This is a genomic window from Pseudomonas alkylphenolica, from assembly GCF_000746525.1.
GTDB classification, from domain to species: Bacteria; Pseudomonadota; Gammaproteobacteria; order Pseudomonadales; family Pseudomonadaceae; genus Aquipseudomonas; species Aquipseudomonas alkylphenolica.
This window is the reverse complement of sequence record NZ_CP009048.1, coordinates 3,742,176-3,842,500: the sequence shown is the minus strand read 5'-3', so window position 1 is coordinate 3,842,500 and position 100,325 is coordinate 3,742,176. Positions and strand designations below refer to the sequence as shown.

At 61.1% G+C, this 100,325-nt stretch carries 86 protein-coding genes, 2 rRNA genes and 2 pseudogenes (2 of these 90 cut by a window edge); 34 read left to right on the top strand and 56 right to left on the bottom strand.

The window, feature by feature from the left end; translation table 11 throughout:
- Positions 1 to 1,746, top strand: a 23S ribosomal RNA gene (locus tag PSAKL28_RS17630); it begins 1,144 nt to the left of the window's first position.
- 139 nt (positions 1,747 to 1,885) lie between these two features.
- Positions 1,886 to 2,002: ribosomal RNA gene (gene rrf / locus PSAKL28_RS17625) — 5S ribosomal RNA — on the top strand.
- Between the two features lie 181 nt (positions 2,003 to 2,183).
- On the opposite strand, the gene queD is transcribed toward rrf, so the two are convergent.
- On the bottom strand, positions 2,184 to 2,540 hold the full coding sequence (queD, locus tag PSAKL28_RS17620) for a 6-carboxytetrahydropterin synthase QueD (protein ID WP_010226613.1): 357 nt from the start codon (positions 2,538 to 2,540) through the stop codon (positions 2,184 to 2,186).
- Positions 2,541 to 2,592: 52 nt separating this feature from the next.
- Complete coding sequence (locus PSAKL28_RS17615; RefSeq protein ID WP_038612944.1) at positions 2,593 to 3,672, bottom strand: patatin-like phospholipase family protein; 1,080 nt, start codon at positions 3,670 to 3,672, stop codon at positions 2,593 to 2,595.
- A 159-nt stretch (positions 3,673 to 3,831) separates the two neighbouring features.
- On the opposite strand from PSAKL28_RS17615, the gene PSAKL28_RS17610 reads away from it, so the two are divergent.
- The 5 genes from PSAKL28_RS17610 to PSAKL28_RS17590 all read left to right on the top strand — a co-directional run bounded on the left by PSAKL28_RS17610 (position 3,832) and on the right by PSAKL28_RS17590 (position 7,644).
- Positions 3,832 to 4,140, top strand: a complete 309-nt coding sequence (locus PSAKL28_RS17610; RefSeq protein ID WP_038612942.1) for a PepSY domain-containing protein — start codon at positions 3,832 to 3,834, stop codon at positions 4,138 to 4,140.
- Positions 4,140 to 4,454, top strand: a complete 315-nt coding sequence (locus PSAKL28_RS17605; protein WP_038612940.1) for a PepSY domain-containing protein — start codon at positions 4,140 to 4,142, stop codon at positions 4,452 to 4,454. Before PSAKL28_RS17610 ends, PSAKL28_RS17605 begins: the two co-directional genes overlap by 1 nt.
- A complete protein-coding gene (locus PSAKL28_RS17600; protein WP_038612938.1) occupies positions 4,454 to 5,122 on the top strand; it encodes a response regulator transcription factor in 669 nt (222 codons plus the stop codon). Before PSAKL28_RS17605 ends, PSAKL28_RS17600 begins: the two co-directional genes overlap by 1 nt.
- Positions 5,119 to 6,435: a sensor histidine kinase gene (locus PSAKL28_RS17595; RefSeq protein ID WP_038612936.1), complete on the top strand. Its 1,317-nt coding sequence runs from the start codon at positions 5,119 to 5,121 to the stop codon at positions 6,433 to 6,435. Before PSAKL28_RS17600 ends, PSAKL28_RS17595 begins: the two co-directional genes overlap by 4 nt.
- A 108-nt stretch (positions 6,436 to 6,543) precedes the next feature.
- Entirely contained in the window at positions 6,544 to 7,644 is a 1,101-nt protein-coding gene (locus PSAKL28_RS17590) for a polyamine ABC transporter substrate-binding protein (protein WP_038612934.1), read from the top strand.
- A gap of 50 nt (positions 7,645 to 7,694) precedes the next feature.
- Here the strand turns inward: PSAKL28_RS17590 and PSAKL28_RS17585 are convergent, their stop codons facing one another.
- From PSAKL28_RS17585 to PSAKL28_RS17570, 4 genes are all read right to left on the bottom strand, one after another.
- On the bottom strand, positions 7,695 to 8,612 hold the full coding sequence (locus tag PSAKL28_RS17585; protein WP_038612932.1) for an AEC family transporter: 918 nt from the start codon (positions 8,610 to 8,612) through the stop codon (positions 7,695 to 7,697).
- A 110-nt stretch (positions 8,613 to 8,722) separates the two neighbouring features.
- Complete coding sequence (locus PSAKL28_RS17580) at positions 8,723 to 9,589, bottom strand: LysR family transcriptional regulator (protein ID WP_038612930.1); 867 nt, start codon at positions 9,587 to 9,589, stop codon at positions 8,723 to 8,725.
- A gap of 48 nt (positions 9,590 to 9,637) precedes the next feature.
- A complete protein-coding gene (locus PSAKL28_RS17575) occupies positions 9,638 to 10,504 on the bottom strand; it encodes an ABC transporter permease (protein WP_038612928.1) in 867 nt (288 codons plus the stop codon).
- On the bottom strand, positions 10,501 to 11,508 hold the full coding sequence (locus PSAKL28_RS17570) for an ABC transporter substrate-binding protein (protein WP_038612926.1): 1,008 nt from the start codon (positions 11,506 to 11,508) through the stop codon (positions 10,501 to 10,503). The genes PSAKL28_RS17575 and PSAKL28_RS17570 overlap by 4 nt, the downstream gene beginning before the upstream one ends.
- Before the next feature lie 180 nt (positions 11,509 to 11,688).
- On the opposite strand from PSAKL28_RS17570, the gene PSAKL28_RS17565 reads away from it, so the two are divergent.
- Positions 11,689 to 13,644 carry a S8 family serine peptidase gene (locus tag PSAKL28_RS17565; protein WP_038612924.1) on the top strand — a complete coding sequence of 652 codons (1,956 nt, stop codon included), beginning with the start codon at positions 11,689 to 11,691 and terminating at the stop codon, positions 13,642 to 13,644.
- Positions 13,645 to 13,681: 37 nt separating this feature from the next.
- On the opposite strand, the gene PSAKL28_RS28735 is transcribed toward PSAKL28_RS17565, so the two are convergent.
- Positions 13,682 to 15,829 carry a methyl-accepting chemotaxis protein gene (locus PSAKL28_RS28735; RefSeq protein WP_038612923.1) on the bottom strand — a complete coding sequence of 716 codons (2,148 nt, stop codon included), beginning with the start codon at positions 15,827 to 15,829 and terminating at the stop codon, positions 13,682 to 13,684.
- A 259-nt stretch (positions 15,830 to 16,088) separates the two neighbouring features.
- Here PSAKL28_RS28735 and PSAKL28_RS17555 point away from each other — a divergent pair, with 259 nt between their 5' ends.
- Positions 16,089 to 17,408 carry a Na+/H+ antiporter family protein gene (locus tag PSAKL28_RS17555; RefSeq protein ID WP_038612921.1) on the top strand — a complete coding sequence of 440 codons (1,320 nt, stop codon included), beginning with the start codon at positions 16,089 to 16,091 and terminating at the stop codon, positions 17,406 to 17,408.
- A 30-nt stretch (positions 17,409 to 17,438) separates the two neighbouring features.
- Here PSAKL28_RS17555 and PSAKL28_RS17550 read toward each other — a convergent pair whose 3' ends face one another.
- The 3 genes from PSAKL28_RS17550 to PSAKL28_RS17540 form a co-directional block, all read right to left on the bottom strand.
- Positions 17,439 to 18,446 (bottom strand): FecR family protein, encoded by a 1,008-nt coding sequence (locus PSAKL28_RS17550; protein ID WP_038612919.1) that lies wholly within the window; start codon positions 18,444 to 18,446, stop codon positions 17,439 to 17,441.
- Between the two features lie 191 nt (positions 18,447 to 18,637).
- Positions 18,638 to 20,407, bottom strand: a complete 1,770-nt coding sequence (locus PSAKL28_RS17545; protein WP_038612917.1) for an acyl-CoA dehydrogenase C-terminal domain-containing protein — start codon at positions 20,405 to 20,407, stop codon at positions 18,638 to 18,640.
- A gap of 25 nt (positions 20,408 to 20,432) precedes the next feature.
- A complete protein-coding gene (locus tag PSAKL28_RS17540) occupies positions 20,433 to 22,055 on the bottom strand; it encodes an acyl-CoA synthetase (protein ID WP_038612915.1) in 1,623 nt (540 codons plus the stop codon).
- A 202-nt stretch (positions 22,056 to 22,257) separates the two neighbouring features.
- Between PSAKL28_RS17540 and PSAKL28_RS17535 the strand changes: the two genes are divergently transcribed.
- Positions 22,258 to 24,042, top strand: coding sequence for a PAS domain-containing sensor histidine kinase (locus tag PSAKL28_RS17535; RefSeq protein WP_084589128.1), 1,785 nt, complete (start codon positions 22,258 to 22,260; stop codon positions 24,040 to 24,042).
- Between the two features lie 14 nt (positions 24,043 to 24,056).
- Positions 24,057 to 24,683 carry a response regulator transcription factor gene (locus tag PSAKL28_RS17530; protein ID WP_038612911.1) on the top strand — a complete coding sequence of 209 codons (627 nt, stop codon included), beginning with the start codon at positions 24,057 to 24,059 and terminating at the stop codon, positions 24,681 to 24,683.
- Positions 24,684 to 24,751: 68 nt separating this feature from the next.
- Here the strand turns inward: PSAKL28_RS17530 and PSAKL28_RS17525 are convergent, their stop codons facing one another.
- Entirely contained in the window at positions 24,752 to 25,072 is a 321-nt protein-coding gene (locus PSAKL28_RS17525) for an ElaB/YgaM/YqjD family protein (protein ID WP_038612908.1), read from the bottom strand.
- Between the two features lie 130 nt (positions 25,073 to 25,202).
- Between PSAKL28_RS17525 and PSAKL28_RS17520 the strand changes: the two genes are divergently transcribed.
- From PSAKL28_RS17520 to PSAKL28_RS17505, 4 genes and pseudogenes are all read left to right on the top strand, one after another.
- Positions 25,203 to 25,457: a hypothetical protein gene (locus tag PSAKL28_RS17520; RefSeq protein WP_038612906.1), complete on the top strand. Its 255-nt coding sequence runs from the start codon at positions 25,203 to 25,205 to the stop codon at positions 25,455 to 25,457.
- A 114-nt stretch (positions 25,458 to 25,571) separates the two neighbouring features.
- A pseudogene (locus tag PSAKL28_RS17515) lies at positions 25,572 to 26,078 on the top strand (RNA polymerase sigma factor); the annotation flags it as partial.
- 4 nt (positions 26,079 to 26,082) lie between these two features.
- A complete protein-coding gene (locus tag PSAKL28_RS17510; protein WP_257011817.1) occupies positions 26,083 to 26,961 on the top strand; it encodes a FecR family protein in 879 nt (292 codons plus the stop codon).
- 192 nt (positions 26,962 to 27,153) lie between these two features.
- Complete coding sequence (locus PSAKL28_RS17505; RefSeq protein WP_051939463.1) at positions 27,154 to 29,598, top strand: TonB-dependent receptor; 2,445 nt, start codon at positions 27,154 to 27,156, stop codon at positions 29,596 to 29,598.
- A 1-nt stretch (position 29,599) separates the two neighbouring features.
- On the opposite strand, the gene PSAKL28_RS17500 is transcribed toward PSAKL28_RS17505, so the two are convergent.
- Positions 29,600 to 30,490: a LysR family transcriptional regulator gene (locus PSAKL28_RS17500; RefSeq protein ID WP_038612900.1), complete on the bottom strand. Its 891-nt coding sequence runs from the start codon at positions 30,488 to 30,490 to the stop codon at positions 29,600 to 29,602.
- 101 nt (positions 30,491 to 30,591) lie between these two features.
- Between PSAKL28_RS17500 and PSAKL28_RS17495 the strand changes: the two genes are divergently transcribed.
- The 6 genes from PSAKL28_RS17495 to PSAKL28_RS17470 all read left to right on the top strand — a co-directional run bounded on the left by PSAKL28_RS17495 (position 30,592) and on the right by PSAKL28_RS17470 (position 36,099).
- Positions 30,592 to 31,671, top strand: a complete 1,080-nt coding sequence (locus PSAKL28_RS17495; protein WP_038612898.1) for an extracellular solute-binding protein — start codon at positions 30,592 to 30,594, stop codon at positions 31,669 to 31,671.
- 22 nt (positions 31,672 to 31,693) lie between these two features.
- Positions 31,694 to 32,653, top strand: a complete 960-nt coding sequence (speB, locus tag PSAKL28_RS17490; RefSeq protein WP_038612896.1) for an agmatinase — start codon at positions 31,694 to 31,696, stop codon at positions 32,651 to 32,653.
- A 111-nt stretch (positions 32,654 to 32,764) separates the two neighbouring features.
- Positions 32,765 to 33,085 (top strand): hypothetical protein, encoded by a 321-nt coding sequence (locus PSAKL28_RS17485; RefSeq protein WP_038612894.1) that lies wholly within the window; start codon positions 32,765 to 32,767, stop codon positions 33,083 to 33,085.
- Between the two features lie 19 nt (positions 33,086 to 33,104).
- Positions 33,105 to 34,253, top strand: coding sequence for a PQQ-dependent sugar dehydrogenase (locus PSAKL28_RS17480; RefSeq protein WP_038612892.1), 1,149 nt, complete (start codon positions 33,105 to 33,107; stop codon positions 34,251 to 34,253).
- A gap of 134 nt (positions 34,254 to 34,387) precedes the next feature.
- Positions 34,388 to 35,506 (top strand): cell division protein ZapE, encoded by a 1,119-nt coding sequence (zapE, locus tag PSAKL28_RS17475; protein ID WP_038612890.1) that lies wholly within the window; start codon positions 34,388 to 34,390, stop codon positions 35,504 to 35,506.
- Between the two features lie 11 nt (positions 35,507 to 35,517).
- Entirely contained in the window at positions 35,518 to 36,099 is a 582-nt protein-coding gene (locus PSAKL28_RS17470; RefSeq protein ID WP_038612888.1) for a DinB family protein, read from the top strand.
- Here PSAKL28_RS17470 and PSAKL28_RS17465 read toward each other — a convergent pair.
- Genes PSAKL28_RS17465 through PSAKL28_RS17450 form a run of 4 tightly spaced genes read right to left on the bottom strand, consistent with a single transcriptional unit; the run spans position 36,096 to position 39,613 of the window.
- Entirely contained in the window at positions 36,096 to 36,530 is a 435-nt protein-coding gene (locus PSAKL28_RS17465) for a YqaA family protein (RefSeq protein WP_038612886.1), read from the bottom strand. The genes PSAKL28_RS17470 and PSAKL28_RS17465 overlap by 4 nt on opposite strands.
- A gap of 10 nt (positions 36,531 to 36,540) precedes the next feature.
- Positions 36,541 to 36,969, bottom strand: coding sequence for a DUF411 domain-containing protein (locus tag PSAKL28_RS17460; RefSeq protein ID WP_038612884.1), 429 nt, complete (start codon positions 36,967 to 36,969; stop codon positions 36,541 to 36,543).
- A gap of 15 nt (positions 36,970 to 36,984) precedes the next feature.
- A complete protein-coding gene (locus PSAKL28_RS17455; RefSeq protein WP_038612882.1) occupies positions 36,985 to 37,911 on the bottom strand; it encodes a copper resistance protein B in 927 nt (308 codons plus the stop codon).
- Positions 37,904 to 39,613, bottom strand: a complete 1,710-nt coding sequence (locus PSAKL28_RS17450) for a copper resistance system multicopper oxidase (protein ID WP_038612880.1) — start codon at positions 39,611 to 39,613, stop codon at positions 37,904 to 37,906. The genes PSAKL28_RS17455 and PSAKL28_RS17450 overlap by 8 nt, the downstream gene beginning before the upstream one ends.
- A gap of 208 nt (positions 39,614 to 39,821) precedes the next feature.
- Between PSAKL28_RS17450 and PSAKL28_RS17445 the strand changes: the two genes are divergently transcribed.
- Positions 39,822 to 40,568: an SDR family oxidoreductase gene (locus PSAKL28_RS17445; RefSeq protein ID WP_038612878.1), complete on the top strand. Its 747-nt coding sequence runs from the start codon at positions 39,822 to 39,824 to the stop codon at positions 40,566 to 40,568.
- Positions 40,569 to 40,593: 25 nt separating this feature from the next.
- Here the strand turns inward: PSAKL28_RS17445 and mapR are convergent, their stop codons facing one another.
- The 6 genes and pseudogenes from mapR to PSAKL28_RS17415 form a co-directional block, all read right to left on the bottom strand.
- Positions 40,594 to 42,003, bottom strand: a complete 1,410-nt coding sequence (gene mapR, locus PSAKL28_RS17440) for a GntR family transcriptional regulator MpaR (protein WP_038612876.1) — start codon at positions 42,001 to 42,003, stop codon at positions 40,594 to 40,596.
- A 40-nt stretch (positions 42,004 to 42,043) separates the two neighbouring features.
- Positions 42,044 to 43,456, bottom strand: a complete 1,413-nt coding sequence (ccoG, locus tag PSAKL28_RS17435) for a cytochrome c oxidase accessory protein CcoG (protein ID WP_038612874.1) — start codon at positions 43,454 to 43,456, stop codon at positions 42,044 to 42,046.
- Positions 43,457 to 43,580: 124 nt separating this feature from the next.
- Positions 43,581 to 43,712, bottom strand: a pseudogene (locus tag PSAKL28_RS28305) (DUF3203 family protein); the annotation flags it as partial.
- Positions 43,713 to 44,301: 589 nt separating this feature from the next.
- Positions 44,302 to 45,201: a hydroxymethylglutaryl-CoA lyase gene (locus tag PSAKL28_RS17425; protein ID WP_038612870.1), complete on the bottom strand. Its 900-nt coding sequence runs from the start codon at positions 45,199 to 45,201 to the stop codon at positions 44,302 to 44,304.
- A gap of 18 nt (positions 45,202 to 45,219) precedes the next feature.
- Positions 45,220 to 45,621 carry a MerR family transcriptional regulator gene (locus PSAKL28_RS17420; protein ID WP_038612868.1) on the bottom strand — a complete coding sequence of 134 codons (402 nt, stop codon included), beginning with the start codon at positions 45,619 to 45,621 and terminating at the stop codon, positions 45,220 to 45,222.
- Positions 45,622 to 45,752: 131 nt separating this feature from the next.
- Complete coding sequence (locus PSAKL28_RS17415; protein ID WP_038612866.1) at positions 45,753 to 46,676, bottom strand: LysR family transcriptional regulator; 924 nt, start codon at positions 46,674 to 46,676, stop codon at positions 45,753 to 45,755.
- A 138-nt stretch (positions 46,677 to 46,814) separates the two neighbouring features.
- Here PSAKL28_RS17415 and PSAKL28_RS17410 point away from each other — a divergent pair, with 138 nt between their 5' ends.
- A complete protein-coding gene (locus tag PSAKL28_RS17410) occupies positions 46,815 to 48,044 on the top strand; it encodes an acyl-CoA dehydrogenase (protein WP_038612864.1) in 1,230 nt (409 codons plus the stop codon).
- Between the two features lie 42 nt (positions 48,045 to 48,086).
- Here PSAKL28_RS17410 and PSAKL28_RS17405 read toward each other — a convergent pair whose 3' ends face one another.
- The 3 genes from PSAKL28_RS17405 to xthA form a co-directional block, all read right to left on the bottom strand.
- Positions 48,087 to 49,094: a TerC family protein gene (locus PSAKL28_RS17405; protein WP_038612862.1), complete on the bottom strand. Its 1,008-nt coding sequence runs from the start codon at positions 49,092 to 49,094 to the stop codon at positions 48,087 to 48,089.
- 168 nt (positions 49,095 to 49,262) lie between these two features.
- Entirely contained in the window at positions 49,263 to 50,585 is a 1,323-nt protein-coding gene (locus PSAKL28_RS17400; protein WP_038612860.1) for a substrate-binding domain-containing protein, read from the bottom strand.
- 151 nt (positions 50,586 to 50,736) lie between these two features.
- The gene (xthA, locus tag PSAKL28_RS17395) at positions 50,737 to 51,549 is read right to left on the bottom strand and encodes an exodeoxyribonuclease III (RefSeq protein WP_038612858.1); all 813 of its coding nucleotides are present in this window, start codon (positions 51,547 to 51,549) and stop codon (positions 50,737 to 50,739) included.
- 162 nt (positions 51,550 to 51,711) lie between these two features.
- Between xthA and PSAKL28_RS17390 the strand changes: the two genes are divergently transcribed.
- The 3 genes from PSAKL28_RS17390 to PSAKL28_RS17380 are packed head-to-tail and all read left to right on the top strand — an operon-like array spanning position 51,712 to position 57,842.
- Positions 51,712 to 52,371, top strand: coding sequence for a GNAT family N-acetyltransferase (locus PSAKL28_RS17390; protein WP_038612856.1), 660 nt, complete (start codon positions 51,712 to 51,714; stop codon positions 52,369 to 52,371).
- Positions 52,372 to 52,428: 57 nt separating this feature from the next.
- Positions 52,429 to 54,171, top strand: a complete 1,743-nt coding sequence (locus PSAKL28_RS17385) for an autotransporter assembly complex protein TamA (protein WP_038612854.1) — start codon at positions 52,429 to 52,431, stop codon at positions 54,169 to 54,171.
- A 47-nt stretch (positions 54,172 to 54,218) separates the two neighbouring features.
- Complete coding sequence (locus PSAKL28_RS17380; protein ID WP_096335713.1) at positions 54,219 to 57,842, top strand: translocation/assembly module TamB domain-containing protein; 3,624 nt, start codon at positions 54,219 to 54,221, stop codon at positions 57,840 to 57,842.
- A gap of 6 nt (positions 57,843 to 57,848) precedes the next feature.
- Here PSAKL28_RS17380 and PSAKL28_RS17375 read toward each other — a convergent pair whose 3' ends face one another.
- From PSAKL28_RS17375 to PSAKL28_RS17360, 4 genes are all read right to left on the bottom strand, one after another.
- Positions 57,849 to 58,382, bottom strand: a complete 534-nt coding sequence (locus tag PSAKL28_RS17375) for a DUF2589 domain-containing protein (RefSeq protein WP_038616844.1) — start codon at positions 58,380 to 58,382, stop codon at positions 57,849 to 57,851.
- A gap of 118 nt (positions 58,383 to 58,500) precedes the next feature.
- The gene (locus tag PSAKL28_RS17370) at positions 58,501 to 59,139 is read right to left on the bottom strand and encodes a DUF2589 domain-containing protein (RefSeq protein ID WP_038612850.1); all 639 of its coding nucleotides are present in this window, start codon (positions 59,137 to 59,139) and stop codon (positions 58,501 to 58,503) included.
- A 66-nt stretch (positions 59,140 to 59,205) separates the two neighbouring features.
- On the bottom strand, positions 59,206 to 59,601 hold the full coding sequence (locus PSAKL28_RS17365; RefSeq protein ID WP_038612848.1) for a Mor transcription activator family protein: 396 nt from the start codon (positions 59,599 to 59,601) through the stop codon (positions 59,206 to 59,208).
- Between the two features lie 218 nt (positions 59,602 to 59,819).
- Complete coding sequence (locus PSAKL28_RS17360) at positions 59,820 to 60,281, bottom strand: hypothetical protein (protein WP_038612846.1); 462 nt, start codon at positions 60,279 to 60,281, stop codon at positions 59,820 to 59,822.
- Between the two features lie 158 nt (positions 60,282 to 60,439).
- On the opposite strand from PSAKL28_RS17360, the gene PSAKL28_RS17355 reads away from it, so the two are divergent.
- On the top strand, positions 60,440 to 60,628 hold the full coding sequence (locus PSAKL28_RS17355; protein WP_038612844.1) for a hypothetical protein: 189 nt from the start codon (positions 60,440 to 60,442) through the stop codon (positions 60,626 to 60,628).
- A gap of 36 nt (positions 60,629 to 60,664) precedes the next feature.
- Here the strand turns inward: PSAKL28_RS17355 and PSAKL28_RS17350 are convergent, their stop codons facing one another.
- Positions 60,665 to 61,051: a fe2+ zn2+ uptake regulation protein gene (locus PSAKL28_RS17350; protein WP_038612842.1), complete on the bottom strand. Its 387-nt coding sequence runs from the start codon at positions 61,049 to 61,051 to the stop codon at positions 60,665 to 60,667.
- 213 nt (positions 61,052 to 61,264) lie between these two features.
- Between PSAKL28_RS17350 and pvdQ the strand changes: the two genes are divergently transcribed.
- The gene (pvdQ, locus tag PSAKL28_RS17345; RefSeq protein ID WP_038612840.1) at positions 61,265 to 63,580 is read left to right on the top strand and encodes a bifunctional acylase PvdQ; all 2,316 of its coding nucleotides are present in this window, start codon (positions 61,265 to 61,267) and stop codon (positions 63,578 to 63,580) included.
- A 60-nt stretch (positions 63,581 to 63,640) separates the two neighbouring features.
- Here the strand turns inward: pvdQ and trhP are convergent, their stop codons facing one another.
- The gene (gene trhP, locus PSAKL28_RS17340; RefSeq protein WP_038612838.1) at positions 63,641 to 64,960 is read right to left on the bottom strand and encodes a prephenate-dependent tRNA uridine(34) hydroxylase TrhP; all 1,320 of its coding nucleotides are present in this window, start codon (positions 64,958 to 64,960) and stop codon (positions 63,641 to 63,643) included.
- Positions 64,961 to 65,232: 272 nt separating this feature from the next.
- Between trhP and PSAKL28_RS17335 the strand changes: the two genes are divergently transcribed.
- The 3 genes from PSAKL28_RS17335 to PSAKL28_RS17325 all read left to right on the top strand — a co-directional run bounded on the left by PSAKL28_RS17335 (position 65,233) and on the right by PSAKL28_RS17325 (position 67,542).
- A complete protein-coding gene (locus tag PSAKL28_RS17335) occupies positions 65,233 to 65,943 on the top strand; it encodes a cyclic nucleotide-binding domain-containing protein (RefSeq protein WP_038612836.1) in 711 nt (236 codons plus the stop codon).
- A gap of 149 nt (positions 65,944 to 66,092) precedes the next feature.
- Complete coding sequence (locus PSAKL28_RS17330; RefSeq protein WP_157687049.1) at positions 66,093 to 66,404, top strand: hypothetical protein; 312 nt, start codon at positions 66,093 to 66,095, stop codon at positions 66,402 to 66,404.
- Positions 66,405 to 66,477: 73 nt separating this feature from the next.
- Positions 66,478 to 67,542, top strand: a complete 1,065-nt coding sequence (locus tag PSAKL28_RS17325; RefSeq protein ID WP_038612833.1) for an AI-2E family transporter — start codon at positions 66,478 to 66,480, stop codon at positions 67,540 to 67,542.
- Here PSAKL28_RS17325 and PSAKL28_RS17320 read toward each other — a convergent pair.
- From PSAKL28_RS17320 to PSAKL28_RS17205, 24 genes are all read right to left on the bottom strand, one after another.
- Entirely contained in the window at positions 67,539 to 69,620 is a 2,082-nt protein-coding gene (locus tag PSAKL28_RS17320; RefSeq protein ID WP_038612831.1) for a TonB-dependent receptor family protein, read from the bottom strand. The two genes, PSAKL28_RS17325 and PSAKL28_RS17320, sit on opposite strands and share 4 nt — an antisense overlap.
- Before the next feature lie 209 nt (positions 69,621 to 69,829).
- Positions 69,830 to 71,299: an NADH-quinone oxidoreductase subunit NuoN gene (gene nuoN / locus PSAKL28_RS17315; RefSeq protein ID WP_038612829.1), complete on the bottom strand. Its 1,470-nt coding sequence runs from the start codon at positions 71,297 to 71,299 to the stop codon at positions 69,830 to 69,832.
- A 7-nt stretch (positions 71,300 to 71,306) separates the two neighbouring features.
- Positions 71,307 to 72,839: an NADH-quinone oxidoreductase subunit M gene (nuoM, locus tag PSAKL28_RS17310; protein ID WP_038612827.1), complete on the bottom strand. Its 1,533-nt coding sequence runs from the start codon at positions 72,837 to 72,839 to the stop codon at positions 71,307 to 71,309.
- A 39-nt stretch (positions 72,840 to 72,878) separates the two neighbouring features.
- Positions 72,879 to 74,732, bottom strand: coding sequence for an NADH-quinone oxidoreductase subunit L (gene nuoL / locus PSAKL28_RS17305; RefSeq protein WP_038612825.1), 1,854 nt, complete (start codon positions 74,730 to 74,732; stop codon positions 72,879 to 72,881).
- Positions 74,729 to 75,037, bottom strand: a complete 309-nt coding sequence (gene nuoK / locus PSAKL28_RS17300; protein ID WP_038612823.1) for an NADH-quinone oxidoreductase subunit NuoK — start codon at positions 75,035 to 75,037, stop codon at positions 74,729 to 74,731. Before nuoK ends, nuoL begins: the two co-directional genes overlap by 4 nt.
- A gap of 4 nt (positions 75,038 to 75,041) precedes the next feature.
- The gene (gene nuoJ, locus PSAKL28_RS17295; RefSeq protein WP_038612821.1) at positions 75,042 to 75,542 is read right to left on the bottom strand and encodes an NADH-quinone oxidoreductase subunit J; all 501 of its coding nucleotides are present in this window, start codon (positions 75,540 to 75,542) and stop codon (positions 75,042 to 75,044) included.
- A gap of 9 nt (positions 75,543 to 75,551) precedes the next feature.
- Positions 75,552 to 76,100, bottom strand: coding sequence for an NADH-quinone oxidoreductase subunit NuoI (gene nuoI, locus PSAKL28_RS17290; protein ID WP_038612820.1), 549 nt, complete (start codon positions 76,098 to 76,100; stop codon positions 75,552 to 75,554).
- An 11-nt stretch (positions 76,101 to 76,111) separates the two neighbouring features.
- The gene (gene nuoH, locus PSAKL28_RS17285; protein WP_038612819.1) at positions 76,112 to 77,119 is read right to left on the bottom strand and encodes an NADH-quinone oxidoreductase subunit NuoH; all 1,008 of its coding nucleotides are present in this window, start codon (positions 77,117 to 77,119) and stop codon (positions 76,112 to 76,114) included.
- Positions 77,116 to 79,830, bottom strand: coding sequence for an NADH-quinone oxidoreductase subunit NuoG (gene nuoG, locus PSAKL28_RS17280; RefSeq protein WP_038612817.1), 2,715 nt, complete (start codon positions 79,828 to 79,830; stop codon positions 77,116 to 77,118). Before nuoG ends, nuoH begins: the two co-directional genes overlap by 4 nt.
- 133 nt (positions 79,831 to 79,963) lie before the next feature.
- Complete coding sequence (gene nuoF / locus PSAKL28_RS17275; RefSeq protein WP_038612816.1) at positions 79,964 to 81,328, bottom strand: NADH-quinone oxidoreductase subunit NuoF; 1,365 nt, start codon at positions 81,326 to 81,328, stop codon at positions 79,964 to 79,966.
- Positions 81,325 to 81,822, bottom strand: coding sequence for an NADH-quinone oxidoreductase subunit NuoE (gene nuoE / locus PSAKL28_RS17270; protein ID WP_012313767.1), 498 nt, complete (start codon positions 81,820 to 81,822; stop codon positions 81,325 to 81,327). The genes nuoF and nuoE overlap by 4 nt, the downstream gene beginning before the upstream one ends.
- Positions 81,823 to 81,824: 2 nt before the next feature.
- The gene (gene nuoC, locus PSAKL28_RS17265) at positions 81,825 to 83,606 is read right to left on the bottom strand and encodes an NADH-quinone oxidoreductase subunit C/D (RefSeq protein ID WP_038612814.1); all 1,782 of its coding nucleotides are present in this window, start codon (positions 83,604 to 83,606) and stop codon (positions 81,825 to 81,827) included.
- 78 nt (positions 83,607 to 83,684) lie between these two features.
- Entirely contained in the window at positions 83,685 to 84,362 is a 678-nt protein-coding gene (locus PSAKL28_RS17260) for an NADH-quinone oxidoreductase subunit B (RefSeq protein ID WP_010220398.1), read from the bottom strand.
- Positions 84,363 to 84,372: 10 nt separating this feature from the next.
- A complete protein-coding gene (locus PSAKL28_RS17255) occupies positions 84,373 to 84,786 on the bottom strand; it encodes an NADH-quinone oxidoreductase subunit A (protein ID WP_010220397.1) in 414 nt (137 codons plus the stop codon).
- Between the two features lie 358 nt (positions 84,787 to 85,144).
- Positions 85,145 to 85,807 (bottom strand): lysoplasmalogenase, encoded by a 663-nt coding sequence (locus PSAKL28_RS17250; protein ID WP_038612812.1) that lies wholly within the window; start codon positions 85,805 to 85,807, stop codon positions 85,145 to 85,147.
- 253 nt (positions 85,808 to 86,060) lie between these two features.
- On the bottom strand, positions 86,061 to 87,386 hold the full coding sequence (gene aceA / locus PSAKL28_RS17245) for an isocitrate lyase (protein ID WP_038612811.1): 1,326 nt from the start codon (positions 87,384 to 87,386) through the stop codon (positions 86,061 to 86,063).
- Between the two features lie 488 nt (positions 87,387 to 87,874).
- A complete protein-coding gene (locus PSAKL28_RS17240; RefSeq protein ID WP_038612810.1) occupies positions 87,875 to 88,609 on the bottom strand; it encodes a secretin N-terminal domain-containing protein in 735 nt (244 codons plus the stop codon).
- Positions 88,610 to 88,726: 117 nt separating this feature from the next.
- Positions 88,727 to 89,161, bottom strand: a complete 435-nt coding sequence (locus PSAKL28_RS17235; protein ID WP_038612808.1) for a GNAT family N-acetyltransferase — start codon at positions 89,159 to 89,161, stop codon at positions 88,727 to 88,729.
- Positions 89,154 to 90,320 carry a ribosomal protein uL16 3-hydroxylase gene (locus PSAKL28_RS17230; RefSeq protein WP_038612807.1) on the bottom strand — a complete coding sequence of 389 codons (1,167 nt, stop codon included), beginning with the start codon at positions 90,318 to 90,320 and terminating at the stop codon, positions 89,154 to 89,156. The genes PSAKL28_RS17235 and PSAKL28_RS17230 overlap by 8 nt, the downstream gene beginning before the upstream one ends.
- An 82-nt stretch (positions 90,321 to 90,402) precedes the next feature.
- Positions 90,403 to 91,773, bottom strand: coding sequence for an adenylosuccinate lyase (gene purB / locus PSAKL28_RS17225; protein WP_038612805.1), 1,371 nt, complete (start codon positions 91,771 to 91,773; stop codon positions 90,403 to 90,405).
- Positions 91,774 to 91,951: 178 nt separating this feature from the next.
- Entirely contained in the window at positions 91,952 to 92,572 is a 621-nt protein-coding gene (gene hflD, locus PSAKL28_RS17220) for a high frequency lysogenization protein HflD (RefSeq protein ID WP_038612804.1), read from the bottom strand.
- Entirely contained in the window at positions 92,572 to 93,693 is a 1,122-nt protein-coding gene (gene mnmA, locus PSAKL28_RS17215; RefSeq protein WP_038612803.1) for a tRNA 2-thiouridine(34) synthase MnmA, read from the bottom strand. Before mnmA ends, hflD begins: the two co-directional genes overlap by 1 nt.
- Before the next feature lie 70 nt (positions 93,694 to 93,763).
- Complete coding sequence (locus PSAKL28_RS17210; RefSeq protein ID WP_038612801.1) at positions 93,764 to 94,204, bottom strand: NUDIX hydrolase; 441 nt, start codon at positions 94,202 to 94,204, stop codon at positions 93,764 to 93,766.
- A 152-nt stretch (positions 94,205 to 94,356) separates the two neighbouring features.
- Positions 94,357 to 96,582, bottom strand: coding sequence for an NADP-dependent isocitrate dehydrogenase (locus tag PSAKL28_RS17205; RefSeq protein ID WP_038612800.1), 2,226 nt, complete (start codon positions 96,580 to 96,582; stop codon positions 94,357 to 94,359).
- Positions 96,583 to 96,984: 402 nt separating this feature from the next.
- On the opposite strand from PSAKL28_RS17205, the gene icd reads away from it, so the two are divergent.
- Positions 96,985 to 98,241, top strand: a complete 1,257-nt coding sequence (icd, locus tag PSAKL28_RS17200; RefSeq protein ID WP_038612798.1) for an NADP-dependent isocitrate dehydrogenase — start codon at positions 96,985 to 96,987, stop codon at positions 98,239 to 98,241.
- A gap of 57 nt (positions 98,242 to 98,298) precedes the next feature.
- Here the strand turns inward: icd and cspD are convergent, their stop codons facing one another.
- The gene (gene cspD / locus PSAKL28_RS17195) at positions 98,299 to 98,556 is read right to left on the bottom strand and encodes a cold shock domain-containing protein CspD (protein ID WP_038612796.1); all 258 of its coding nucleotides are present in this window, start codon (positions 98,554 to 98,556) and stop codon (positions 98,299 to 98,301) included.
- 225 nt (positions 98,557 to 98,781) lie between these two features.
- On the opposite strand from cspD, the gene clpS reads away from it, so the two are divergent.
- Entirely contained in the window at positions 98,782 to 99,144 is a 363-nt protein-coding gene (gene clpS, locus PSAKL28_RS17190) for an ATP-dependent Clp protease adapter ClpS (RefSeq protein ID WP_009400967.1), read from the top strand.
- A gap of 30 nt (positions 99,145 to 99,174) precedes the next feature.
- A protein-coding gene (clpA, locus tag PSAKL28_RS17185; RefSeq protein ID WP_038612792.1) for an ATP-dependent Clp protease ATP-binding subunit ClpA crosses the window boundary here: on the top strand, positions 99,175 to 100,325 show its 5' portion. 1,120 nt of this gene lie beyond the right edge of the window; the window shows 1,151 of its 2,271 coding nt (coding positions 1–1,151); it begins with the start codon at positions 99,175 to 99,177; its stop codon lies beyond the right edge, outside the window.

Genomic DNA, 100,325 nt, shown 5'->3' with positions numbered 1-100,325 from the left:
GAAGCTACGGGTGTCACTTAGGTGACGCGGTAGAGGAGCGTTCTGTAAGCCTGTGAAGGTGAGTTGAGAAGCTTGCTGGAGGTATCAGAAGTGCGAATGCTGACATGAGTAACGACAATGGGAGTGAAAAACTCCCACGCCGAAAGACCAAGGTTTCCTGCGCAACGTTAATCGACGCAGGGTTAGTCGGTCCCTAAGGCGAGGCTGAAAAGCGTAGTCGATGGAAAACAGGTTAATATTCCTGTACTTCTAGTTATTGCGATGGAGGGACGGAGAAGGCTAGGCCAGCTTGGCGTTGGTTGTCCAAGTTTAAGGTGGTAGGCTGAGATCTTAGGTAAATCCGGGATCTTAAGGCCGAGAGCTGATGACGAGTTGCCTTTAGGCGACGAAGTGGTTGATGCCATGCTTCCAAGAAAAGCTTCTAAGCTTCAGATAACTAGGAACCGTACCCCAAACCGACACAGGTGGTTGGGTAGAGAATACCAAGGCGCTTGAGAGAACTCGGGTGAAGGAACTAGGCAAAATGGCACCGTAACTTCGGGAGAAGGTGCGCCGGTGAGGGTGAAGGACTTGCTCCGTAAGCTCATGCCGGTCGAAGATACCAGGCCGCTGCGACTGTTTATTAAAAACACAGCACTCTGCAAACACGAAAGTGGACGTATAGGGTGTGACGCCTGCCCGGTGCCGGAAGGTTAATTGATGGGGTTAGCTAACGCGAAGCTCTTGATCGAAGCCCCGGTAAACGGCGGCCGTAACTATAACGGTCCTAAGGTAGCGAAATTCCTTGTCGGGTAAGTTCCGACCTGCACGAATGGCGTAACGATGGCGGCGCTGTCTCCACCCGAGACTCAGTGAAATTGAAATCGCTGTGAAGATGCAGTGTATCCGCGGCTAGACGGAAAGACCCCGTGAACCTTTACTATAGCTTTGCACTGGACTTTGAATTTGCTTGTGTAGGATAGGTGGGAGGCTTTGAAGCGTGGACGCCAGTTCGCGTGGAGCCATCCTTGAAATACCACCCTGGCAACTTTGAGGTTCTAACTCAGGTCCGTTATCCGGATCGAGGACAGTGTATGGTGGGTAGTTTGACTGGGGCGGTCTCCTCCTAAAGAGTAACGGAGGAGTACGAAGGTGCGCTCAGACCGGTCGGAAATCGGTCGTAGAGTATAAAGGCAAAAGCGCGCTTGACTGCGAGACAGACACGTCGAGCAGGTACGAAAGTAGGTCTTAGTGATCCGGTGGTTCTGTATGGAAGGGCCATCGCTCAACGGATAAAAGGTACTCCGGGGATAACAGGCTGATACCGCCCAAGAGTTCATATCGACGGCGGTGTTTGGCACCTCGATGTCGGCTCATCACATCCTGGGGCTGAAGCCGGTCCCAAGGGTATGGCTGTTCGCCATTTAAAGTGGTACGCGAGCTGGGTTTAGAACGTCGTGAGACAGTTCGGTCCCTATCTGCCGTGGACGTTTGAGATTTGAGAGGGGCTGCTCCTAGTACGAGAGGACCGGAGTGGACGAACCTCTGGTGTTCCGGTTGTCACGCCAGTGGCATTGCCGGGTAGCTATGTTCGGGAGAGATAACCGCTGAAAGCATCTAAGCGGGAAACTTGCCTCAAGATGAGATCTCACTGGAGCCTTGAGCTCCCTGAAGGGCCGTCGAAGACTACGACGTTGATAGGTTGGGTGTGTAAGCGCTGTGAGGCGTTGAGCTAACCAATACTAATTGCCCGTGAGGCTTGACCATATAACACCCAAGCAATTTGCGTCGAAATGACCAGATTGCGGTGTTGTGAAGACGAAACGAACCGAAAGTTTGCGACTCACAATCGTCACATACCCAATTCGCTGGAGTGTCTGAACAAGACCTTCTGGCAACAGAATTTCTTGACCGACCATAGAGCATTGGAACCACCTGATCCCATCCCGAACTCAGCAGTGAAACGATGCATCGCCGATGGTAGTGTGGGGTTTCCCCATGTGAGAGTAGGTCATCGTCAAGATTAAATTCCGAAACCCCTATCTGCGTATGCAGGTAGGGGTTTTGTCTTTTCCCGGTGGGAGCGGGCTTGCCCCGCGATGCGATGTAGCTGACACACTGTAATCGCGGGGCAAGCCCGCTCCCACAGACACCAGGCAAAAAAAACCACCCCGCAGGGTGGTTTCATTACATCGAATACCAAGTCAGTCGCCGTAGTACTCGCAACCACTGGTGCAAGTCTCATGAATGCGCACCTTGGACAGTTCTGGCAGCAACGGCTTGACCTGGTCCCAGATCCATTTGGCAATCACTTCGCTGGTAGGGTTTTCCAGGCCAGGAATGTCGTTCAGGTAGTTGTGGTCCAGCTGTTCATACAGCGGCTTGAAGATCGCCTTGATCTCGGAAAAGTCGCGAATCCAGCCAGTATGCGGGTCCAGTGGGCCGGTCAGGTGCAGGGCAACCTTGAACGAATGACCGTGCAGACGGCCGCACTTGTGCCCTTCAGGAACGTGCGGCAGACGGTGTGCCGACTCGAAGGTGAACTCTTTGAAAATTTCCACGGTGTCTCAACTCTGAAAGCCAATGCTGGTAAGCAGTTTACCAGCATGACCGTTACAGCGGTTGCAGTTGCGCGTGCAGCCTGCCGGTTTCTATCAGTTCAAGCAGCTCGTCGCCCAGACGCCGGCTTTCGGAGATTGCCTTGTGCCAGTAGCGTTGGCGGCTGCCGGCGTCACCCATGAAGCGCTTGAAGTCGCTACGGTCCGGCAACTTGCCGTAAGGCAGGCTGGCCAGGTACTGAGCGGAAGGCGCCAGGAGCAAAACATTGCGCAAGCGTTGGGCATCGCCACGCCGCCAGGGCAGGGCTTTGTCGAACCAGCCAGGGATCACCTTATCGGTAAAGTGCGGGTAGAGCACGATGTCGTCGCCCTGGTACGGCAGGTCCAGATGGTAGTCGAGCAGACCACCATCGCGGTAAGTGCCCTGACCAACGCCGGGAATATCGCGTACGCCCTCCATTACCATTGGAATTGAACCCGAAGCCAGCAGGGCATGGCGCAGGTTGGCCACATCCAGCGGCAGGCAACGTGAAGGAAAGTCGGTCAGGGGCTGCAGCGGCGGGTTGCTGCGGGCATCGTGGAGGATAATCCGCTCAAAGTGACGGGCCAGTCGGGGGCGGCCGATCAAGTTGTCGGCAATAACCGAAGACAGCCCCATTCCCAAGCGTGCGCGATGATCATGTGCCAGCAGCCCATGGCTTTTCACTACCATGATGTTAAGGCGGTAATCGGGGCTCTCGAGGATCTGCGCGTCGCGCCCTTGTAGCAGTTCATCAAGCATGCGCTGGCAGCTACGGCTGACTTCGGCCTGGGTGACACCTTTGGCGAAGTCCTGCTCGGTATAAAGCTCTCCGAGGCGCTGCAACGCCTGCGCCGGATTGGGCAGGCAGGCACTGGCAAAGCGCCAGGAGCCGATGGATGCACCGATCAACGCCCGCTCACGGGGTGCACTGGGCAACCAGTGGCCGAACAAGGCCAGGTCCAGGCCTTGTATACCAAGGGCCTTGGGGCCGCCTGCGGCGCCCGGAAGCACACCCACATCGGCAGCCTGTAATCCACGTTCGCGGATGCGCTGCAAGGCGCGACTGCCGGCCTTGAGCGTCAGGGCCGGGTACTTGATATGGATTGCGCTCATACGGGCCTCGCTGTCTGGAGCCGGCAATTATAAAGAACAGCGGTCCAGTTGTGGGGCAGGGGTGCGCTATCATGTCGCCAGTTGTTTTCAGCTTCAATTAAGTTCGGTTGGTTAATCTAGGCCCCGTAGACACATTATTGATCTCAACGGAGAGACCCCATGAAAACTTTGACTGCCCTGTTCGTGACCGCTGCTCTTGCCCTGGGCGCCAATGTCGCACTGGCCAAAGACATTCCTATGCATGAAGTCACCAAACTGGTTCAGGACAAAACCATCCTGTCGCTGGATGACTTGAATGCCAAAGCGCTGGACAAGCATCCAGGCGCCACGATCAAAGAGTCCGAGCTGGAAGATGTCTACGGTCGCCTTGTCTACAAGATCGACCTGCGCGATGCCAAGAACGTCGAATGGGACGTGGACCTGGACGCCAAGACCGGTGAAATCCTCAAGGACGTCCAGGACAAATAATGAGCGTTTGCACGCGAACAGCGCAGGCGGCACTCGTTGCGCTGTTGGTACTTTGTTCGCTGGCATCGGCCCGTGACCTTGATCAGGACGAAGCCCTGCAGTTACGCCAGCAGGGCGTAATCCTGCCGCTGGAGCAGTTGCTCAATGACGCCCTGGGACGCTATCCCGGGGCGAAGTTGCTGGAGGCGGAGCTGGAACACAAGCACGGCCGCTACGAGTACGAAGTCGAATTACTGACCCCCGAAGGCGTAGTCCGCGAGATCAAACTCGATGCATCCAATGGAGCGTTGCTCAAAGACGAGGAAGATGACTGATGCGCCTGTTACTGGTCGAAGACAACGTCCCGCTGGCGGATGAACTGACCCAAGGCCTGCAGCGCCAGGGCTATGCGGTCGACTGGCTGGCTGATGGCCGTGACGCGGTCTACCAGGGCAGCAGCGAACCCTATGACCTGATCATCCTCGATCTCGGCTTGCCCGGGTTGTCAGGGCTTGAAGTACTGGCCCAGTGGCGCGCCGGTGGCTTGGCCACGCCGGTGCTGATTCTGACCGCGCGCAGCTCCTGGGCGGAGCGCATCGAGGGGCTGAAGGCTGGTGCCGACGACTACCTGAGCAAGCCCTTCCACCCGGAAGAGCTGATGTTGCGTGTGCAGTCGTTGCTGCGTCGCGCCCGTGGCCTGGCCAATCAGCCAACCCTAGAGGCGGCCGGTCTGCAACTCGATGAAGGGCGCCAGTGCGTGACCCGTGACGGCGTCGATATCCAGCTCACCGCTGCGGAATTTCGCCTGTTGCGCTACTTCATGTTGCACCCGCAGCAGATTCTGTCGAAGAGTCAGCTGGCCGAGCATCTTTATGACGGTGAGACCGAGCGCGATTCCAATGTGCTGGAGGTCCACGTCAATCACCTGCGCCGCAAGCTCGGCCGCAGCGTCATCGAGACGCGCCGCGGGCAAGGTTACCGCTATGCCGGGAGCGCCGAGTGAAGTCGATCCAGGCACGCTTGAGTCTTGGCCTGATTGCGGTACTGGTGCTGGTAGGTCTGGCCCTGGCGCAGTTGAGTCTGTGGTTGTTCGAAGTGGGCTTGCAGCGCTACCTGGAGACAGGTTTGCGCAAGGAAAGCGAAAACCTGCTGATCGCGCTGGTGCGCGGGCAGTCGGGTCTGGAGCTGGATGAGCGGCGGCTTTCCTCGGCCTACCAGCGGCCGTTCTCCGGCTATTACTTTCGCATCGATTTCGACGGTGGCAGCTGGCGTTCCCGCTCGCTTTGGGACCTGGACATGCCTGCGCCAGCCAGTAGCGGCCTGCACACCGATCTGCAGCTCGGCCCGGAGAACCAGCAGTTGCTGGTGCTGCGCAGCGATTACCGGCGCTTTGGCCAGCCCATTTCGATCAGTGTCGCTCAGGATTACACCCCGGTGCGTGATCAGTTTCGCCGCATGCAGCAGATCGGCCTGGGCCTGGGTCTGGTCGCCCTGATTCTGGTACTGGTACTGCAACGCATCACCGTCACCCGCTCATTGCGCCCACTTGAACGTGTGCGCGGGCAGATCGCGCAGTTGCAACAAGGTAAGCGCTCGCAGCTCGACACCCAGGTGCCTAGCGAGCTCGAGCCGCTGGTCGCACAGATCAACCATCTGTTGGCTCACACCGAAGACAGCCTGCGCCGTTCACGCAATGCCCTGGGCAACCTCGGGCACGCGCTGAAGACGCCGTTGGCGGTGCTGCTGAGCCTGGCTTCCAGCGAACAGTTGAAGGATGCGCCGCAGGTCCGCGTACAACTGCGCGAGCAACTGCAACAGATCCAGCAGCGTCTGAGTCGTGAACTCAACCGTGCCCGGCTGGCGGGTGATGCTCTGCCCGGCGCGCAATTCGATTGTGATGCCGAGCTGCCCGGGTTGCTGTCAACGCTGGGCATGATCCATGGCGAAGGCCTGGAGCTCAGCCAGCGTGTGCCGCTCGGCCTGCTGTTGCCCTGGGACCGAGAGGACCTGCTGGAACTGCTCGGCAATCTGTTGGACAACGCCTGCAAATGGGCTGACAGCGAAGTGCAGTTGACGATCGAAGAGCAGGCCGAACGCTATCAACTGCTTATCGACGACGATGGACCGGGTATTCCTGAGTCTGACCGCCAGCAAGTGCTCGAACGCGGTACCCGGCTGGATGAGCAGGTCGATGGGCATGGCCTGGGATTGGGCATCGTGCGCGACATCGTCGAAGTCTGGGGCGGGCAGATGACACTCCAAGACAGCCCCCTTGGCGGGTTACGGGTCAGTATCGCGCTGCCGCGCAGGGGTTAACGCTGTCCACGAAAATTGGCCATTACGATCTCTTTTTGGCCAACCACACACTGTGATCCGTCAAAACCCTCAGCAAGAATCAGAAGGCCAAACTCGGGGGAATAATCCATGGCCACACTGAAACGTATGCTTGTTGTCGGCGTTGGGGCACTGACGCTGTTGGCCGGCGCCGTGCATGCCGAAGTACGAGAGTTGAGGGTGTACAACTGGGCGGACTATATCTTGCCATCCGTGCCCAAGGATTTTGCCGCGCAGTCTGGCATCAAAGTCACCTGGGACACCTTCGACACCAACGAATCCCTGGAAGCCAAATTGCTCACCGGCAACTCGGGCTACGACCTGGTGGTGCCTTCGAACCAGTTTCTCGATACCCAGATCAAGGCCGGTGTCTTTCAGAAACTGGACAAGAGCAAGCTGCCCAACTGGCGCCATCAGGACCCGGTACTGCTCAAGCTCCTTGACCGCAACGACCCGGGTAACCAGTACGGGGTGCCCTATATGTACGGCACGGTGTTGATCGGCTTCAACCCGGCCAAGGTCAAGGCCGCGCTGGGTGAGCAGGCGCCGGTGGACAGCTGGGACCTGGTGTTCAAGCCCGAGAACATGGAGAAACTCAAGTCCTGTGGCGTGGCCATGCTCGACACACCTTCGGAAATTTTGCCGATTGCCTTGCACTACCTTGGCCTGGACCCCAACAGCCAGAACCCTGACGACTACGAAAAAGCCAAGGCCCTGATGTTGAAGATCCGGCCCTATGTCACCTACTTCAACTCCGCGAAGTACATGACCGACATCGCCAACGGTGATATCTGTGTCGCCATCGGCTATTCCGGCAGTTTTTACCAGTTTGGCAACCGCGCCAAAGAGGCGGGCAATGGTGTAGTGGTTGACTGGCGTTTGCCTAAAGAAGGGGCACCGATCTGGTTCGACACCTTTGCGATTCCGAAAAGCGCGAAGAATGTTGCCGAAGCCCATGAGTTTCTCAACAACCTGATGGACCCGAAAGTCATCGCCCCGATCAGTGATTTTCTCGGCTATCCCAACGCCAACAAAGATTCGTTAGCACTCATCAAACCGGAAATTACCGGCAACCCGAACCTGACCCCAACCCAGGAAGCCCTGGCCAAGCTTTATGTGGTGCAACCGCTGCCGCAGAAGCTTGAACGTGTGCGTACCCGGGTGTGGACCAGCATCAAGTCGGATAAGTAATCGTTACGCAGTGGCGGCGCACAGGAACTGCGCCGCCTCTGCAGGCAGACTCAAGCCAGCGTCAGGCTCAGCATCACCGGTAGCGTCAGCGCCGCCAGTAAGGTCTGCAAGGCTATGATGTTGGCCATCAGCGGCGCATTGCCGCCCATTTGCCGGGCCATGACATAGGATGACGAAGCGGTCGGCAGGGCCTGGAACAGAATGGCCACGATTGCCGCCTGGCCGCTGAGTCCGAGTATTCGACAGACTCCGTAGGTTGTCAGTGGCAGCACCACGAACTTGAATAGCGAGGCTGCCAGCAGTGGACGCGGGCCCAGCCCCTGCGCACTGCTACCCAGTGCGGCACCGACGCACAGCAGGCCCAATGGCAAGGCTGCCTGACCGAGCGCTTTCACGGTCGGTTCGATGCCCGCTGGCAGCCCTGTTCCGGTAATGCGTAGGGTAATTCCGATTGCGCAGCCAACGATCAATGGGTTACGGCAAATCGCCTTGATCACAGCAGCCGCCGAACTGCGCGTACCGCTGTAGCGGGCAAAGACCATGACGCACAGCACGTTCACCGTGGGCACGATGGCGGCATTGGCCACGGCAGCCAGGGCGATCCCGCCCGTGCCATAGATCCCGGCGGCCAACGTCGCGCCAATGTAGTTGTTGAAGCGCACACCGCCCTGGAACACCGAGGTGAAACTGGCACCATCGCTGGCGACTACGCCCCTGCACAGCACCAGCAAGGTAGCGCCAATCAGCGTCGACAGCAGCAACACCGCAACCATGTCGAACACCGGCAGGCCAGTAAGGTCGGCTGTCGACAGCCCATGCATGAACAGCGCAGGGAGCAACACGAAGTAGCTCAGGCGCTCGGCCGCTGGCCAGAAACTCTCACCCAGAAACCCCTGGATCCGCAGCCAGCGGCCCAGCGCAATCAGCAGGGCGATGGGGACGATGGTGGCAAGGATCAGGTTCAGCATCAGGCAATTTCCCTATCAGTCAGCGCTCCCTTGTGGGAGTCGACATCAGGCTAGCCTGTGGCAATGAAAGAAAAAAACGCTGAATTCTCAAGCAACCGTTGAGGAAAACTTCATGGTTGGCCCAAGGTGCTTTTCAGCACGGCGGTCAGGTGGCGCCGACGGCTGCTGTTATGTTCGAGCAAGCCGACATGACGTACGCGCTGGGGTTCGCCAAAGGGCAGCAAGGTCACGGCGGGCAGGTGCTGCAAGTCTTCGTCGGCCAGGGGCACGATGGCCACGCCCAGGCCCATCGAGGCCATGTGCGTCAGGGCTTGTTGGCTGTCCAGTTCCATCTGCTCGCTAACCGGCAACTGTTGTTTGCGCAGCTCCTGCTCGATGATGCGTCCGGCCCAGGCACGTTTGTCAAAGCGCAGGAATGGCTGGCTGGCGAGTAACTCCCTCAGGTTTGCCCCGGCAAAACCCGGACCGGCAACGGCCCAGAAGCGGTTCTGGTAAAGCGGGGTGAAGTCCAGGTTGGCCGGGTAGGGTGGTACAGGTTCGGTGGTGATGGCGGCATCCAGTTCACCGTCCTCGACGCGCCGGGCAAGCTCCGCGGACATGCCCGAGAGCACGCTGATATGCAGGTGTGGATGCTCGGCCTTGATCTGCACCAGCGCCGCTGGCAGGCGTCCGGCCAATGCCGTGTGGATGGCACCGATTTTCAGTCGGCCACGCAGGCCTGGGCCACTGACCAGCGCGTCTGCCATCTCATCATAGGCGGCGAGGATGCCCTCGGCGCGCTCGACCGCCAGATGCCCGGCTTCGGTCAGGCTGACCTGGCGCCGGCTACGGTCGAACAGGCTGACCTGCAGCTCTTCCTCCAGGCTGCGAATATGCAGGCTGACCGCCGAGGGGGTCAGGCTCAGGACGTCGGCGGCACGGGCGAAGGTGCCGTGGCGAGCGATGGTGACCAGGGTGCGCAGGGCTTTGAGCGACAAACGCGGGCTCCGATTATGCCGGGGAGGGGAGGCTCATCATGGCGTCGATCAACGTTGATTGAAAGTACCCGGCTTTGGCTGGCCATAGGCCTGGGTAATCCGGTCGATCACCATCGCCAGCGCGACTATCGCCAACCCGGCTTCCATGCCCTTGCCGACATTCAATGTTTGAATCCCCGCCAGCACATCTTCGCCCAGGCCACGCGCGCCGATCATCGAGGCAACCACCACCATCGACAGGGCCATCATCACCGATTGATTGAGCCCGGCCATGATGCTCGGCATGGCCAGTGGCAGCATGACCCGGCGCAGGCGTTGCCAGCGCCCGGCGCCCAGCCCTTGGGCGGCCTGGGTCAGGGACGGATCGATCTGTGACAACCCCAGTTCGGTCAGGCGGATCAGTGGCGGCAGTGCGTAGATCAAGGTGGCGAAAATCGCCGGGACCTTGCCCAGACCAAACAGCATCAGCACCGGAATCAGGTAGACGAAGCTGGGCAGGGTCTGCATGACATCGAGTACCGGCAACAACAACCGGCGTGCCCGTGGCCGGCTGGCCAGCAATACACCGATAGGCACACCGATCAGGATGCACAGCCCGGTACTCACCAGCACCAGAGCACAGGTTTGCAGGAGCTTGTCCCACAGACCGATTACCCCGATCAAAAACAGCAAGCCGCTCAGCACCAGTGCCCTGATCACACTGCGACTGGCATGCCAGGTGAGCAGTGCGACGACCAGCAGTAACAACCACCAGGGTGTTGCACGCAACAGGTTTTCCAGCGCGACCAGCAATTGCAGCAGGCCTTCGGAGACGCTGCGCAATTGATCGCCGTAAGCCAACACCAGCCAGTCGACGAAACGGTTGACGCTGTCGGCGAAGGAGAAGTGCAGGGTTTCTGGAAAGCCTCCACTCACAAGCCGGCCTCGACGCGTTCGGCGACTTCGCTGGGTAGCCAGGCTTTCCAGGTGGCCGGATGATCACGCATGAATTTCAGCGCGGCATCCTTGGGTGATTCGCGTTTTTCGCTCATCTGCGCCAGGGCTTTGTTCAAGGTGTCGATGGGTATGTCGACCTTGGCGAAGAACTCGACCAGTTGCGGATACTCGTTGCGAAAAGGCGCGGAGACACCGATCGACAATTTCGCGGGCAGTGACCGCGAGCCTTGTGGGTTGGGGTTGTTGGCGTCGGTCAGGGTCTTCCAGGCCGCTTCGTTGAATGGCGGCTCTTCCAGGCGAACCAAAGAGAAACGGCCCATCAAAGGGGTAGGTGACCAGTAGTAGAACAGCACCGGTTTACCGCGGCGGATCGCCGAGGTGATTTCGGCATCCAGGGCGGCGCCGGAGCCACTGCGAAAGTTCACGTAGTCATTGTCCAGGCCATAGGCCTTGAGCTTCTGGCTGTTGACGATTTCGGAGGTCCAGCCGCTGGGGCTGTTGAGGAAGCGGCCCTTGTCAGGTGTCTCCGGGTCCTTGAAGATGTCCTTGTACTGCTTCAGATCAGCCACCGCGTGCAACTCAGGAGCCAGGGCCTTGATGCCGCGAGCAGTATCCCCCTTGATCACGTATTCAGGTACATACCAGCCTTCATCGGCGTTCTTCACCGTGTCGCCGATGGCGAACACCTGACCGGCCTGTTCGGCCTTGACCCAGGCCGGGCTGCGACCGGCCCATTCTTCGGCAATCACCTGGATATCGTTGCGCGCCAGGGCCACCTCCATGCTCACGGTGCTGCCGGGGAGGGTATCGGTGGGGTAGCTGTAACCCTTCTCGACGATCAGGCGCAGAATTTCGGTGGTCAGGCTGCCGCTTTCCCAGGTGATGTCGCCGAAGTGGATGGGCTTGTCTGGTTCGCTGGCCGTGGCGCTAGCCAGGCCTAGAGCGAACAACAGGCCGGCCAGCAGCGTCGGGATGCTTTTCATCAGGGCCTCGTCGTTGGCGGTCTACGGGTTCGGGCAAGTGTAGACGACGAGGTGTTGCGTACTGTCCGGGCACAGATGTTCTGGAATTCCTTCTATCTGCACACCTGACCAGTCCAGGGTGAGTATGCGTGTTGGCATGCCCGGCGAAGGGTACGGGTGCAAACACGGAAGGTTGAACCTATGAATCTGGATGTGAGCTTCGTTTATTACCGCAATTTTCGTTTCGATGGAAAATTCCACGTGCGCTGTATCGGCAGTGGCCTGAGCAAAGTAAAAAGCATCCGCTATGAGCTGGAGAGGGCCGGACCTGAAGGACCTGTGCAGATTGATGCAAAATCCGTGTATTCCCAGGCCCACAGTGGTGCCCTGAGCGATCACGGTTGTCCTGCCACTCTGCACACTGAGACGGCGACAGGTACCTACACGATCAGGCCGCGGATCAGGGTGATGGATGATGTGTCGGATCTGCCTGTCGACTCTTCTCACTCGCTGGAGATGACGCCCTTGGTCATTGTCATCGGCGAAGGCGAACTGAGCAGAGGCATTCTCGACACTGTGCCGGTTGATGCCGCCAGAGGCAGGGGCAGGCGGTCTGTGGCGGATGAGCAGGGCAATGAATCTGCCGGCGAGACGCATGTGGTGGTGGACCCGTATGGCGAATCACTGGAACCGTTCCCTTATCCGGAGCCCGGCAAGTCCTACCCGCCGTTGGTGCTGAAGTTCAACGTTGGAGGCTTTGAGCGATTTCTGTCCGAGCTTGAGCCTGACTCAGATTCCACCCTCGTGCGCCTCTGGCCCAGACTGAAGGAGGTCATCGCCCCCCGGCCTTTCCTGGAGCAGCAGGAGCGTGTTGACGAAAAACTCATAGTACTCAGGGATTACTGCTACCTGGAACAGCCCGCGAGTATGCTCAACGACACCTATGTGGCGTTGATCAAAACCCTGGCGGCGCTGGAGTACCTTGAGTCCCTTCACTTCGTGCCCCCTGACCTCGAGCCGGGCAACCTGATTCTTGGCGCTGCGGTTGCGCTGGCGACACTGATCACGGGCGCTGCCGTGGTGGCAGGTAATAAAGCCTATGACGACGCACAACCCACTCCTGACTTCGAACCGCTGCAAACCTACCTGAATGAACCCGGCCCCAGATACCAGGGCATGAATGTCCGCAAGGCATGGGCGAAGCAGGTGACAGGGAAGGGGGCCCGGGTGCACTTTTCAGATGGCGGGCTGTTTCCAAACCATGAAGACCTGCGAGGCAATCCCAACCTCAAGATCATTACCCTGGAACCCAATGGCAACCCCAACCATGGAACCGAATCGGTGGGGATCCTGCTGGCTACGCCCAACGGTATCGGCATGACCGGCATGTGCCATGCCAGCGAACTTTACCTCTACAACAACAAGGCCCAGGATCGGGATAAACTTGCCCGGACGCCGAAGGATCTTCTGCGCCATGTCGAACCTGGGGACATCGTCGCCATCAATCGCCATTCGGCCAATCTGAAGGTGTTGTCGACGTTCTTACCGTCGATACATGAGCGGGACTGGTGGGACATGGCAAAAGCGTTGACCGAGCGAGGTGCGGTGGTGGTTTTCGCGGCGGGCAATGGCAGTACCAAAACGATTGCCGACAAAGGCACCACGGCGGGATATGGCGTCAATCTCTCGCAATGGCCGTATTTCCATGATCATGGAGATGCCAATGCCATCCTGATAGGCGCCTGTCAGTCATGGGATGGTAAACCCCATCAGTACTCGAACTTTGCCTACCCATACCGGATGCTCAATGCCTGGGGGGACAGCGTGGCAACGCTCGGTTTAGAGCCAGATCGACTGCAAGACAAGTCCGGTAACGACCGGGATTACACCTCGAACTATGGCGGGACCTCAAGCGCCACGCCTTTGGTCACCGGTGCGCTCACGCTGATCCAGTCCTATGCCATGGAGCAGCATCATGTCTATTTGAATGCCGATCAGATGCACCTGCTGGTCATGCAGGCAGGCTACCTGGATGCCACGCTGCCCCACTCGTCGGTTCTGCCGATGGGCGCAAGGCCGAATGTCCATGCCGCCTTGGTCCTGCTCGATCAGATCCTGGGCGGTGGCAGATTCCACTCGCCCAAGGATGAACTCTGATGTGCAAGCGTGACCGTCGCTCGCCAGGGGTTACGCCTCAGACCCGGAACTGATCCATCAATCCCTGCTGCTGGTTGGCCAGGCTGTTGAGCGACTGGCTGACCCGCGCCGATTCGTTGGCCTGTCCGCTGAGGGATTCGGTCACGTCGCGGATGGTCGCCACGTTGTTGTTGATTTCCTCAGCCACGGCGCTCTGCTCTTCGGCAGCGCTGGCGATCTGCAGGTTCATGTCGCTGATCACCGTGACCGCATCGCCGATCTGCTGCAAGGCGGTGACCGCCTGGCTGACCTGCTCGACGCTGCCTTGCGCCTGACGATGGCTGCTGTCCATGGCACCCACTACTTCGCGGGTACCGGCCTGCAACTCTTCGATGACCTGCCGGGTTTCTTCCACCGACTCCTGGGTGCGGCGGGCGAGGTTGCGCACCTCATCAGCGACCACAGCAAAGCCGCGGCCTGCTTCACCGGCGCGGGCGGCTTCGATGGCGGCGTTGAGGGCCAGCAGGTTGGTTTGCTCGGCGATGGAACGGATGACTTCCAGCACCGAGCCGATCTTCTCGCTGTTCTCGGCCAGGCCTTCGACCTGAGCCATGGCGGTGCTCATGTCGGCGGCCAGGGTGTCGATGCTGGTGGTGGTGCGGTCGATGACAGACAGGCCCTGGCGAGTGGCCTGATCAGCGTCGCGGGCCGCCTGGGCGGCTTGGGCCGCGCTGCGGGCAACGTCTTGGGCAGTGGCGCTCATTTCATGCGAAGCAGTGGCGACCTGATCGACCTGGCGGTACTGCTGCTCCATGCCGGCGCTGGTCTGGCTGGCAATCGCTGAAGACTGGTCGGCGGTGTCGCGGGCCGCCTGGACCGAGCGCTTGACCTCGGCAATGGTCGGCTGCAGTTTGTCCAGGAAGCGGTTGAACCAGCCGGCCAGTTCGCCCAGCTCGTCGCGTTTGTCGTATTGCAGGCGACGGGTCAGGTCGCCTTCGCCACTGGCGATGTCCTTGAGCATGGCCGCGACACCGAGGATCGGCCGCGTCACGCTGCGGGCCATCAGCCAGATCAGCAGCAGGCCGACGATGGCCGCCAACGCGCCCAGACCCAGCTCGATCAAGGTGCCGCTGGTGTTGCTGCGGTCGAGTTCCTGCTTGAGGGCCTCGGCCGGGCCGGTCAGAGCGCTTTCCGGAACGTCGAGCAGCACGCCCCAGGACTTGCCGCCCGGGATCGGGGCAAAGGAAGCCAGCACCTTCAGGCGCTGCTTGTGATGGATGCTGTGAATGGGCGTGCTGTCGGCCAGCAGGCGGATCACTTCGGCGCCTTTCTCGGCATCGACCTGATCAAAGCGCTGGGCCAGTTTGCCGGCATCCGGGCTGTAGCCGGCCAGCAGGCCCACGGGGCTGAGGATGCTCACCTGGGTCTGGCCCTGGTAGAGGTTACGGCTGGCTTGCTGGCTCATGGCCTGCAGGCTGTTCAGGTTGATGTCGATGGACAGGGTGGCGACTACCTTGTCGGCGACCATCAGCGGGAACACGATGCTGGTCATCAGCACCTGCTGGCCGTTGATCTCATAGAAGTAGGGCTCGATCACGCAGGTCTTGCGGGTGGTGCGTGGGCACACTGACCAGGTGTTGGCCGGCTCGCCGCTGGGGCCGATGCTGGTATCGGCCATGTCTTTTTCCGGCAGGGCCATGGAGGTCAGCTGGCCTGGCGTCGGTTGCGACCAGTACAGGGCAAAGCGGCCTTTTTCGTTGCTGCCCAGTTGCTCCTGGTTGACGAACAGGTCGTCCTTGTTGTCCAGCGCATTGGGTTCGAATACCAGTGACAGGCCAAGCAGGTCGGGGTTGGCCTGCAAGGCGGCGCGTACCTGACGGGTCAGGTCTTCGCGCAGGTCGAAGGCATCGAGAAAGCGCTTCTCGGCCTGTTCACGCAGGAACAGGACCTGACGGGAGAAACCGGCACCGTATTGATAGGCATCCATGAACTGGCGACGAATGTTCAAGGCCTGGACTTCGCCCTGGGATTCGATGCGTCCCTGGGCTGACTCGGTGAGCATCTGCATGCTGCTGGTCTTGACCAGCTCCGAGCTGTGGCCCATGCGGTACAACGAAAGGCCCACCAGCAGGGTAACGATGCTGGCCAGGCACAAACCGGCGAGCAGGGTGATTTTCCACTGAATGGATAGTTGTCTGAACGACATGGCGAAGTCCTTTGATCCAAAAAGATTGAGGCTGCCGACGTTATCGGCGGATACGCCGCTTTCTTTATTCAAACGATCAATTTAAATGCGTCGTTTTCGTGCATTCCTACGACAGCAATCGCCCAGTGAACTTTGACAAGCGCGAGGGCCTGCTTCAGAGTGTGCGCCCTCCATAAAAATACCCGTCGTTCGGCCACTGCTCCCGGGCAGTCTGTCGCCGAATCGGTCGCTTTTTGTCTGGTTTCTAGAGGTCACAGGAATGAATGCAGTAATTGCCGCGGTCGGCATCATGCTGATCTTGAGTCTGTCCCGCGTGCATGTGGTGATCGCCCTGATCGTCGGCGCGCTGGCTGGCGGATTGGTGGGCGGCCTGGGAATCGACGGAACGCTCAAAGCATTCAACGGTGGGCTCGGCGGCGGTGCCACCGTGGCCTTGTCCTATGCCTTGCTGGGTGCCTTTGCGGTGGCGATTGCCAAGTCCGGCATGGCCCATGCTCTGGCTGACCGCGCCCTGGCGATGGTTGGCAAGCAAGGGCATGCCGATGGTGGCAAGGTCAAATGGCTGCTGATCGGCTTGCTGTTGCTGGTGGCGATTTCCTCGCAGAACATCCTGCCGATCCACATTGCGTTCATTCCCTTGCTGGTGCCGCCGCTGCTCTATGTGCTGACCAAGCTGCAGATCGACCGGCGCCTGGTGGCCTGCGTGATGACCTTTGGTTTGATCACGCCTTACATGTTCCTGCCGGTGGGCTTTGGCAACATCTTCCTCAACGAGATTCTGCTGGCCAACGTCAGCCGTAGCGGGGTGGATGTCAGCGCGGTCAACGTCACCCATGCCATGGCCATTCCGGCGGCGGGCATGCTTTTTGGCCTGCTCCTGGCGGTGTTTTTCAGCTACCGCAAAAAGCGTGTCTATGACCTGGAAAAGATCGAGCAGGTCGAGCAGGTGGCGGTGCGCTACAACCCGTTGACCCTGCTGGTTGCCGGGGTTGCCATCGCAGCGGCGTTCATCATTCAGCTGTGGCTGGATTCGATGATCATCGGCGCCATGGTCGGTTTTCTGATTTTCTCGGTGTCGGGCATTGTGCGCTGGAAGGACACCGACGACCTGTTTACCGAAGGCATGAAAATGATGGCCATGATCGGCTTCATCATGATTGCCGCTTCCGGTTTCGCCGAGGTCATGAAGGCCACCGGTGAGGTCAAGAGCCTGGTCGAGACCTCGGCGGTGTGGATCGACCACAGCAAGGGGATTGGCGCACTGCTGATGTTGCTGGTGGGGCTGCTGGTGACCATGGGCATCGGCTCGTCGTTTTCCACGGTGCCGATTCTTGCCGCGATCTTTGTACCGCTGTGTGTGCAGCTGGGTTTTGACCCGGTCGCCACCGTGTGCATCGTCGGCACCGCTGGTGCACTGGGCGATGCCGGCTCACCGGCCTCGGATTCGACCCTGGGCCCGACCTCTGGTTTGAACGTAGACGGCCAGCATCACCATATCTGGGACACCGTGGTGCCGACCTTCATTCACTACAACCTGCCACTGCTGGCGTTCGGCTGGCTGGCGGCAATGACGCTGTAGCGTGTAGCCACGCGGGGTTGAGCGTAAGGCTCAGCCCCGTGCCGGCGGTGGCGAGATTCGGTTGAGGAGCATGCTGCCGTCCTTGTTGCGGGTTAGATAGACCGGCAACACCTTGGGCAGGTTGCTGACCAGACGCTTGATCTGCTTCGTGTCGTAAATGCCACTGATACGAATGCTGCCGGTGTATTCGTCGGCCAGCAGCAGCGGCTGCTCCAGGTAGCGGTTGATCTGCGGCAGGGCCTGGGCCAGGCTCAGGTTGTCGAGGATCAGCTTGCCATTGCGCCAGGCCAGGCTGGTGTCATGGGCGTAGGTCTGGCTCAGGCGCGGTTCGTAGTCGCCGGCCTGGTAGCTAGCCTGCATGCCGGGGCCCAGGCGATAGCCCCCATCGTTGTCGTTGGCATCGCTGCTGACCAGCACCGAACCTTCGACCAGGGTCACTCTGACCTGATCTTCATACTTCCAGACATTGAACTGGGTGCCGGTAACGCGGGTCTGGCCCTGGGCGGCATGCACTACGAAGGGGTGCAGGCTGTCGTGCCGGACCTTGAAGAAGGCTTCGCCTTTGACCAGGGTGACCCGGCGCTGGTCCTTGTAGTTGGTGACGCGTAATTCGGTCCCCAGGTTCAGCTCGACCTGGCTGCCGTCGCTGAGTACGACATGACTGATGGCGTCGCCGCTTTCCAGGTACTGGTAGTGGTTAGGCAGCCAGCCTTGTTCCCAGCCGACCCAGGCGCCGACCGGCAGTGCCACCAGGGCGATGGCAGCGGCCGAGGCATAGTGGCGCCAGGCACGTTGACGACGCCGGGGAAGGTTGATGACATTACCGGGTGTGGCGCTGCGTGGCAGATGATCGGCGGTCTGCCAGATATCCAGCATGGCCTGGTATTCCTGGGCATGCAGCGGGTCGACGGCCAGCCATTGCTCAAACGCCTGGCGTTCGGCTGTTGTGCAGTCCTCAGCTTGCAAACGCAGGCACCAATGCGCGGCGGCATCGGTGATGGCATCGTATTCGTCGGCGCTGTGGCTGGTGTGGTTCATCGAGGCTCCCGGTTTTGCCTATTCTACCCTTGCAGCGTAGGCGGCGAGAACCCGGGATAATGGCGAATGACTATCAGTTGTAAGATTTTTCACCGGGAAAAATCCGGTAAAAGCACTGAATTCGCAGCTATACCCCGTCTGATGACGGGGCAAGCGGCGCTACCGCGGGCGACTGACGGTAGCGTTCTGCTTCAGAAGTGTTCGGCAGCCAGGCTGAACAGGGCTGTGCTGCCTGCCTGGATACTGGCTTGCAGCGACAAGGTGCGTGGCAACAAACGAGCGAAGAAGAACGCCGCGGTTGCACGTTTAGCCGCGTAGAAAGCCGGGTCTTGCGCCAGGTTCGCTGCGGCCACGGCATCCATGCGCGCCCACATATAGGCATAAGCCACGTAGCCAAACAGCTGCAGGTATTCGACCGAAGCGGCGCCGACGGCGTTGGCGTCCTCGCGGGCTTGCTCGCTCAACCACTGGCTGAGGCTTTGCAGGTCACTGGTGGCCTTGAGCAGTGGCTCGCGGTAGGGCGTGTCCTGCTCACAGAATTGGCGAATCTGCCCGGTGAATTCGGCCAGTGCCCGGCCACCGTCCGCCACCACCTTGCGACCCAGCAGGTCGAGGGCCTGAATACCGTTGGTGCCTTCGTAGATCTGTGCGATGCGCACATCGCGCACCAGCTGTTCCTGACCCCACTCGCGGATGTAGCCGTGACCGCCGAACACCTGCTGGCCGAGCACACAGCTTTCCAGGCCGTTGTCGGTGAAGAATGCCTTGGCCACCGGCGTCAGCAGGGCCACCTGGCGCTGGGCGAGGTCGCGCTCTTCGGTAGCTTCGGCGTACTTGGCGATGTCCAGTTGCTGGCCGACATAGGTGGCGAAGGCCCGGCCACCTTCGGTCAGGGCGCGCATGGTCAGCAGCATGCGGCGAACATCCGGGTGGACAATGATCGGGTCGGCCACCTTGTCGCGCGCTTGCGCTCCGCTGGCGGCCCGGCTTTGCAGGCGGTCCTGGGCGTAGCGCGCGGCGTTCTGGTAGGAGGCTTCGGCGCAGCCGATGCCCTGGATGCCGATGGACAGGCGCTCGTAGTTCATCATCGTGAACATGGCTGCCAGCCCACGGTTCGCCTCGCCGATCAGGTAGCCGGTGGCACCGTCGAAGTTCATCACGCAGGTGGCCGAGGCCTTGATGCCCATCTTGTGCTCGAGTGAGCCGCAGTGCGCCGGGTTACGCGGGCCCAGACTGCCGTCGGCATTGACCAGGAACTTGGGCACCAGAAACAGCGAGATACCCTTGGGCCCGGCCGGGGCATCGGGCAATTTGGCCAGGACCAGGTGGATGATGTTTTCGGTCAGGTCCTGCTCGCCGCCGGTAATGAAGATCTTGGTGCCGCTGATGCGGTAACTGCCATCGGCGGTGGGTTCCGCCCTGGTGCGGATGATCCCCAGGTCCGTGCCGGCATGCGGTTCGGTCAGGCACATGGTGCCGGCCCACTGGCCGCTGTACAACGGCGGCAGGTAAGTGGCCCTGAGGTCATCACTGGCGTGGGCGTCGAGGGCCAGGCAGCAACCTGCGCTCAGCGCCGAGTAGAGGCTGAAGCTGCAGTTGGCGGCGTAGAGCATTTCTTCGAACTGCACTGCGAGCATTTTCGGCATGCCCAGGCCACCGTGCTCGGGGTTGCCGGCAAGACCGACCCAGCCGCCTTCACGGTAGGTCTGCCAGGCCTGGGCAAAACCGTCAGGGGTGCGTACCTGGCCAGCGTCAAAGGTTACGCCCTGTTCATCGCCACTGCGGTTGAGCGGGGCGATCAGCTGGCCGGTGATTTTCGCCGCTTCTTCGAGAATGGCATCGGCGGTATCGGCGTCCACTCGTTCGCCCAGCGCCGGCAGGCGTGCCCACAGGGCCGGGCCCTGGAACACTTCATGAAGGACAAAGCGCATGTCGCGCAGTGGAGCATTGAATTCAGGCATGCGGGTTCTCGCTGTCAAAGGGGGATCAGAGCGCCTTGGCCCAGTCGCGTAAAAGGTACTTCTGGATCTTGCCGGTGGAGGTTTTCGGCAGCTCACTGAAGACCACGGTCTTGGGCAGCTTGAACCCCGCCAGGTGCTCACGGCAGAAGCTGATGATGTCGGTGTCGCGGGTCTGCTCGAAGCCAACCTTGAGGGTGATGTAGGCGCAGGGTGTTTCGCCCCACTTCTCGTCCGGGCGGGCAACCACGGCGGCCTCGAGTACGGCCGGGTGTTTGTAGAGGGTGTCTTCGACTTCAATGGTGGAGATGTTCTCGCCGCCGGAGATGATGATGTCCTTGAGCCGGTCCTTGATCTCCACATAGCCGTCGGCATGCCAGACCGCCAGGTCGCCGGTGTGGAACCAGCCACCGCGGAAGGCTTCGGCGGTAGCTTCGGGGTTTTTCAGATAGCCCTTCATTACCGTGTTGCCGCGCATGAAGATCTCCCCCAGGGTGTTGCCATCGCGTTGCACCGGCTCCAGGGTTTGCGGGTCGGCAACCATCAGGCCTTCAAGGGTGGGGTAGCGCACACCCTGGCGCGACTTGATCCGCGCCCGTTCAGCCAGCGGTTGCTCGTCCCATTCGGCATGCCAGGCGCACACGGTCACCGGGCCGTAGACCTCGGTCAGGCCGTAGACGTGGGTGACCTTGATGCCCATTTCTTCCACCGCGCCGATGACCTTGGCCGGTGGCGCGGCACCGGCGACCATGGCGTTGACCGGGTGATCGATGGCCGCCTTGGCCGACTCGGGCATGTTGATCAGGGCATTGAGCACGATCGGCGCGCCGCACAGGTGGCTGACCTGATGTTCACGGATCAGGGTGAGGATCCGCTGTGGGTCGACGCGGCGCAGGAATACGTGGGTGCCTGCGAGCGCCGTGACGGTCCAGGGGTAGCACCAGCCGTTGCAGTGGAACATCGGCAGGGTCCACAGGTACACCGGATGATTGCCCATGGCCCAGGTCATCTGGTTGCCCAGGGCGTTGAGGTAGGCGCCGCGATGGTGATAGACCACGCCTTTGGGGTTGCCGGTGGTGCCGGAGGTGTAGTTCAGCGAAATGGCCTGCCACTCATCCTCGGGCCATTGCCAGGCGAACTCAGGGTCGCCTTCGGCGAGAAAGGCCTCGTAGTCCAGGTCGCTGACCGCCTGACCCTCGCCGTACTCCGGATCATCGACATCGACCACCAGCGGCGGGTATTCCATCAGCGCCAGCGCTGCGCTGATGACCTTGTGGAATTCGCGGTCGGTGATCAGCACCTTGGCTTCACCGTGTTCGAGCATGAACGCAATGGCTTCGGCGTCCAGGCGCACGTTGAGGGCATTGAGCACTGCGCCAATCATCGGCACACCGAAGTGCGCTTCGAGCATTGCCGGAATGTTCGGCAGCATCACGGCTACCGTGTCGCCTTGTCCGATACCGCGTCCGGCCAGGGCACTGGCCAGGCGTCGGGAGCGTTCGTAGGTCTGTTGCCAGTTGCGCCGGATGGCACCATGAATCACCGCCGGGTACTGGCCATAGACCGCCGCCGTGCGTTCGATGAAACTCAAGGGGCTCAGGGCCTGGTGATTGACAGGGGCGGGCGCCAGGCCCTGGGAGAAGATCGACATGAATAGTTCCTGTGCAGGGGGCGCCCGTATGGCGTACTGCAACCCCCGGTGGCTGATTGTTAGCTCTGATCAGGTGTCGTGAAGGGCAGGCCCTTCAGGTGTCACAATTTTTACGTGAAACCCTATGGTACTTGGAAGATAGACTATAGCAATATAGTAGAAGTACTATAGGTGTCTTCAAGGCCACCAATTGAGCGCCGCCATGACGCATTTGCTCGCCAGCGACCCACAGCCCAGCCTTATCCTGGATGCATCCGCCGCCGTGCTGGCAGTCAATCCGGCCTTGCAGGCGATGCTCGGGCCCTGGCCGGCGCGCACGGTCGACTATTGGTTGCCGAGTAACGTACAGGCGTTGGTCAACGCTTGCCTGAGCCAGGCGCGCGCCATCAGTGATGTCGAAGCGTCGGTGGCTGACAAGATCCTTTTGTGGACCTTCATACCCGCCAGCGCTGACCAGGTGCTGGTGCGTTGCCGTGACGCCACGGCCGAGCGCCTGGCTGAGCGGGAGGCCAGCCAGGCCCGGCGCCTGTATCGACTGATCACTGAAAACACCACCGACCTGATTTCCCGGCACAGCCCCGACGGCTGCTTTCTGGATGCCTCGCCAGCGTCCTATCGATTGCTTGGCTATTGGCCCGAGGAATTACGCGGGGTCGCGGTGCAATCACTGTTTCACCCTCAGGACCGTCAGCAGTCGTTGCTGCAGGCCGCCCAGGCACTGGAGCAGGACGGTTACCAGACCATGACCTGCCGGGTGCGCCATCGTGATGGCCGCGACTTGTGGTTCGAGATTGCCAGCCGGGCGATACGCGAGACCTATACCGGTGCGGTGGTGGAGATTGTCAGCGTCTCGCGCGACATCAGCGTACGTATCGAGGCGCAGGAAAACCGCCGGCGCCTGGCCGAAGTGGTGGAGGCCAACACAGACCTGGTGCTGTTCACCGACCGTGACGGCCAGCTCAGCTACCTCAATCGTTCGGCACGACGGGCGCTGGGACTGCAGGACGTGGAGGCGTTGCCGGGGTTACAGGCATTGCTCGATCCGGCGTTGCAGCAACGTCTGGAGCGCGAAGGCTGGCAGTGCGCCGAACAGACGGGTGTCTGGCACGCCGAGACGCGACTGATTCCCTGGCAGGGTGCGGCGGCGTTTCCGGTGTCGTTGGTGTTGCTGGCCCATCGCGGCACCGGTGGTGAGCGTTACTACTCGTTGGTGGCCCGCGACATGACCGAGCGCGAATTGCGCGAAAGCCAGCAACGCCGCCATCAGGACGAGCTGGCCCACAGTGCGCGGTTGATCACCCTTGGCGAACTGGCCTCCGGCATCGCTCATGAAATCAATCAGCCGCTGGCTGCTGTGGTTAATTACGCCAGCGCCAGTCAGCGTTACCTGCAAGTCCTGGATCGTGATCCGCAGGCCGCCCTGCGGGTCGCCCAGGGTTTGCAGCGGATCAGTGAACAGGCGACTCACGCCGCCGAAGTCATCAAACGCTTGCGTGCGTTTTTACGCAAAGAGCCGCGGCGTCTGCAGGCGTTGGCCATTGCCGATGTCGCGATTGAAGCGGTACGCCTGTGTGATTGGGAGGCGGCGCGCGACCAGGTGAGCATCGAGCTGCAGATCGGCGATCCGCTTCCTGCGGTTTACGCCGACCGGGTCTTGCTCGAACAGGTATTGCTCAACCTGTTGCGCAATGCAATCGACGCCAACCGCGAGCAGCATCAGGGCCAACCCTCGCGTATCGTGCTCAGCGCAGCGCTGGTCGAAGGGCAATTACGCATACAGGTCAGCGATCAGGGGCCAGGTGTGCCGGCCGAGCGTCTGGACGGTATTTTCACCCCCTTCAACACCAGCAAGCCGGAAGGCCTGGGCCTTGGCCTGAGCATGAGCCGCAGTATCATCGAAGGCTTTGGCGGTACCTTGCAGGCGATGCCGGGTGTGGCGGGTGGCTTGATTTTGTGTTGCCGGCTGGCGCCAGTGGCAAGTGTCTGAACAGAGGAAGTGTGATGCAGCAACCGAAAGTCTATGTGGTCGACGATGACCAGGGCATGCTCGATTCCACGGTCTGGCTGCTGGAGTCGGTCGGTATCCAGGCGTTGCCCTTTACCAGCGGCCAGGCGTTTCTGGAGGCCTGTGACGCACACTTGCCCGCCTGTGTGCTGCTCGATGTACGCATGCCCGGGATGGGCGGGCTGAGTGTGCAAGAGGTCTTGCGCGCGCGTGCTGTCGAATTGCCGGTGATCTTCCTCAGCGGCCATGCCGACGTGCCGATCGTGGTCCGGGCGTTCAAGGCCGGTGCCTGTGATTTCATTGAAAAACCCTACAACGACCAGCTGTTGCTGGATGCGGTCCAGGCGGCGCTCGAGCGGTCATCCCAGGCGCTGGCGGGCAGTGAGCCACGAGCGGCGGTGCAGGCGCGGATCGACAGCCTGACACCGCGTGAGCGGGATGTGTTCGTGCCACTGGTGCAGGGCTTCAGCAACCGCGAGATAGCCGAGCAGCTTGAGGTTAGTGTGAAGACCGTGGACCTGTATCGGGCACGGGTGATGAAGCGCATGGAAGCCGAGCACCTGCCGGCGTTGGTGGGGATGGCGATTGCTTGTGGCGTGGTGCAGCCGTTGAGTCTGCGCTGAATGTATCGCGGTACAAGCCCGCTCCCACAGGCTGGGCTCTGTGGGAGCGGGCTTGTCCCGCGATACCTTTAAGAGCGTCGCCCGAGCAACAGCCCCACCACCAAGCCGAATCCCGCCGAAATCGCCACTGTCTGCCACGGATGCCCACCAATGTAATCCTGAGTGGCATCGACCACTGGCTGTGCCTTGCTGCGTACGCTGCCAACCGCTTCGCGCGCCTGCTTGAGCTTGAGCCCGATCTGGGCGCGCAGGGTTTCGGCATCTTCGCCAACCAGCGCGGCGCTGTCGCGCAGCAGCTTTTCCGAGTCTTCGATCAGGGCTTGCAGTTCGCTGAACGCCTGATCCTTGATTTGCTCGGCTTCGGCTTGCACTGTGGTTTTCCTGGCCATGGACACTTCCTCGTCGATTGATGGGCATTGAACAATGGATACCGGTGGGCGCGGAAAGTTGCAGCGGTTTGCCGGGCCCTTGCGGCTACAGTGTAAGATAGCGCCTATTTTCCAGCGGCAGGACACCCTCATGAGTTTCAATCTGGCCAACAAGAGCTTCGCCGAACGGGCGCAGATCGAGGACGAGAAAGCGCGACTGTTCGAGCTCTGGCAGACCAACCTGGGCAAGGCCAAAGGCGAGGCCGCGCGGCTGATCGCCGAAAAGCCCCGGCGCAAGGGCAAGTGGGCCGAATGGGTACGCTCCGAACTGGACGGCATGTCGCCGCCCGAGTTCGCCAATATGGTCCGTAGTGAAGTCAACAAACTGATGGCAGCGGCCAAGTAACGCCCGCCAGGCCTGCCGCGAAAGCACGGCGACGTTGAAACCTGTCGGTCTTTTGAACGATACTGTTTCTCATTAACGTCTGACTTCCGTTGCCAAGGCCCATCGAATCCCTCCATGTTGACGTCCCCCGTGTCCGGGCTGCTGGCCAGTTTCCAGGAACATTACGATGACCTGCTGCAGTTCCTGACCCGGCGCATGAGCGACCGTCAACGGGCGGCTGATGTGGCCCAGGAAACCTACCTCAAGCTGGTCAGGATCGAGCAGCAGGAACTGCCGGTGCTGCATGCGCGCAGTTTCATCTTTCGCGTGGCCGGCAACCTGGCCATCGATACCCTGCGTCGCGAGCAGCGCATGGCCGGCAATCTCGACGACAGCGCCGCTGCAAGCCAGGTACCGTGCCCGGCACCTGCACCGGAAGCTGCGTTGCTGGCCCGCGAACGCCTGGCACAACTGGACGAAGCACTGTTGCAGCTGCCTCCCAACGCTCGCCAGGCATTGTTGCTCAATCGCGTCGAAGGCCTGACCCAGGCGCAGATCGCACAACAGCTGGGCGTTTCCGAAAGCATGGTGGCAAAATACATCGGCCAGGCCCTGCGCCACTGCCGTGACTGGCTCAAACACAACCATGATTGATGCCCTAGCCATGCCTGCACCGCAGCCGCTCAGCGATTTGTCCGACGATGCCCTCGACTGGCAGGTGTTGTTGCATTCCGGCAACGCCCGTGAGGCTGACCGCGCGCGCTATCAGCGCTGGCGCCAGCTGAGTCCGGCCCACACCGAGGCGGCCCGGGAGGCGGAAGCCTTGTGGGGTGATCTGGGCCAGACCCAAGCTGCGGCCCAGTTGACTGCCGCAGCGCCACGCCGACGTCGCTGGGGCAGTGCCCTTGCCGCTTCACTGGTGTTGGCGCTGGTTGGTTATGGTGGCTGGCAACAGGCACCGGCCTTGCTCGCCGACTACCACACCAGCGTTGGTCAGCAGCAGCGTATTACCCTGACCGACGGCTCGCAGGTACTGCTCAACAGTGGCAGTGCCTTGTCGGTGGATTTCAGCGATGGCCAGCGACGGCTGATGCTCAAGGCGGGCGAGGCACTCTTCGAGCCGGCCAGCGACCCGCGTCCCTTTGTCGTCGAGGCCGGGGGCGAATCGGTGCAGGGCAGTGGGGCGGTGTTCAGTGTGCGTCGTGATGGCAGCCATAACCGCGTGGTCATTGCCAAAGGCGAGGCTCAGCTGGGTGAGCGCAGGTTGCAGGCCACTGCGGACGCCGGGGCGCTGACTGCCTGGCAGCGCGGCAAACTGATCTTCAACGGCAAGCCTTTGCGCGAGGTGTTGGCCGAGCTTGAGCGTTATCAGCATGGGCGCATTGTGTTGTCCGACCAGCAACTGGGGGCGATGCAGGTCAGCGGGGTGTTTGACCTGAACGATCCGCAAGGGTTGTTGCGCACTCTGGAGCAGCGTTATGCGCTGAAAGTTACCTATCTGCCGTGGCTGGCGGTGGTGTATTGATCGATGCTATCGCGGGGCAAGCCCGCTCCCACGGGTGCATCACCTGCCCCTGTGGGAGCGGGCTTGCCCCGCGATAGCATCGGAACAGAAAAAATAATTTCAACTTCGCACTGCAAGTTCTTCTTCGCCCAATCGTCGTAGTGAGACTGATCAGCAATCCATTCTCATTTACACCTTGCCTGGAAGAACATTGTGAAGGCTACGCTCAAGCCAATCGCCCGCTCCACCGGTAGTTTCAAACACGCTCTGCTGGCTTCCACCGCCGTCGCCGCGCTGCTCGGCCCAGTCTGGGTACACGCAGCCGAGAGCGTGAATGCTGCCCAAGCCAGCACCCAGCAAGACCGTGAAGTGAACCTGGCGCTGCCAGCCCAGGCGCTTGACCAGGCCCTGACCTCCTTCGCCGACCAGGCCGGCCTGCACCTGCTGTACACCACCGCCGACGTTGCCGGCCTGCAAAGCCCGGCCCTTGAGGGGCGCTACAGCATTGCCCAGGCCCTGCAGAACCTGTTGGCCGGTAGCGGCATGAGCTGGCAGTTCAGCGATTCGCGCACGGTAATCCTGCGCAAAATGCAGACCGCTCCTGCAAGCGTCAGCCTCAAACCCATTGAAGTCAGTGTCGCTTCCCGAACCAGCACTTCGATCAGTGAAATTCCCGGCACCGTCTGGGTCGTCGATCAGCAGCAGCTCAATGAGCAGATCAACAGCGGGGTCAGCCTCAAGGAGGCGATCGGCAAACTGGTGCCGGGCCTGGACCTGGCGCCGGAAGGGCGTACCAACTATGGGCAGAACATGCGTGGCCGTAATGTTCTGGTGATGATCGACGGTGTCAGCCAGAACAGTTCCCGTGGCCTGTCGCGGCAGTTCGACAGCATCTCGCCGTTCAACGTCCAGCGTGTCGAAGTGCTTTCCGGGGCCAGCGCCATTTACGGCGGCGGTGCCACGGGCGGCATCATCAACATTGTCACCAAGAAGGGCGAAGCCGGTCCGGCGCGCTTCGAGACCCAGGTCGGCGCCAGCAGTGGTTTCAATAACAGCGACGACCTTTCGACGCGCATCGCTCAGTCGGTCAGCGGTGGTAACGAGCGGGTCAACGCACGCCTGGGTGTTTCCGCCGAGCAGAACGAAGCGTTCTACGATGGCGCCGGCGACCAGATCTTTATCGATAACACCCAGACCGACTTGCAGTACAACCGCACCATCGATGTACTCGGCAGCCTGGGCCTGCAATTCAACGACGAACAAAGCCTTGACCTGTTGGCCCAATATTACGATTCGGGCAATCACGGCAGCACGGGTATCTACTTTCCCAACCTGAAGCACAACGCCCCCTCGAACCTGGAGGATGCCGAGCTGCGCAGCGGCTACTCCACAGACCTGGAACCACGCACCAAGCGTTTGCTGCTCAACGCCAACTACCACCACAGCGATGTGCTCGGTCAGGACTTCTACCTGCAGGCGTCGTACCGCAAAGAAGACGACAACTTCTATCCGTTCCCGTACTACAACCCTGGCAAGCCGGCGGGCGTCAAAGGCGTGTACTTTGCCGCGTCGCAGCAGAACTTCGAGGTCAGCAGCCTCAAGGCGTTGTTTGCCAAGCAATGGGACACGCTCAAGCTGACCTACGGCGTGGATCTGGACCGCGAGCGCTTCAATGCCGAGCAGACCACCTTCGATGCCCTGACGTCGTCGCAAAGCGGTGGCCTGGACCTGGACAAGGCCAGCAAGGCTCCGCGCTATCCCAGTTACCGGGTGGATGGCCTGTCGTACTACGCCCAGCTGGACTGGCACGCCACCGACAACCTGACCGTCTCCGGCGGCGCCCGGCGCCAGCAGATGGACGTGGATGTCGGCGACTTCAAGAACGTCCCCGGCGGTAATAACGACTATCAGGTCAACCTGTTCAACCTCGGCGCCATCTATGACTTCAAGAACGGCCACCAGGTCTGGACCAACTACGGCGAAGGTTTCGACCTGCCAGACCCGGCCAAGTATTACGGCAAGCCCGGCTTGAGCGTCGAAGACAACCCGCTGGCCGGGATCAAGAGCCGTCAGGTGGAGCTGGGCTGGCGCTATGCCGACCTGGACTGGGATGCCCAGGCAGCGGTGTACTACATCTGGTCGGACAAGATCATCACCACCGACATGGCCACCTTGACCATCAACGTTGAAGATCAGAAGAGCCGCGACTTCGGTTTCGAAGGCGCGCTGACCCGCCACTTCGAAAGTGGCTGGGAAGCCGGTAGCACCCTGCACTTGGTACGTTCGGAAGAAGAGGACAAGGACGGTGACTGGATCAAGCGCGATGCCCGCTACGCCTCGCTGTCCAAATCCACGGCCTTTGTTGGCTGGAAGGGCGATGGGCGTAGTGCGCGGCTGCAAGCCAACCACGCCTTCACCCTCAAGGATGATGCCGATCACGAAATCAGCGGCTACACCACCTTCGACCTGCTGGGCAGCCAGGACACCGGCTTCGGCACCTTCAGCGCCGGTATCCAGAACCTGCTCGACAAGCAGTACAGTACGGTCTGGGGCCAGCGCGCGACCCTGTTCTACTCGCCAACCTACGGCCCGGAGTACTTGTATGACTATCAGGGCCGCGGTCGCACCTACACGCTGACCTGGTCGATGGCTTACTGAGTCAGGCGAACGCACTCAGCAGATCAGCGTTGAAGGCTTGCTGGGCATCGCTGGGCACCTGGGCGCGGTGACGGGCGAGGGCGAATGGCACCTGGAAGTTGAGTGCCGGGTCGAGCCCGTGCAACAAGCCGCGCTCGACCCAGGGGGCCGCGAAGTGGCAGGGCAGGTAGCCGATGTGGCGCCCGGACAAAATAAACGCCAGGGCGCCTTCGACCTGCTCGGAGCGCGCCGAAGCCCGACCGCCGCTGAGCGGGTCGGGGCTCTCGAGAAAACTGTAGGGGTGTTCGACCTGGTCGGCCTCCAGCAGTACCTCCAGGCTCACCTGCGTCTGGCTCGCCAGTGGGTGATGGCTGGCGCAGTACAGGCGCTGGGTCTCTTCGAACAACGGCGTGTAGTCGAAGGCGGACTGCTTGCCGGAGAAATAACCGATGGCCAGGTCCAGGCGCTGCTGCAACAGCAGGCGCTCAAGGTCGGCCGGCATGGCGCTGACCAGTTCCAGGCGTACCGACTCGTCCCGTTGGCGAAAACGCTCGATGGCGTGCGCCAGGCGCAAGGTCACACTGCTGTCCTGGGCTTCGGAAATGCCCACGCGCACCTCACCGAGTAAACGCCCGGCGACGCCATTGGCCTGATGGCGAAAGGCTTCGATCTGCACCAGCAATTCCCGTGTCGCCTTGAGCAGCACCTCGCCTTTGGCGGTCAGGCCAAAACCGCCTTTGCCGCGACTGCACAGGCGATAGCCAAGGCGCGTCTCCAGGCGTGCCATCTGCTGGCTGATGCTTGGCTGGCTCAGGCCCAGCACGCCCTGGGCGGCACTGAAGCCGCCAGCCTCGACTACAGTGACGAACAGCCGCAGCAGGTGCAGGTCGAGGTCGTGCAGTTGTCCGAGCATCAAACATTGCTCCAGGTGAATGTCAGGTTAAGTAACTTGCCATTTTAGCAATGTAACCCGGCGTGCATGCTGGCGGCATCCACTGAATAAAGGTGCCCGACATGCATAGATACCTGTGGTTGTCCGCTGTGATGCTGGCCTTGCCGCTTCAGGCCGAAGAAAAAGTCCTCAACCTCTACAGCTGGGCCGACTACGTGGCGCCAGAGACTTTGCAGCGCTTTGAAAAGGAAAGCGGCTACAAGGTGCGCTACGACACCTTCGACACCACCGAAGTGCTGGAAACCAAGTTGCTTACCGGCGGCAGCGGCTATGACGTGGTGGTGCCGTCTTCCAGCTTGCTGGCCCGGGCTTTGGCTGCGGGGGCGTTGCAGCCCTTGCAGGCGCAGGCGATGCCCGGCTACAGCAATCTGGACAAGGACCTGCTGGGCAAACTGGCCGAAGTCGACCCCGGCAACCAGTATGCGGTGCCTTACACCTGGGGCACCCTGGGCCTGGGACTGAATCTTGAGGCCGTGCGCCAGCGGGTCGGCGATGCGCCGCTGGACAGCCTCGATCTGCTGTTCAAACCTGAATATGCCAGCAAGCTCAAGGATTGCGGGATCGCCATGTCCGACTCGCCTCAGGAGGTGATCGGCGTGGCCCTGCACTACCTGGGCAAGGATCCCTATAGCCGCAACAAGGACGATCTGGCCGCAGCCCAGGCGCTGCTCAAGCAGCTGCAACCGTCGATCAGCTATGTCGCCAACGGCCGGCAGATCAACGACCTGGCCAATGGCAGCGTCTGTCTGGCACTGACCTACAACGGCGATGCCGCGATGGCCGCCGAGCAGGCCCGCCAGGCTGGCAAGCCGTACCAGGTGGTGTACCGGATTCCCCGCGAGGGCACGCTGATCTGGCAGGACAACCTGGTCATCCCCAAGGATGCGCCACACCCGGAGGCGGCACGCGCATTTATCGCCTTCATGCTGCGCCCCGATTCAGTCGCGCCGCTGACCAACACGTTGTTCTTCGCCAACGCCAACCAGGCGGCCACGCCGCTGGTGGATGAGGCGGTGCGCAACGACCCGGATATCTACCCTTCGGACGTAGTGCGCGCGCGCCTGTTTGCCGACCGCAGCATGGCCTTGAGCGATATGCGCCAGCGCACCCGCCTGTGGACCGCTTTCCGTAGCCGCCAATAACAACCAGAACAGGAGCCCGATGATGGATCTCGCCCCCGATAACGACCAGGCAATGACCCGTGACAGTCTGTATGGCACGGTCGCCGAAAACACCTTTGCCGGGATCACCAGCTTTTCCCGTCGGCGTTACACCCGCGATCTGCTCGGCGTCGATGTAGTGGTCAGCGGCGTGCCGTTCGACACCGCCACCAGCAACCGCCCCGGTGCGCGTTTCGGCCCGCGCGCCATTCGCAGCGCCTCCGTGCAGCAGGCCTGGGCCCGTCACTGGCCGTGGGAGTTCGACCCGTTCGATCACCTGGCGGTGATCGACTATGGCGATTGCAACTTCGACTACGGCAGCCCGCAGACCATTCCAGACAGTATCCAGGCCCATGCCGAGCAGATCCTCGAAGCCGGTTGCGCGATGCTCACCCTCGGCGGCGATCACTTCATCAGTTACCCGCTGCTCAAGGCCCATGCACGCAAACATGGTCCGCTGTCGCTGATCCATTTCGACGCCCACAGTGACACCTGGCCGTGTGAGGAGGGGGGCGGGCGCGTCGACCACGGCACGATGTTCTGGCATGCCGCTCGCGAAGGCCTGGTGGATCCGTCGCGCTCGGTGCAGATCGGCTTGCGTACCACCAATGACGATACCCAGGGCTTTGCCGTGCTGGATGCGCGTCAGGTGCACCAGCGTGGCTGTCAGGCGATCATCGAAGCAATCCGTCAGCGGGTCGGCGACCATCCGGTGTACCTGACCTTCGACATCGACTGCCTCGACCCGGCTTACGCGCCAGGCACCGGGACCCCGGTATGCGGCGGGCTGACCACGGTGCAGGCGCTGGAGATCATCGGTGGCCTGCGCGGTATCAATCTGGTCGGTATGGACCTGGTGGAGGTCGCACCGGCCTATGACCATGCCGATATCACCGCCCTGGCGGGGTCGACACTGGCCATGGAAATGCTCTGCCTGTATGCCGCCCGGCACAAAGTCGACTGAGCCGGACACAATATGAATCACCTGTAGGAGAAATTACGGCTTCCTCGCGAACCTGACGCGCCTTAGGCTATCCAATGCTTGGGCGCGTCATTTCGCGCAGGAGGTGTCTTCGTGAACAGATCCCAGTTGAGCCTGGCCTCAGCCCTGTTGTTCAGCCTGCTGTTACCAGCTGCGCAAGCTGAAGTGCCATTGCACTTGGCAGCTTCGCCGAACAATCCCTACAACAGCCCGATCATGCGCGCCAACCCCAACAGCCGTCAGGGCAGCGTGCAGGCCACGCCACCTGTGCGGGGGCCTTCGACCCAACCCATCCCGCGCCAGCCAACCCTGGAAAACCGCGGCATCGGCAATGGCCAAAACATGCGCCGCGAGCAGTCCACGCCGCAACTGGAGCCCACCCGACCGCCTCGCGAGTCGACCCGCACGCCGTGATCCCTGGAAGGAAACGCCAATGTCCGCACGCACCTGGATTGCCCCCCTGTTGACCGCGGCGCTGCTACCGCTGCTGGCGCATGCCGCTCCCGAACGCTCCTTCAAGAGCGAGGAGGGCAGCATCAAGGTCAGCACCCTGGCCGAAGGCCTGAACCACCCTTGGGCATTGGCCTTTCTGCCCGAAGGCAAAGGCATACTGGTAACCGAGCGCCCGGGTAATCTGCGTATCGTCAGTGCCGAAGGCAAGGTCGGTGCGCCGCTGGGCGGCGTACCCGAAGTGTGGGCCCAAGAGCAGGGTGGACTGCTCGATGTCGTCCTGTCGCCGACCTTCAAGCAAGACCGCATGATTTACCTGAGTTTTGCCGAGAACGGTGGCGAGGACGGTAAAGCCGGTACCGCCGTGGGTCGTGGGCGTTTGTCTGCCGACATGGCCAAGCTTGAAGACTTCAATGTGATCTTCCGCCAACAACCCAAGCTGTCGACAGGTCTGCACTTTGGTTCGCGCCTGGTGTTCGACCGTGACGGTTACCTGTTCATTGCCCTGGGGGAGAACAACCAGCGGCCGACTTCCCAGGACCTGGACAAATTGCAGGGCAAGGTGGTGCGCATCCTGCCGGACGGCACGGTGCCGAAGGACAATCCGTTTGTCGGCCAGGACAATGTCCGCCCCGAGATCTGGTCGTTCGGCCACCGCAATCAGCAGGGCGCAGCGCTCAACCCCTGGACCGGCGAGCTGTGGACCAACGAGCACGGCCCGCGTGGCGGTGACGAAATCAACATCCCTCTACCCGGTAAAAACTACGGCTGGCCACTTGCCACTCACGGCATCAATTACTCGCTGATGTCGATTCCCGAGGCCAAGGGCGAGCATGTCGATGGCATGGTCGATCCACACCATGTCTGGGAAAAATCGCCGGCGATCAGCGGCATGGCCTTTTACGACAACCCGCGTTTCAAACCCTGGGACCATAGCCTGTTCATTGGCGCGTTGGCGGCTCAGGAACTGATTCGCCTGCAACTGGACGGTGACAAGGTGGTTCACGAGGAGCGGATGCTGGGTGAGTTGAATGCGCGGATTCGCGATGTGCGGGTGGGGCCGGATGGCTATCTGTACGTGCTGACGGATGCCGAGGATGGTGCGCTGCTGAAAGTGGGGCTTGATTTGTAGCGGCCGAATCGCGGGGCAAGTCGGGTCGCCGCACCGCCGCTCCCACAGAAATCACCTCAACTCCGGTGGGAGCGGGCTTGCCCCGCGATGCTGTTCATCGCCAGAATGGAGCCCTTTCACCTCAGGCGCCTTTCATGACCTGCTTCACCGAGCAGTCCCCCCTGCAGCTCTACCGGCAGGCCATCGACCGCGATGGATTTGTCAGCGACCCGGCTCAGCTACAGGCGGCCAGTGCTTTGCAACGCTGTTTCGAAGCCCTGCAACGTGGCGAAACCCCGCAGGGCGTCTATCTCTGGGGCCCGGTGGGGCGCGGCAAGACCTGGTTGATGGACCAGTTCCACCGCTGCTTGCAGGTGCCGGCCCGGCGTCAGCATTTCCACCACTTCATGCGCTGGGTGCATCAACGTCTGTTCCAGCTCAATGGCACCGCCGACCCCTTGCAGGCCCTGGCCCGGTCCCTGGCCGAAGAGATTCGCGTGCTGTGTTTCGACGAGTTGTTCGTCAACGATATCGGCGACGCAATCATTCTCGGGCGCCTGTTCCAGGTGCTGTTCGAGGCCGGAGTGGTGATTGTCGCCACCTCCAACCAGCCGCCCGACCAGTTGTACTGCGATGGATTCAATCGCGAGCGCTTCCTGCCGGCGATTAGCGCCATCGAGCAGCACATGCAGGTGCAGGCAGTGGTCGGTGAGCAGGACCACCGCCTGCATCCAGGCACCGCGCAACAGCGTTACTGGGTGCGCGAACCCGGCCAGTCCCCAGCCCTGGACGGGGTCTTTGCCCAACTGAACGGCGATCAGCGGTGCAGCGATCAACCCTTGCCGGTGGGCTCGCGGCAGATACAGGTAGTGCAGCGCAGTGACACCGTTATCTGGTGCCGCTACACCGATCTGTGCGAGCAACCCTTGGCTGCCATGGATTTCATGGCGCTGTGCGACAGCTTCACGACGATCCTGGTGGGCGATGTACCCGCCCTCGGCGCTCGCCAGCGGCCAGCGAAGATTGCCCGAGGCACCGAGGATGCGGCCAGTCGCGTGCTGGCCGGCGACCGCGAGCTGCCGCAGTTGTCGGTGCATGATGACAGCGTGCGGCGCTTCATTGCGTTGGTCGATGAATGTTACGACCGTCGGGTCGCCCTGTATCTGGAAGCCGAGGTTGCGCTTGAAGCGCTCTACACTCAAGGGTATCTGGAGTTCCCGTTCCGGCGCACCTTGAGCCGCTTGCGGGAGATGCAACTGCAACGCTTCTGTTGAAGGAGTCGATCATGCAGCCGCTTTCGCACCATTTGCTGACCATGGCCTACCACAACGGCTGGGCCAACCACAGGCTCTACAAGGCCTGTCTGCAGCTGAGCCAGGATGAGTTGGTGGCGCCGCGCTGCAGCTTCTTCGGCTCAATCAAGGCCACCCTCAACCACATCCTCACGGTGGACTGGTTCTACCTCAACGCCCTGGAGTCAGAACAGCGGGGCGAGGCGCCGGAGCCGGACAGCGAGCGTTTCTTCGAGCCTGAAGAGCCGTTTTCCAGTTGTGAGGCACTACGAGAAGAACAGGCCCAGGCCGATCACCGGCTGATCGCCTACTGCAGTCAATTGCGCGATGACCAGTTGCAGCGTTACGTGAGCATCGTGCGCCGCGACTGGGTCCAGCGCGAACAACGGTTGCGCCTGTTGTTGCACTTGTTCGAGCATCAGATCCATCACCGTGGGCAGGTGCACGCCATGCTCAGCGACACCTCGGTGAAACCACCGCAGCTGGACGAGTTTTTCTGCGAAGACGAAGCGCACCTGCGCGCCCAGGACTTTGCCGAACTGGGCTGGACCGAAGCAAAAATCTGGGGGCGCTAGCGCCCCAGCCAGCCCAGGGTCAGAAGGGCCAGCACGGCGTAACGCCCGGCCTTGGCGATCGTGACCAGCACGACAAAGCGCCAGAAGGGTTCGCGCATGATCCCGGCGATCAAGGTCAACGGGTCGCCGATTACCGGCATCCAGCTCAGCAGCAGAGACCACTGGCCGTAGCGCTGGTAGCGTTGCTGCGCCTTGTCCAGTTGCGCCTGCTTGAAGGGGAACCAGCGCCGGTCACGCAAGTGTTCGATGCCACGGCCCAACAGCCAGTTGACGATCGAGCCCAGTACATTGCCGGCGGTGGCGATCAGCAGCAGGCTGAACACCGCCTGCGGATCGCGCAGCAGCAAGCCCACCAGCACGGCTTCCGATTGCAGCGGCAACAGGGTTGCCGCGCCAAAGGCGCTGAGAAACAGCGCCCACTCGCTCAACATTCAGCGCTGATCAGTAGTTGGCGACCACTTCGTCGCGACCGTCCTGGGTCAGGCCGATCACCTGGTAGGCATCCTTGTGGTCACCCATTTCCATGCCGGGCGAGCCCATTGGCATGCCTGGTACCGCCAGGCCGCGCAAGTCGGAACGCTTGGCCAGCAGCTTGACCTGCTCAGCCGGCACATGGCCCTCGACGAACTTGCCGTCGATCACCCCGGTGTGGCACGACGCCAGACGCGGCGCCACGCCCAGACGCTGCTTGACCGCGCTCATGTTCGGTTCGACATGATCGTTGACGGTGAAACCGTTATCGCGCAGATGGCTGATCCACTCCTTGCAGCAGCCGCAGTTGGGGTCGCGGTAGACATCGATGGTCTGTCCGGCCTGGGCCAGGGTGCTCAGGGCCAGCAGGCCGAAGGCGACGATTTTCTTGCTCAACATGATGCTTCTCCAATACTAGAAACGCAGGCGGACACCGGCGACCAGACGGGTCTGGCCGATATCGCCATGGTCGTCACGGATCTGTTCGGCGGCATTGCCGTAGCTCCGGTTGAAACTGACGCCCAGATAAGGGGCAAAACCGCGGGTGATCTCATAACGCAGGCGCAGGCCGATCTCACTGTCGGCAAGGCCGCTGCCCTGGTCGCGGCTGGCGTCGTTACGGCCATAGAAGTTGGCCTCCAGCGACGGTTCGAGAATCCAGCGATTGGTCAGCAGGATAGCGTAACTGCTCTCCACGCGCAGCGCGGTTTGTTGCCGCTCACCCAGGTAGGCGGTGGCTTCCAGCTCCAGGCCGTAGAGCGGCATGCCCTGGATGCCGAAGGCCGCCCAGGTCTGGCCACTGGCCGGTTTGAAGTCCTGGCGCAGGCCGCCGACCAGCTCCCACCAGGGGCTGATGGCATGGCCCCAGAGTGCCTGCAGTTCGGCCTTGTGGGTTACGCCCTGTTCACGCTCGCCTTCGGTGCGCAGCCAGAGACGGTCGATATCGCCGCCGATCCAGGCGTTGGCGTTCCAGTTCAGGGCGCTGCTGCTTTCGAAGTTCTGGTACTCGAGCTGCTCGACAATCACCGCCCAGTTGACCTGCCGATCATGCACCTGATGACCGGGCAAGGGCGGGAAGGCGGCGCGGCGGTCGGCGTCAGTGACCGGCCGCAACGGTGTGCGCGGTGTGTCCAGCGCCTGGCCGTGTCCCATGGCGCCGTGGTCCATGCCGGAATGGCCCATGGGCGGTGGGCTCATGCTGCCGTGGTTCATGCTGCCATGGTCCATGGCACCGTGGTTCATCGCGCCATGATCCATGTCCTGGGCCCGGACTTCTTCACTGGCCAGCAAGGCGAGCAGCGCCAGGCTGCCCAGCAGCGGGCGGTTGAGAACTTCATTCATCGACGCGTACCTCGCGGAACATACCCATCTCCATGTGGTAAAGCAGGTGGCAGTGGTAGGCCCAGCGCCCCAGCGCGTCGGCGCTGACCCGGTAGCTGCGGCGACTGCCGGGCGGAATGTCGAGGGTGTGCTTGCGGACCTGGAAGCGTCCGTGTTCGTCTTCCAGGTCGCTCCACAGGCCGTGCAGGTGAATCGGGTGGGCCATCATGGTGTCGTTGACCAGGGTGATGCGCAGGCGCTCGCCGTAGCGCAGACGCAGCGGCTCGGCGTCGGAAAACTTGATGCCGTTGAACGACCAGGCGAAGCGCTCCATGTGGCCGGTCAGGTGCAGTTCGATCTCGCGCGACGGCTCACGACCGTCCGGGTCGGCAAAGGTGCTTTTCAGGTCGGCGTAGGTCAGCACCCGGCGGCCGTTGTTGCGCAGGCCAATGCCCGGGTCGGCGAGGTTGGGCTTGGGGCTCATGGTCTGCATGTCGACCAGCGGGTTGCCGGTTTCACTGGCCGGGTGGCTCTGCATGCCGCTCATGGCGGCATGATCCATACCCCCCATCTGGCTGTGATCCATGCCGGCCATGGCGTCCATGCCGCCGTGCCCCATGTCGGCCATGGTCAGGATCGGCCGCGGGTCGGGGGCCGGCACCGGCGCGCTGAGCCCGGCACTGCGCGCCAGGGTGCCGCGGGCGTAACCGGTGCGGTCCATGCTCTGGGCATACAGGGTATAGGCAGGCAGGTCGCCCACGCTCACCAGCACGTCGTAGGTCTCGGCCACGGCGATGCGCAGTTCGTCGACGCTGACCGGCTGCACCGGCAGGCCATCGGCGGCGATTACTGTCAGCTTCAGGCCGGGGATGCGGAAGTCGAAATAGCTCATCGCCGAGCCGTTGATCAGACGCAGGCGCACGGTTTCACCCGGCTGGAACAGACAGGTGAAGTTGCCGTCCGGCGGCTGGCCGTTGAGCAGGTAGGTGTAGGTTGCTGCGCTGATGTCGGCAAGGTCGGTCGGACTCATGCGCATTTCGGCCCAGCCCTTGCGCTCAGCCACGGTTTTCGACCAGCCGTGCAGGGCCACGTCATCGATGAAATCGCCGACTGTACGCTTGTGGTAGTTGAAGGCGTCGGACTGCTTTTTCAGGGTCGCCATCAGCGCGTCGGGGGCCTGGTCGCTCCAGTCACTGAGCAACAGCACATAGTCGCGTTGATAGTGATGAGGTTCGGGCTGTTTCGGCTCGATGACGATTGCCCCGTATACCCCGGCCTGTTCCTGCAAGCCGGAATGGCTGTGGTACCAGTAGGTGCCGCTCTGCTGCAGGGTGAACTGATAGAGGTAATCGCCACCGGGTTCGATACCGGCAAAGCTCAGGCCCGGGACTCCGTCCATGTTGGCCGGCAGGATGATGCCGTGCCAGTGCAGCGAGGTCGGCTCGTCCAGGCGGTTGCGTACGCGCAGGGTCACGGTGTCGCCTTCGCGCCAACGCAATACCGGGCCCGGCAGGCTGTTGTTGATGGTCAGCGCGGTGCGCGGGCGACCGGTGATGTTGACCGGAGTCTGGCCGATGAACAGTTCGAAATCGCGGCCGCTCAGTTCATTGCCAAAGGGCAAGCCGGCGGCGAAGGCGGGCAGGCGCCACAGGCCGAGGCCGGCCAGGGTACTGGCGGCGGCGAAGCCTTTGACGAAGGTGCGGCGGGTCGGGTTTGCAAGCATGGGGGTTGCCAATCCATAAGCGAGGGTGGCATGACCTTAGCGAGCAATGGCTGTCAGAAATCTGAGCGGCAGATTACAGATTTGTCAGGCACACTGATCGTTCTGTCTGCGCTGAGGTGTTGTGCTGGAACGTGTGTGCGCCGCTTTGCGGCTGCCCCGTCCTGCGTTAGCCTTGAGCGGTATAGGCCATTGGGGGCAAGGAGTATCCATGGATAAAGTCATCGTGATCACTGGCGCCAGTCGTGGCATTGGCGCCGCGACCGCACGCCTGGCGGCCCGTGAAGGGTATCGCATCTGCATCAACTACCTGAGTGACGACGAGGCGGCCCAGCGGGTGCTGGCCGACGTTCGCGAATTGGGCGCCGAAGCCATCGCGGTCAAAGCCGATGTCAGTGTCGAAGACGAGATCATTCACTTGTTTCAGCGCGTCGATGCCGAGCTAGGGCCGGTGGCCGCGCTGGTCAATAACGCGGGAACCATCGGCCAGAAGAGTCAGCTTGAGCATATGTCGGAGTTCCGTCTGCTCAAGTTGATGAAGACCAACGTGGTCGGGCCGATGCTCTGTAGCAAGCATGCCGTGCAGCGGATGTCGAAGCGCCATGGCGGGCAGGGTGGAAGCATCGTCAACGTCTCGTCGGTGGCCGCGCGGCTGGGTTCGCCGAACGAATATGTCGACTACGCGGCCTCCAAAGGGGCGTTGGACACCTTCACCATGGGCCTGGCCAAGGAAGTTGCCGGTGACGGCATCCGGGTCAATGCCGTGCGCCCAGGCTACATATTCACTGATTTCCACGCGCTCAGCGGCGACCCTGAGCGGGTCAGCAAGCTTGAACCTGGCATCCCCATGGGGCGTGGTGGTCAGGCCGAAGAGGTGGCCGAGGCGATTATCTGGCTGCTGTCCGACAAGGCGTCGTACTCCACAGGCAGCTTCATCGATCTGGGCGGCGGGCGCTGAGTCTGCCCTCCACACTGTCGGGCGCTCAGAACGAGCGCACGATTCTGCCCAGGGTCTCCATGGCTTGCTCCGATTGCTCGGTCCACGGGCTGCCGTAGTTCAGGCGGATACAGTTGCGAAAGCGCTGGGTCGGCGAAAAGATCGGCCCGGGCGCGATGCTGATGCCCTGAGCCAGGGCCATCTGGAACAGCTTGAGCGAGTCCATTTGCTCCGGCAGCTCCAGCCACAGGAAGTACCCCCCCGACGGGTGACTGACCCGAGTCTGCGCCGGAAAGTGCCGGGCAATGGCGGCAAGCATGGCGCTTTGCTGCTCTTCCAGGGCATAGCGCAGTCTGCGCAGGTGCCGATCGTAGCCGCCGTGCTGCAGGTAGTCGGCGATCGCCGCCTGGGCCGGCATCGAGGCGCACAGCGAAGTCATCAGTTTCAAGCGTTCGATTTTCTGCGCATAGCGTCCGGCGGCCACCCAGCCGATCCGGTAACCTGGCGCCAGGCTCTTGGAGAAGGAGCCGCAGTGCATCACCAGGCCATCGGTATCGAAGGCCTTGGCCGGTTTCGGCGCTTGCTGGGCGTAGTACAGCTCGGCATAGACGTCGTCTTCGATCAGCGGCACCTGATGCTGGCGCAGCAGTTCGACCAGCTGCTGTTTTTTCTCCTCCGGCATGCTCGCACCCACCGGATTCTGGAAGTTGGTCATGCACCAGACGGCCTTGACCGGGTGTTTGGCCAAGGTTTGCGCCAGCACGCCAAGGTCGATACCTTCGCGCGGGTGCACGGGGATCTCCACAGCCTTCAGTTTGAGCCGTTCGAGCACCTGCAGGCAGGCGTAGAAGGCGGGCGCCTCGATCGCCACCAGGTCACCGGGCTCGGTCACCGCCTGCAGGCACAGGTTCAATGCCTCCAGTGCACCATTGGTGATCAGCAGCTCCTCCATCGGCAGCATCAGCCCGCCGACCATATAGCGCAGGGCAATCTGCCGACGCAGTTGCGGGTTGCCCGGCGACAGGTCGGTGACCACCATGCGCGGATCCATTTCGCGGCTGGCGCTGGCCATGGAACGGGCCAGGCGTGGCAGCGGGAACAGGTGGGGGCTGGGGAAGGCCGAGCCGAAGGCGACGGTCTGCGGGTCTTTGATCGAGTCGAGAATCGAGAACACCAGCTCGCTGACATCCACTTCGGTGGATTCACTCGCTTGCTCGATGATCTGCGGCTCGCTGAACTGCCGCGGCGCATGGGCGTTGACGAAATAGCCCGAGCGCGGCCGCGCGCGGATCAGCCCGCGGCGTTCCAGCAGGTAGTAGGCCTGGAACACTGTGGAAGGGCTGACCCCGTGGGTCTGGCTGGCGTAGCGCACCGACGGCACGCGCTGGCCGGGGCCCAGGACCCCGGAGCGAATCAGTTCGGCAATGTCGTCGGCGAATTTTTCGTAGCGTTTCATCATGGCTCAGGACGTTTCGACTGCTGCGAAGTGTATGTGATCAGCGGTTCAAAGGCGCGACAAAACGGCTGTGGGCAACACTGGAAATACCGGGTTGGTCGCTGTCGCTGATTTCGAAACCGATTTCCTGGGAGCTGCTTTGCGGCCGTTCGGCAAGCATCGCCACCGATACCGGCATCTCGCTCATCTCACCCGCATCCAGGGTGAACTCGGTCTTGCCGTGCAACTCGAAGCCCTCGGCGTCTACCAGGCGCAAGCGGTAGTGCTGCGTTTGCTGGGTCTTGTTGATGACCTTGAGGGTGTAAATATTTTCGATCTGGCCCAGGTTGTTCTCGCGGAACAGGCCACGGTCCTTGATCACGTCCATCGACACCATCGGCCGTTGCTGCAGGGCGATGACCAGGGCACCGATCATCACCACCAGTACGGTGACGTAACCGAGCAGGCGAGGGCGCAGCCAGTTGGTCTTGCCGCCTTGCAGGTTGTGTTCGGACTTGTAGCCAACCAGGCCGCGGGCATAGCCCATCTTGTCCATGATCGAGTCACAGGCGTCGATGCAGGCGGCGCAGCCGATGCATTCCATCTGCAGGCCGTCACGGATGTCGATACCGGTCGGGCAGACCTGCACACACATCTGGCAGTCGATGCAATCGCCCAGGCCTTTGGCCTTGTAGTCGCTGTCTTTCTTGCGGGGCCCACGGGATTCGCCGCGCGCCGGGTCGTAGGCGATGGCCAGGGTGTCCTTGTCGAACATCACGCTCTGGAAACGGGCATACGGGCACATGTGCATGCACACCGCTTCACGCAGCCAGCCGGCATTGATATAGGTGGCGCCGGTGAAGAACAGGATCCAGAACAGGCTGACGCCGCCCAGTTGCAAGGTGAAGAGTTCTTCAGCCAGCGGCCGGATCGGTGTGAAGTAGCCGACAAAGGTCAGGCCGGTAAGCACGCTGATGGCCAGCCACAGGGTGTGTTTGGCCGAGCGTCGGGCCAGTTTGTTCACACTCCAGGGTGCGGCATCGAGCTTGATGCGCTGGTTGCGATCACCTTCGGTGACCTTCTCGCACCACATGAAAATCCACGTCCACGAGCTTTGTGGGCAGGTGTAACCGCACCAGACCCGCCCGGCAAGCACCGTGATGGCGAACAGGCCGAAGGCGCAGATGATCAGTAGCGCCGACAGGAGAATGAAGTCTTGCGGCCAGAAGGTTGCACCGAAAATGTGGAACTTGCTGTCAGCCAGGTCCCATAACACGGCCTGGCGACCGTTCCAGTTCAACCAGACGGTGCCGAAGAACAGCAAAAACAGAAAGCCCGCGCCACCCAGGCGCAGGTTACGAAACAAGCCGGTGAAGCTGCGGGTGTGGATCTGTCTGTCGCTGCTGGCGGTCTTCTTCTTGGTGGCGGAAGGCTCGGCAATTTCAACGATCTGGACGGGAATTCTATCGCTCATGGTTCGTCGCTCATCAGGCCTCGATCAGGCCAGAGCACTATGGCGCCGCATCTGTTTGCATAACAGGCTCAGATATTTCGATAAAAACCGTATCAGATTTCTTGCCGCAACCGTACAGGCCCCAGATTATCGAGGTTTGACCGGTGCTTTTGAGGTGCCTGCGACCATCCACCGCACCTGCTACAGTCAGGGCATCGGTGTCTGCTTCAGTGATCGGCACGGGTTGGCCAGCCAGTTCGGTCACGGACATGCGCAGGTTCGAGAAGGAAGGAGGGAGGAGGAAAAACCAGGAGGGCAGGAAGCACTGAGGGGAGCCGAAGCTCCCCTCAAAGATTGTTGCGTGCTCTTTTTTTGTTATTGGAGGGCGGCCTGTTGTTGTTTTTGGCGACCGTTGCCTCTTGTCACTGGCGATCCCCATTCGGGATCAAGAGCAAACGTATTTTTTTGAGCGCTGATCTACTCTCATCATTGCTGATCCAACCGTGACTTTCGCTACCTTGGGGTAGTTTTATTGTTTTATGTCAGGTTGCGGGGGCGAACCCCGGAAAAGCACATCTTCTCCAAAAAAATCTGTTAGCTGCGTCTCTGTCGTGTTGTTCTTGTTATGTCAGAGTCGTTACGTCTTATTTTTATTGGGTGTGTCACAGTTTTTATTGTTCTTGTACCAGAGATATAGCAGGTGCCGTGCCAACTTTTTAAAACTCAATGAAATCAATGGTTTAAGTTTTTTGGCAGGAAGGGGAGGCGGGGAAATCTGTCGATTTGTTTCCGTGTTACCCGGTTTTTTCCTGAAAAGTGCGGGGGCGGTAACACCCTGGTCGCCACCAGGCTGTTACCGCTGATGATTACTGCGCGTTACGTGCCCGCGCTACCCGGGAGCCGCTGGTACGGCCAAGCACCTTACTGATACGCAGGCCCGCGTCGATCAACCGGTCCAGGTCGATGCCGGTCTCGATACCCAGGCCTTGAAGCATGTACAGCACATCTTCGCTGGCCACGTTACCGCTGGCGCCCTTGGCGTAGGGGCAACCACCCAGGCCTGCGACCGAGCTGTCGAAGACGTTGATCCCTTCAAGCAGGCTGGCATAAACGTTGGCCAGGGCCTGGCCGTAGGTGTCATGGAAGTGTCCGGCCAGCTGGGCGCGTGGCACATGTGCGGCAACCACCTCGAACAGGCGGCGGGTGGCGCCCGGGGTGCCGGTGCCGATCGTGTCGCCCAGCGACACTTCATAGCAGCCCATCTCAAACAACTCGCGGGCCACCGGCGCCACCTGCTCGGCACTGACCGCGCCTTCATACGGGCAGCCCAGCACGCAGGATACGTAACCCCGTACACGCACGCCGTTTGCGCGGGCTGCGTCCATGATCGGTACGAAACGCTGCAGGCTTTCGCTGATCGAGCAATTGATGTTGCGCTGGGAGAAAGCTTCGGATGCGGCGGCGAACACCGCTACCTCTTTCACCCCGGCTGCCAGGGCATCCTCGAAACCGCGCAGGTTCGGTGCCAGGGCGGCGTAGGTGACACCGGACTGTTGTTTGATGTTGGCAAACACCTCGGCGGAGCCGGCCATTTGCGGTACCCACTTGGGCGAGACGAAGCTGCCCACTTCTATATAAGACAGGCCCGCCGCCGTCAGGTCATCGACCAGCCGGACCTTGTCTGCCACGCTGATGGGCTGGGCTTCATTCTGCAGGCCGTCGCGCGGGCCGACTTCGACCAGGCGGACTGTTTCAGGCAATGACATGGCGCGGTTCCTCAGGGCTCAATGGCTGTTTTTCTGATTGTTCAGGGTGGCGGCCAGCGCTTGTTCACAGCGCTCTTCGGCGGTGTCCAGCTCCAGCTGCATCTGCTGGATATCGAGCAGTTGCTGTTCGAGCTGGGCGCGGCGTTCGGCGATTTTGGCCAGCATGCTGTGCAACTGTTTCAGGTTGCCGCTGGTCGGGTCGTAGAGCTCGATCAGTTCGCGGCACTCGGCCAGCGAGAAGCCGATGCGCTTGCCGCGCAGGATCAGTTTCAGACTGACCTTGTCGCGGGCCGAGTAAATGCGCTCAAGGCCCCGACGTTCGGGGCTGAGCAAGCCCTGTTCCTCATAGAAGCGGATGGCACGGGTGGTGATGTCCAGCTCGCGGGACAGGTCGGAGATGCTGTAGGTCTGGCTGCTCATGGTCAGGCTCGGGAAAAGGGCATGAGCTAACCTAATGGCAGGTTGACGTATACGTCAAGCTTCGCGGGGCAAGCCCGCTCCCACATGGATCTCACTGGGCCGGTGGGAGCGGGCTTGCCCCGCGATACGGCCTACGCCTGAGCCCGCTCGTCCTGCGCCACCACCGCCTGGCACAACTCAATGATCTGCTCGCGCATCCAGCGGTTGGCCGGGTCTTGATCGGTACTTTCATGCCAGTACAGGTGGGTTTCCAGCGGTGGCACATCGTTGACCGGTAGGCTCAGATAATTGAGTTGGTGGCGGCGGGCGAAGCGCTCCGGCACGGTCATGACCATGTCGGTCTGTTGCAGCACTTGCGAGGCCATCAGGTAATGCTGTGAACGCAGGGCGATCTTGCGCTGTACGCCCATCTTGCCCAGGGCCAGGTCGACATAGCCCAGGCCGTTGCGGCGGCTGGAGATATGGATGTGGGTCATCGCCAGGTAATCGTCCAGACTGAGTTTGTCTTTGGCCATCGGGTGGCCCTGGCGCAAGGCGCAGACGTACTGATCCTGCATGAGTTTGACGTGGCGCACCTGCGGGTCGGTGTTGAGTGGGGCATCGACGGCAAAATCCAGGCGCCCGGCAGCCAGTTCCTTGGTGGTCTCACGGCGCTTGCAGAGAAAACTCTCGATGATTACCGCTGGCGCCAGGCGGCGCAGGCGCTGAAACAGCGGCGGCAGAATCACCGCCTCGGTGAGGTCGGTCATGCTGATGCGAAAGGTCTTGTTCGCCTGCAGGGGATTGAAGATGCGGCTTTCCTGCACCGACACACGCAATAACGACAGGGCATTGCGCACCGGGCCGATGATGTTCTGCGCCATGGGCGTAGGGACCATGCCTTGCGCGGTACGGACGAACAGCGGGTCGTTGAAGGTCTCGCGTAGCCGCGACAGGGCATTGGACACTGCAGGCTGGGTAATGCCGACGATCTGCCCGGCACGGGTCAGGTTGGCTTCGGTGTAGATGGCATCGAAGACGATGAACAGATTCAGATCGACCTTGCTCAGGTTCATGGGCGCTGCTCTTGTTGGTGTTATGGGTCAATCATATATTGGTTATGAATGTTTATACACGCCGAGAATAGACTAGGTGGATTTTGCTCGCTGATCTAGGCTCTTCATCAGATCCTCATTCCACTGAAGGTACTGCCCATGGATTTCGCCTATTCACCCAAGGTCCAGGCGTTGCGCGAACGTGTCACGGCGTTCATGGATGCTTATGTCTATCCCGCCGAAGCGGTGTTCGAGCGCCAGGTCGCCGAGGGCGACCGCTGGCAGCCGACCGCAATCATGGAAGAGCTCAAGGCCAAGGCCAAGGCTGAAGGGCTGTGGAACCTGTTCCTGCCCGAGTCGGAGCTGGGCGCAGGCTTGAGCAACCTGGAATATGCGCCCCTGGCTGAAATCATGGGTCGTTCGCTGCTGGGCCCCGAGCCGTTCAACTGCTCGGCCCCGGACACCGGCAACATGGAAGTGCTGGTGCGCTATGGCAGTGAGGAACAGAAACGTCAGTGGCTGGAACCGTTGCTGCGTGGCGACATCCGTTCAGCCTTTGCCATGACCGAGCCGGATGTGGCGTCTTCCGATGCCACCAACATGGCCGCCCGCGCTGTCCGCGAGGGCGACCAGTGGGTGATCAATGGCCGCAAGTGGTGGACCTCCGGTGCCTGCGATCCACGCTGCAAGATCATGATCTTCATGGGCCTGAGCAACCCGGACGGCCCGCGTCACCAGCAGCACTCGATGATTCTGGTGCCCACCGATACCCCCGGGGTGAAAATCGTCCGGCCACTGCCGGTGTTCGGTTACGACGACGCTCCCCATGGCCATGCCGAAGTGCTGTTCGAGAACGTGCGAGTGCCTTACGAGAACGTGCTGTTGGGTGAGGGGCGTGGTTTCGAGATTGCCCAGGGGCGCCTTGGCCCTGGACGCATTCACCATTGCATGCGTTCGATCGGCATGGCCGAGCGGGCCCTGGAACTGATGTGCAAGCGTTCGGTGGAGCGCACCGCGTTTGGCCGCCCGCTGGCGCGCCTGGGCGGTAACGTCGACAAGATCGCCGATTCGCGCATGGAAATCGACATGGCACGGCTGCTGACGCTGAAGGCGGCTTACATGATGGACACGGTGGGCAACAAAGTCGCTCGCAGCGAGATCGCCCAGATCAAGGTGGTGGCACCGAACGTGGCCTTGAAGGTCATCGACCGGGCGATTCAGATTCATGGCGGTGCCGGGGTCAGTGGTGACTTCCCGCTGGCTTACATGTACGCCATGCAACGTACCCTGCGTCTGGCCGACGGCCCGGATGAAGTGCACCGGGCGGCGATCGGCAAATACGAAATCGGCAAATACGTTCCCAAGGAAATGCTGCGCAGCGGGCATTGATCCGCACGCTTTAGATATCAGGCCCGCCGATGCGGGCCTGATTCATTTGTGACTGCCGGAGTTTGCGGGGTGGTGTGGCTGGTCGCGGGTCTTGAACAGTGACAACACTACGCCGCCACTCAACAGGCTCACGGTCACACCCAGCGACAGCAATGCCGGCACTGCGCCGATCAGGCCGTGATAGAAGATTTTGCTGCCGATAAAGATCAGCACCAGGGCCAGGGCGTACTTGAGATAGACAAACCGATGCATCAGCGCCGCCAGGGCGAAATACAAGGCGCGCAGGCCAAGGATCGCGAAGATGTTCGAGGTGTAGACAATGAACGGGTCCTGAGTGATGGCGAAGATGGCCGGCACGCTGTCGACGGCGAACACCAGATCGGCCAGTTCGATGAGTACCAGCGCCAGGAACAGCGGGGTGGCGTACAGCACGGTCTTGCTTTGCCCGGCAGCCTTGAGGCGCACGAAAAAACGCGGGCCATGCAGGTCATCGGTGACGCGCAAATGGCCGCGTACAAACTTGAGCACCGGGTTGTTGGCCAGGTCCGGGTGGGCCTCTTCGCGGGAGAACAGCATCTTTATTCCGGTAACCAGGAGGAAGGCACCGAACACATAGAGGATCCAGGCGAACTCCTGGACCAGGGCGCTGCCTACGCCGATCATGATCGCGCGCAGCACCACCACGCCGAGGATGCCCCAGAACAATACCCGGTGCTGGTAGAGGCGGGGGATGGCGAAGTAGCTGAAGATCATCGCCATGACGAAGACATTGTCCATGGACAGCGACTGTTCGACCAGGAACCCGGTGTAGAACTCCAGGGCAGGTTGCGCGCCCAGCTCCCACCAGATCCACCCGCCAAACAGCACACCGACACTGAAATAGCTGGCGTACAGCAGCAGGCTTTCGCGCATCTCGATTTCGTGAGCCTTGCGATGCAACACGCCCAGATCCAATACCAGCAAGGTCAGGACAATGCCAATGAATGCCAGCCAGAACCAGGTGCTGGTGCCGAGAATGTCGTTTTCGAGAAATGCCTGTAGAGCCGCCATGCGCCCCTCCTTAATTGTCGACGTTGCCAAAAAAAGCAACAGTGACTCCGACATGGCGGCTTGGCAGCCGTCAGAGGGGCCCGGCATCACTAATCAAAGCCTAGCTGCGGGGGCGCGCCGGTGCCCGACTGGGCTGTTACAAATAATTGCGCGGGATAATGCGGGCTGTCAGTAGACCCAGACTTCAACCCGCCGGTTACGGATGCGGCCTTCTTCGGCGGTATTGGCTGCCACCGGCAGTTCGTCGCCCAGGCCGATGATCTCGCGCGGGGCCACGCCTTCTCTGGCCAGTTCCCGGCGCACGGCCATGGCGCGCAGGCGAGAAAGCAAGACGGCGCGCTCGGGATCGTCCTTGGCATCGCCAAATCCAACCAGTACGGCATCTTGTTCCAGTTTGTTGTGCTGGCGCAGGAACTCGACCACCCGCCGCACATCACGCAGCGCTTTGTTGTCCAGGCTGGCATTGCCCTCCTGGAAGCGGAAGTTTACCGATAGGCGCTGGGCGTTGCGGGCCAGCGTCCGATAGCGTGGCGGCATGTTGTCGGCGGGGGGCACTTTGACGGCCTGTACCTGCTGCCCGACAAACCCGCTGGCGGTGACAATCGCTTGCCCTTTGGGGCTTTGGGCAAACTCCACCAGCGCCCGGGCCCACGGCGTGGCCTGGCTCGGCGACAGGTAGAAGTACAGACGCCGTGACAGCGGATAATCTTCGCTGGCCACCAGTGCCGGGCTTGGCAGCATGGGGCGGGAGGCACCATCGGCGATCGCCAGCACCTTGGCGCCATGTACTGACGCCAGGCTGCTGAAACCAATGGCCTGGCGGTCAGTCAGGACTGTAGAGGCCAATTGTTCACCGGATTCAAAGCGCCGGGCGGTGCTGGCCAGCGTCTGCCCGACGGCATCGAGCACCAGCGCCTTGAAGGTTTCGAAGGTGCCTGAGCGGTCATCCCGGGCATACAGGTGAATCGGTCCGTTTCCCAGACCCAGTTCCTCCCAGGTGGTGATCTGTCCGGAAAAAATCTGCGCCAACTGCCCGGTGCTCAATTGCGGCAGGGGATTGTCGGGATGGACGATGACGGCGACGCCATCCAGGCCGATGACCTGTTCGGCGGTGGCGCTGTTCAGGTCACCCAATGCCTGGAGCGCGCTCAGTTCACTGACCTTGATCGGGCGTGAGGCGGCGGCCAGATCGGCCTGTCCGGTCTTCAGTGCGGCAAAGCCGGTGCTGCTGCCGTGGGCGGCGATGTCGATACGCAAGGGCTGGCCATGGGCATCCTGGGCGCTGACCTGGATTTCGTTGGCAATACCGGTGGTCACGATTGATATATGGCTGGCGCGTTGAGCTTCCAGCATACCCTTGACCAACGCTGGTGCCAGCGCCGCGCCAATGGTGTTCGAACCCTGGATACGTAGTTGCGCCGGGGTGTCAGGGGCGGCCCGGGCAAGGAGCGGAAGCAGGCACAGCAGAATCAGGCTGAGGTGGCGGAACATGCCGGCAGGCACTCTTCGGGCGAAGGATGTGCCGCAGATTAAGACGGTTGGATGACCGTAAGATGACAGCGCCTGATCGCGGGGCAAGCCCGCTCCCACAGGTTGTGTATATAAGGCTGTGGGAGCGGGCTTGCCCCGCGAAGAATCGGCGCTACGCCAGTTCCAGCCAGATCGGCGCATGGTCCGAAGGCTTTTCCATGGCGCGCAGGTCGTAATCGACCCCAGCTGCCTTGATCCGCGGCAGCAAGCCCTGGGAGGCCATGATCAGATCGATGCGCAGGCCGCGCTTGGGCTCGTCTTCGAAGCCGCGGCTGCGGTAGTCGAACCAGCTGAAACGGTCGGCAACCTCGGGGTGCAGGTGACGGAAGCTGTCGACCAGACCCCAGTTCTTCAGGCGTGCCATCCACTCGCGCTCTTCGGGCAGGAAGCTGCACTTACCGGTCTTCAGCCAGCGCTTGGCATTGTCGGCGCCGATGCCGATGTCACAGTCTTCGGGCGAAATGTTCACATCGCCCATGACCAGCAATGGCTGATCGTTCTTGAACTGGTTTTCCAGCAAGGCCTGCAGGTCGCTGTAAAAGCGCTGTTTGGCCGGGAATTTGGTCGGGTGGTCGCGGCTTTCACCCTGGGGGAAGTAGCCGTTCATGATGGTGATCGGTGTGCCATCGCCATCGGCGAAGGTGCCCCAGATAAAGCGGCGCTGGGCATCCTCTTCATCGCTGGCAAAGCCTTTGTGCAGGCTCAGCGGCGCCTGGCGCGAGAGCAGGGCGACGCCGTAGTGGCCTTTCTGGCCATGGAAATGCACGTGATAACCCAGGGCCTGGACCTCGGCCAGCGGAAACTGATCGTCGCTGACCTTGGTTTCCTGCAGGCCAATCACGTCTGGCTGATGCTTTTCGATCAACGCCGCCAACTGATGGGGCCGGGCGCGCAGGCCATTGATGTTGAACGAGACGATCTTCATGGGAAACACAATCCTGATAAAACCAAGGATCCTAGCCGACATCGACGGCTGCGGCCAGCGTGGCGCACCACTGCATAGGCTGCTAACGTGGTGCTCGGGGCGAACGTCGGCGCAACGTACGCCTTGAAGGCAATGAATGCCCATTTGTGGAGGTTTGTCAGCATGACCGAATCGACTGCTGTCCCGGCTCAGGTCCGCCTGCTTGATGGTGGCTACAGCCGTGAGGCGCGTTCATTGTTGTATCACGCCTATCGGCATGAGCCGACCTTTGCCTTCCTGTTCGAGGCGCAGCGTCCTGGCTATGACCAGCGCATTCGCGCCACGGTGCGAGAGCTGGTCAAGCAACATTTTTTGCAGGAGTTGCCGGCATTGGGGCTGCTGGTTGACGACCGGCTGATCGGTATTGCCCTGATCGCACCGCCACAGCGCCGCCTGGGCATCACTGAAAGTTGGGCCTGGCGCATGCGTATGGTCTTGAGTACCGGTTTTCGTTGTACCCGGCGCTATCTCGATTATCAGGCGGCGCTGATGGCCTGCCTGCCGGGTGAGGCCGTGCATGTGTTGCCGCTGCTGGGGATTCATCCGCAGTTCCAGGGTAAGCACTACGGCGAGCAATTGTTGCAAGCTGTGCATGACTGGTGTGCCGAGGACGAGCACTCCCAAGGCGTGGTGCTGGACACCGGAAATGAACACTATCTGGCCTTTTATCAGCGCCAGGGTTACCAGGAAATCGGCGAAATTGCTGTAGGACCTGTACGCGAACATGTGTTCTTTCATCCCAACCCCCAGCCATCTCAACGTGCATCGGCCATGCCTGCATAACAGGCGCGAGAGCCTCGGACTCCATGCTGGCGCCAAGCTCTGGTAGCATCCGCGCCTATGACGTATTCAGGACGATTCACCTGCGGTTTGATTCTATGGATGGCCAGCATTGCTGCGTATGGGCAAAGCGAGCTGGTTGTGAAGGTCAAACCTGCCAATAACGAACTCAAGGCCAATGTCGAGGGCTATATCGGCAGCCTTGGTAAACGCGATGAAGAGGCGCTGCTGCGTTTCAGCCGTGGGGCTGTCGAGCAGGCGCGTAAGGCGGCTCAGGCACTGGGCTACTACCAGGCGCAGATCGACACTGAGGTCAAGGCGCCGACCAAGGCCGACAACGGCCCGCAGCTGATCCTCAGCATCGACCCTGGCGAGCCCGTGCACTTGCGTGACGTGACCATCCGCATTGATGGCCCGGCCACTGAACTCAAGGCATTTCGCATGCCCGACAGCAAGGCCCTGCGTTCAGGTGAAGTGCTCAACCATGGGCATTACGAAGACGCCAAACGGCTGATCCAGAACCAGGCTGCGCGTTACGGGTTCTTCAGCGGGCGTTTCGTGCGCCAGCGCCTGGCGGTTGATCCCCAGGCCGGCGTTGCCGACATCGAATTGATCTATGACAGCGGCCCACGCTATCGCCTGGGCAAGGTAAGTTTCGCCGGCGACACCCCGTTCGACGAAACCCTGCTGCAGCGTATGGTGCCGTTCAAGGCCGACACCCCCTACGATTCCGAGCTGATTGCCGAGCTCAACAATGCCCTGCAATCGAGCGGCTATTTCGAGGGCGTGCGGGTCGATGCCGCGCCTACGGCCGCGGTAGCGCAAAGCATTCCCGTCGCGGTGCAACTGAGCACTCGCAAGCCACGCACCATGGGCCTGGGCCTGGGGTTTTCGACCGACGTCGGGCCGCGTGGCAAGGCCAACTGGACCCGCCACTGGGTGAATCCGCAGGGCCATAGTTACGGCTGGGAAACCGAGTTGTCGGCCCCCCGGCAGAACGTCGGGTTGTGGTACGACATACCCCTTGATCCACCGTTGACCGACAAAGTCCGCTTTGCCGGTGGCTACCAGAACGAAGAAATCGCCGGCACCGACACGTTGAGCAAGCTGCTCACCGTTGGCCCGGAATGGCACAGCAAGCTGCCCAGTGGCTGGCAGCGCGTGCTGTCGCTCAAGTACCAGCGCGAAGAGTATCGCCTGGGTGATGACTCGGGCCTGAGCAACCTGTTGATGCCTGGCGTCAGCTATTCCTACCTGCGTAGCGACAACCGCATCGACCCGCACAACGGCTATCGCCTGCAGTTCGATGTACAGGCGGCCAAGGAAGGACTGGTGTCCGATACCAACCTGCTGCATGCCAACATGGTGCTCAAGGGCTTGACCACACTGGCCCAGAAACACCGTTTCCTCGGTCGTGTGCAAGTCGGTGGCAGCGCCACCAACGACTATCAGAGTTCGATACCGCCTTCGCTGCGTTTCTTTGCCGGGGGTGACCAGAGCGTGCGCGGCTATGACTACCAGAGCCTGTCGCCGGAAAACTCCGATGGAGATCGAATCGGTGGCCGCTACCTGGTGGCCGGCAGTGCCGAGTATCAGTACGAAGTCGTGGAAAAGTGGCGGGTAGCGACTTTTGTCGACCAGGGTAATTCATTCAACAACCTGGAGTTTCCCAGCCTCAAGACCGGTGTCGGTATTGGCGTGCGCTGGGTATCTCCGGTCGGGCCGCTGCGTCTGGATCTGGCCCACGCGCTGGATGACGATGGCGGCTTTCGTCTGCACTTCTCCATGGGGCCGGAATTGTGAGTCGCGTTTTCAGAAATATCCTGCTCGCGGTGCTGACACTGCTGCTCATGCTGGTGTTGCTGCTGGGCCTGTTACTGGGGACTCAGACGGGCAGCCGCTGGGCGCTGGGACTGGTGCCGGGTTTGCAGCTTGAGCAGTTCCAGGGGCGTCTGGGGGGGCAATGGCAGGCCGAGCGCGTGTTGTGGGAGCAGGGCGCCGATCGGGTCGAACTGGTTGCACCGGTGTTCGCCTGGTCACCGGCATGCCTGTTGCGCATGACCTTGTGTGTCGAGCGCTTGCAGGCCGAGCAGGTCAATCTTGCCTTCGCCCCTGGCGAGGCCACACCCGACAGCGGGCCGCTGCAATTGCCGGCGCTGAAACTACCGTTGGCAATCGAGCTGGGTGAGGTGCGCATCGGGCACCTGCGTCTGGATGGCAATGAGCAATTGAGCCAGTTGCAACTGGCGGCTCACTGGACTGTTGCGGGCTTGCAGATCGACAGCCTGCAACTGCAACGCGATGACTTGCAGTTGAGCCTGCAAGGCCGGCTGCAACCTGAGGGCGACTGGCCGCTGCAGGTCCAGGGGCAGTTACGGCTGCCCAAGGTCGATGGCCAGGACTGGCAACTGGCGGTACAGATTGAGGGTGAGCTGCAGAAAACCCTAAAGCTCACTGGCGACAGTAGCGGCTACCTGAACGCCCGGCTCAGTGGTGAGCTGCAGGCGCTGGCTGAACAGTTGCCGGCCAAGCTACAGATCAGTGCCCAGGCGTTCAAACCCGGTGCCGAGCTGCCTGACACGCTGCAACTGAATAATCTACAACTCAGCGCCAACGGCAACCTGCAGAGCGGCTATCAATTGCTCGGCTCGGCCAGCCTGGCGTCCGAGCAGCAGCCTGTGGCCTTGAGCCTGCAGGGCAGGGTCGATGCCAAGGGTGCGCAACTGAGCGCCCTGGACCTTACTGCCAGCGCGGACCAGCGCCTCAAGCTCACGGCCAGTGCCGACTGGCAAACAGGCTTGAGCGCCGAGGCGACCATCGATTGGCTGGATTTTCCCTGGCTGCGTCTGTATCCGCTGGAGCCAGCGCCGCAGGTCACGTTGCGCCGCTTCAATGGCCAGGTGCAATACCGCGATGGCAACTATCAGGGCGAATTCAAGGGCGACCTTGACGGGCCGGCGGGGGCGTTCAGCCTGAGCAGTCCGTTCAAGGGCGACCTGCAGCAGATCGCACTGCCACAACTGGCGCTCAATGCCGGTCAAGGCAAGCTCGCGGGAAGCGTGAGTGTACAGTTTGCTGATGCTGTGGCCTGGGAGGCCGCTCTCGAACTGTCGGCGCTGAACCCGGCCTACTGGCTCGCCGAGCTGCCCGGCACTCTGGCCGGTCCGTTACGCAGTAAGGGCCAGATCAAAAATGGCGAACTCAGCCTGGATGCCGACCTTGACCTCAAGGGGCGTCTGCGCGGTCAGGCGGCAGTGCTCAAGGCTGTCGCTCAGGGGGCTGGACAGACCTGGACCCTCGGTACTCTCGATATCCGCCTGGGCGACAACCATATCAACGGCAGTGGCAGCCTGCAGCAGCGCCTGGCCGGTCAGCTGGACCTCAATCTGCCTCGTCTTGGCCAGCTCTGGCCGCACTTGCAGGGGCAGCTCAAGGGTAAGCTGGAAGTCGCCGGAACCCTGCAGGCGCCGCAAGGTACGCTGACCTTGCAGGGCCAGAAACTGGCCCAGGCTGACAATCACTTGCAGCGCTTGACCCTGGATGCCCGACTGGACAGTGCCCAGCGTGCAGTGATTGATCTGCAGGCCGGCGGAATTCGTCTGGGTGATACTGCTCTGGGCGTGCTCACCGCCAAAGGTCGTGGAGACATTCGCCAGCAGCAGCTGGAACTGGCGCTGGACGGACCGCAGCTCAAGCTTGACCTGGGTGTGGATGGGCAACTGGACAAGGGCAACTGGCGTGGACGCCTGGCCAGTGGTCAGATCCAGGCCGGTGGCCAGGACTGGCGCTTGCAGGCACCCGCAAAGCTACAACGCCTGGCCACTGGACAACTGGATTTCGGCGCCCATTGCTGGCGCTCCGGACAAGCCAGCCTGTGCGGCGACGACCAGCGTCTGGCACCCGAGCCGCGCCTGCGTTATCACCTCAAGCAATTCCCGTTGCAAAGCCTGGCGCAATGGTTGCCCAAGGACTTCGCCTGGCAGGGTCTGCTCAACGCCGACATCAATCTGGACCTGCCAGCCAGTGGTCCGAAAGGTACCATTGTGGTCGACGCCAGCGGTGGCACCCTGCGTTTGCGCGAGAAGGATCAATGGCTGGATTTCCCCTACCAGACCCTGCGTTTGCAAAGCACTCTGGCGCCACGCCGGGTTGATACCCGCCTGGATTTCAAGGGTGAGCGTCTGGGCGAACTGTCTCTGGTCACCCGACTCGATCCTGTAGCCCGCAACAAACCATTGAGCGGCGATTTTCGCCTGACCGGGTTGGATATCGCCATTGCCCGCCCGTTTGCACCGATGGTCGAGCGCCTGGCCGGCCAGTTGAACGGCAGCGGGCAGCTGTCTGGCACGTTGCTGGCGCCACAGGTAAACGGCAGCTTGAACCTGAGCGCTGGCGAGGTTGCCGGGGCAGAGTTGCCGATCAGCCTGGAAGACCTGAACCTGCAGGCGCTGATCGCTGGAGAGCAGGTGCAGATTAACGGTGCCTGGAAAAGTGGTGAGGCCGGTCAGGGCAGCCTGCGCGGCCAGGTCGGCTGGGGACGGGCTCTGGCGGTTGACCTGCACCTGCAGGGTCAACGTTTGCCGGTCACCGTCGAGCCCTATGCGAACCTGGAAGTGGCGCCGGACCTGAAGATCAGCCTGCTCGATGACAAGCTGGCGGTGGCGGGTAAGGTTCGGGTACCCAAGGGCAAGATCACGGTGCGTGAGTTGCCGCCTTCGACCGTCAAGGTTTCTGATGACACGGTGATCGTTGGCCATCAGACCGAAGAGGGCAAGGCACCGATGGCAGTTGCCATGGACATCGATGTCGAGGTGGGCCAGGACAAGTTGTCGTTCAGCGGCTTTGGCCTGACCGCCAATCTGCTCGGCCATGTGCACATCGGCGACAACCTCGACACCCGTGGCGAGCTGAGCCTGGCCGACGGACGTTACCGTGCCTACGGCCAGCGCCTGACTATCCGCCGTGCGCGCCTGTTGTTTGCCGGGCCCATCGATCAGCCTTACCTGGATATCGAAGCTATCCGCCAGACCGATGACGTGATTGCCGGTATCCGTCTCAGCGGCAGTGCCGAACAACCCACCACCCAGGTGTTTTCCGAGCCGGCCATGAGTCAGGAACAGGCGCTGTCGTACCTGGTATTGGGGCGCCCCTTGGGTTCCACGGGGGAAGATAACAACGTGCTCGCCCAAGCGGCGCTTGGCCTGGGCCTGGCTACCAGTGCCGGGGTGACTGGCAGCCTGGCCTCAAGCCTGGGGATCGACGATTTCCAGCTGGACACCCAAGGCAGTGGTAACAGCACCAGCGTGGTGGCCAGTGGTAACCTCACCGAACGCTTGAGCTTGCGCTATGGCGTGGGCGTGTTCGAGCCGGTCAACACGGTTGCATTGCGCTACAAGCTGAGCAAGAAGGTCTACCTTGAGGCTGCCAGTGGCCTGGCAAGCTCTCTGGATATTTTCTACAAGCGCGATTTCTGATAATCGCTATCCGCGTACGGTGGCAGCTTCGATGAATTCGTTGCTGTCATCCGTGGGCTTGGGAGGGTCAGGCAGTCGTTGCGGGCTGATCAGGTTGGTGTATTCCTCGATCAGACGGTTTAGCGCCTCGGGAGGCTCGCAGGCCTGGAACTGCATGCGGATTTGCACTTCATCGGGATCACGGCTGTCACCGTTGCGCTTGTTCTGGCCGCCTACCGTCACATAGAAGCGCTCGCGCTTCAGGTTCTCGCTGGCCTTGGTGGTTTCGGTATTCTGGATTCTCACCGACAGGTCAACCTGCATACGCTCCAGTGCCAGCCCCCTGGGTGAAACCAGGGCAATCAGCGGGACGTGCATCTTGTGCTGATCATCCATCGCCACCTCAACCATCTTGGCCTTCATCGGTGAGCCCAGTGCCTGGGCGTCGTAATCGAAAAACTGATCGAAGAGTTTGATGTACTGCTGGGCGATCAGATTATTGGTGGCGGCAGCGGCTTCTTGTAGGCCACGGGTAATGTCACAAAGATCGCTGGCGGTGATGGGGGCGTTTTTCGAGGAGAGATCATCCAAGCGTTCGCACTCCTTGTGTTTCTGGCAGGAGGCCTCTCACGAGGGAGAGGCCGGATTCGTTGGCAAAGCATGATCAAGCGGGTATGAATTAGGGTTGTGTTGCCTGGTCAGGCATTGGCAGGGCCGATCCAGGCAGTGCATCAAGGTTTTGAGCCGTGGCATCAGCCATGACCACCGGTTTGGTGGCTGCTTCAGTGAGGAAATCAATCACGCGCATCAACGCCTCTGGCGGGTCCTGACGGCGGACTTTGGTGTTGAAGGCATAGCGTGCACGGGTGTCGGTTTTACGGGTCTGGCTGGACTTGTGGCTGACCTGGCCCTTGACGTTGAGTTTGAATGGTCCCCAACCCAGCGAGGCGCCGAAACTCGCTTCACCACCGGTCTCGGTAGTGCTCTCGGCTTGCTGGCTGATGGTCAACTCAAACTCGATATTGCCTTCTTCAATGACAATGTTGGGGTGGGTAACCGCTGCCAGCAGCGGGATCTGCATCTTCTTGGAGACAGTCCCCTTATAGACCCCTTGTTCATCGGTGATGGTTTCGTCGTAGTCAAACTGAATGGCAACGGCCTTGCCATCCTGAATACACACGCCCATAAGAAAGTCGGCGTACGACTTGCTCGCGGTGACTTGCGCCTGAATCATCGCCTGCAAAGGGCCGGAGATCATTCGGTCCAGTGGCAAGGCGTTCATGACCGAGCCGATCAAGCTGTTATCGATAGTTGCCATTGCGGAATTCCTTTTGATGAATGCACATCATTGTGCGGATGTGTCTTGAGTGCCGAAGTTAGCGGCTCAAGAGGTGAGGCGAGCGTGTGCACACGACTCCTGGCGGCGGATGTTGCCGATCTGGCGCAAGCTCAAGCCGTATTTGTTGGCTAGCATGCTGCGCGAGAGACCCTCGGCGCTTTCCTGCTGGATCTGTTGATTGCGCAGTTGGCGCAGGAAGTGGTCGACCTTGGGGATTTCCAGAGCCATACCGGCAAAACGTTTGATCAGGGCGTCCAGGGCTGTCGCAGGGAGAACCTGCGCCAGAGTGGTACGTTCACGGTGCTTGGGGATGTACTTGGGGCGGCCACCGAAAGCACAGGTCAAGTTGTAAGCGTTTTCAATACCCAGGCATTCGATGAGCATCTGTAGCGAATGGGGCAGCTGTTGGATGTCAATACGGTTGAGATCGCGCAGTTCCATGGTGACTTCCTTGTAGGGATTGGCTTGACACCTTCATGTTTGAACATCCCGACCGTGCGTAACAGGCAGCAAGCGCAGCAGGGGCGGTGGGCATCGGATATGTGGTTTGTAGGCAAGGAGGGCCATGGGAATAGGAAAGTCATGGCTGATTCGGCGTAACCCCTTGGTTCTGCGCTCCAGATGCTTGAGCGAGCGGGGCTAGGTCTGGCAACCCATGTTTACTGGCAGGGGTGCACCAGCAGCAGGCTGATTTGCCCGAGGTAGGGGCCGGGCCGGTTCACGGCGTGCTCCGGGAGGGTACGCCAGTCAACCCAGATGCACACGGCGCTGAGGCTGGCTTTTGCGTGTTTACCTACGGTTTGCGGAGAAAAGTCCCGGCGATACAGGACCTGGGTCTGGTTGACTGCACTTGTCTCTTTTGGCTGCGACAGGGTCAGGGCTGTTGCCTTGATGAGCTCGGCGGAATCAAGGCTGAAGTGGGGGGTAGTCGATTGTTCGTACAGATACCCGGCCTGACGCGAGCGCTGCCAAAGTTGTTGCCACTGGCTGGCACCGGCGTGTTCGGCCAGTTGCTTACCCAGTGCAACGCGTTGATCGGGGGAGAGTGTCGAGGTGGGGAGCGCTTGGGCTTCAAGGCCAACCAGCAAGGTGATACCACTTAGTAATCGACCGAGGAACATGGCGAGTTTCCATTCGTCTGGGACTATGCCCGGGACGTCATGGTTTCAGGCGCAAGGTCACTACAGAAGGAGGAAATTGTCCGCTCGCGGCAAGGCTGCGTTGTATGATGCGCATGGGCCGTTCCGGGCCCTTACCCCGATGTTGCAAGGAAATATCAATGACTCAAGGTCAACGCCTGAAATATTCCATTCTGATCTCCCTGCTGGTGCTGGGGATCATGCTCGGTCTGTCCTACCTGCAGAAGCAGGGGACGATCAGTGAACAAGTGTTCCAGTACATTGCCATTGCGGTGGCAGTTGCGGTTGTGGTGATCAACGGCATCATGCGCCGCAAGGTCAAGCTCTGAAGTGATCAGCACGGCCGGCATACGCCGGCCTTTCGCTTAGCGTGGGCAGGTTTGCTCCAGAATGCTGCGGGCCTCGGGGTTGAGGCTGTAGCATTTGTCGTTGCCCATGTTGATCACACCCTCGACGCACAAGCGCTTGAGCACTTCCCGGACACTGAGGAACGACAGGGGAACATCCAGCTGTTCAAGCTGGCTGTGGACGCCGCGTACACCGATGCTGCGCCCACTCCTGTCGGCCATGTGCAAGGCATCAATGACCTTGAGGCGGATCAGGCTGGTACGCAGCCCGAATCTCCTGAGCAGTTCGCGAATATGCTCGTTGCCGGGACGCTCGTTGTCGCTGTTGTCGACTTTTACTGTCAAGGCTTGCCGAGGTTTTCGCTCGGGGCGGTTGGCGATCGCAGCCTGTTGCTGGTTATACATGTGAAAGCTCCCTTTCGTGGCCAGTCCAGATACCGTCAAAATTGTTGCCTACACCCTATAAGACGAATGAGCGTGGCAAAACTGCAGTACCCGGGGAAAAATTTTTCGAGCCACATTAGGTAAAGACGTTTCGGCAAGGCCGATTCCGTAAATTTATCGCCTGTGTTTCGTTCAATCAGGATCAATAGTTCCCTGATCGATGCAGGAGTGTCCGTGATCAAATCCCATCCGTTGGCAAGCGTCTGTCTGGCCGGACTGCTGCTCGGTCTCAGTTTTGCTGCCCAGGCCCGTGTTGCTCCGGGCGATGCCAGTGCCGAAATTCGCCGCACCAGCTTTGGGGTACCGCACATCCTGGCCCGGGATGAACAGGGGTTGGGCTATGGCATCGGTTATGCCTACGCCCAGGACAACCTGTGCCTGCTGGCCAATGAAGTGGTCACGGTTAACGCCGAGCGCTCACGCCACTTCGGGCCTGAGCAGGTAACCTTCGAGCAGCGCGAGAACCTCGCCAGTGATCTGTTCTTCAGCTGGCTCAATTCGCCCTCTGCAGTATTCGGCTTCTGGCAGGCACAACCGGCGCAGGTGCGGGCCCTGCTCGAAGGCTATGCCAAGGGCTACAACCGCGCACTGGCCGAGCGCGTGGCCCAGGGGCAGGGCGCGCAATGCCTGCAGGCGCAGTGGCTGAGACCGATTACCACGCTTGATCTGGTCAAGCTCACCCGGCGTCTGTTGGTTGAAGGTGGGGTTGGGCAGTTTGCCGAAGCCCTGGCGGGCGCTACCCCGCCCAATGCCGTCGCGCGCCTGAACGTGGACATGAGCGTGGCGCAAGCACGGCAAAACAATTTCGCTCTGGAGCGCGGCAGCAATGCGGTGGCGGTGGGGCACGAGCGATCGGCCAGTGGTCATGGCATGTTGCTGGCTAACCCGCACTTCCCCTGGGCGGGCGGCATGCGTTTTTACCAGATGCAGCTTACCGTGCCCGGAAAGCTGGATGTCATGGGCGCGGCCTTGCCAGGTCTGCCCCTGATCAACATCGGTTTCAACCGTCACCTGGCCTGGACCCACACGGTGGATACTTCCAGGCACTTCACGGTGTATCGGCTTGAGCTCGATCCCAAGGATCCGACCCGCTACCTGCTCGATGGCAAGTCGATACCGATGAACCGCCAACGTCTGACGGTGACGGTCAAGGGAGCGGACGGCAAGCTGACACCGGTCAACCGTGACGTTTACAGCTCAGTGTTCGGCCCGGTAGTCCAGTGGTCTGGACGGTTGGACTGGGACAAGCAGCACGCTTTCAGCCTGCGCGACGCCAACCTGGACAACACTCGCGTACTGCAGCAGTGGTACAGCATGAACCAGGCTGACAGCCTGAAAGCGTTGCAGGACTCGGTGCATCGATTGCAGGGTATTCCCTGGGTCAACACCCTGGCCGTGGACGCCAAGGGGCAAACTTTGTACCTGAATCAGTCGGTGGTGCCTTTTGTCGATGCTACCTTGCTGGCGCAGTGCAGCGATCCGGCAGCAGGACAGGCGTTGATCGTGCTCGACGGTTCGCGCAGCGCCTGCAACTGGAAAATTGACCCGCGTGCAGCGCAGCCGGGCATCTTTCCAAGCCAACTGCTGCCGAGCCTGAGCCGTGGCGACTTCATCCAGCACTCCAACGACTCCGCCTGGATGGTCAATCCGGCGCAGCCGTTACGTGGCTATTCGCCGTTGGTCAGTCGCGAGGACCAGCCCCTTGGGCCACGCAGCCGCTTTGCCCTGCAACGCCTGAACCGCGAAGGCAAACTGAGCGGCACCGATCTGCAGCAGATGGTGATGGACAACCAGGTCTATCTGGCGGAACTGCTGATGCCGGACCTGTTGCAATGGTGTGGTAAACAGGCGCCGGACTCGCCATTGACGACGCTGTGCAGCAGCTTGAAAGCCTGGGACCTGCGTGCCGACCTCGACAGTGGCATCGGGCTGGTGCATTTCCAGAACATTCTGGAGCCGCTGCTGCCGCGTCCGGATATCTGGCGAGTAGCGTTCGATCCGAGCGATCCCCAGCATACCCCGCGTGGACTGGCAGTCGAGCGCGCCGACGTGGCAGCAGCCTTGAACCAAGCCGCCCTGGCCTCGCTGGCCGAGGTCGAGCAGGCCGGTCTGACAGCTGATGCGCAGTGGGGGCAGATCCAGCAAGCCGCCGACGGCACGCCGATTCACGGCGGGCCTGCCAGTCTGGGGGTCTACAATGCGATCCAGAGTGTAGCGGCCGGGTCTGGCAAGCGCCTGGTGGTCAGTGGTACCAGCTACTTGCAGCTGGTGACCTTTGATAGCAAGGGGCCGCAGGCCTTGGGATTACTGGCTTTTTCCGAGTCCAGCGAGGCCGGTTCAGCGCATGCCAGTGACCAGACACGGGCTTTTTCGGCCAAGCAGTGGCATGTGATTCCCTTCACTGAGGCGCAGATCAAGGCTGATCCACAGTATCGGGTGCAGGTGATTCGGGAGGCGGATTCGGCGGCGGTGGCCAAAGTCATGCCCTGATCCGTCGGCCTTATCGCGGGGCAAGCCCGCTCCCACTGTAGGAGCGGGCTTGCCCCGCGATCATTGCACCAAGTCGCGTAACAATAGGCCAAACCTCAGGTCTACCTGCTCGGGAATCGGCAGGTAGACGGTATGCCCGTCCCCCGGTGCCACCTCGATGGATGCCCCCTGGCGATCGCGCAACTGGTGCAGATCGAAATGATAGTTGCCACGCGGGGTCATCAGTTCCAGATGATCTCCCAGGGCAAAGCGGTTCTTGACCTTCACCTCAGCCAGGCCATCGACGCGTTCACCGGTCAGTTCACCGACAAACTGCTGGCGCTCGGACACCGAGTTGCCTCGCTGATAGTTCTGATATTCATCATGCACGTGACGGCGCAGAAAGCCTTCGGTGTAACCACGCTGGGCCAGCGATTCCAGATTGAGCATCAGGCTGCGGTCGAACTCACGGCCTGCCACAGCATCATCGATGGCCTGGCGGTAGACCTGAGTGGTGCGTGCGCAGTAGAAGTGCGACTTGGTGCGACCCTCGATCTTCAGCGAATGCACGCCCATGCGGGTCAGGCGTTCGACGTGCTGCACCGCACGCAGGTCTTTGGCGTTCATGATGTAGGTGCCGTGCTCGTCCTCGAAGGCCGGCATGTCTTCATCCGGACGATTGCTTTCCTGAAGCAGGAACACCTGTTCGGTCGGCGCACCGACCCCCAGGGTCGGTTGTACTTCGCGGACGATATCGCCGCTGACATCTTCGGTGGCTGCTGTGGCGCTGTACTTCCAGCGGCAGGCATTGGTGCAGCTGCCCTGATTGGCGTCACGGCGGTTGAGATAACCCGACAGCAGGCAGCGGCCGGAGTAGGCCATGCACAAAGCACCATGGACGAAGACTTCCAGCTCCATGGCCGGTACCTGCTGGCGGATTTCCTCGATTTCCTCCAGCGACAGCTCGCGGGACAGGATCACCCGGGTCAGCCCCTGGCTGCGCCAGAACTCGACGCTGGCCCAGTTCACCGTGTTGGCCTGCACTGACAGGTGAATCGGCATCTGCGGGAAGTGCTGGCGCACCAGCATGATCAAGCCCGGATCAGACATGATCAGCGCATCCGGGGCCATCTCGATTACCGGCGCGAGGTCTTTGAGGAAGGTCTTGAGCTTGGCGTTGTGCGGGGCAATGTTGACCACCACGTAAAAACGCTTGCCCTGGGCCTGGGCCTCTTTGATGCCCAGCGCCAGGTTGGCGTGGTCGAACTCATTGTTGCGTACGCGCAGGCTGTAGCGCGGTTGGCCGGCATAGACTGCGTCGGCGCCATAGGCGAAAGCGTAACGCATGTTCTTCAGAGTGCCGGCTGGGGCGAGTAATTCAGGTTTGGCAAGCGGGGTCATGATCAGGTCGCGGCAAAAGGCGCGGATGCTACCGGGAATGCCCCGGCGGGTAATTGATCCATGTCAACGGCGCTTTTGCCGCTGCTTGCGTTTACCTCGGGTGCTGCGCGCTGGCTCTTTGCATTTATTCAATAGAAACAAGGGTTTGATATCAAATAACGATTATTGAGGGGTGTTTGAAGTTGGCTCACGGGACACTGGTCTGGCCTGCAAAGTGCGCTTGATGGAAACAGCTCAGGCGCACCGTGTGTTCCGCCATAAGGACTAGATAAATGCCTGAGCCCATTCGATTGCCAGCTTACCGCCAGACACAATGCAAAACCTGCAGTCTCGCGCCGCTGTGCCTGCCTGGTTCAGCGAGTCCCGAAGAAGTCGACATGCTTGATGACGTGGTCAAGCACGTCCGGACCATGAAAGAGAACGATTTTCTGTTTCGCCAGGGCGACAGTTTCAACTCGATCTACGTGATCCGCTCCGGCGTCTTGAAGTCTGTTTGCCTGAGTGAGACCGGGGAAGAAAAGATCATCGGCATCCATCTGCCCGGTGAGTCGATTGGCCTGTCCGGACTGGGTTCAGAAGCGTACCCGGTATCAGTCCAGGCGCTGGAGACCACCGAAGTGTGCGAAATTCCTTTCGCGCCTCTCGATGAGCTGTTGATCCGCTTGCCGCAGATACGCCGGCATCTGATGCGGGCGATGAGCAGTGAGATTCGCAATACCCAACAAATGACCCGGCTGCATTCGAAAAAAGCCGCCGATGCCCGGGTCGTCTCCTTGCTGGTCAACCTGTCGGCACGCTTTCACTCGCTTGGATACGCAGCCAATCAACTGCACCTGAGCATCTCACGTAACGAAATCGGCAATTACCTGGGGCTGGCCGGAGAGACTGTTTCCCGGGTGTTCACCCGTCTCCAGCAAAACGGCCAGATCGAAGTCGACGGCAAACAAGTGCGCCTTCTCCAACCCATTCAGCCTATCAACTAGCCGATGGATCAATGGCAGTGCCCAGCCTGCTTTAAGGACCCTAAATGACTTTGATTCTTTCGCATGGACCTTGGTCCGTCACGATTGCGCAGCCTGCTGATTCACGTCCCACCTTTGAGCCGCGTTACACCTTGAATGAACGAGCGCAGGTGGACACCACCTACCACTGGAACTGGAAAGGGCAAAACCTGGCGGGTGTGAGCAACTGCACGTTCACCTTTGCCAACCCGGATCTGCACAGCCTGACGACCTGGAGTACGTCCCTCGGTCAAAGGGCTTGGTACGACGTGACGCCGGCTGTCGGTGACAATGACGGTGCCCAGGGGCTTGCAGGCGCGAACCATGCCAGCAATGAAAGCGATGACCTGGCTTATGTGCAAATCGAACTGAGTGCTCAGTATTTCTGGGAAAGCGACCTGACCGCAGGGCGGGCATCGGAGACCTGGCCAGCCGGGGCCTGACCGATCGTCTTGTGCGCACGGCACTTTTGCCACTGCGCCGTGCACTAACGTTGTGAACAGCAACGGAGCGCACATGAACGAAACCGCCGTGCAGCACAAGGCCCTGCATCTGTTACTGGCCCTGGTGACCATCGCTTTCATCTGGATCCTGCTGCCGTTCTACGGCGCAGTGTTCTGGGCGGTGATCCTTGGCATCGTCTTCGCCCCGCTGCAGCGCCGTTTGCTGACGCGCCTGGACTGGCGGCGCAACCTGGCCGCGGGCCTGACGCTGCTGATATGTCTGGTGATCGCCATCCTGCCGGTGATCATCATCAGCACCTTGCTGGTGCAGGAAGGTGCGGCGCTGTACAAGAACCTTGAGAGCGGTGAGCTGGACCTGGCCGGCTACATTGAGCGTTTCAAGGATATTCTTCCGGCCTTTGCGCAAAATAGCCTGGAGCGCATGGGGATGGGCGATCTGGTAGGCCTGCGCGACAAGATTACCAAGGGCGCTCTGCAGGGCAGCCAGTTCTTTGCCACCCAGGCGTTCAGCTTCGGTCAGGGCACCTTTGATTTCCTGGTGAGTTTTGCCGTCATGCTCTATCTGCTGTTCTTCTTTTTGCGTGACGGCGCGGAGCTTGCGCGCAAAATCCGCGCGGCGGTGCCGTTGGCCGAGCAGCAGAAACGCCGTTTGCAACTGAAGTTCAACCGCGTGGTGCGCGCCACCGTCAAAGGCAACCTGCTGGTCGCGATCACCCAGGGTACGCTTGGCGGCATCATTTTCTGGATGCTGGATATCCCCAGTGCTTTGGTCTGGGGTGTGCTGATGGCCTTTCTTTCGCTGTTGCCGGCAGTCGGGGCGGGAATCGTCTGGGCGCCGGTGGCGGTGTATTTCGTTGCCACCGGGGCAGTCTGGCAAGGTGCGGCGCTGGTCGCTTTCGGCGTGTTCGTAATCGGTCTGGTGGACAACGTGTTACGCCCTCTGCTGGTGGGCAAGGACACGAAAATGCCGGACTACCTGATTCTGATATCGACCTTGGGTGGTCTGGCGGTATTCGGCCTCAATGGTTTTGTCATCGGGCCGTTGATCGCCGCACTGTTCATGTCCAGCTGGGCGATCTTCGTTGCGACCAAACCACAGGTACAACTACCCAGCTAGCGGAAACTGTAGGACACCCCGGCGTATACCCCGAAACCTTCGCCGGGAGTCGAGTGGGCAACGTCCTTGCCGTTGTCGTTGTAGCCGGGGGTGACCGTGGCGGCGTAGCGCTTGTTGGTCAGGTTGCGCAGGTCGATCCAGGTTTGCCAGTCCTGTTTCGGCGCGTTGTAACCCAGGGTTGCACCGAGCAGGGCGTAGGCGTCGGCCGGATAGCTGTTGGCGTAGTCGACCTGAACCTTGGAAGCCATCTGCGTATTGAGCCCGGCGTAAAAACCACTCGGCAGGTCGAAGCGCAGCTCGGCCTGGTAGTAGTGCATCGGGATACCGGGCAGACGGTTGTCACCAAAGACATCGTCGTCGCGGTAGTGGAAGTCACTGAAGGTATAGGCCTGGCGTAGCGACAGCTTGCCGACGGCGGCGCGTTCCCAAAGCAGGCTGTCGAGACCCGCTTCTACCCCTTGGTGGACGGTGGGGCTGGCGTTGAATTCGGCGGCGGGGAGGCCAGGCACGATTTCGACCGCCAGCAGCTCGTGGCGCACGTCCGAGTAGTACCAGGCCAGATCCCAGCTACCGATTGGCGCATCGCCTCTGGCGCCAAGCTCCAGGGTGGTGGCGGTCTGGTTTTGCATTTCGATTGGCTGGGTTTGCAGGCCATTGACCCTGGTTGGCGAGCTCCAGATCAACGCCCATGGATGTGGCGGTTCCACCGAGCGGCTGAGGTTGCCATATAGTTGCAGGCTCGGGCTCAAGTCATAGCGCAGGCCCAGGCGCGGTGCGTAGTCCCAGTCATGCTGGCTGACCTTGCCGCCATTCTCCGGGTAGGTCACTGCACTTTCGCGCCGGGTGTAGATCATCGCCAGGCCACTGGTCAGCCACAGATCAGGGATCAGCTCTAGCTCATTGCCGACATGCACGACGCTGTCGGAGCCTTGGTAACTGAAGTCACGGGTACGGGTGCCCACAGGCATGTCGGGCCGGGATTGCACCCGGACGAATTCCGATGCGCCACTGTTTGGCAGGTGTTTGGTTGTACGCCAGCCGATGGTGGTCTTGCTCTCGTGACCGAACAGCGTATCGCGACGGAAGTAGTTCAATGTGCCACTGACGTCGCTATAGGCCACCTTCAAACGGTTGGCGCCTTCACGCAGGTCCATCGGGTAGTCGTGGTAGACCAGCCCAGCCTCCAGACGCGAATCCTCGTCGAGGAAGAAGGTGGTCTTGTTGCCCAGCCAGGTGCTGCCCGGTTGCGGACGGCTGGCATCGCGGCTCAGGTACAGCGGATTGGCGGCGCGGGGATCGTGTTTGATCTGTGCTTTGGTCAGGCGCCCGGCCAAATCATTCTCGGTTTCCCGGTAGCGCAGGTAGAAGCGGGTTTCCAGGCTTGGGCTGAAGCGATAACCGACATTGGCGGCGATGCCCTTGCTGCTGCCGCTGCTGTGCTCCTGGTAACCATCGTACTCAGAATCGGTCAGGGCCACGTAGTAGTCCAGATCGCCCAACACCTGACCGGAGCTGATCTGACGCTTGGCATAGCCGCGGCTGCCCAGTTCATAGCGCACTTGCAAGGGCGCGGCATCATGGCCGGTATGGGTGATGTAATCGATGGCGCCGCCCAAGGCCAGGGCGCCGCGGTCGAAACCGTTGGCACCGCGCAGGACTTCGGCGCGGCTCAGCCACAACGGTTCGAACAACTCATACGGTGTGCCGCCAGGACCGGTCAGCGGCAGGCCGTCGAACATCGTGTAGACGCCTGAACCGTGGCTGCCCGGCGCACGGTTGATGCCCGAGCCGCGGATCGACAACTTGATACCGTCGTTGCCGGCAGACTGGGCAAACACGCCCGGCTGGTAGGCGAGTACATCCTGATTGCTGGCGACCCGGCCTTGCTCCACCCGTTGCATGTCAATCAGGTTGGTGGCGCCTGGTACCTGATTGAGACGTTCGCGAGCGTCCTGCAGCTCGCTCTGTTCCTGTTCCTGGATAAGTACCTGGCCAAGTTCAATGCCATCGCTGGCCTGGACTGAAGCGGCACAGGAAATCAACAGGGCAAGGGAGGAGCGGGGTAGGGTGGGGCGCATCGATGGGGTTCCGGGACTGTGAGCGGGTATCAGACGTCGCAACTATCGGACGAAGCACAGTCATGGATATGTACTGACCTCATCGCGGGGCAAGCCCGCTCCCACAGGATTTGGACAGCCCTGTGGGAGCGGGCTTGCCCCGCGATAACAATTTAAGCCACAAAACAAAACACCCCGCCGAAGCGGGGTGTCTGTTACAGCAAGATCGATCAGCCGACCAGTTGCAGGCCTGCATGCTGGACCATGTCCAGCAACGGCTGCGGGTACACACCCAGCACAAAGGCCAGGATCGCGATCGCCAGCAGCATGACGCCGCCGGTGCGCTGTTCCCAGTTCAGCGGAGCATCGTGACGACGCAGGTTCGGTTCCATCAGGAACAGGGTGACCATCACACGCAGGTAGTAGAACACGCCGATGGCACTACCGATCACCAGGGCACCGACCAACCACCACAGCTGCGACTCGACGCCGGTAGCGATGATGTAGAACTTGCCGATGAAGCCTGCGGTCAGCGGGATACCGGCCAGCGACAGCATCATCACGGTCAGTACCGCGGTCAGGTACGGACGGCGCCAGAACAGGCCGCGGTACTCGTACAGAGCGTCTGCGTCACGGCCGTTGTACGGCGACGACATCAGGGTGATGACACCGAAGGCACCTAGGCTGGTGATCACGTAGGTGACCAGGTACACGCCAATGGCTTCGACGGCCAGACCCTTGCTCGCCACCAGGGCGATCAGCAGGTAACCGAAGTGGGCGATCGACGAGTAACCGAGCAGACGCTTGAGGTTGCTCTGGGTCAGTGCCAGCAGGTTACCGATCAGGATCGAAGCAACGGCAATCACCGACAGCACGGTGGTCAGCACGCCACTGCTGGCAGCCGGGGAGAGCATGAACAGGCGCACGACAACGGCGAACACTGCAACCTTGCTGGCGGTGGCCAGGAAGGCGGCGACCGGTGCCGGAGCACCTTCGTAGACGTCCGGGGTCCACAGGTGGAATGGCACCAGCGACAGTTTGAACGCCAGGCCCACCAGCATCATGCCCAGGCCCAGCTGAGCCAGCAGGCTTGGCATGTTGGTGGCTGCCAGGGCTTTACCGATACCGTCGAAGCTCAGGCTGCCAGCGTCGGCGTACAGCAGGGCCATACCGAACAGCAGGAAGGCGGAACCGGCGGCCGACAGCACCATGTACTTGATGCCGGCTTCCAGCGAACGCTTGTTGAAGAAGGCATAGGCTACCAGGCCATAGACCGGTACCGAGAGCAGCTCCAGGCCAATGAACAGGCCAGCCAGGTGCTGCGCGCTGACCAGTACCAGGCCACCCAGGGCAGCCATCAGGATCAGCAGGTACAGTTCTTCGCGGTTGCCCGGGTAGCCTTTGCCGCCTTCACCCAGGTAGGCATGGGCGAGGGTTACACAGGCCAGGGTGGCGACCAGGATCAGCGCCATGTACAGGCAGGCGAACTTGTCGATGGTCAGCAGCGGCGTGACCGCCAGTGGCACGACTTTGAGTACCGGCAGGATCGACAGCAGGGCCAGGTTCAGGCCCACGGTCGACAGCAGGAAGGTTTGCGAATGGTTGCGGCGCCAGGCGATTGCCAGCATCACCACGACAACGGTGATGGTGGTAATCAGCAGCGGCGCAAGCGCGATAAAGTGTTGAATCGTCAGGTCCATAGCGCTCTTACCGGGCCGAAGCGAGTTGAGTGAAAGCGGAGCCGAACCACTGCTGCACACCACTCATGGTGGCGGCGGAAGTGTCCAGGAACGGCTGCGGGTAGACGCCCAGCAAGATCAGCAGGCCAGCCAGGGCCAGTACCATGATCATTTCGCGGGTATCCATGCCAGCCAGGACTTCGTCCGACTTCGCCGGGCCGAAGTAGGCACGGTGAATCATGATCAGCGAGTAGACCGAACCGAACACCAGGCCGGAAGTGGCGATGACGGTGACCCATGGCGAGGCGACGAAGCTGCCGATCAGGATCAGGAACTCGCCAACGAAGTTACCGGTGCCCGGCAGGCCCAGCGACGCTGCAGCGAAGAACAGGCTGATGGCCGGCAGGTAGGCGATGCGATGCCACAGGCCGCCCATCTCGCGCATGTCACGGGTGTGCAGGCGCTCGTACAGCTGGCCGGCGAGGATAAAGAGTGCCGCCGCCGACAGGCCGTGAGCCAGCATCTGGATTACAGCACCTTGCAGCGCTTGCTGGCTGCCGGAGTAGATGCCAATCAGCACGAAGCCCATGTGCGAAACGCTGGAGAAGGCCACCAGACGCTTGATGTCGGTCTGGGCGAACGCCAGGAAGGCACCGTAGAAAATCCCGATCAGACCCAGGGTCATGGCGATCGGCGCGAATTCGGCCGAGGCATTCGGGAACAGTGGCAGAGCGAAACGCAGCAGGCCGTAGGCAGCGGTTTTCAGCAAGATACCGGCAAGGTCCACCGAACCTGCGGTCGGTGCCTGGGCGTGCGCGTCAGGCAGCCAGGAGTGGAACGGTACCACCGGCAGCTTGACCGCGAAGGCGATGAAGAAGCCGAGCATCAACACGTATTCGGTGGCGGGTGGCAGTTCAGCCTTGAGCAACTGGGTGTAGTCGAAGGTGATTACACCGGTGTTGCTGTAGTTGACCAGTACCAGGCCAAGGATCGCCACCAACATGATCAGACCGCTGGCCTGAGTGAAGATGAAGAACTTGGTTGCTGCGTAGATCCGGGTCTTCTTGCCGTCGGAGGAGCTGTGACCCCAGAGCGCGATGAGGAAATACATCGGCACCAGCATCATTTCCCAGAAGAAGAAGAACAGGAACAGGTCCAGGGCCAGGAACACACCGACCACGCCGCCCAGGATCCACATCAGGTTGAGGTGGAAGAAGCCGACGTGACGCTGGATCTCTTTCCAGGAGCACAGTACCGAGAGCACACCGAGCAGGCCGGTAAGCAGGATCATCAGCAGCGACAGGCCGTCGAGGGCCAGGTGCAGGCTGATGCCGAAGCGCTCGATCCACAGCACTTTGAATTCGACCGCCCACTCAGGCGCAGCGCCTGGAGCAGGGGCCAGGGTATAGTCCCCGTTGGCCCACAGCCAGAGGCCGATACCAAGCAGCAGGGACATGGTCAGCAGCGCAATCCAGCGCGGCAGGGTGGCGCCGAAGCGCTCACCCAGCCAGCACAGCAGGCCGCCGATAAAGGGGATCAGGATCAGCCAAGGCAAAATCATGACGGGCTCAATTCCTTTCGCAAAGTCGCAAGGTTCATATCAGACCGCAGCCATTACAACGGCACCGAGTACAAGCACGGCACCTACGGCGATCGAAGCGGTATACCAGCGCAGCTGACCGGTTTCGGTTTTGCTCATGGCGGCATGACCGCCTTTAGCCATACGCGGAATCAGGCCAATACTGCGGTCAACCGGATCCTTGCGCAGGATGTGGGCGATCAGCAGGTAAGGTTTGACGAACAGCTTGTCGTAGATCCAGTCGAAGCCCCAGGCGGCGAACCACCAGGCCGACAGCACGCGACCGATAGCGCTGCCCGCGATCGCAGTCACCAGGCGACGCTTGCCGAGGAACAGCACTGCGGCGAGCAGAATACCGGCGATGGCGATGGCGCCCGAGGCGATTTCCAGGCTGTGCTTGGCTTCGCCGCCGGCATGGCCGACGCTCTGCGGCAGGACACCGGCCAGTGGTGGATGAATCCAGGCACCGACGAAGGTCGACAGCACGATCAGCACGCCCAGTGGCAGCCAGTGGGAGATCCCGTGGCCAGCATGCGCTTCGGTCTTGGCTTCGCCGTGGAAGGCGATGAAGATCAGGCGGAAGGTGTACAGCGAGGTCATGAACGCACCGACCAGACCGGCGTACAGCAGACCGTTGTTGCCGCTGGCGAAGGCTTCCCAGAGGATCTCGTCCTTGGAGTAGAAACCGGCGGTCAGCAGCGGCAGGGCAGCCAGAGCGGCACCACCGACGATGAAGCTGGCGTAGGCCAGCGGCAGTTTCTTCCACAGGCCGCCCATCTTGAAGATGTTCTGCTCGTGGTGGCAGGCAACGATCACCGCACCGGAAGCAAGGAACAGCAGGGCCTTGAAGAAGGCGTGGGTCATCAGGTGGAAGATCGCGCCTTCCCAGGCACCCACGCCCAGGGCCAGGAACATGTAGCCGATCTGGCTCATGGTCGAGTAGGCGAGGATACGCTTGATGTCGGTCTGTACCAGAGCAGCGAAGCCGGCCAGGACCAGGGTCACACCGCCGACCACACCGACCAGGTGCAGCACGTCAGGGGCCAGGGCGAACAGGCCGTGGGTACGGGCAATCAGGTAGACACCGGCGGTAACCATGGTTGCCGCGTGGATCAGTGCCGAAACCGGGGTAGGACCGGCCATCGCGTCCGCAAGCCAGGTCTGCAGCGGCAGCTGGGCGGATTTACCGACCGCACCACCGAGCAGCATCAGGGTTGCCAGAACCATCCAGAAATCACCGGCCTGGAACTTCTGCGGCGCCAGTACCAGCAGCTCCTGCACGTTCAGGGTGCCGAGCTGAGCGAACAGGATGAACAGGCCGATGGCCATGAACACGTCGCCGATACGGGTAACGATGAAGGCTTTGAGTGCGGCGTTACCGTTGTTGCGGTTGCTGTAGTAGAAACCGATCAACAGGTACGAGCACAGGCCCACGCCTTCCCAACCGAAGTAGATGAACAGCAGGTTGTCGCCCAGCACCAGGAACAGCATGCTGGCGATGAACAGGTTGGTGTAGGCGAAGAAGCGCGAGTAACCGGCTTCACCGCGCATGTACCAGGAGGCGAACAGGTGGATCAGGAAACCGACACCGGTGACCACGCCGAGCATGGTGACCGACAGGCCGTCCACGTACAGGGTGAAGTTCGGCGCAAAGCCGTCCACCGACATCCACTGCCACAGCAGCTGGCTGTACGCACCGCCTTCAGGCGGCGCGACGTTGAACTGCCAGATCACGTAGGCGGCCACGGCAGCCGAGAGGCCCACCGAACCGACGCCGACCAGCGCCGACAGGTTCTCGGACCAACGGCCGCGCGAGAACGACAGCAGCAGGAAGCCGATCAGGGGGAATACGAACGTCAGAAAGATAAGGTTCATCCGCGCATCTCACTGGCAGCATCGATGTCGAGAGTGTGGAAGCGGCGATACAGCTGCAGCAGGATCGCCAGGCCGATACTGGCCTCGGCGGCTGCCAGGCTGATCACCAGGATGAACATGATCTGTCCATCCGGCTGCGCCCAGCGGGCGCCGGCGACGATGAAGGCCAGTGCTGCGGCGTTCATCATGATTTCCAGGCTCATCAACACGAAAAGAATGTTGCGGCGCACCATCAGGCCGACGAGGCCGAGGCAGAACAGGATGCCGGCGACTGCCAGGCCATGCTCGAGAGGAATTGCAGGCATGTGATTACTCCTTCGCCTCGTTGCGGCCGAGGTGGAATGCCGTCACCGCTGCAGCGAGCAGCAGCATCGAGGCCAGTTCCACCACCAGCAGGTAAGGACCGTACAGGCTGATGCCGACCGCTTTGGCGTCGACCGTAGTGTGGCCGATGCCGGCGCCGCTATCACTGCTGAACAGCACATACAGCAGTTCGAGCAGCAGCAGCGCGGCGAGGACCACAGGCCCGAGCCAGATACCCGGCTTGAGCCAGCCACGTTCCTGGGCGACCGAAGCCGGCCCGAGGTTGAGCATCATCACCACGAAGACGAACAGCACCATGATGGCGCCAGCGTAGGCGATCACTTCCAGGACACCGGCGAACGGAGCGCCGAGGGCGAAGAAGGTCATCGCCACGGAGATCAGCGAAATGATCAGGTAGAGCAGGGCGTGCACGGGGTTGGTGTTGGTGATCACCCGAAGGGTGGACACCACAGCGACACCGGATGCGAAATAGAAAGCGAATTCCATCTTTCTTCCTTAAGGGAGCAAGCTCTTCACGTTGATCGGCTCGGCTTCGTTCTGCGCGGCGCCTTTCGGCTTGCCGGCAATAGCCATACCTGCAACACGGTAGAAGTTGTAGTCAGGGTATTTGCCGGGGCCGGAGATCAGCAGATCTTCTTTCTCGTACACCAGTTCCTGACGTTTGAACTCGGCCATTTCGAAATCCGGCGTCAGCTGGATTGCGGTGGTCGGGCAGGCTTCCTCGCAGAGGCCACAGAAAATGCAACGGGAGAAGTTGATACGGAAGAACTCCGGGTACCAACGACCGTCTTCTGTCTCGGCTTTCTGCAGCGAGATGCAACCGACCGGGCAAGCCACGGCACACAGGTTGCACGCTACACAGCGCTCTTCGCCATCCGGGTCGCGGGTCAGGACGATGCGGCCACGGTAGCGTGGCGGCAGGTAGACCGGCTCTTCGGGGTACTGCAGGGTGTCACGTTTGCGAAAACCGTGAGAGAACACCATCACCAGACTGCGCAGCTGGGTGCCTGTGCCCTTAACGATGTCGCCAATATACTTGAACATGGGTCAAATCCTCACTGGGCCGCAACAGCTGGCGTGTTGAGCAACACGAGCGCAGCGGTCACCAGCAAATTGATCAGGGTCAGCGGCAGGCAGAACTTCCAGCCGAAGTCCATCACCTGGTCATAGCGCGGGCGCGGGATCGAGGCGCGCAGCAGGATGAACAGCATGATGAAGAACGCGGTTTTCAGGGCGAACCACAAGAACGGTACTTGCGGCAGGATGCCGAACGGACCGTGCCAGCCGCCGAAGAACAGGGTTACCAGCAGCGCCGAGACCAGAATGATGCCGATGTACTCACCGACGAAGAACATGCCCCATTTCATGCCGGCATATTCAATGTGGTAACCGTCGGCCAGTTCCTGTTCTGCTTCTGGCTGGTCGAACGGGTGACGGTGAGTCACGGCGACGCCAGCGATGAAGAAGGTACAGAAACCGAAGAACTGCGGAATGATGAACCACAGGTTCTGGGCCTGGTAGTCAACGATGTCGCGCATGTTGAACGAGCCGACCTGGGCAACGATACCCATCAGCGCCAGACCCATGAACACTTCGTACGACACGGTCTGGGCCGAAGCCCGCAGGCTGCCGAGCAGGGCGTACTTGTTGTTCGACGACCAGCCGGCGAACAGTACCGCGTATACCGACAGACCGGCCATGGCGAAGAAGAACAGCACGCCGATGTTCAGGTCCGCGACACCCCAGGTCGGGGTGATCGGAATGATGGCGAAGGCGATCAGCAAGGCACTCATGGCCACGACCGGCGCCAGGGTGAAGATCATCTTGTCGACGAAGGGCGGGTTCCAGTCTTCCTTGAAGAACATCTTCAGCATGTCGGCTGCGATCTGGAACATACCGAACGGGCCGACGCGGTTCGGACCGTAACGGTCCTGCCACCAGCCCAGCAGACGCCGCTCGACGAAGCTGAGCAGCGCGCCGCAGACCACCACGGCCAACAGGATGACGACGGCCTTGATGACCGTGATGATCACATCGATCACTTCAGGGGTGAACCAGGTCATTGTGCTGCCTCCTGCAGGCCTTCGACGGATGCACCGAAGATGGCGGGCGGAATGCCGGCCAGGCCTTTGGGCAGGGCAACCAGGCCTGCGCCCAGTTCTTCATTGATGCGCAATGGCAGTCGCAGGGTCATGCCAGCCACGTTCACGCTGAGCATCGCACCATCGTTGACGCCCAGGCGGTCGGCTTCGGACTTGGCCAGGCCAACGTAAGCCTGCGGGATGCGCTCTTGTACCGGCGCGGCGCGCGAAGAGTTCTCTTCACTGCCGAACAGGTGGTAGAACGGCACGACCTGCCAGGTGCCACGCGCCGGGGAGAAGGCTGCCGGAATGCTGGCGAACCAGTGCAGCTTGTCGCCCTCGGTTTCGATCAGGCGGGTGCCTGGGTCGCCTGCGCGCAGGTGACCGCCCACCTCGTCCTGGAACTTGTTCCAGGCTTGTGGCGAGTTCCAGCCCGGAGACCAGGCGAACGGCACTTGCGAACGCGGTTCGGCCGAGCCCGAGTAACCTTCCATGGAGAAGGCGAAGGCGCTGTCTTTGTCTTGCGGGGTACGTGGCTCGTGCACGCTGATGTCGGCGCGCATCGCGGTGCGGCCGGAGTAGCGCAGCGGCTCACGCGCAAGCTTCATGCCCTTGATGCGGAACGAAGCGGACGGCGCGGCGTTGACGATGCCCGACAGCTGCGGCGTGACAGCGGCGCAGGCGCTGGTGACGTGGTCCAGTTGGGTCCAGTCCACCGGCTTGTTGAGCAGGGTCGCACGCAGGGCGTGCATCCAGCGCCAGCCTTCGTGAACCAGGATGCTGCTGTCCAGGTAGGTCGGATCGAATACCTGGAAGAAACGCTGGGCACGGCCTTCCTGGCTGACCAGGGTACCGTCGCCTTCGGCGAAACTTGCCGCTGGCAGTACCAGGTGAGCGCGTTCGGCGGTTGCAGTCTTCTGGTGATCGGCGACGATCACCACCTTGGCGGCGGCCAGGGCAGCGTCGACCTTGGCAGCTGGCACGCGGCTGTACAGGTCGTTTTCGAGGACGACAATGGCGTCGGCCTTGCCGGCAATCACTGCGTCCAGCGCGGCGTCGACGGACTCGCCACCGAGCATGGCCATACCCAGGCTGTTGGCCTCAGGCACCACCAGGCTCAGGGAGCCGTTCTTCGCACGCAGCTTGAGGGCTTTGGCGATGTTGGCAGCGGCTTCGATCAGTGCGCTGGAGGCCAGCGAGGTACCGGCGACCACCAACGGACGGTTGGCGGCAACCAGGGCGTCGGCGATGCGCTTGGCGAGGGCCAGGGCTTCGGCGTCCAGGCCTTCGACGGCAGGGGCGCTCGGGTCGATGGCGTGAGCCACGGCGAAACCGATGCGGGCCAGGTCGTCCGGCGCTGCGTGGACACATTCTTCAGCGACGTCGTCGAGCTTGGTTTCCGCCAGGCTGGCGATGAACAGCGGGTACATGGCGTGTTGGCCGATGTTTTTCACCGCAGCATCGAGCCACGGCTGAACGCGCATGGCATCGGCCATGGCTTCGGCCTTGCCCTTGACCGACTGGCGCAGGGCCAGGGCCACGCGGGCAGCCGTCTGGGTCAGGTCTTCGCCGAGGACGAACACGGCGTCGTGGTCTTCCATCTCGCGCAGGGTCGGGACCGGCAGCGGGCTGTCGTTCAGTACCTGCAGGGCCAGGCGTACACGCGCCAGTTCACCGGCTTCCATACCCGAGTAGAAGTGTTCGGCACCGACCAGCTCGCGCAGGCCGTAGTTGCTTTCCAGGCTGGCGCGCGGCGAGCCGATGCCGACGATGTTGCGACCGCGCAGCATGTCGGCGGCCTTGTCCAGCGCAGCATCCAGGCTCAGCTTGGTGCCATCGGCCAGCAGCGGCTGACGTGGGCGGTCTTCGCGGTTGACGTAGCCATAGCCGAAACGGCCACGGTCACAGAGGAAGTACTGGTTGACCGAACCGTTGTAGCGGTTTTCGATCCGGCGCAGTTCGCCGTAACGCTCACCCGGGCTGATGTTGCAACCGCTGGAGCAGCCATGGCAGATGCTCGGGGCGAACTGCATGTCCCACTTACGGTTGTAGCGCTCGGAGTGGGTCTTGTCGGTGAACACACCGGTCGGGCAGACCTCGGTGAGGTTGCCGGAGAACTCGCTTTCGAGGACACCGTCTTCAACTCGACCGAAGTACACGTTGTCGTGGGCACCGAATACGCCCAGGTCGGTACCGCCGGCGTAGTCCTTGTAGTAACGCACGCAACGGTAGCAGGCGATGCAGCGGTTCATCTCGTGGGCGATGAACGGGCCGAGCTCCTGGTTCTGGTGGGTGCGCTTGGTGAAACGGTAGCGGCGCTCGTTGTGGCCGGTCATTACCGTCATGTCTTGCAGGTGGCAGTGACCGCCTTCCTCACAGACCGGGCAGTCGTGCGGGTGGTTGGTCATCAGCCATTCGACGACGCTGGCGCGGAACGCCTTGGACTCTTCGTCGTCGATGGAAATCCAGGTGCCATCGGTGGCGGGGGTCATGCAGGACATGACGATACGACCGCGGGTGTCGTTCTCGTCGGTGTACTGCTTGACCGCGCACTGGCGGCAGGCGCCGACGCTACCGAGCGCCGGGTGCCAGCAAAAATAGGGGATGTCGAGGCCGAGCGACAGACACGCCTGTAACAGGTTGTCTGCACCGTTGACTTCGAGCGCTTTGCCGTCTACGTGGATAGTGGCCATGGTTCAAAGTTCTTCGTTGGCCCGCGTCTGCGGGCGTGGCTAATGGAAAACTGTGTGCCTGCAGCCCGCTACAGGTGTCCCCGGGCGAGCTGTGCAAGCAGCGGACGGCACGGACCGTCCGCATTTCTATTCGTTATGCGCCGACGACAATCGGCTTGGCCAGATTCGGGCGCAGGGCTTCGCTGCCTGTAACAGGTGCGACGCCGGCCTCGAACTCCGGACGGAAATACTTGATGGCACTACCCAGCGGCTCGACGGCACCCGGTGCGTGGGCGCAGAAGGTGCGGCCAGGGCCGAGGAAGTTGACCAGACCCAGCAGGGTCTCGATGTCTTCCGCCTTGCCTTGTCCTTTCTCCAGGGCGCGCAGCATCTTCACGCTCCACGGCAGGCCATCGCGGCACGGAGTGCACCAGCCGCAGGACTCGCGGGCGAAGAACTCTTCCATGTTGCGCAGCAGCGAAACCATGTTGACGCTGTCGTCCACGGCCATCGCCAGGCCAGTACCCATACGGGTGCCGACCTTGGCGATGCCACCGGCATACATCTGCGCGTCGAGGTGCTCGGGCAGCAGGAAACCGGTACCGGCGCCGCCAGGCTGCCAGCACTTGAGCTTGAAGCCATCGCGCATGCCACCGGCGTAGTCTTCGAACAGCTCGCGGGCGGTAACGCCGAATGGCAGTTCCCACAGACCCGGGTTCTTGACCTTGCCGGAGAAGCCCATCAGCTTGGTGCCGTGGTCTTCAGAACCTTCGCGCGCCAGCGACTTGTACCAGTCGACGCCGTTGCCGACGATGGCCGGAACGTTGCACAGGGTCTCGACGTTGTTCACGCAGGTCGGCTTGCCCCAGACGCCGACGGCGGCAGGGAAGGGCGGCTTGGAGCGCGGGTTGGCGCGGCGGCCTTCGAGGGAGTTGATCAGTGCGGTTTCTTCACCGCAGATGTAACGTCCGGCGCCGGTGTGCACGAACAGCTCGAAGTCAAAGCCGCTGCCGAGGATGTTCTTGCCCAGCAGGCCTGCGGCCTTGGCTTCATCGATGGCGCGGTTGAGGTTCTTCGCCGCGGTGGTGTATTCACCACGCAGGAAGATGTAGCCACGGTAAGCCTTCAGCGCGCGGGCGCTGATCAGCATGCCCTCGACCAGCAGATGGGGCTGTTGCTCCATCAGCATGCGGTCTTTCCAGGTGTTGGGCTCCATTTCATCCGCGTTGCACAGCAGGTAGCGGATGTTCATCGATTCGTCTTTGGGCATCAGGCCCCATTTGACGCCGGTGGGGAAGCCCGCACCGCCACGGCCCTTGAGGCCGGAATCTTTGACAGTCTGGACGATATCGTCCTGGGACATCTGTGCCAGGGCCTTGCGGGCGGCGGCATAGCCGTCCTTGGCCTGGTACTCGTCCAGCCAGACCGGCTCGCCGTCGTCGCGCAGGCGCCAGGTCAGCGGATGCGTCTCGGCGCTGCGGGCAATGCGGTTGGCCGGGCCGAAGGAAGTGATGGTCATACGTAACCCTCCAGCAACTTGGAAACGCCAGCAGGCTGGACATCGCCAAAGGTGTCGTCGTCGATCATCAGCGCCGGGGCCTTGTCGCAGTTACCCAGGCAGCACACTGGCAGCAGGGTGAAGCGGCCGTCGGCGGTGGTCTGGCCCAGGCCAATACCCAGCTCGCTCTGGATCTGGCTGACCACGGACTCGTGGCCGCCGATGTAGCAGACCATGCTGTCGCAAACGCGGATGATGTGCCGGCCAACCGGCTGACGGAAGATCTGACTATAGAAGGTGGCCACGCCTTCGACATCGCTGGCCGGAATGCCGAGCACTTCGCCGATGGCATAGATGGCGCCGTCAGGCACCCAGCCGCGTTCCTTCTGAACGATCTTCAGGGCTTCGATGGACGCCGCGCGGGGGTCCTCGTAGTGATGCATCTCGTGCTCGATGGCCGAGCGCTCGGTTTCGCTCAGGGCGAAACGGTCGGTTTGGATAAGCGTGCTATTCATGCTTAGCGGTCCACGTCAGCCATAACGAAGTCGATACTGCCCAGGTACGCAATGAGGTCCGCGACCATGCTACCGCGGATCACCGAAGGGATCTGCTGCAGGTGCGGGTAGCTCGGGGTGCGAATCCGGGTGCGGTAGCTCATGGTGCCGCCGTCGCTCGTCAGGTAGTAACTGTTGATGCCCTTGGTCGCCTCAATCATCTGGAAGGATTCGTTGGCCGGCATGACCGGGCCCCACGAAACCTGCAGGAAGTGGGTGATCAGGGTTTCGATGTGCTGCAGGGTGCGCTCTTTCGGCGGCGGCGTAGTCAGCGGGTGATCCGCTTTGTACGGGCCTTCCGGCATGTTGCGCAGGCACTGGTCGATGATGCGGATACTCTGGCGCATCTCCTCGACACGGACCATGCAGCGATCGTAGGCATCGCCGTTGTGGGCCAGCGGTACTTCGAACTCGAAGTTCTCGTAGCCGGAATAAGGGCGGGCTTTGCGCAGGTCGAAGTCCAGGCCGGTGGAACGCAGACCGGCACCGGTGACGCCCCATTCCAGGGCCTCTTTGGTGTTGTACTGGGCAACGCCGATGGTCCGGCCCTTGAGAATACTGTTCTGCAGGGCAGCCTTGGTGTACTCGTCGAGGCGCTTTGGCAGCCATTCGACGAAGTCTTTCACCAGTTTGTCCCAGCCGCGCGGCAGGTCGTGGGCGACACCACCGATGCGGTACCAGGCCGGGTGCAGACGGAAGCCGGTGATGGCTTCGATCACGGTGTAGGCGCGCTGACGGTCGGTAAAGGTGAAGAATACCGGGGTCATGGCGCCGACGTCCTGGATATAGGTACCCAGGAACAGCAGGTGGCTGGTGATCCGGAAGAACTCGGCCAGCATGATGCGGATCACGTCGACCTTCTGTGGCACCTGGATGCCGGCCAGCTTCTCGACCGCGAGCACGTATGGCAGGTTGTTCATCACCCCGCCGAGGTAGTCGATACGGTCGGTGTAGGGAATGAAGCTGTGCCAGGACTGACGCTCGGCCATCTTCTCGGCACCACGGTGGTGGTAACCGATGTCCGGAACGCAGTCGACGATTTCTTCACCGTCCAGCTGCAGGACGATACGGAAGGCACCGTGAGCCGAAGGGTGGTTCGGGCCGAGGTTGAGGAACATGTAGTCCTCGTTGGCGCCCTGGCGCTTCATGCCCCAGGCTTCAGGGTTGAAGCGCGCGGCTTCTTCCTCAAGCTGCTGCTTGGCCAGGGTCAGGCTGTACGGATCGAACTCGGTGGCGCGCGCAGGGTAGTCCTTGCGCAGCGGGTGACCTTCCCAGGTCGGCGGCATCATGATCCGGGTCAGGTGCGGGTGGCCGGCAAAGTCGATGCCGAACATGTCCCAGACTTCGCGCTCGTACCAGTTGGCGTTCGGCCAGATACCGGTCACCGTTGGCAGGTTCAGGTCGCCTTCGCTCAAGGCTACCTTGATCATCACGTCGCTGTTCCGTTCCACCGAAAGCAGGTGGTAGAACACGCTGAAGTCGGCACTTGGCAGGCCACGGCGCTGGGTGCGCAGACGTTCGTCCACACCATGCAGGTCGTAGAGCATGCTGTACGGTTTGGCAACATTGCGCAGGAAGCTCAGGACTTCCTTGAGTTTGGCGCGGGTAACCCAAAGCACCGGCATGCCGGTGCGGGTTTCCTGGGCGACGAACGCCTCGGGGCCAAATTTGTTGTTCAGTTCGACAACCACATCCTGGTCGTCAGCCTTGTAAGGCGGGATATAAATAGCGGTGTCCGCTGTCATGGTCTCGGTCGCTTTCGGTCAACGTAGAGAATGAAGCCAGGCTGCCTGTCGCGCACGCGCAGGCAACAGATAGCTGGATCAGACTTCGTCGGGGCTGCGCAGGTTGGTGACCTGGATGCGCTGTTCACGGCGTTGCTCTTTCTGCGACGGCATCTCGGCACGGTAAATGCCTTGATCACCGACAACCCAGGAAAGAGGACGACGCTCCTGGCCAATCGACTCCTGCAACAACATCAGGCCTTGCAGGAAGGCTTCAGGGCGAGGCGGGCAACCAGGGACATAGACATCCACGGGGAGGAACTTGTCGACCCCCTGAACGACCGAGTAAATGTCGTACATGCCACCGGAGTTGGCGCACGAACCCATGGAGATGACCCACTTGGGTTCAAGCATCTGCTCGTACAGGCGCTGGATGATCGGCGCCATCTTGATGAAGCAGGTACCGGCGATAACCATGAAGTCGGCCTGACGCGGCGATGCCCGGATGACTTCGGCGCCGAAGCGGGCGATGTCGTGGGGCGCCGTGAAGGCCGTGGTCATTTCCACGTAGCAGCAGGAGAGGCCGAAGTTGTACGGCCACAGGGAGTTTTTACGCCCCCAGTTGACCGCGCCACTGAGCACATCTTCAAGTTTGCCCATGAAGATGTTCTTGTGGACCTGGTCCTCTAGCAGCGAATCGGAGACGGTTTCCCGCTCTCCGATTGGATATTGCTCGTTGGGAGCATCCGGGTCGATTCTGGTGAGATTGTATTGCATTGCCAAAGCCTCATTGTTTCAGCTTCGCTTGCCGCTTGCGACGACCTTCGGGAGCCCAATCAAGTGCCCCGACGCGCCAAAGGTAGACAAGACCTGCCAACAGAATTGCTATGAAAACGAGAGCTTCGACGAATCCGGTCCAGCCGCTTTCGCGGACGGACACAGACCATGCAAAGAGAAAGAGGGCTTCGATATCGAAGATCACGAAGAGCATCGCGACCAGATAGAATTTGGCTGACAGGCGCAAGCGGGCGCCGCCAGTAGGCAGCATGCCGGACTCGAAGGGTTCGTTCTTGCTACGGCCCCAGGCCTTGCTACCGAGCAGGGCGGACAGACCGAGCATGAAGGCACACAGGCCAACGACACCCAAAAGGAAAATGGCAAAGCCCCAGTTGTGGGCGATGAGTCCTGTCGAATCGGGCATGCTGAAAATCCTTATACAGAGACCAGTCTCTGCGGCTTGGAAAGTAGTAAAGCAGTGACGATATGTCGCAGCGGAATCTATCGTGCTGATTTTATGGGTAAACCCGGTGCAAGTAAAATTTCTGCAGCAAATTTATTCGTAGGATTAAGAACAAAAATCTTTCGTAACTCGCTGCAGGCCGCATGGGGCGGGCATTGTCTCGGGTTTTGTTAATTATGTTTCTTGCAAAGCGTAATGAAGGCTTAACTTCGTAATGATAATTAATATCATTTGAAGGTGTGCAATTCGTCCTACTGTTCGGGTCAACTACAAAGTTGTGTGGCATAGGCATCACCCGCAAGTTTCCACACCCCGTGTTTTAACCGAATTTATCCTGGCCTGCCGCGGTCTGGATCAAGGTTTTTGCTGACCGACTGGTGTAGGCCGAGGCGGCAATTGCCCATTGGCCCAGCCAGTAGGCGAGGATAATCAGGTAAGGGGCCGCCTGGAAATGGCCGACAAAGCGATCGATGCCGATCAGGCTGTCGGAGAATACGAAGGCGATCGCCCCCAGTGCGGCAATGCCACCACAGGCCAGCGCGCGCCAGAGCATCGCACTGATGGCCAGGGCGTACACCGTTACCGGAATCAGCAGCTCGCCCAGGCCATGACTGATCAGTACAGCCAGCAGCGTGGTGCCGACAAGTGCCGAAATTACCAGTGCCGAGGTCGCCCGCTCGCGTGTCTCGCTCAGGTAGCCGCGCAGGTAGGCCAGATGGGCGCAAAGAAACGCTGCCAGGCCAAATACGAACAGGTCGCCAGGTACGGCCAAAAGGATGTCGCCCAGTAGCGAGAAGCCTAGGCCAATGGTGATCCAATGCCGGTAGCGCGAAGGCGCTGCGGTCCTGAGCCAGACGATCAGGGCCAGCACCGGGATCGGTTTGACGGCAAGACCGAGCAGCGCGTTCTGGCTGGCCAGTGCATATATATAGAAAGCTGCGCCGAGCAGGGCCAGGCAGAGCAGGGTAAATGGGCGGGGCATGGCCAATCCTTGGTGTTGTTGTGCACCTAGCATAGCCAATGGGGATTTATAGGGAAGTGGCGAATCGGCCGAATCACGCGGCACTGTGGGAGCTATTGTCTCGGTGGGAGCGGGCTTGCCCCGCGAGGCGATGGATCAGTCACATCGTATCGCGGGGCAAGCCCGCTCCCACCGTCACAAAAAACAAAACCCGGAGCCCCATCACAGGCCCCGGGTTTTGTCTGTTACCCGAATTTCAGCAATCGATCAGAGATCAGTGGAACTGCTCTTCTTCGGTCGAGCCGGTCAGTGCGGTTACCGAGGACTTGCCACCCTGGATCACGGTGGTCATGTCGTCGAAGTAGCCGGTGCCGACTTCCTGCTGGTGAGCGACGAAGGTGTAGCCTTTCGAAGCGTCAGCGAACTCTTGTTCCTGCAGTTTCACGTAAGCGGTCATGTCGTTGCGGGCATAGTCGTGCGCCAGGTTGAACATGCCGTGCCACATGTTGTGGATACCGGCCAGGGTAATGAACTGGTGCTTGTAGCCCATGGCCGACAGTTCGCGCTGGAACTTGGCGATGGTCGCGTCGTCCAGGTTTTTCTTCCAGTTGAAAGAAGGCGAGCAGTTGTAGGACAGGATCTGGTCCGGGTATTCCTTCTTGATCGCTTCGGCGAAGCGACGGGCTTCTTCCAGGTCCGGCTTGGCGGTTTCACACCAGATCAGGTCGGCGTATGGAGCGTAGGCCAGGCCGCGGGCAATGGCTTGATCCAGGCCGGCACGTACTTTGTAGAAGCCTTCCTGGGTGCGCTCGCCGATCACGAACGGCTGGTCGTACGGGTCGCAGTCGCTGGTCAGCAGGTCAGCGGCGTTGGCGTCGGTACGGGCCAGGATGATGGTCGGTACGCCGGCAACGTCGGCCGCCAGACGGGCAGCGCTGAGCTTCTGTACAGCTTCCTGGGTTGGAACCAGTACCTTGCCGCCCATGTGGCCGCATTTTTTCACCGAGGCCAGCTGGTCTTCGAAGTGAACGCCGGCGGCGCCTGCTTCGATCATGTTCTTCATCAGCTCGTAGGCGTTCAGTACGCCACCGAAACCGGCTTCGGCGTCAGCCACGATTGGCGCGAAGTAGTCGATGTAGCCGTCATCGCCTGGGTTCTTGCCGGCTTTCCACTGGATCTGGTCGGCACGACGGAACGAGTTGTTGATGCGCTTGACCACGGTTGGCACCGAGTCAACCGGGTACAGCGACTGGTCTGGGTACATGGACTCGGCCGAGTTGTTGTCGGCAGCCACTTGCCAGCCGGACAGGTAGATAGCCTGGATACCGGCTTTAACCTGTTGAACAGCCTGGCCGCCGGTCAGGGCGCCCATGCAGTTGACGAAATCTTTTTCCGGGCGGAAGGATGGGTGTGCACCCTGGGTGACCAGCTTCCACAGCTTCTCGGCACCCATGCGGGCCAGGGTGTGCTCAGGCTGGACCGAGCCACGCAGACGTACGACATCAGCGGCGGTGTAGGTACGGGTCACGCCTTTCCAGCGCGGGTTTTCGGCCCAGTCTTTTTCGAGGGCTGCAATTTGCTGTTCGCGTGTCAGTGCCATGGAAATAAACCTCGTCGCATCGGTCTTGGAAAAATTCTCGCTCACACAGCGCAGATCAGAAGCCTGGCGTAAGTCATGTTCAGCGAAATATGCGACGGTCGAACGATGGGGCTCGAAGAGGGGAAGTGAGCAGGCGTGGGCGAGGTATTCGCTGCAGGGTGGCTCGTGGTTGCCGAGCTGCAGTAAACAGTGCTGCCGTGTGCCTCTTGATGCGCTTCCGTCCCTCGGGACAACTTCGTTCCAGTCGCAATCTCGTCAAACTGCCTTGTGGGCTGTACAGACACGATCCGGCTCAGGTGGGTAGGTTAGAGCGCGGCTCGAAGGCCCTTGCCAGGGCCTCTGATTAGCGGGAGCGGGGCCATCATGCCTCGGCGATTTGAGGTCGTCAAATGTTTTGTAGTGCTTTTTTCAAACCACTACATCTTTGGTCTAATGCGACTCGCCGGTCAGTTCCAAGTCCCTTGGTCGAGCCCTTGATTTGTCTGGGTTCAGTCCAGTGCGTCGACTTTTACCCGCAAAGTCATGTTCTCACCGCGCTGGGTGCTGTAACTGAGGGCTGAAGCACTGCGTTCGGACTGGCTCTGCTGGTTGACCCCGGCCAGGGTGATCCATTCACCGAGCTTGCCGCTGACTTTTGTGTCGGTGCTTTGAACCTTCACTACATCAGGACGCTCCAGGCTCATCCGGTCATTGTTGGTACTGATGTTCAGGTTGACGGTGTCGCCGCTGACGCTCGCGGTGACGTAAAAGCCCTGGGTGACGTTGCGGTATTCTGTGTCGCTTTGCACGCGGCCGAAGCCGTCGGTACTGGTGCTGGTGATCGGAATGCTCTGGCCGACCTGGATCAGTGCCGGGCTGCCTTCGGTGGCTTGTACCTGCTGCAGGCCGCCTTCGCGGTTGGCGGTGCCGTAGCGGATGACGCGGGCGCTGCCGCGGTTATCCTGGAAGTTGCTGTCGTTGTTGTCGACGCTGATCATCAGGCGTCGCGGCGCGGTGTCCAGTTGTTGTAGCAGGGTGCGCAGGTCGTCGATGCGCTCGGGCTCGGCGTTGACGATCAGCTTGTTCTCAAAGGCGCTGACGCTGCCATCCTTACCGATGAACGATTGTGCGGTGGGGAGTAGTTCGGCGCTGGTGCGGTGGTTCAGCGGCAGGACTTCAGTGGCGGCCAGCGCATTCAGGCTGAACGACAGAAGCAGGGAGGCGAGTAGGGGGCGTAGCGGCATGTCCATGATCTCCGCGGGTGGAGTGGACATGATGGCAAATTTGTAGGGGGTTTGCTGGCCTCATCGCGGGGCAAGCCCGCTCCCACAGTGGGAGCGGGCTTGCCCCGCGATGGCTTATCAGGCCAGTTCGCGCGACTCGCGAACCATGTCCACGTGCGGAATGCCCGCCTCGAGGAACTCTTCGCTGACTACCTTGAAGCCAAGGCGTTCGTAAAACGGCGTCGCCTGCACCTGGGCGCTGAGCATCTGCTGCTTGAGGTCGCGATTCTGCGCTTCGACGATAACCGCCTGCATCAGTGCATCGCCGACTTTCAGGCCGCGCCAGTCCTTGAGCACCGATACTCGACCGATCTGACCATCAGCCAGCAGGCGTGCTGTGCCGATGGCGTAGTCACCTTCCATCGCGAGGAAATGCACGGCGCTGTTGTCGTCGGCATCCCACTCCAGTTCTGGCGGTACGCATTGCTCGGCGATGAACACGGCTTCGCGGATGCGGCGGATGTCGGCGTTGTCTTTGTGCCAGTCGGCGAGGCGGACGCGGATCTTATTCATTGGCAAACCCCAAGCTTCCTTGTTTGACCAGTTCGCAGATCAAGGTAATGCCTTGATCGATTTCAAGCCACTGCTCAAGGTTTTCAATATGCAACGCGTCGGCGGCGCAGATCAGCTTCAGCAGTTCGCGCAGCTCACCCGGCAGCAGACGGCTCTGGCCGCTGGCGAACAGCAGCAGGTTGTCATCGACTTCAGACCAGGCCAGACGTGCGCTTGGGTTGCGGATCAGGATCGCGCCCTGGGCCAGGCTTTCGATCAGTTCCGCTTCGTCCAGCGGCTCACCGCTGACCAGTTCCGGGTAGCGTGGCTCGGTCATGAACTGGCCGAACCAGGTCAGCAGCAGGCGTTCGTCGCCCATGTGCTCGGTCAGCAGGTTCTTCAGGCGGCCAAGAGCGTCGTGCTGGATCTGGTGTGGGTCGCTGACCGGCTGGGCGTCGGCGTCGGTGTAGCGCTCTTCGTCAGGCAGGAACTGGCTGAGGAAGTCGGTGAAGTGGGTCAGCACTTCAGCGGCGCTAGGGGCGCGAAAGCCCACCGAGTAGGTCAGGCAGTCGTCTTCGGCAATGCCGTAGTGGGCCAGACGCGGCGGCAGGTAGAGCATGTCGCCAGGCTCCAGGGTCCACTCTCCGCTTTGCTCGAATTCAGCCAGGATGCGCAGGTCGGCGTGTTCGAGCAGCGGGCTGTCGCTGTCGCACATCTGGCCGATTTTCCAGTTGCGCTTGCCCTGGCCTTGCAGCAGGAAGACATCGTAGTTGTCGAAGTGCGGGCCGACACTGCCACCCGGAGCAGCGAAGCTGATCATCACGTCGTCGATGCGCCAGCTCGGCAGGAAGCGGAAGTGCTCCAGCAGTTCATGGACTTCGGGTACAAACTGGTCCACCGCCTGTACCAGCAGGGTCCAGTCGCGCTCAGGCAGGGTGCTGAAGGTGTCTTCCTCGAACGGGCCGCGACGCAATTCCCACGGGCGCTCGCCGTGTTCGATGACCAGGCGCGATTCGACTTCTTCTTCCAGGGCCAGGCCGGCCAGTTCGTCGGCGTCGATCGGGCTTTCGAAATCAGTGAAGGCCTGGCGCACCAGCAGAGGTTTCTTCTGCCAGTAGTCGCGCATGAATTCGCGGGCAGTGAGGCCGCCCAGCAGCTGCAGTGGAGTATCAGGATTCATGTGTAACCTATTGAAAAAAAGTAATTTTCTTTCGGTAATAAAAACGCCCGGCTGAGCCGGGCGTTTACGCGCAGGGCGCAGATCAGATGCGTTTGGCTTGAGCCGCAGCGTTACCGATGTAAGAGGCTGGGGTCAGCTTTTTCAGTTCTTCGCGCGCTTCAGTCGGCATGTCCAAGCCATCGATGAAGGTCAGCAGTACTTCCGGGCTGATGCCTTTGCCACGGGTCAGCTCTTTGAGCTTCTCGTAGGGGTTCTCGATGTCGTAGCGGCGCATGACGGTCTGGATCGGCTCGGCGAGGACTTCCCAGCAGGCGTCCAGGTCTTCGGCGATACGGGCTTCGTTGATTTCCAGCTTGCTGATGCCTTTGAGGCTGGCCTCGTAGGCAATCACGCTGTGGGCGAAACCGACGCCCAGGTTGCGCAGCACGGTGGAGTCGGTCAGGTCGCGCTGCCAGCGCGAGATCGGCAGCTTGCTGGCCAGGTGCTGGAACAGTGCGTTGGCGATACCCAAGTTGCCTTCGGAGTTTTCGAAGTCGATCGGGTTGACCTTGTGCGGCATGGTCGAGGAACCGATTTCACCAGCGATGGTGCGCTGCTTGAAGTAACCCAGGGAGATGTAGCCCCAGATATCGCGGTCGAAGTCGATCAGGATGGTGTTGAAGCGGGCGATCGCGTCGAACAGCTCGGCGATGTAGTCGTGCGGCTCGATCTGCGTGGTGTACGGGTTGAACACCAGACCCAGCTCGTCTTCGATGAAGGCGCGGGCGTTGGCTTCCCAGTCGATCTGCGGGTAGGCCGACAGGTGGGCGTTGTAGTTGCCTACGGCGCCGTTGATCTTGCCCAGCAGCGGGACAGCGGCAACCTGAGCGATCTGGCGCTCAAGGCGATAGACGACGTTGGCCAGCTCTTTACCCAGGGTGGTCGGCGAAGCCGGTTGGCCGTGGGTGCGCGACAGCATCGGCACGTCGGCGAAGCGGTGGGCCAGCTCACGGATGGCCTGGGCGATCTGGCGCATCAGTGGCAGCAGCACGGTATCGCGGCCTTCGCGCAGCATCAGGGCGTGGGACAGGTTGTTGATGTCTTCACTGGTGCAGGCGAAGTGGATGAATTCACTCACCTTGGCCAGTTCTGGCAGCTTGGCAGCCTGCTCTTTGAGCAGATACTCGATCGCCTTGACGTCGTGGTTGGTGGTGCGCTCGATTTCTTTCACGCGCTCGGCGTGTTCGAGGGCGAACTCATCGGCCAGGCCATTGAGCAGCGCATTGGCTTCGGCGGAAAACGCTGGAACTTCAGCGATTTGCGGATGAGCGGCGAGGCGCTGCAACCAGCGCACCTCGACCAGGGCGCGGAAACGGATCAGGCCGTATTCGCTGAAAATAGGGCGCAGGGCCTGGGTTTTGCCGGCATAACGGCCGTCAACAGGGGAAACCGCAGTGAGCGAGGAAAGCTGCATGGGGTGTTCTCGGACAGTCAGGCTTTGAAGAGGGCGCATATCATACATGAAAAATGCGCCCGAGTCGGGTGGCTGACCAATGGTCCGCCAGTAAATATTTGGCTATATCGCGGGGCAAGCCCGCTCCCACAAGTATGAGATGACTCTGTGGGAGCGGGCTTGCCCCGCGATGGTTTTGTCAGCCACGCAACATCGGATACAGCTCTTTGAGCAATTTGCGCCGGCTGATCACCAACTGCCAGCGATGCCCGCCCAACTGCCGCCACAGGCGCGCTGCGCGAATGCCGGCGAGCAGCAGGGCGCGGATCTTCGAGGCGTTGCTTGGTTGCTGCAGGTGGCGCATGTCGCCGTGTACCTGAATGCGCTGGCGCAAGGTGCTCAAGGTGTCCTGATACAGGGCGCCGCTGGAGGCAATGACGTTTTCATGCACCAGGCCGAAATGGTCGGCCTGGGACTGGATCTGTGGCAGTCGATTGCCGATCACATCAAGCATGTCGCCACGCTTGGCCAGTTGACGTTCAAGACCAAGCATCGACAATGCGTAGCGCAGCGGCTCGCGTTGCAGACTGCCCGGATCGCGCTCCAGGGCGCTGGCCAGGGCGCGGTAGCCGTCACGCAGGTTGAGGTCGTCTCCGCCGAATACTTCCAGGGTGTTTTGCGGGTCGCGCACCAGCAGGCTGCCCAGCATGCAGCCCAGATTGGCCTCGCTGGCCTGGCCGGTGCGGGCGATGCGGTCCACCAGCACTGCAGCCTGGAACACGCCGCCGAGGGCGATCAGTTGCTCTTGGATCGAGCTCATCAGCGTGCGCTCCACGGCTCGGCCGTTGCGATCACGCCGCCACCCAGGCAGATTTCACCGTCATAGAACACCACCGACTGGCCCGGGGTCACAGCGCGCTGGGGCTCGTCGAACACGGCACGGTAGCCGCTGGCAGTCAGTTCCAGGGTGCAATCCTGATCGCTCTGGCGGTAGCGCACCTTGGCGGTCAGGCGCCGTGGGCTGGACAGGTCGATCGGATTGACCCAGAAGATCTCCGATGCGAGCAGGGCGCGGGAGAACAGCCATGGATGCTCATTGCCTTGACCCACCACCAACACGTTGCGGGCGAGGTCTTTTTCCAGCACGTACCACGGCTCGTCGCCGGCGTCCTTGAGGCCGCCGATGCCCAGGCCCTGGCGCTGGCCGATGGTGTGGTACATCAAGCCGTGATGACGACCGATGACTTCGCCTTCAGTGGTCTGGATTTCACCGGGCTGTGCTGGCAGGTACTGCTTGAGGAAGTCGCTGAAGCGGCGCTCACCGATAAAGCAGATGCCGGTGGAGTCTTTCTTCTTCGCTGTGGCCAGGCCGTGTTTCTCGGCAATGGCGCGTACTTCGGGCTTTTCCAGCTCGCCAACCGGGAACAGGGTGCGGGCAATTTCCTTGCCGCCGACGGCGTGCAGGAAGTAGCTCTGGTCCTTGTTCGGGTCCAGGCCCTTGAGCAGTTCGGTGCGGCCGTCCGTGTCGCGGCGGCGCACGTAGTGGCCGGTGGCGATCAGGTCGGCGCCGAGCATCAGGGCGTAGTCGAGGAACGCCTTGAACTTGATTTCGCGGTTGCACAGGATGTCCGGGTTCGGCGTGCGCCCGGCCTTGTATTCGGCCAGGAAGTGCTCGAAGACGTTGTCCCAGTATTCGGCGGCGAAGTTGGCGGTATGCAGCTTGATGCCGATGCGGTCGCACACGGCCTGGGCGTCGGCCAGGTCTTCGCGGGCGGTGCAGTATTCGGTGCCGTCGTCCTCTTCCCAGTTCTTCATGAACAGGCCTTCCACCTGGTAGCCCTGCTCCATCAGCAGGAGGGCGGAGACGGAAGAGTCCACGCCGCCGGACATGCCGACAATAACGCGTGTCTTTTCGGGTTCGTAAAGTGCTGGACTGGTCATAGGTACCGGCTGTGTATCTGGAAAAAGACAACGATTCTATCAGGCTGCGGCCTTCAAGGCATCGTCACTGTCAGTCGCGGATCAATGCCAGGCTGTGCAGCGGCCCGGCCAGGTAGTCGTCGATACAGCGTGGCACCAACTCGCTGCGCCAGCGTTCAGGGTCTGCCAGCAGTTCGTCGCGGGTCAGCCATGCGGCGCGGACGATGTCGCTGTCCAGGGCGCGCTCGGGGTGATGCTTGAGCGGGCGGGCGGCGAAGCACACTCGCTGGTAGGTCACACCGTTACTCGGGGCGGTATAGAGGTAGATACCGACCACGCCGGTCAGCTCGACGTCCCAGGCGGTTTCTTCGAGGGTTTCGCGGCGGGCGGCGTCGAGCAGGCTCTCGTTGGCTTCCAGGTGTCCGGCGGGCTGGTTGAAGACGTGCTTGCCAGCCTTGAATTCTTCGACCATGAGGAAGCGCCCCTGGTCTTCGACGATGGTGGCGACGGTGATGTGGGGTTGCCAGGTCATTCGGATAGCCCTGTGTTGTTTTGGTGAGATCCATCGCGGGGCGAGCCCGCTCCCACAGGTCTGTGTGGGAGCGGGCTTGCCCCGCGATGGATCCCGGAAAAGCGAAAGCCCCGGTGCGTGGCCGGGGCTTCCGATGTTACGTCAAGCGAACCTTACAGGGCGGCAATCGCGCTGTTGAGGGTCTGGCTCGGGCGCATCACTTTGCTGGTCAGCTCGGCATCCGGGTAGTAGTAACCACCGATTTCAGCCGGCTTGCCCTGAACGGCGTTGAGTTCAGCGACGATGGTCGCTTCGTTCTCGGCCAGGGCTTTTGCCAGTGGGGCGAAGCGCGCTTGCAGGGCAGCGTCTTCGGTCTGGGCGGCCAGTGCCTGGGCCCAGAACAGGGTCAGGTAGAAGTGGCTGCCACGGTTGTCGATACCGCCGACCTTTCGGGCTGGCGACTTGTTCTCGTCGAGGAACTTGCCGGTAGCCTGATCCAGGGTGTTGGCCAGGACCTGGGCCTTGGCGTTGCCGTAGGCGCTGCTCAGGTGCTCCAGGGAAGCGGCCAGGGCCAGGAACTCACCCAGCGAATCCCAGCGCAGGAAGTTCTCTTCAACCAGTTGCTGTACGTGTTTCGGTGCCGAACCGCCGGCGCCGGTTTCGAACAGGCCGCCGTTGTTCATCAGCGGCACGATCGACAGCATCTTGGCGCTGGTGCCCAGCTCCATGATCGGGAACAGGTCGGTCAGGTAGTCGCGCAGTACGTTACCGGTTACCGAGATGGTGTCCTGGCCGGCGCGGATGCGCTGCAGGGAAACCTTCATCGCCTCGACAGGCGACAGGACGCGGATGTCCAGGCCAGCGGTGTCGTGGTCTTTCAGGTACTTCTGGACCTTCTCGATCAGCACGCCGTCGTGGGCACGCTGCGGGTCAAGCCAGAACAGCGCCGGGGTGTTGCTGGCGCGGGCGCGGTTGACGGCCAGTTTGACCCAGTCCTGGATCGGCGCGTCTTTGGTCTGGCACATGCGGAAGATGTCGCCGGCTTCGACTTCCTGCGACAGCAGCAGGTTGCCCTTGCCGTCAACTACACGGATCACGCCGTCGGCCTTGGCCTGGAAGGTCTTGTCGTGCGAGCCGTACTCTTCGGCTTTCTGCGCCATCAGGCCAACGTTCGGCACGCTGCCCATGGTGGTCGGATCGAAGGCGCCGTGTTGCTTGCAGTCTTCGATAACGGCCTGGTAGATGGTCGCGTAGCAACGGTCCGGGATGACTGCCTTGGTGTCTTGCAGCTGACCTTCGGTGTTCCACATCTTGCCCGAGTCACGGATCATCGCCGGCATCGAGGCGTCGACGATGACGTCGCTTGGCACGTGCAGGTTGGTGATGCCCTTGTCGGAGTTGACCATGGCCAGCGCCGGACGCACGTCGTAGACGGCTTTGACGTCGGCTTCGATCTGCGCCTGCTGTTCAGCTGGCAGGGCCTTGATGCGGGCGTACAGGTCGCCGATACCGTTGTTCAGGTTGAAGCCGATTTCTTCCAGTACTGCAGCGTGCTTGTTCAGCGCGTCCTGGTAGTACTCGGCAACGATCTGGCCGAACATGATCGGGTCGGAAACCTTCATCATGGTGGCTTTGAGGTGTACCGACAGCAGTACGCCCTTGGCCTTGGCGTCTTCGATTTCAGCGGCGATGAACTTGCGCAGGGCTTTGGTGCTCAGTACTGCGCAGTCGATGATCTCGCCGGCTTTGACCGAGGTCTTTTCTTTCAGAACGGTGGTGGTGCCGTTCTTGTCCAGCAGTTCGATGCGCAGGCTGTCATCGGCTTCGATCAGCGCGGCTTTCTCGCTGCCGTAGAAGTCGCCGTGGCTCATGTGTGCCACGTGGGACTTGGAGTCAGCAGCCCAGGCGCCCATCTTGTGCGGGTGCTTGCGTGCGTAGTTCTTGACCGACAGCGGCGCGCGGCGGTCGGAGTTGCCTTCGCGCAGAACCGGGTTTACGGCGCTGCCCTTGATGCGGTCGTAGCGAGCCTTGGCTTCTTTCTCGGCATCGGTAGCGGCGGCTTCAGGGTAGTCAGGAACGTTGAAGCCCTTGGCTTGCAGTTCCTTGATCGCGGCTTTGAGCTGCGGTACCGAGGCGCTGATGTTCGGCAGCTTGATGATGTTGGCTTCTGGCGTGGTTGCCAGTTGGCCCAGTTCTGCCAGGTGGTCGGCCACTTGCTTGTCGGCGCCGAGCTGTTCAGGGAAGGCAGAAAGGATGCGGCCGGCCAGAGAGATGTCCCGGGTTTCTACGGCGATGTCGGCGCAAGCGGTGAAGGCTTCGACGATGGGGAGCAGTGAATAGGTGGCGAGGGCAGGGGCTTCGTCAGTGAAGGTGTAGATGATCTTGGATCGGGTGGGCATATTCGGGTTAACTCTCTGTTTTGCTGAGCGTGCGCAGAATCTCGAAGTGCGCAGGGTAGGCGCTTCGCTCAGACACATCTATGAGCAGAAGGTCGAGGGTTCTGTGCAGTGATGGTGGATTGCATCAGTCGAGTGTCAAACGGCTGAACTGCGGTAACAGCCCAGTCAGGTCGGGGTTGAATGACGGTTCGCCCCAGTGACCCTTTGGTCACCGGCCGAGTATATCAAATCCTTGCTCGTAATCATCAAGGTCAACGTGTAACAGCGCCTTTTTTAGACCAAAGATGTAGGTGCGCGAGCTCCAATTTGGTGCATTCGCAGCCATGGTTCCCGTTGCCGTGCATCTGGGGTACGCTCTGGGGATCCAGATGACGTACCACACCAAAAAAAACGGAGTGCAGCATGGGATACCAGAAAATCAAGGTTCCGGCAGTCGGCGACAAAATCACCGTCAATGCGGACCATTCTCTCAATGTTCCTGATAATCCGATCATCCCGTTCATCGAAGGCGACGGCATTGGCGTAGACGTCAGTCCCGTCATGATCAAAGTGGTCGATGCTGCTGTAGAAAAAGCCTATGGGGGCAAGCGCAAGATTTCCTGGATGGAAGTCTACGCTGGTGAGAAGGCCACCCAGGTGTATGACCAGGATACCTGGCTGCCCCAGGAAACCCTGGACGCGGTCAAGGATTACGTCGTCTCCATCAAAGGTCCGCTGACCACCCCGGTCGGTGGAGGTATCCGCTCCCTTAACGTGGCCCTGCGCCAACAACTGGACCTGTATGTCTGTCTGCGCCCGGTGGTGTGGTTCCAGGGTGTGCCGAGCCCGGTGAAAAAGCCGGGTGACGTCGACATGGTGATCTTCCGCGAAAACTCCGAAGACATTTATGCCGGTATCGAATGGAAGGCCGGCTCGCCTGAGGCGACCAAGGTCATCAAGTTCCTGAAAGAAGAAATGGGTGTCACCAAGATCCGTTTCGACCAGGATTGCGGCATCGGCATCAAGCCGGTATCGAAGGAAGGCACCCAGCGCCTGGTGCGCAAGGCTCTGCAGTACGTAGTGGACAACGACCGCAAGTCGCTGACCATCGTGCACAAGGGCAACATCATGAAGTTCACCGAAGGTGCCTTCAAGGACTGGGGCTACGAGATCGCCAAGAACGAATTCGGCGCCGAGCTGCTCGACGGCGGCCCATGGATGAAGTTCAAAAACCCGAAAACCGGCCGTGAAGTCATCGTCAAGGATGCTATCGCTGACGCCATGCTCCAGCAGATCCTGCTGCGTCCGGCCGAATATGACGTGATTGCCACCCTTAACCTCAACGGTGACTACCTCTCCGATGCTCTGGCGGCAGAAGTGGGTGGTATCGGTATTGCGCCGGGCGCTAACCTGTCCGACACCGTGGCCATGTTCGAAGCCACCCACGGTACCGCGCCGAAATACGCCGGCAAGGACCAGGTCAACCCAGGCTCGGTGATTCTCTCGGCCGAGATGATGCTGCGCCACCTGGGCTGGACCGAGGCGGCTGACCTGATCATCAAGGGTACCAACGGTGCCATCGCGGCTAAAACCGTGACTTATGACTTCGAGCGCCTGATGGATGGCGCGACGCTGGTCAGCAGCTCCGGTTTTGGTGATGCGCTGATCAAACACATGTAATCAGCACAAAAAACCGGCCAGCCCCTGCGGACTGGCCGGTTTTTTTTCGTCTGGGGATCAGGCCTTGACTGTTTCCGGGTCGGGGGTGGGGGTGGTGGCGGCGGGTTGAACGGTTGCACTGGTGATGTTCACCGCGTGCATGCCTTTGGGGCCCTGGATAATCTCGAACTTGACGGGTTGACCGGCTTTCAATGTTTTATAGCCGTCCATCTGAATGGCCGAGTAGTGTGCAAACAGATCCTCTGTTTTCCCGTCTTCATTGATGAAGCCATAGCCCTTGGCATTGTTGAACCACTTGACTTTACCGCTTGCCATCCTCATATCCCTCTGCAAAGGACTCCATCACTGGAGTATCATCCACTCCATCCGCATATGAACCTGCGAAAATTCTGGTTGACTGCGCGGATCTTTATCGACCACGGTGGGTTCTTATTGGTTGTAACACCGTTTTGCCGATAGTCAAGGTGAGGTGGCAGCAGTTGCGCGTCGCCTGTGCGGTCAATCCATAATCCAACCTGTCGAAATGATGAAATTCTTTCCATGCATGCACATAGCCAGATTCGACTAACATTCAATCAGGATCGCCCGCAATCGCATGAGGACGATGGTTCTGGCCTGGCGGTACAGGAGGCCAAGCCGGCCCTGCAGGCGCCACCCATGTACAAGGTGGTTTTGTTCAACGATGACTACACACCGATGGATTTCGTCGTCGAAGTGCTCGAGGTGTTTTTTAACCTGAATCGCGAGCTGGCGACCAAGGTCATGCTGGCCGTCCATACAGAAGGACGGGCAGTATGCGGATTGTTTACCCGTGACATCGCCGAGACCAAGGCCATGCAGGTCAACCAATACGCAAGGGAAAGCCAGCATCCGCTACTCTGTGAAATCGAGAAGGACGGTTAATCGCCGGCCACTTGGGTATGAGGTGAAGCTATGTTAAACCGCGAGCTCGAAGTCACCCTCAATCTGGCCTTCAAGGAGGCGCGCTCGAAACGTCATGAATTCATGACCGTCGAGCACCTGCTGCTGGCACTATTGGATAATGAGGCCGCCGCGACCGTTCTGCGCGCCTGCGGCGCGAACCTCGACAAACTCAAACACGACCTGCAGGAGTTCATTGACTCCACCACGCCGTTGATTCCCGTGCATGACGAGGATCGCGAAACCCAGCCAACCCTGGGCTTCCAGCGGGTGTTGCAGCGCGCAGTCTTTCATGTCCAGAGCTCGGGCAAGCGTGAAGTCACCGGCGCCAATGTGCTGGTAGCGATTTTCAGCGAACAGGAAAGCCAGGCTGTGTTCCTGCTCAAGCAGCAGAGCGTGGCGCGTATCGACGTGGTCAATTACATCGCCCATGGCATCTCCAAGGTGCCGGGCCATGGTGAACACTCCGAAGGCGAGCAGGATATGCAGGACGAGGACGGCGGCGAGACTTCATCGTCGGGTAATCCACTGGATGCCTATGCCAGCAACCTCAACGAGCAGGCCCGTCAAGGGCGCATCGATCCGCTGGTCGGTCGCGAGCTTGAGGTCGAGCGCGTAGCGCAGATCCTTGCCCGTCGGCGCAAGAACAACCCGCTGCTGGTCGGTGAGGCCGGCGTCGGCAAGACGGCCATCGCCGAAGGCCTGGCCAAGCGTATCGTCGATGGCCAGGTGCCCGACCTGCTGGCGCAGAGCGTGGTCTATTCCCTGGATCTGGGCGCTTTGCTGGCCGGTACCAAGTACCGCGGCGACTTCGAGAAGCGCTTCAAGGCGCTGCTCAACGAGTTGCGCAAACGGCCGCAAGCAATTCTGTTTATCGACGAAATTCACACTATTATCGGTGCAGGTGCAGCTTCCGGTGGCGTCATGGATGCCTCCAACCTGCTCAAGCCGTTGCTGTCTTCGGGTGATATCCGTTGCATCGGTTCGACCACCTTCCAGGAGTTTCGCGGGATCTTCGAGAAGGATCGCGCCCTGGCGCGGCGCTTCCAGAAGGTTGATGTCAGCGAGCCATCGGTGGAAGACACCGTGGGCATCCTGCGTGGCCTGAAGGGGCGTTTCGAGTCTCATCACAATATCGAATACAGTGATGAAGCCTTGCGCGC

What these genes read in the sequence shown, in the direction of transcription:
- PSAKL28_RS17615 (WP_038612944.1), bottom strand. Translation starts at nt 3,672, where the DNA reads ATGAGCGCAATCCATATCAAGTACCCGGCCCTGACGCTCAAGGCCGGC.
- PSAKL28_RS17610 (WP_038612942.1), top strand. Translation starts at nt 3,832, where the DNA reads ATGAAAACTTTGACTGCCCTGTTCGTGACCGCTGCTCTTGCCCTGGGC.
- PSAKL28_RS17605 (WP_038612940.1), top strand. Translation starts at nt 4,140, where the DNA reads ATGAGCGTTTGCACGCGAACAGCGCAGGCGGCACTCGTTGCGCTGTTG.
- PSAKL28_RS17600 (WP_038612938.1), top strand. Translation starts at nt 4,454, where the DNA reads ATGCGCCTGTTACTGGTCGAAGACAACGTCCCGCTGGCGGATGAACTG.
- PSAKL28_RS17590 (WP_038612934.1), top strand. Translation starts at nt 6,544, where the DNA reads ATGGCCACACTGAAACGTATGCTTGTTGTCGGCGTTGGGGCACTGACG.
- PSAKL28_RS17585 (WP_038612932.1), bottom strand. Translation starts at nt 8,612, where the DNA reads ATGCTGAACCTGATCCTTGCCACCATCGTCCCCATCGCCCTGCTGATT.
- PSAKL28_RS17570 (WP_038612926.1), bottom strand. Translation starts at nt 11,508, where the DNA reads ATGAAAAGCATCCCGACGCTGCTGGCCGGCCTGTTGTTCGCTCTAGGC.
- PSAKL28_RS17565 (WP_038612924.1), top strand. Translation starts at nt 11,689, where the DNA reads ATGAATCTGGATGTGAGCTTCGTTTATTACCGCAATTTTCGTTTCGAT.
- PSAKL28_RS28735 (WP_038612923.1), bottom strand. Translation starts at nt 15,829, where the DNA reads ATGTCGTTCAGACAACTATCCATTCAGTGGAAAATCACCCTGCTCGCC.
- PSAKL28_RS17555 (WP_038612921.1), top strand. Translation starts at nt 16,089, where the DNA reads ATGAATGCAGTAATTGCCGCGGTCGGCATCATGCTGATCTTGAGTCTG.
- PSAKL28_RS17550 (WP_038612919.1), bottom strand. Translation starts at nt 18,446, where the DNA reads ATGAACCACACCAGCCACAGCGCCGACGAATACGATGCCATCACCGAT.
- PSAKL28_RS17545 (WP_038612917.1), bottom strand. Translation starts at nt 20,407, where the DNA reads ATGCCTGAATTCAATGCTCCACTGCGCGACATGCGCTTTGTCCTTCAT.
- PSAKL28_RS17540 (WP_038612915.1), bottom strand. Translation starts at nt 22,055, where the DNA reads ATGTCGATCTTCTCCCAGGGCCTGGCGCCCGCCCCTGTCAATCACCAG.
- PSAKL28_RS17535 (WP_084589128.1), top strand. Translation starts at nt 22,258, where the DNA reads ATGACGCATTTGCTCGCCAGCGACCCACAGCCCAGCCTTATCCTGGAT.
- PSAKL28_RS17530 (WP_038612911.1), top strand. Translation starts at nt 24,057, where the DNA reads ATGCAGCAACCGAAAGTCTATGTGGTCGACGATGACCAGGGCATGCTC.
- PSAKL28_RS17525 (WP_038612908.1), bottom strand. Translation starts at nt 25,072, where the DNA reads ATGGCCAGGAAAACCACAGTGCAAGCCGAAGCCGAGCAAATCAAGGAT.
- PSAKL28_RS17520 (WP_038612906.1), top strand. Translation starts at nt 25,203, where the DNA reads ATGAGTTTCAATCTGGCCAACAAGAGCTTCGCCGAACGGGCGCAGATC.
- PSAKL28_RS17510 (WP_257011817.1), top strand. Translation starts at nt 26,083, where the DNA reads ATGATTGATGCCCTAGCCATGCCTGCACCGCAGCCGCTCAGCGATTTG.
- PSAKL28_RS17500 (WP_038612900.1), bottom strand. Translation starts at nt 30,490, where the DNA reads ATGCTCGGACAACTGCACGACCTCGACCTGCACCTGCTGCGGCTGTTC.
- PSAKL28_RS17495 (WP_038612898.1), top strand. Translation starts at nt 30,592, where the DNA reads ATGCATAGATACCTGTGGTTGTCCGCTGTGATGCTGGCCTTGCCGCTT.
- speB (WP_038612896.1), top strand. Translation starts at nt 31,694, where the DNA reads ATGGATCTCGCCCCCGATAACGACCAGGCAATGACCCGTGACAGTCTG.
- PSAKL28_RS17480 (WP_038612892.1), top strand. Translation starts at nt 33,105, where the DNA reads ATGTCCGCACGCACCTGGATTGCCCCCCTGTTGACCGCGGCGCTGCTA.
- zapE (WP_038612890.1), top strand. Translation starts at nt 34,388, where the DNA reads ATGACCTGCTTCACCGAGCAGTCCCCCCTGCAGCTCTACCGGCAGGCC.
- PSAKL28_RS17470 (WP_038612888.1), top strand. Translation starts at nt 35,518, where the DNA reads ATGCAGCCGCTTTCGCACCATTTGCTGACCATGGCCTACCACAACGGC.
- PSAKL28_RS17465 (WP_038612886.1), bottom strand. Translation starts at nt 36,530, where the DNA reads ATGTTGAGCGAGTGGGCGCTGTTTCTCAGCGCCTTTGGCGCGGCAACC.
- PSAKL28_RS17460 (WP_038612884.1), bottom strand. Translation starts at nt 36,969, where the DNA reads ATGTTGAGCAAGAAAATCGTCGCCTTCGGCCTGCTGGCCCTGAGCACC.
- PSAKL28_RS17455 (WP_038612882.1), bottom strand. Translation starts at nt 37,911, where the DNA reads ATGAATGAAGTTCTCAACCGCCCGCTGCTGGGCAGCCTGGCGCTGCTC.
- PSAKL28_RS17450 (WP_038612880.1), bottom strand. Translation starts at nt 39,613, where the DNA reads ATGCTTGCAAACCCGACCCGCCGCACCTTCGTCAAAGGCTTCGCCGCC.
- PSAKL28_RS17445 (WP_038612878.1), top strand. Translation starts at nt 39,822, where the DNA reads ATGGATAAAGTCATCGTGATCACTGGCGCCAGTCGTGGCATTGGCGCC.
- mapR (WP_038612876.1), bottom strand. Translation starts at nt 42,003, where the DNA reads ATGAAACGCTACGAAAAATTCGCCGACGACATTGCCGAACTGATTCGC.
- ccoG (WP_038612874.1), bottom strand. Translation starts at nt 43,456, where the DNA reads ATGAGCGATAGAATTCCCGTCCAGATCGTTGAAATTGCCGAGCCTTCC.
- PSAKL28_RS17425 (WP_038612870.1), bottom strand. Translation starts at nt 45,201, where the DNA reads ATGTCATTGCCTGAAACAGTCCGCCTGGTCGAAGTCGGCCCGCGCGAC.
- PSAKL28_RS17420 (WP_038612868.1), bottom strand. Translation starts at nt 45,621, where the DNA reads ATGAGCAGCCAGACCTACAGCATCTCCGACCTGTCCCGCGAGCTGGAC.
- PSAKL28_RS17415 (WP_038612866.1), bottom strand. Translation starts at nt 46,676, where the DNA reads ATGAACCTGAGCAAGGTCGATCTGAATCTGTTCATCGTCTTCGATGCC.
- PSAKL28_RS17410 (WP_038612864.1), top strand. Translation starts at nt 46,815, where the DNA reads ATGGATTTCGCCTATTCACCCAAGGTCCAGGCGTTGCGCGAACGTGTC.
- PSAKL28_RS17405 (WP_038612862.1), bottom strand. Translation starts at nt 49,094, where the DNA reads ATGGCGGCTCTACAGGCATTTCTCGAAAACGACATTCTCGGCACCAGC.
- PSAKL28_RS17400 (WP_038612860.1), bottom strand. Translation starts at nt 50,585, where the DNA reads ATGTTCCGCCACCTCAGCCTGATTCTGCTGTGCCTGCTTCCGCTCCTT.
- xthA (WP_038612858.1), bottom strand. Translation starts at nt 51,549, where the DNA reads ATGAAGATCGTCTCGTTCAACATCAATGGCCTGCGCGCCCGGCCCCAT.
- PSAKL28_RS17390 (WP_038612856.1), top strand. Translation starts at nt 51,712, where the DNA reads ATGACCGAATCGACTGCTGTCCCGGCTCAGGTCCGCCTGCTTGATGGT.
- PSAKL28_RS17385 (WP_038612854.1), top strand. Translation starts at nt 52,429, where the DNA reads ATGACGTATTCAGGACGATTCACCTGCGGTTTGATTCTATGGATGGCC.
- PSAKL28_RS17380 (WP_096335713.1), top strand. Translation starts at nt 54,219, where the DNA reads ATGCTGGTGTTGCTGCTGGGCCTGTTACTGGGGACTCAGACGGGCAGC.
- PSAKL28_RS17370 (WP_038612850.1), bottom strand. Translation starts at nt 59,139, where the DNA reads ATGGCAACTATCGATAACAGCTTGATCGGCTCGGTCATGAACGCCTTG.
- PSAKL28_RS17365 (WP_038612848.1), bottom strand. Translation starts at nt 59,601, where the DNA reads ATGGAACTGCGCGATCTCAACCGTATTGACATCCAACAGCTGCCCCAT.
- PSAKL28_RS17360 (WP_038612846.1), bottom strand. Translation starts at nt 60,281, where the DNA reads ATGTTCCTCGGTCGATTACTAAGTGGTATCACCTTGCTGGTTGGCCTT.
- PSAKL28_RS17355 (WP_038612844.1), top strand. Translation starts at nt 60,440, where the DNA reads ATGACTCAAGGTCAACGCCTGAAATATTCCATTCTGATCTCCCTGCTG.
- PSAKL28_RS17350 (WP_038612842.1), bottom strand. Translation starts at nt 61,051, where the DNA reads ATGTATAACCAGCAACAGGCTGCGATCGCCAACCGCCCCGAGCGAAAA.
- trhP (WP_038612838.1), bottom strand. Translation starts at nt 64,960, where the DNA reads ATGACCCCGCTTGCCAAACCTGAATTACTCGCCCCAGCCGGCACTCTG.
- PSAKL28_RS17335 (WP_038612836.1), top strand. Translation starts at nt 65,233, where the DNA reads ATGCCTGAGCCCATTCGATTGCCAGCTTACCGCCAGACACAATGCAAA.
- PSAKL28_RS17325 (WP_038612833.1), top strand. Translation starts at nt 66,478, where the DNA reads ATGAACGAAACCGCCGTGCAGCACAAGGCCCTGCATCTGTTACTGGCC.
- PSAKL28_RS17320 (WP_038612831.1), bottom strand. Translation starts at nt 69,620, where the DNA reads ATGCGCCCCACCCTACCCCGCTCCTCCCTTGCCCTGTTGATTTCCTGT.
- nuoN (WP_038612829.1), bottom strand. Translation starts at nt 71,299, where the DNA reads ATGGACCTGACGATTCAACACTTTATCGCGCTTGCGCCGCTGCTGATT.
- nuoM (WP_038612827.1), bottom strand. Translation starts at nt 72,839, where the DNA reads ATGATTTTGCCTTGGCTGATCCTGATCCCCTTTATCGGCGGCCTGCTG.
- nuoL (WP_038612825.1), bottom strand. Translation starts at nt 74,732, where the DNA reads ATGAACCTTATCTTTCTGACGTTCGTATTCCCCCTGATCGGCTTCCTG.
- nuoK (WP_038612823.1), bottom strand. Translation starts at nt 75,037, where the DNA reads ATGCCTGCAATTCCTCTCGAGCATGGCCTGGCAGTCGCCGGCATCCTG.
- nuoJ (WP_038612821.1), bottom strand. Translation starts at nt 75,542, where the DNA reads ATGGAATTCGCTTTCTATTTCGCATCCGGTGTCGCTGTGGTGTCCACC.
- nuoI (WP_038612820.1), bottom strand. Translation starts at nt 76,100, where the DNA reads ATGTTCAAGTATATTGGCGACATCGTTAAGGGCACAGGCACCCAGCTG.
- nuoH (WP_038612819.1), bottom strand. Translation starts at nt 77,119, where the DNA reads ATGACCTGGTTCACCCCTGAAGTGATCGATGTGATCATCACGGTCATC.
- nuoG (WP_038612817.1), bottom strand. Translation starts at nt 79,830, where the DNA reads ATGGCCACTATCCACGTAGACGGCAAAGCGCTCGAAGTCAACGGTGCA.
- nuoF (WP_038612816.1), bottom strand. Translation starts at nt 81,328, where the DNA reads ATGACCATCACTTCCTTCGGCCCGGCCAACCGCATTGCCCGCAGCGCC.
- nuoE (WP_012313767.1), bottom strand. Translation starts at nt 81,822, where the DNA reads ATGAATAGCACGCTTATCCAAACCGACCGTTTCGCCCTGAGCGAAACC.
- nuoC (WP_038612814.1), bottom strand. Translation starts at nt 83,606, where the DNA reads ATGACAGCGGACACCGCTATTTATATCCCGCCTTACAAGGCTGACGAC.
- PSAKL28_RS17260 (WP_010220398.1), bottom strand. Translation starts at nt 84,362, where the DNA reads ATGCAATACAATCTCACCAGAATCGACCCGGATGCTCCCAACGAGCAA.
- PSAKL28_RS17255 (WP_010220397.1), bottom strand. Translation starts at nt 84,786, where the DNA reads ATGCCCGATTCGACAGGACTCATCGCCCACAACTGGGGCTTTGCCATT.
- PSAKL28_RS17250 (WP_038612812.1), bottom strand. Translation starts at nt 85,807, where the DNA reads ATGCCCCGCCCATTTACCCTGCTCTGCCTGGCCCTGCTCGGCGCAGCT.
- aceA (WP_038612811.1), bottom strand. Translation starts at nt 87,386, where the DNA reads ATGGCACTGACACGCGAACAGCAAATTGCAGCCCTCGAAAAAGACTGG.
- PSAKL28_RS17240 (WP_038612810.1), bottom strand. Translation starts at nt 88,609, where the DNA reads ATGCCGCTACGCCCCCTACTCGCCTCCCTGCTTCTGTCGTTCAGCCTG.
- PSAKL28_RS17235 (WP_038612808.1), bottom strand. Translation starts at nt 89,161, where the DNA reads ATGAATAAGATCCGCGTCCGCCTCGCCGACTGGCACAAAGACAACGCC.
- PSAKL28_RS17230 (WP_038612807.1), bottom strand. Translation starts at nt 90,320, where the DNA reads ATGAATCCTGATACTCCACTGCAGCTGCTGGGCGGCCTCACTGCCCGC.
- purB (WP_038612805.1), bottom strand. Translation starts at nt 91,773, where the DNA reads ATGCAGCTTTCCTCGCTCACTGCGGTTTCCCCTGTTGACGGCCGTTAT.
- hflD (WP_038612804.1), bottom strand. Translation starts at nt 92,572, where the DNA reads ATGAGCTCGATCCAAGAGCAACTGATCGCCCTCGGCGGCGTGTTCCAG.
- mnmA (WP_038612803.1), bottom strand. Translation starts at nt 93,693, where the DNA reads ATGACCAGTCCAGCACTTTACGAACCCGAAAAGACACGCGTTATTGTC.
- PSAKL28_RS17210 (WP_038612801.1), bottom strand. Translation starts at nt 94,204, where the DNA reads ATGACCTGGCAACCCCACATCACCGTCGCCACCATCGTCGAAGACCAG.
- PSAKL28_RS17205 (WP_038612800.1), bottom strand. Translation starts at nt 96,582, where the DNA reads ATGCCCACCCGATCCAAGATCATCTACACCTTCACTGACGAAGCCCCT.
- icd (WP_038612798.1), top strand. Translation starts at nt 96,985, where the DNA reads ATGGGATACCAGAAAATCAAGGTTCCGGCAGTCGGCGACAAAATCACC.
- cspD (WP_038612796.1), bottom strand. Translation starts at nt 98,556, where the DNA reads ATGGCAAGCGGTAAAGTCAAGTGGTTCAACAATGCCAAGGGCTATGGC.
- clpS (WP_009400967.1), top strand. Translation starts at nt 98,782, where the DNA reads ATGCATGCACATAGCCAGATTCGACTAACATTCAATCAGGATCGCCCG.